Below are 113082 nucleotides of genomic sequence, written 5' to 3' on the forward strand. Positions count from 1 at the left end.
ATAAATGGTGCGCTCGAAGGAATTCGAATCCCTGACCTTTTGAACCGCAATCAAATGCTCTATCCAGCTGAGCTACGAGCGCACTTTAAAAGAAATGTGAAGTATAGCCAAAGATTTCTTAAATCTTTCATAAATTTTGATATATTTGTAAAAATTTCATTTTTTACCCACCCTACTACATCAAAATTAAAATTTATGTATTAAATTTGCCATATTTAATCGTCTATAAAAAATCTTTATGTTATCTTATACGGCAAATTTAATTAAAAACAAGTGTGCCTGGTAAAGCAGTCGCAATCACTAGAATATAGAAACAAATTAAGGAAAAAGCCAAAAAATTAATAGTAAAACAGCAAAGATAGTAAAAAAACAAATTTAAGACGACATAACAAAGATCGAGCTCTAAAAAAGCAGATTTCAAGCGTCAGCAAGCAAAAAAGAGTAAAATTTGAAAAACGATAAAGAAAGGAAAGCCAAGTGATACATAAAATTTTGATCGCAAACCGCGGAGAGATCGCCGTTCGCGTGATCCGTGCCTGCAAAGATCTACACATCAAAAACGTCGCCATCTACACCAAGCCAGATCAAGACTGCCTGCACGTCAAAATAGCCGACGAGGCCTACCAGATCGGCATCGATCCGATCAAGGGTTACCTAGACGCCAAGCGCATAGTCGAGGTTGCAAAAGCCTGCGGCGCAGACGCGATACACCCAGGATATGGATTTTTGAGCGAAAATTACGAATTTGCCAAAGAGGTCGAGGATGCGGGGCTGGTTTTCATAGGACCCACAGCCGATGTCATCCGAAAAATGGGCAATAAAAACATCGCTCGCTATCTAATGAATAAAAACGGCATCCCTATCGTGCCGGGCACCGAAAAGCTAAACAACGAAACGATAGAAAATATCAAACTCTACGCCGAGCGCATCGGCTATCCGGTTATCCTAAAAGCTAGCGGCGGCGGCGGCGGCCGCGGCATCCGCGTCGTGTGGAAAGAAGAGGAGCTAGAATCTAGCTTTGAAAGTTGCAAGCGCGAGGCTAAGGCATTTTTTAACAACGACGAAGTTTTCATGGAAAAATACGTCGTAAATCCGCGCCACATCGAGTTTCAAATTTTAGGCGACAACTACGGCAACATCATCCACCTAGCCGAGCGCGACTGCTCGATCCAGCGCCGCCACCAAAAGATCCTCGAGATAGCGCCGAGTCCGACGATGAGCGAAAGTTTGCGAAAAAGCATGGGCGTGACCGCAGTCGCAGCGGCAAAGGCCGTAAACTACACCAACGCCGGCACGATCGAGTTTTTGCTCGATGATTACAACAACTTTTATTTTATGGAGATGAACACCCGTATCCAGGTCGAGCACGGCGTGACCGAGGAGATCACGGGCGTGGATCTCATCGTGCGCCAGATCCGTATCGCGGCGGGCGAAATCCTAGACATGGAGCAAAGCGACGTCATTACGCAGGGTTTTGCAATCGAGGCTCGTATCACCGCCGAGGACGCATGGCAAAATTTCATCCCGAGCCCCGGCGAGATCAGCGGCTACTACCCTGCTCTAGGCCCTTCCGTTCGCGTGGATAGCCACCTGTATAAAGACTATCAGATACCGCCGTTTTACGATAGCTTGCTAGCTAAACTCATCGTGCGTGCGCCTAGCTACGATCTAGCCGTAAATAAACTAAAACGCGCGCTGGATGAGTTTACGATCGAAGGTAGCGTCAAAACCACGATCCCGTTTTTGCTCAGCATCAGCAAGGAACGCGACTTTAGGCGAGGATTTTTCGACACATCCTACGTCGAAAACAAGATGCCTACATTGCTAGAAAAGATGAAAACCAAAGACAACGAGGACAACGAAGAGGTGATCGCCGCCATCGCCGCCGCGATACAAAGAGTAAAAGACGCCAGGAAATTTAAAGAGGAGCACGCGGATGAATGATTTTTTCGATAGCTTAAAGGATATAAAAAAAGAGCTTCAAAAGGAGCAAAATGCAAATTTGAGCTCAAATTCAGCCGCCAAAAACGCCGCGAAGCAAAATTTAAAGCCTGAGCCAAAAACTTTTAGCAAAGAAGAAGCCATCGCACACAAAGAGCAAAATTTGCAGGGTGAGTTTCTAGCCTACGTCAAGGACGCGGATATCAAAAAGTGCTAGTAGTGCCGTTTTCCACCCTGCCTAGCCCCTGCCCCTACCTCAAGGACAGGGACTCGCGCATGGAGTATCGCTACATAGACGGCTGCGACTTTGCCGTAAACGACGCTCTAGCTAGGCGCGGTTTTAGGCGCTTTGGCAAATATTTCTCCAAGCCAAACTGCGCGGGTTGCCGCGAGTGCGTAAATATCAGGGTCGATGCGCTAAATTTTAAATTTAGCAAATCCGCCCGCCGCACTATACGCAAAAACGAAAACACCAAAATCATCCTCACAAAGCCGCTCATAGACGACGCGCACGTGGCGCTATACAAAAAATACCATAAATTTATGCAGCAAAAGCGCGAGTGGAAGTACTACGAGCTGGACTTTCGCCGCTACTACGAGCTCTACGTCGCGGGACACGCGGAGTTTGGCAAGGAGATTGCGTATTTTGCAGACGGCCGGCTCATCGGCGTCGATCTCGTGGATATCCTTAGCGACGGTATCTCGGCGGTTTATTGCTATTACGACCCTGATTTTGCAGACCTTAGCATCGGCAGATACTCGCTCTATCAGCAAATTTTACTAGCTAGGCAGCTAAATTTGCGCTGGATATACCTAGGCTACTACGTCAAAGACTGCCCTAGCCTGGCCTACAAGTCCGACTACAAGCCCTACGAGCGTCTGCGCGAATACGTCCCGCTAGAGCAGACGCCCGTATGGGAAAAAGCGGAATAAAAAATGCTTTTAAATGCGTTTTATAAAGGTAAAATTTGATAAAAGTAAGTCAAAATCTAGAATCTCTAAGCATAGAAACATCGGATGCGGATCTGTTTTTCGAGCTGCAAGCGCTCATAAAGCGAAACTTCGCTAAGACGCTGGGGCAAAAAGGCAAAGTGATGTCGTTTTACGACGAAAACGAGAAGGTTCAGCGCAAATATTTCGTCAAATTTCTAAAAAAACTCTGCCAAAGATACGAGCTAAAAAACGTAAATTTAAACTTCGCCGAGTATAAAACCATCAAACTCCACTACATCCAACCAAACTCGCTCAAAACCATGGTTTTCGTCGATGTCGCTTTCGTGCGCGGCGGCGCGATATTTAGCTTCGATCGCTCAAATGAAGCCTTCATCTCGCACATCATCAGAGGCTTTGAATCAAAGCAAATTTTATCCGCCGAGGGTCAAATAGCCCTAAATATCGCAAACCTAGACGAATGCGCGCGCCTAGAGGAGCTGTTTAACAAAAGCGAATATATGAAATTTTCGATCATCTTTAACTATAACGAAGAGGAATTTGAAAAATTTAAAAAACGCATCAAAATCTGCGCCAAGAAAAACGAAGCTAAATTTGCCGCGCTGGCTAGCCTTTTCGAGGATCATTTTACGGTGCTTGGATGCGATAAAAACGATAGCTTCGAGGAGGTGCGAAACCGCTATCTGGAGCTTGTTAAAGCCTATCACCCCGACTTTCACGCCGCGCTTAGCCCCGAGCTTTTGGACGAGTGCAAAGCGCAGTTTCAGCGTATCCAAAACGCCTATGAGAGCTTGAAGCCGTATTTTAAGGAGCTTGAGGCGGGAACAGAGTAAATTTGCTTTTTTAAATTTGAGCAAATTTGACGCTAAATCAAATTTGCGTTTTGGCCACTATCGCCTTTTTTAGAGTATTTTTTACGACATCGCTAAATTTATACATTATTATTGCAAATTTTATAACCGCAAAAACCGAAACAACCGAATTTAAAATCTCAAGCGGTATCCAAAACCTATTCAAATTTGCGTCGTGCAGGGCAAATTTGCCCTGCCCAAAGCGACAAATTTACTTTCCCGATTGCAGCAGATAGGTTTTTTTACGCTCGCTGGAGCTGCCTATATTTAGCGCGAGGCGGTATTTGGTTATCGTGCGGCGGACGACCTCGACGTTAAATTCCTTCTTTATAAACTCCAAAATTTTCAGATCGCTAAGCGGCTTGGCGGGATTTTCGTTTCGGACGAGATTTGCCACGAAGTCCTTGATGGCCTTGTTTGAGACGTCCTCATCTATCGCGGCGGAAAAAAAGCTCTTTATAGGCACGAGCCCGCGCGAGCATTCGAGGTATTTGTTTGAGATGCCGCGCGAGATGGTTGAGGGGTTTCGTCCCAGATCCTCGGCGATATCCTTTAGACGCATAGGCTTGATGTCGCCGCCGAAAAAGTAATCATACTGATACTCCACTAGCATGAGGGCAATCTTGCGCAGCGTGGCTTTTCGCATATCAAGCGCGTCTATGAGGTCTTTTGCCTCTTTTACGCGCGAGGCGACGAAGCTCTCTTTTTCGTCCAGCCCCTCGACGTCGATGACGATCTCGGGATAAAAGTCGTCGTTAATGCGCACCTCGATACCGCCCGAGCTCGTGTCTATGACGATGTCGGGGATGATCGCCGCAGCCTCGCTCATATACTCGATCGCGGGCGGATTTTTTAGCCTCTTGATGACGGCGAGAGCTTCGTTGTAGAGCGGGATTTTGCGCATTTGGGAGAGGTTTTCGAAATTTAACGCAAGCTTTTTAGCGCTTTCAAAGAGCTTCTCGTCCAAATTTAGCTCCTCAAGCTGAAACAAAAAGCACTCTTTGTAGTCCTTTGCGCCGATGCCGGCGGGCTCTAGGTAGGCAAACCGCTTTCGCACCGACTCAATCTCCGCCTCGCTAAATTCGTCAAAGACTTCAGGCTCGTAGTAGCCCTCCTCGTTTATGCACTCGATGATTTTCATTGCGATTTTTTGGGATTTTTCGGTCGGAAAAAGGGGCTTATCTATCTGCTCGATTAGCTTGTCGTAAAGCCCGGTTTTAGCCACGCTAAAGCTTTCGATATTGTCTGTTACGCTGTTTTTTGATATTTCTTTGAAGAAATTTTTATCTTTTTTAGATGGCGCGGCGCTCGGTAGCTCGCTTAAATTTCGTTGTTGCACGCTAGCAAACGGATTATCCGCTAAAAACGGCTCAAGCGTCTCCTTTAGCTCCTCGACGCTGCTGCTAAGTATCGGCAGCCACGATCTTAACGTGTGCGAGAGCTTATTTTTTGGAGCTTGAGTTTGCTTTAGCATTATTCTACAAATTTAAACTCTTCGCCCAGATAGTGGGTGCGCACGAGTTTGTTATTCGCGACTTCGTTTGCGCTGCCGCTAGCCAGCAGGCTACCGTCCTTGATCACGTAGGCGCGGTCGCAAATAGCTAGCGTCTCGCGGACGTTGTGGTCGGTGATGAGCACGCCGATGCCAAGCTTTTTTAGATCGCGAACGATGCTTTGTATGTCGCTAACGGCGATCGGATCGACGCCGGCAAAAGGCTCGTCCAGTAGCAAAAATTTAGGCGTGATGATGAGGCTTCTAGCGATCTCGCAGCGTCTGCGCTCGCCGCCGCTTAGGCTCACGCCCTTTCGCAGGCGTATGGGCTCGATATTTAGCAAATTTAGCATCTCGTTTACTTTTTTCTCGCGGACGGCTTCGTCTTTATATAAGATCTCGGCGCCGAGAAGTAAATTTTCTTCGACGGAGAGATCTTTAAATATACTTGATTCTTGCGGCAGATAGCCGATACCCATATGCGCGCGCTTGTGTAGCGGCACCTTCGTCACGTCCGCGCCGTCTAAAAACACGCTGCCGTTAGATGGCGAGATAAGTCCGCAGATCATATAAAACGTCGTCGTTTTGCCCGCACCGTTTGGGCCCAGCAGCCCTACTACCTCGCCGCTTTTGACCTCTAGCGAGATGCCTTTTATGATGTTTGTTTTTTTGATCGTTTTTTGTAAATCTTTAACTTCTAATTTATGCACCGTAAACCTCGTATTTTCGCCCTTTTTGGCTAGGCGAGATAACTACCTTGACGCATTTTTCGCCCAAATTTTCTAGCGCCTTTTCCAGTCGCTCGTCGCCCCACTCTACTAGATGAAGCCCCTCTTCTAGCAAATTTTCAAAAAGTCCGTTTTGTAAAATTGCGTCAAGCCCGTTTTGATAGATATCGTAGTGATAAATTTTATCTCCGTAGCTTTGCATGACCGAAAACGTCGGCGAAGTAACCTCCGCATCGATGCCGCGAGCCTTTACGATGGCTTTAACAAGCGTCGTTTTACCGCTGGCTAAATTTCCCTGCAATATGACGACGCCGCTTTGTGGTAAAATTTTTACCACCTCGTCAAGCTCGCCAAGTCCCAAATTTAGCTCTATCATAGCTCTTTTACGTATAGCGCTTGGGCTGATTTTGGGATGCTTTTGGTCTCCGGGATCGCTAGCACCTCGTAGCGCGCCCCTCTCGTTAAAAATTTGATCGTTATCACGTCGCCGATCTTGACCTCTTTAGCCGGTTTGGCGACGACGCCATTTACGCTCACGACGCCGCTTTTACACATGTCTTCGCTGACCGCGCGCCTTTTTGTGATATTTACGGTATTTAAAAACTTATCTACTCTCATGGCGGCGATTTTAGCCAAATTTGGCTTAAATTTTTAATTCCTCGCCGCTACATATTAAATTTAATGTAAATTTGACGTTTAGAGCACGCGATTTTAGCGGAAATATTTATTCCAAATTAATCAAATTTGGCTAAAATACGCGTCATCTCAATATAAAGGATAGAGAATGAAAAAAGATGTGAAAAAAGTCGTTCTCGCCTATTCGGGCGGACTTGATACGAGCATTATTTTAAAATGGCTGCAAGACGAGTATAAATGCGAAGTGGTAACCTTTACCGCCGATATCGGTCAGGGCGAGGAGCTAGAACCCGCACGCCAAAAAGCGCTAGAGCTTGGCATAAAACCCGAAAATATATTTATAGAGGATTTAAAAGAAGAATTTGCGCGAGATTTCGTATTTCCGATGTTTAGAGCAAACGCCGTTTACGAGGGCGAGTATCTGCTAGGCACCTCGATAGCTCGCCCGCTAATAGCTAAAAAACAAGCCCAAATCGCCGTCAAAGTAGGCGCCGACGGCGTGAGCCACGGAGCTACAGGCAAAGGCAACGACCAAGTGCGCTTTGAGCTAGGCTACTACGCGCTGGGAGATAACCTAACCATCATCGCTCCTTGGCGCGAGTGGGATCTAAACAGCCGCGAAAAGCTACTAAAATACGCCGAAAAAAACGGCATCAAAATAGAAAAGAAACCGGGCAAAAGCCCCTATTCTATGGACGCAAATTTGCTCCATATCAGCTACGAGGGCTTAGTGCTTGAAAACCCTGCTCACGCTCCCGAAGCTGATATGTGGCGCTGGACGGTAAGTCCAAAAGACGCTCCGAACGAAAGCGAAATAATAGAAATCGGCTACGAAAAAGGCGATCCCGTTAGCATAAACGGCAAAAAAATGAGCCCTGCGGCGCTGCTAGCCGAGCTAAACTGCTTAGGCGCAAAACACGGTATCGGTAGACTCGACCTAGTAGAAAACCGCTCGGTCGGCATGAAAAGCCGCGGATGCTACGAAACTCCGGGCGGCACGATAATGCTAAAAGCTCACCGCGCGATCGAGAGCATCACGCTAGACCGCGGCGCGGCACACCTAAAAGACGAGCTGATGCCTCGCTACGCAGAGCTCATCTATAACGGCTACTGGTGGTCGCCTGAGCGTATCATGCTGCAAGCGCTCATCGACAAGAGCCAAGAAAACGTAAACGGCACGGTCAAAGTCGAGCTCTACAAAGGCAACGTAATCGTACTAGGACGCGACAGCAAGACGGACAATCTCTTTAGCGAAGCGTTTTGCACGTTTGAAGAAGATAGCGTGTTTGATCAAAAAGATGCGAACGGATTTATCAAGCTAAACGCGCTAAGATTTATCATCGGACGCAAAAACGGACGCAAATTTAACTAAATAAAAGGATAAAAATGAAAGTACTACTAATAAAAGACGTAAAATCGCTCGGAAAAGCCGGCGAAATCAAAGAGGTAAAAGAAGGCTACGGAAATAACTTTCTAATCGGCAAAGGCTTTGCTAAAGCCGCGACTCCAGATGTTTTGCGCCAGTACGAAGCCGAGCAAAAACGCAAGGCCGAAGAGCTAAAATACGAGATCGCAAACATAGAAAAACTAAAATCCGAAATCGAAAAAATCACGCTCAAGGTTAAAAAGCCGCTCGGAGCAAACGGCGCGCTATTTGGCGCGGTAACGAAGGATGAAATTTCAGAAGCGCTAGAAAAAAATCATCATCTAGTCGTAGATAAAAAGGCGTTTGATTTTGCGCACACTATAAAAGCGACCGGCATATACGAAGTGGACGTCAAGCTCGGCCACGCCGTGCGAGCTACGCTAAAACTAGACGTCGAGGGCGAATAAGTGTTTCACGCGACTACCATTTTAGCCTACAAAGGCAAGAACAAATCAGTCATCGGCGGCGACGGGCAAGTAAGCTTTGGCAACACGGTGCTAAAAGGCAACGCGGTAAAAATACGCAAAATCCACGGCGGCAAGGTCCTAGCGGGCTTTGCCGGCAGCACCGCCGATGCGTTTAATCTCTTTGATATGTTTGAAAATAACCTAGATCACGCCAAAGGCGACCTGCTAAAAGCGGTGATCGAATTTAGCAAAGAGTGGCGCAAGGATAAATATCTGCGTAAGCTAGAAGCTATGATGCTGGTGCTTGATAGAGAGAAAATTTTTCTTTTGAGCGGAACGGGCGACGTCGTAGAGCCGGAGGACGGCAAGATAGCCGCTATCGGAAGCGGCGGCAACTATGCCCTATCCGCAGCCAGAGCTCTGGATAAATTTGCTCAGGTCGACGAAGAGGAGCTCGTAAAAGAGAGCCTAAAGATCGCGGGCGAAATTTGCATTTACACGAACACGAATATAAAAACCTACGTTTTAGAATAGAGAAAAGATGAATTTAACCCCAAAAGAGATAGTGGAATTTTTAGACGATTACGTCATCGGGCAAAAGGACGCCAAAAAGATCATCGCCATCGCGCTGCGAAACCGTTACCGCAGGATGAAACTAGATAAAACAATGCAAGACGATATCATGCCAAAAAACATCCTAATGATAGGCTCGACGGGCGTGGGTAAAACCGAGATCGCAAGGCGTCTATCAAAGATGATGGGCTTGCCGTTTATCAAAGTAGAAGCTAGCAAATACACCGAAGTGGGCTTCGTCGGACGCGACGTAGAAAGCATGGTGCGCGATCTGGCGGCTGCGTCGGTAAATTTGGTTAAAGCCGAACAGCGCGAAAAAAATCGCGAAAAAATCGACGAATACGTAAAAGATAAGATAATAAAAAAACTCCTGCCGCCTCTACCGGCGGGTGCGAGCGAAGAGAAAAAAGCAGACTACGAAAAAAGCTACGAAAAGATGATGAGCAGGCTCGAAAACGGCGATCTAGATGATCTAAGCATCGAGATAGAGGTCGTGCAAAACAGCTTTGACACGGGTGCGAACGTGCCGCCCGATATGGCGCAAATGCAAGAGAGCTTCGTCAAAATCATCGGCCTAAGCAACAAAACCGTCAAAAAAGAGATGAAGGTAAAAGACGCCAAAGAGGCGCTCAAAAACGAAGCTAGCGATAAAATTTTAGACATGGAGAGCATCAAAACAGAAGCCGTGCGAAGGGCCGAAAACGAGGGCATAATCTTTATCGACGAGATCGATAAAGTCGCGGTGAGCTCCGGAAACTCGGGCAGGCAAGATCCGAGCAAAGAAGGCGTGCAGCGCGACTTGCTACCTATCGTGGAGGGCTCGACCGTGACGACCAAATTTGGCGCCATAAAGACCGACCACATACTTTTTATCGCTGCGGGAGCCTTTCACATCAGCAAGCCAAGCGATCTAATCCCGGAGCTTCAGGGGCGTTTCCCGCTGCGAGTTGAGCTTGATAGCCTAGATGAAAACGCGCTGTATCAAATTTTAACTCAGCCTAAAAATTCTCTACTCAAGCAATATGAAGCGCTTTTAAAAACCGAAAACGTGGAACTTAAATTTAACGATGAAGCCATCAGAGCTATCGCTAAAATAGCTCAAAACGCCAACGAAAAAATGGAAGATATCGGTGCTAGACGCCTTCACACCGTAATCGAGCGCGTGATCGAGGATATCAGCTTTGAGGCTAACGAGCACGGCGGCGAGACTGTAGAAGTGGATAAAGCCCTCGTAGAAAAGCGCCTCTCGGACGTCGTTGAGGACCAGGATCTAGCGAGATATATCTTATGAAATCGGGCTTTGTTAGCATCATAGGCCGTACAAATGCGGGCAAAAGCTCACTTTTAAATTTTTTGCTTGATGCGAAGATCACCATCGTCTCGCACAAGCAAAACGCCACGAGGCGCAAGATCAGCGGTATCGTGATGAACGGCGAAGATCAGATCGTTTTTACAGATACGCCGGGACTTCACGAGAGCAACAAGACGCTAAACAAACTCATGATAAACGAAGCGATAAAATCGATGGGAGACTGCGATGCAATCGTATTTTTGGCGCCTATTCACGACGACATAGACGATTACGTCAAATTTTTAAATCTAAATCCGCAAAAACCTCATGTCTTGGTGCTTACCAAAGTCGATGAAGTCTCAAACGCCAAAGTGCTTAAAAAAATCGCACAGTATCAAAAATTTCAAGACAAATTTACCGCGCTTTTGCCTTTTAGCGTCAAAAAGCAAACCTACAAAAAGCCGCTTTTGGATGAAATTTGCAAGCTTTTGCCCGAGCACGAGTATTTTTACGATCCGGAATTTTTAACGCCGACAAATGAAAAGGAAATTTTTCGTGAATTTATCCTTGAGGCGCTCTACGACAATCTAAGCGACGAGATCCCCTACTCTACCGACGTGCTCATAGATAAGGTCAAAGAAAAACCGGAAATAACTGAAATTTATGCCACCATAATCACCGAGCGCGAGATACATAAATCTATGATTATCGGAAAAAACGGGCAAACCATCAAAAGAATCGGGATAAATTCAAGAAAGTTAATATCAAATTTTACGGGACAAAAAATCCTCGTAAAGCTCGTTGTAGTCGTTAAAAAAGACTGGCGTAAAGACGAAAAAACTATAAAAAGCTTGAATATTTTATAAATAATTATTAAGTTGCCTAATTTTTGTGCTATAATAACGCCATTGGTTGTGGGTTCTATTATTTTTTTGCAATCATACAATTGATTATTTGTTTGGAGGAAATTTAAACTATGGCAAAAAACAAAGGCGATACAGGAAGCATAGTCACATACGATCCGTATCTGCAAACCTCTTATGCTTTTTCTAATAATAAAATTTTTCCAACGGAATTAAGCAAAGCTAATAAAAACAGTTTTTTCATATCGTATGTCAAGTATAAAGATATCACGGTAGGAAGCGTGGAAATTCCGATATCTACCGAAGAAGACGATACATCAAACCTAATAACAATAAAAGCTTATGAACAATTTAACCTAGATCCAGCAACTGAATACAAGATAGTGTACAATGAGGTTCCAAATATCTCATCCGATACTAAAATTTTTAATGTATTCATATCTGATGTTTTATCTACAGACAAATTGTACTCTTTAGCAATAAAGAAGATTCCATTTATAGATTACGTAGTTCCTGCTCCATTGGCGTTTGATGCATTATACAAAAAGAACATACTTTCTACTCAAGATACGGAAGCCTTTATAGTAATACAAGAGGATGACGCTTTTATAGCAGTTTACTACAACGGAGAGTATATTCAGTCAAGACCGCTTAGATATTCTATAAAAAACATTAGCGAAAAATTTGCTACTTTAAGCGGAGATAAATTAAACGATAGTGCGTTTTTAAATATACTTAAACACGGAACAAATACGCCTGATGATAAAAATAAAAATTTCATAACAGAAATTTTTGACGAGATAGCTTATTATATAGGCGATATTGTAAATAGTCTTAGCAGGTTTAATGGGTCAAGTATTTCAAGCATATATATAGTAGCTGATGCAATAATGGGTGATTTTGCAGAATTTATGCAAGAAAAACTAAATATACCAACCAAAAATCTTGAGCTAAATATTGCAATAAATTCAAAAGAAATTGAGATAAGCAACATCCATAATATTATGGTGGTTAATGCGCAATATTATAAAGAAACCCAGGAAAACGACTTTAATTTCTCAAATTTCTTGCGCCCGTTGCCGCTATTTCAACGCAGTAGCGGTAAACTTGTTACATATGTATTGGTTGGCTTATTGCTCGGCCTATTACATCCATTATATCTTTACGTATCAGGAATTATAACCGATATAGATACTGCCGACAAAAAAAGCGAATACGAAATCAATAATGCAGATAAAATAAGAATAGAGGGAGCTCTAGCAGCTATTGATCAACAAATTTCAGACACTTCAAAGTTAATTGAGGCAGAACAAGAAAAAATTAACTTTAGAAAAAATACCATTAGCGAAATTTATGACAAAAAAGTTAATTATCCTATGAAAGGTATCGTGTTGTTTGAGCTTAGCAATCTAATAAATAATAAAGACATACAAACTGCAAAAATCAATAACTCAGATAGAAACATGACAGTTACTTTGGTAAGTAAAGATGAAAAAAAATTAACGGAGCTTATACAAAATGTAAGCAATTCTGAAAGATACTCCATTTTGACGAGGGAAATTTTGCTCGATAAAAATTATGGAGTACTATCATATGAAACAAATGTCACTATAAAGATTAAATAATGAAAAAAGATAATGCACTTGTAAAAATCGATAACTATTTCGACGGGAAAAAACCAAGCGAAGTTACAATAATGCTATTTATGGCACTCGTACTATCTGGCGTTATTGCATATTATGCAATTATACAGTACGCAGAGGACTATTATGATGTCTCAATGTCAACCAATAGTCAAATAACCGAGGAACTAAATAAAGTAAATACTTATCTAGATAGCGTAAGCCAAAACAATGATAGAAACAATGATAGAAATTTTAAAATAAATCAGAAACAAAACGAGCTGAAGCAAAGACAAAACGAACTTGCGGATGCTAAAAATATGAATCAATATTTTGACAATAAACTCAGAGAGTTATCATATCTAATTTTTAATGAGCAAAGCTGGGCTGATTTCTTAGATAGTTTGGCCCTTTTGGCAAATAAAAATAATGTAAAAATAACAAAAATTGTAAATACCTTCAAAGAGCCTAATGCGCAAAAAATAGAGCAAATACTTGATATCAACGTTTCAGTCGATGGTAATTATAAAGATATTATAGGCTATATCAATGCTATTGAAGAATCAAAACTTGTAGTGGACGTCAATGGAATAGATATAAACTCTACCAATGGCAAATTAAAAGGAAATATGGGAATTTACATATGGGGGATGAAATATCAATGAAAAATAGAGTCTTATTTTTTATATTAATGCTTTGCTCTGTATCTCTAGCTAATAATTCTCAAGCAGAAATGGAGCACTATGATCAGCTTTTTAGTGCAATCAATGAGCAGCGAAAAGGCTTAAGCGATTCTGAGCTAAAAAGCCTTTCTGATCCTTTTTTAAAACTAAAAACCATAAATCATGACAACAATGGTTCTTTTGACGACACATTTGATCTGCAAGCTATTTTTAACAATAAGGCTAAAATAAACGGCAAGTGGTATCAAGCAAAGGATCGTGTTGGCGAGTATGAACTTGCGAACATTAAATCCAAGAGTGTTACATTAATAAACAAAGATGAAAAAATCGATTTAAATTTAACAAAAGGGGCAAATAACAATGTCGTTATCAAAATTAAATAAAATTTTTACCATATCCATTATTACTACTTTATCACTAACTGCAGCAAGTGCTAATAGTTGCGAAAAAAGGGTTTTTAATCTCAAAATCAACGAACAAGTTTCTGTTCAAGAGATTTTAACACAACTGTCAGATATGTGTCATTTTAGTGTCGTCACAAAAGATCAATTTGCCAAAGACGCTATAAGTGAACCGCTTTTTGGAATCAATATAAAAGACAAAACGCTGAATGAAATTTTTAGCCTTTTACTCTCCGAAAAAGATATGAGCTATACCTTTTCTCAGGATATACTAAAAATTTCGTCTCTCCAGACTAAAACATTTAAGATTGATTATATAACGTCAGTTAGAGAAGGAACCGCAATCACAAAAGCTTCTGTTGATTCTGCCCCAATTGAGATTGGCGACGAAGAAAAAGATGAAGGACAAACAGATATCACAAAAGGCGGCGGTAAGCTTGATAACGTAATAAGAACAGTTGAAAAATTTGATTTCTGGGAAAAATTAGATACAGAAATCAAGGCCATATTAAATAATACAACGGAAAACATAGTTGCACCAGATCCTATTATTAACGCAAATGCAGGATTGGTTACCGTAACTGGTACAGCATCTCAGCTAAGAAGAGTATCTGACTATATTAAAGATGTGCAAGAAAGACTCAAAAAGCAAGTTATAATAGATGTTACTATTGTATCTGTTGAATTGGGAAATAATTATACAAAAGGAATTGATTGGAGCAAATTTAGTGTTGGCTTCAAAACCGGTCTTGCGACCGGCGGCCCACTTGCAGGACAAAACAATGGAGGAACTCTTACTTGGTCCAATAGAGGAAACAGCTTTAATGCCGGCTTTAATCAAACGCTAAATTTAATGGCCGGATTTAATTTTAATCTAGATGGTGTTATAAATTTTTTAGAAACAAATGGAAAAACAAAAGTTGTATCAAGTCCTAAAATCACGACACTAAATAATCAACAAGCCTTGATTTCGGTAGGCGATAACGTGAACTACCGTGTTCAAGAAGAAAGTCAAAACAACAATGCTCTAAATGGTAGAACCACCATAACATATAAACAATATTCTGTTTTTATAGGAATTTTACTAAATATCTTGCCAGAGGTTTCGGACGATAATAAAATCATGTTGCGCATCAACCCATCCCTTAGCAGTTTCAAATATAATGAAGACGATGTAAGGCAGAGCACGAGTATAAGAGAAATTGCGCCTGATACTATACAAAAGAAACTTTCTACAGTTGTTCAGGTAAATAGCGGTGACACTATAGTTTTAGGTGGGCTTATAGCGCAGTCAAAAGGCAAAGAAAATTCTAAAGTTCCTTTACTTGGTGATATTCCTGTCCTTGGACATGCATTTAAGAGCACGAAAGATAACATTAAAACAACAGAGCTCGTATTTATAATAACACCAAGAATAGTAGATGTGTCAAATGCTACCCCAATCAACCAGTCTCTTAAAGACTTAGGTTTTTCGAGGTCAATATATGAACAATAAATATACTACTCTTAAAAATATATTTATTGATATTGCACAAGAAAATGACTATATAAATTTAGATAAATCCATTATCGCATATAAAAAGATTTTGGATTTATTGCAAAAACAAGCAAAGTTAATTTTATTTTATGGCAAGCCTGGCTGCGGAAAAACATTTTTGCTAAAAAAAATCGTCAGCGATCTTAAAGATCGCGACGATATTTTATTTTTTCCGTACCCGTTTTTTAATGAATCGGAATTTGTAAAATCATTATATGAAGGGATTTTTAAAAAAGAGTCTCAAGAAAAAATCGAAACTTATGAGCAATTTATAAAAATATATGAGGCTAAAATTGAAGATAGCCAAGAAAAAAAGCAAATAATAGTTATTCTTGACGAATCACAACTTTATCCTGAGATTTTATTAGAAAAAATTCGCATAATGTCCGATAGTGGTCTTTTTAAATTTTTATTTGCCACGCATGAAAACGTCGATAAAGATGTACTATCAAGGGATTATTTTAAATCAAGAGTGTGGGAAAGTATAGAAATGGGCTCTGTTGACACAGAGGAAATGAAAGTTTATCTAGAAAATAAACTTCAGAATAGTCAATTTTTCTATATATTTTTAAAATTTACTGAAGAGCAATTTAGGCTTTTGAATGAATTAAGTCGTGGAAATTTAAGGATGCTAAACAAACTTATGTTTAATATTTTTGAACTCTATGAATATTTTGATGCAAATCAACCAACTATAATAGGCGGTGACAAAATGGTAACGAAAATTTTAGAGATGGCAGCCATCAAATCGGAGCTTATAGATGCTTGAAACATATGAGATATTGGAGCTAGAAAGGCGATGGAGAGCCTACGACAAAAAGAGAAAAGAGTTTAAGTTTTCAGACAAAAAGAACTACATATACGCCATTTCAGCTGTTTTGGCTATATCGGTTTCAGTATCTTCGCTTACTTTTTACTTACTAAAGGACTCGCTAGTAAATAATGTTAGTAGCACAACAATTAGCAAAGATATCAAGGAAAGCAATAAAGATACTATAAGACAGTCTGAAAATGTTGAGCCTGAGCAAAAAATCGATCCAAGCAACAATACTTTGTTAAATTCTGATAATTTTGGCGGAACCGAAAATATATCAAATTCTCAAAACAACAGTATCGCAAACGAAGATGCCTCGGACAATATCAATACTAAAATTCAGCAGCACGGTTGGGTAAATGCAAACGATATACCACAAGATATACAGCCGGCACCGGTAGACAATATGCATAAAAGCATTGGTGGCAGACAAGTTGCAGTAAAAACACCAACAGAAGAAATGATAAATTTTGATTCTGAAAAGCCTATTGTCGCAAAAAGCATGAGTAGCTCTCAAAATCTAAACAAATTCCAAATTCAATCTTCCGGCTCAGATGTTTCGGTAGATGAACTGACCGCTAAATTTGAAAAGTCAAATAGTTCCGATATTGCAGTACTGATTGCAAGAAGATACTATGACATCAAAGACTATAAAAATAGTGAAAAATGGGCACTAATAGCAAATGAGCTTGATAGCAACAATGAAGAGAGCTGGATAATATTTGCAAAGTCGAAATATAACCTAAAACAAAAAGATGATGCAATAAGCGTTCTTAGAATATACAACGATAAAGCAAATTCTGCAAATATCGAAGACCTTATGAGACAAATAGAGGACGATACTGCTCTGTAACGAGCAATCGTCCTATCAAATATTAGTGGATATTTAAGGCATTAAGGTAGTAATCTTAGTCTACGTGTTCCCATATATTATTATCTTAAAAATGTAAAAAGGTATTTTTTGTGAAAAAAATTTATGAAATATTTTTAACTGATATTTTAAAAAACAAATTAATAACCCAAGCACAATATTCGAATATAGAAACCGCATTAAGAGAAAAAAAAGATTTTGAATCAATTTTTCACAAGGAAGCACCAAATTTACAAAACGATTCTATATACGATATACTTGGCGAACTCTACAAAAGACAACGCATTACGATCGATGATATCGTAGAAAATTTCGCTGTAAATTTAAAAGATTTTCTAAAATCAGTAGCAACCAAATTTAAGCTTGAGTATATTGATCTAGATAACATTGATATAGATTACAAGCTTTGCGAGAAAGTCCAGCTAAATCAACTAAAAACATACCAAGCGCTACCCATAAAAGAAGATGAGATCGCCGTATATGTTGCATTTAAAAATCCTTTTGATATGTCTGGGCAAGATAGACTTCAGGCTGTGTTCAATAGAAAATTACTAAAGCCCGTTATCGCGGATCCCTCAAAGATTGACAAATATCTAAGCAAAGTTGAATTAAACGATAGCGTTAAAGGTATAGTTGCCGAGATCAGAAAAGAGCTCTCGTCAACGACGGTAATAGGCGGCAACGCAAATGAAAATAGCTCCGGCATATTAAAATTGATTGAAGTTATTTTGCGAACTTCTATAGTAAGCCGCGCAAGCGATATACATATTGAAGCTACAGCAACAAACTGTGTCGTGCGAGGCAGAATCGACGGCATGTTGGCTGAACTTTTTATCTTTGATAAAGACCTTTTTCCGCCTCTAGTATCGCGCATGAAGCTACTATCAAATATGGATATAGCTGAACGCAGAAAACCTCAAGATGGGCGCTTTTCTGCTCAAGTAGCCGGCAAAGAGTACGATTTTCGTATTTCTACTTTACCGATACTTCACGGCGAGAGCATAGTTTTACGTATTTTAGATAAATCAAAGGTCCTAATTAGCCTTGAAAATTTAGGCATGCATCCAAACACCTTTGATAAATTTAATAAAGCAATGAAAGCCCCTTATGGCATTATATTAGTTACAGGACCGACCGGGTCCGGCAAAACAACCACTCTTTACGCTGCATTAAACGATATAAAAAGCGTTGAGACAAAAATAATAACCGTCGAAGATCCGGTAGAGTATCAGCTAAATATGATTCAGCAAGTCCACGTAAATGAAAAAGTCGGACTCACTTTTGCTTCAGCTCTTCGCTCTATTTTAAGACAAGACCCGGACATCATAATGATAGGCGAGATCAGAGACCAGGAAACGCTTCGTATAGCCATTCAGGCCGCACTTACAGGACACTTAGTATTTTCAACGCTTCATACAAACGATGCAATAAGCGCCGTAACGAGAATCGCCGATATGGGGATCGAGCCGTATCTAATTAGCGGCGCATTGGTGGCGATAGAAGCTCAAAGGCTTGTTAGAAAGCTATGTCCAAACTGCAAACAAAAAACAGTTTTACCGTCAAATTTGCAAGAGCAGTTTCAAGACTTTTTACCGCAAGATTATCAATTTTATAAGCATGTCGGCTGCGATCAATGCTCGCAAACTGGCTATGTAGGACGAGAGATGATAAGTGAAGTTTTGCCGATAAGCGATAAGATCGCGGCAATGATAGCAAACGGAACCACAAAAGAAGAAATAAAAAAAGTAGCGCTCGAAGAGCATTTTATAGACATGTTTAAGGATGGTGTTATAAGGGCTGCAAGAGGCATTACAACAATAGATGAAGTATTTAGGGTGGCTAAAGTATGAAATTTTTTGAAGTTGAATATATGGCTAATGGTCGTCGCCAAAAGATGACCTTAAAGGCAAACAACAGAAGCGAAGCGCAGGCTATAGCAAAAAACAAAAATGCCGGCGTAATAGTAAAAGTCGGAGAAACAAAAAGCGTTCCATTAGAAGAACAATTTGCCGATCTAATGAGTAAAGCCTCGACTTTTCTAGGTGGCTCAAAAATAAAAATCAATAACCTAATTGCTGCCTTTAGGCAGCTAAGCGTCATGACTAATGCGGGAATTTCAATACACGATAGCATCAAAGAAGTATCTAAATCCACAGAGGATAAGAGACTTAAGGCTATATTTGCAGCTTTAAACGACGACCTTAACCAGGGTCAAAGTCTAACCGATGCTATAACCAAATTTAAGAGCGAGCTCGGCGACGTAGTTGTGGCTATGGTGAAACTTGGCGAAAGCACAGGTAATATGTCTGAGTCGCTACATAAGCTATCTGAAATTTTGCAAGAAGTTTGGGAAAACCAGAGAAAATTTAAAAAAGCTCTTAGATATCCGATTATAGTAATGTCTGCGATGGCTATAGCTTTTGTCATTTTGATGTTATTTGTCGTTCCTCAATTTAGGGAAATTTTTGAGCAGCTTGGAGCTAAACTGCCTCTCCCTACAATCATTCTTCTTTCCATTGAGAGCGCATTAAGCAATTACGGCCTATACATATTAGCCGGTTTTATAGCCACAATATATATCATAAAATATTTCTATAGAACAAACCATGATTTTAAATATAAATTTGATAAATTCCTACTAAAAGTCTATTTGATTAATAAAATAATATTCTATTCGACCATGAACAGGTTTAACCTTATTTTTACAGAGCTTGTAAGAGCCGGTATTCCTATCGCCGACGCTCTTGAAACAGCAACTTTAACAGTAGAAAACCAAGAAATACACGACAAGCTCGCTACGATCAAGATCGCGGTTTCAAGAGGCGTATCTTTAACTGAGGCTTTTAGAGATACTCAGCTTTACGAAAGCATGCTTATACAGATGCTAAGCGCTGGCGAAAAAGGCGGTGCGATAGATGCGATGCTAGAAAAGATAACCGACTATTACAAGGCTAAATTTAGCGACCTAGTCGACAATATCTCAAGCTACGTCGAACCGATCATGCTTTTATTTATGGCCGGCATGGTTATCCTTTTGGCGCTTGGTATTTTTATGCCTATGTGGGATCTTGGAAATGCCGTCCAAGGGCGACAATAAGCAGGAAGTTAAAGAAATAATGCAAAATAATTTAGTTGAGCGTCAAGTTAACGCCGATGCGTTTTTAGTTTCAAAAACCGACACAAAGGGCAAAATAACCTATTGCAATATCCCTTTTGCCCAAATAGTCGGAGCAAAAGGTGATGAGCTTATCGGAAAGCCACACAATATCGTAAGGCATCCCGATATGCCGCGCATTATTTTTAAAATTTTATGGGAGCACGTAAAAAATAAAAAAGAGGTTTTTGCCTACGTTAAAAACAAAAGCTTTGACGGTTCATTTTATTGGGTGTTTGCAAATGTGACGGCTTCGCTTGATCAAAACGGCAACACTATCGGTTACTATTCCGTTAGACGAAAACTAAACCCAAAAGCTTTAGAAATCATTATTCCGCTTTACAAGCAACTACTAGAAGCCGAAAAGAGCGGCGGTATAGAGGCGTCGTCAAGACTGCTTGAAAGTGTTCTAAAAGAAAAAAATAAAAGCTATGATGAGCTGATGAATAATTTACAAAGATTGTAGTAGAGAGTGATATGTTTTTTAAAAAAGAAAAAGTAAGTTACGATGAAATTTTAAACGTAATTGAGCAAGCCAGGAATGGCTTTTTGGAACCTAGAATTTTACAAGTCGATCAAAATTCGCAAATCGGTAAAATAGCCATCGGCATAAACGACTTGCTCGATCAAGTCGAAGCCCTGCAAAGAGAGATGAATACTTGCGTAAAATCGGCCGAAAGCGGGATACCTTATAGAAATATTTTCACAGATGGTTTTCGCGGTCTTTTTAGAACCAACGCTATATCCATGAGCGAGGGCGTCGATGGCATAAAAGCCGGACAAAAAGGTAAAACCAGAGGCATACTCTCCGAAAAATTTAGCGAGCTCGGGAGTGGAAACGACGGCATTTTAGAAGTACAAAACGATCTAAATCAGGGTATTAAAAATTTAACCCAAATTTCAACCATGGCGCAAGACACTTCGGTGAAGGCTAGCGAAAGCATGTCGGCCGTAAGCGAACTCAGCCAAAATATGAGCAACCTAGAACACCTGATCACAGAGTCGACCCAAGCCATTAAAAATTTAACTCACAGAACTGAAGAAATCTCATCGGTAGTAAATTTGATCAAAGATATCGCCGAGCAAACAAATCTGCTCGCTCTTAACGCAGCCATAGAAGCGGCGCGCGCCGGCGAACATGGACGAGGCTTTGCCGTGGTCGCGGACGAAGTGCGAAAACTAGCCGAAAATACGCAAAAAGCTACAAGCGAAATCGGCATAAATATCCAAACCTTACAACAACAAACAAACGATCTAAACGACAACTCCAATAAAATCACGCAAATAGCGCAAGTCGCAAACGTAAGCGTATCTAAATTTAGGGATGCCGTGAACGTATTTAGCCAGGGTGCGACGCAAAGCGCAAAAATCTCAAAATACGTCGAAAACAAAACAATCGGCATCATCGGCAAGATCAACCGAGTGACGTATCTACAGACTGCGTACAGAAACGTCATCAACGAAAGAGGCGACGACGAAAATATGCAAAAACAAACGCTAAATTTAAACGCATGGTATGAGAGTGCGGCGGCGTATTTTGCAAATTCAAAAAGCTTCGAGAAGGCAAGCGCTCCCGCAAAACAAATAAGCGATCTAGTAAAAGCTAACCTAGACGACTCAAAAAATGGTTACAATATGAACGATATCCAAAAATTCGTCGATAGATTTGCTAAAGTCAAACAAGCAAGCGGCGAGATATTTAATATAATAGACGCAACGATCGAAGAAAGCGTAAAGTAACGTTGTATGAAATTTGAGCCAAATTTAAAACGTTTGGCTCAAATTTAATCCTCTCACTCTACCTCAAAAAATCAATCTAAAGCATGTCGACAAAAGCAAAAATATTACAATCCCTGGCCGTAGAATATAAATCAAATCGCGTCTAAGCGTAATAAAAAATATCTTGGATTCGTTTTAATCTTATAGGCATAAATTTACACTCTTTTATAAAAGGCGCAATACATCCTTACAAATTTATCAAAATTAGCAAATTTGCCCCGCGCCAGTCAAAAACCGTATATCGTAAATTCAGCAAAAGCGCACCAGTCACTCTCCGTATCGCCTCAAATTTCACAAAGGCAAACCAGCTTAAAACCAGCCTGCCCTCCTCTCAAATTTGACCAAATTTCAAAGAAAATTCGGTCAAATTTAAATGCAAATTTAGCCCAGCAGCCTCTTTGCGCACTCGCTTATGCTCTTGCCGTCACTTCTAGCGCCGATTTTTTCTTTGGCTGCTTTCATCACCGCGCCGATATTTGCGCCCTCGCCTAGTCCCACGATGATCTCTTTTATCTGGGCTTCTAGTTCGTCCGCGCTTAGTTGCTTTGGCAGATAGCCGTTTATGATGTCGATCTCTTTTTGCTCGTTTTGCGCCAGATCGTCCCTGCCACCGTTTTTATACTGCTCGATAGAGTCCATGCGGCGTTTGATCTGGGTTTGTAGGATCGGCAGCACCTTTTCGTCGGTCATCTCGGCGCGCTCATCGACTTCGACTTGTTTGATGACCGAGTTTATGAGCCTTAGCGTGTCGCGGCGAAAGTTATCTTTTTCTTTCATCGCAGTCTTGATATCGTCTAAAATTTTCTCTCTGATAGTCATTTTTTCTCCTTTAAATTTAAGTGGGCAAATTATAACGAAGCTAAAATTTAAAGCTAATAAAACCGCCTAAATTTGGCTTGCTTAAGAAAAATATAGCTATAATTAACCATTCATTTTTAAAAGGACTTGCTTGAGAAGCGACAATCTTTTTGCCTTTGCGATCTTCGCTATTACCGCGTTTGGATTTTTCGTTTGGGGCTATCAGTACATCCCGACTCATCACTTTTTGCTTTTCAGTATCGCTAGTATTTTCGGTATCTTTATGGCGTTTAATATCGGCGGTAACGACGTCGCAAACTCCTTTGGCACGAGCGTAGGCGCCAAGACCGTCACGATAAAGCAAGCCCTGGTTATAGCCGCCATTTTCGAGCTTAGTGGCGCGATATTCGCCGGCGGCGAGGTGACCAAAACCATCCGCGAAGGCATAGTGAGCTTCCCGCAGGAGGGCACGGAGCCGATGCTTTTCGTGCTGATTATGATGTCGGCGCTTTTAAGCTCTGGTATTTGGCTATTTATCGCGTCTAAAAAGGGGTTGCCTATCTCCACGACGCACTCGATCGTAGGCGGTATCGTTGGAGCCGGGCTTACAATGGGCTTTACGACGATGGGCGGAGATAAGGCACTAGCTATGGTTTCCTGGGGCGAGATAGGCAGGATCGCCGTGAGCTGGGTCATCTCGCCGCTATTAGGAGGCATCCTTTCTTACTTCATTTACGGCTACATAAAATCTAAAATTTTGATCCCGACTCGTAAATTTACCCTAGAGCTAAAGGTACTAAAACGCGAGCGTAAAGCCTATAAAGAGCGCTATTTGCAAGAGCTAAAAACAAAACCCGAAAGCGAGCAGATAAAGATACTAAGCAAGATCGCGGTCCTTGACGACGACGACGTCGAAAGCGGCGAACGCAGCGAATACAAGCTCGCCATCAAAGCCATGAAAGAGCGCGAAAAAGAGTTAGATACGTCAAAAGCCATGCGCAAACACATCCCGATGGTGGCCGGCATCGGCGCGATCATTATCTCATCGATGATGCTGTTTAAAGGCCTAGCGCACCTAAATCTCGATATCGGCTTTATCGGCACGATCTGGATCATCTGCGTCATCGGCATCGTCACCTATCTCGCCACGCTTGCGATGATAAACGTGATGAAAAAAGACAACGCCGAAAAGAGCACAAACCGCATTTTCTCATGGTTTCAGATATTTACGGCCTCCTCGTTTGCATTCTCTCACGGCGCCAACGACATAGCAAACGCCGTAGGTCCATTTGCCGCGATCCTAGACGTGCTAAAAACAGGCTCGATAAACGCCACCGCTCCGGTGCCGGGCATCGCGATGGTGACATTTGGTATCTCGCTCGTGGTGGGGCTTTGGTTTCTGGGTAAAGAAGTCATCACCACGATAGGCAGCAAGCTAGCCGAGATCCTACCTACGACGGGATTTAGCGCCGAGCTAGCCGCTAGCACCGTTATCCTGCTAGCTACAAAGCTCGGCATCCCAGTCTCCTCGACGCATATCCTTATCGGCGCGGTGCTTGGTATCGGTATCCTAAACCGCGACGCCAACTGGAAGATGGTCAAACCTATCGTGCTTGCGTGGGTCATCACCCTACCGATCGCAGGCGGCTCGGCAGCGCTAATCTATATGCTTCTTAAGACCGTGTTGGGTCTTTAAATTTGACTCTTGCGAGCTACGGGCTCGTCTGATTTGATTTTACGTCAGTATCTGACAAATTTGAGGTAAATTTAGACACGACTTTGTCGTTTCGTCAAATTTAACGTCCAAAATCTATATGTCAAAAATAGCCCGTAAGAGTTGCAGCCTAAGTAAATTTTAGCGGTAACTTAAGTAGATTTTAGAGAGCTAGTGGCGTGAGGCAAACATAAAAGCAAATTTTACTCGTTGCTTATTAGCGAGAGGTTTCTACAGCCGATCTCATCGCCCATCTCACAGCCCATTTTATAAAATTTCTTCGCAGCTTCCAAGTCGGCAGTTTTGACCCCTAACGAAAACTGATGCATACCGCCGAGATTTGAGCAGCTTTGCGCGTGTTCTAGCTGCAAGCACGACTTTTCGTATAGTCTACGCGCCGCGGCAAAATCATGCTCCGTACCGCGCCCGAGGCGGTAAAAGTTAGCTGCGTTATAGCAGCCGTATTTGTTGCCGAGCGTGCAGGACTTTGCAAATATCGTCAAAATCTCGCTCTCTTCCTTGCTTTTTAGCTTTTGATGCAGCGAGCCTAGATTTGAACAGGCGATACCCTCGTTATCCTCGCAGGCCTTTTGATAGCAGAGTTTTGCGCGCTCGTAGTCTTTGTTGTTTTCAAATTTCACGCCCGTGTTGTTGCATTCTTTTGGAGTTTTATCGTCGCAGATGTGCTTTATTTCAGCATTTGTGATAGGCATTGGGGTGCCAGGGCTTGCCTTTTTTTGTGCAGCACAACCGCTAGCAAACGCCGCAACCAGCGCAAAAACGACAACATGCAAGATAGCTTGAACAAGAGCGCGTTTCAAAATTTAGCCTTAAGAAAATTTTGCCTTAATCTTACCTTACGTTCGCCAAAATAACGCTTAAAATAAACTTTAAAAACTTAATTACAATCAAACATAGCCGAGTTTGTAACAAATTTATTGCTCATTAAAAGAGTATTTCTAGCACGTTAAGACAAATTTATGCTTAATTTTATATCTAAATTTGGCGCCTATCGTCATTCGTAAATTTACAAATTTCATACCGACAAAAAGCGCCGAATTTATAATCTGGATAACCGCACTAGCAAACAAAGCTACGCGGCAAAAAATCTAAAGGGTTTAAAAACTATACGTAAAGCCTAGATTAAACGTTCTCGGGTCGCCGTAGACCATCTTGTTGTTGCCGATACCCTCGAAGTATTTTTTATTAAACACGTTGTCGATATTTAGCTGGATGTCGAAATTTTTACTTATCCTGTAGCCAAACATCAAATTTGCCAGCGTGTAGGCCTTTTGCGTGATTTCGTTTGCGCCGCTACCGACGTAAATTTTACTTTTATACTGCACTCCCGCGCCCGCTCTAAAGTCCGCTATAGAGTATTTGGCAAAGAGGTTTGCCGTAGTGCGCGAGCTTTCGGTATCAAATTTCTTACCGTCGGCGTCCTTGGCGTTAAAGTGAGTAAGCCCAAGACCTAGGCTTAAATTTTGATTTATCTCGCCGTTTACGTCTACCTCAAAACCCTTGCTCGTCACGCCTTTTTTAGCTTCGTACGCATCGGTCGTAGTGCCTGGGATCTTTTGTCCCGTTCTTGCGCCTAGCTTATCTTGTACGACCTTAAATACGCCAAACGAAGCCGATAGCGCTCCGTCAAAATAATCGCCCTTTATGCCCAGCTCATAGTCCTTGCCTTGGATCGGATCTAGATATTTGCCTTCTATATCCTTTACGGTTTGAGGTTTAAAGATACTCGTGTAGCTAGCATAAAGAGTGTGATTTTCGCCGATATCGTACGTTATACCTAGATACGGCGTGATTTCTTGCGTAAAGTTTCTATTGCCGTTGCCGCCCGCGATGCGGTACTTATAGTAACTCATCCTAGCTCCCAGCAAAAACTTTAGCTCGTCCGTGATTGAGAATTTATTAGCCAAATATACAGCCTTTTGCACCGTCTTATCGGCGTTGTTTTGATCGGCGTAAGGTAGATTAGGATCGTCTAGGTGCAGGTTTTTAAAGTCTATCCTAGTACGCGCCGCATAGGCTAGGCCTGCTGGAGTCGTGCGGCTATTCCAGTAGCTACTGACGTTGTCGGAGCTTTTTTTATAGTTGTTATACATAGCGCCGAAAACCGCCTCGTGAGGCAAGCCAAACGCTTCGTACGGCACGTTTACGTAGGTGTCTACGTTGTGAATATTTTCTTCGCGTTTATTTGCGTAGACGCTAAGTCCGCTAACATCGCCCGTGCCGTCTAAATTTACCTTGCCGCCATAGTAGAGTAGATTTGAGTCCGTGTTTGCTCGGCGGAAGGAGTAGGAGAGATTTAGGCTGGCTTCGTTTTCAAAATAGTGCCTAAAATCAGCATAAACGTCAAAAGTCTTGATATCCCACCTAGTCCAAGGCTGCGAAAAAATTTCGTTTTTACCAAACTCGCGCCTAACGTCGTTTTTGTAAAACGCAGGCATTCCTCCCCAGCGTACGCCGTGACGCTTTAGCTCCTGATAAAACGCGCCCAAGCTAAGCCACGAACTATCCATGATATCAGCGTCCACTACGCCGTAGATAGCGGTGTTTTTACGGTTATAGTAGTCCATATACGAGCGAGACTTCTCGTGCATAAAAGACGCTCTAGCCCGCACGCTGCCGTCAGCAGTCACAGGAGTCTGCACGTCGCCCGAGACGCCGTATCTATCGTATGAGCCCGCGCTTAGTTTAAAATTTCCCGTCAATTCTTTCGAATTTGCTCTTTTTCGGATGAAATTTAAACTAGCCGCCGGATTGCCTGCACCCGCTAGTAGGCCGTTTGCGCCCTTTACGACTTCGACGCGTTCATACGGCAACATGCTCATATCGTTTGCGCCTAGGCTAAATCCGCCAAAGCTTGGCATCGAATCAAGCAAATAATAATCTATCTTAAAGCCTCTTGCCGTAGGGTAGACGCGCTCGTCCCACTTGCTAAGCGTGACGCCCGGGATATTTCGCAAAAGCACCTGATAGTCGTTGATGTTTTGATCCTTTAGTCTGGCCTCCGTTATGACGGTAAGCGACTGAGGCGTCTGACGCGAAGTGAGGTCTAGCCTCGTGGTGCTTTTTACCAGCTCTTTTGCGTTGTATTTGACGTCGTCGCGCCTTTGTTCGCTAGTTACCTCGACGGCCTGAAGCGTCTCTTTGCCCGCTGCGTTCTCCCCGTTTTGGGCGGCTAAAATTTGAACCGATGCGAGCAAATTTATCGCCGCAACCGAAAACAAAATTTTATTTTTCATCTTTTTCTCCTTTTAAAATTTGATCTTTTTATCCATAAATAAATGCCTGAAACGCTAAGCGCAAGCGGAGCTAGCCCGCATAAAAACCAGAAAAATTTAGTCGCGGCGTTATAGTCGCCGTAGTGAGCGCGCCTAAACGTCGATAAAAACTTATCCTTATTGCTTGCTAGCTCGATATCTTTTACATCGATTAAATTTGCGCTGTGTTTATCATAAGAAACGGTGCTTGAGTACTGGCTATGAAGGAAACCTTGACTCGGTTTTTGCCCGTAAAGCGTGATATTTGCGCCATCATAAAACGGAAAACTAACGTAGTGCGTCTCAAATCCCGGCATATCGGCAGCCGCTTTTTGCACGAGAGCGTCGATTGAGATATTTTTATCGTAAATTTGCGGACCGATTGCAAATTTAGAATTATCAAAAGGCGGCATAAACATAAACCTAAGCTCCCACCAAGCACCGCTAAGCGCGACCGCAAAGATAACGGGCGTCGAAAAAACGCCGATAAATTTGTGCGAATCGCTCATAAAAGTAGCCATGCGTGCAAACCGAAGGCGCAGTAAATTCGTCCAAAAATTTCGGTAAACGATAAAACCGCTAATCGAAATAATAAAGGCAAAAATCGCCGTCAGACCGAGTAAAATTTGACCGCTTTTTTCAAGGAGTAAATTTTCGTGAAGCTCGGTGATAACGCCGATAAATCCGCTATCGTGCGGCACGAGATCGCTTTTTATCTCGCCGCTAAATGCGTCTAGATACACGCAGGCCCACTCTTTTTGACCCGCACCGTGAGGCAGTAGCCAAATTTTGTCCGTTTTTTGGGGATCTACGTCGATATTCCAACCTACGATCTCGTGATGCGGATACTCTTTTTCTATTTTTTCTCTTAGCTCGTCAAATTTTAATCTACTTTTTTGCTCGTTTTCGTCGCTATTTTTTGCAACGTATATGGCGCCTGGCATTAATAAATTATTTATCTCGTCTTTATAAACCAAAACCGAACCCGTAAAACAAGCGACGACTAAAGGAATGCAAAATATCAGCGAAGCGTAAGTGTGAATCTTATATATAATCTTTTTGCTAAATATATTCACGTTTAAAATTTGCCCTTTTAAAATTTGCTTTAAATCGGCGCGGATTTTAGCATTTTAAAAATTAATAATTTCTAAAACCGTTATCAAAAATATGGCTAATGATTTGTATAAAAAATGCTTTGAGATTAAATTTTAACTAGCTGATTTAACCCTCCGCAGGGCAACAAAATCGCCAAAAACGGCTAGTAAATTTATGCCCGAAAGCTCGGCAAAATCGGCCGATTATGAACGAGTATATAAAAAAGGCTTGCAAATTTAACTACCGAGCAAAGCCGGCGAAGAAGGTTAAATTAGACCGTAAGCAAAAGCGATTTTGACGCTTTAAATTTGAGTAAATTTTAAATAAGACGCTCAAAAACTAGGCGAAATCAGCCTGGGCGCAATTTGGCCGAGCCGTCAAATTTAAGCGCAAATTTGATGCGAGCCTCGCCGAAAAATAGGCCGAAATTTAAGCCCTAAATTTTCTCTCTTTTATAAATTTTACTCACATTTTTATCTATCTTATACACCGCGCCAAAGAGCGCAGGTACGACAAGTAGCGTTAGCAGAGTAGAGCTAATGAGCCCCGAGATCACCGAGATCGCCATCGGGGAGTTACCCTCGTATCCAGCACCCCTACTAAGAGCTAGCGGTAGCATAGCAAATATCATCGCAAAAGTAGTCATCAGTATCGCTCGCAGTCTTTTAACTCCCGCGCGCACGATGGCTTCGCTTAGCTCCACGCCCTCATTTGCGTAGCGGTTGGCGAAATCCACGACCAAAATCGCGTTTTTGCCAACCATACCGAAAAGCAAGATCGCGCCGACCATAACGAACAGGCTAAAGGAGTTGCCGCTAAGGTACAGTCCGACCGCCACGCCTCCAAACGCCAGCGGCATCGAGATCATGATGATGATCGGCAAAATAAAACTCTCATAAAGAGCGGCGAGGATCATATAGATGAGTACGACGCTAAGGCTGATCGTAAACACAAAGGCCGCGTTCGTATCGTTCATCATCTCGATAAAGCCCGTCATCACGTACTCAAAGCCCTCGGGCAAAATTTTACCGATATTTTCGTCGATACCTTTTTGCACGGCGCCCAGCGGGACGTTATCCACGTTTGCCACGATCCTGATCTGGCGCTGTTTGTTAAAGCGGTTTATCACGGAAAAGGTCTTGCTCGTCTTAAACTCCGCCACCGCGCTTAGGCTTATGCTCTCGCCGTGCGCATTTTTGATCTTTAGCTTTTGCAGCGCCTGCGCGTCCTTGCGGTACTCGTCGTCAAACCTCAGTATCATATCGTACTGCGCGTCGCCGTTGTCAAAGCTACCTAGCCTATTTTGCCCAAACGACGCGTATATCACTTGCGCGACCGCGCTAGGATCGACGTTTAGGCGTTTGGCTTTGTCTTTATTTATGCTGATTTGCAGCTCGTTTATCTTATCCTCGTTATCGCTGCCCACATCCGTCGTGCCCTCTATCGCGCGCACCATGGCGATGGCTTTAGGCAAAATTTCATCTAGCTTTTCCAAACTATCGCCCGTGATCGTTAGCTGCACCGGCTCGCTGTCGCTACCCGTATCGACGTAGGGTATCTGTAGGACTTTGACGCTGAGATCTTCAAATTTAAGCTTCTTTCTATACTCGTCCATTATCTGCGTTTGGCGCTCTTTTCGCGACTCAAAGCCCTTTAGGTGGACGTAAATTTTAGCCTTATACGCGTCCTTTGAGTCCGTGTAACCCGCGATCATATAGGAGTACTGCACGCGCGGATCGCTATCTACGGCGCGCACGACCTCGCCGGCTCTAGCGCTCATAGCCTCAACCGAGATGCCGGGGCTTGCTTTTAAAAATATCTCAAACTGCCCCTCGTCCTCTACTGGCAAAAAGTCCATACCGACCTTGCCCGCTAAGCTCATACAAAGAGCCAGCACGCCCAAAGTAAGTATAACAAACGCGGTTTTAAACCTCAAAATAAGCTTCAAAAGCCACTCATAACCGCTCTCAAGCGCCTCAAAAAATGGCTCCGTAATGCGGTAAAATTTACTCTCGCCCTCGCTCAAAAACCTCGCCGCCAGACTAGGTATCAGCATGATACAAACCAAAAACGACACCACGATACCGCCGCTCACGCTCATACCGAAGGAGTTAAAATACTGCCCGACGATGCCCTCCATAAAGGCAATCGGCACAAACACGCAAAGCAACACCGCGCTAATGCTAAGCACGCTAAAGGCGATCTCACGCACGCCCTCAAAGCTCGCTTTTAGCGGATTGCTCTCGCCCTCTTGCATCTTTTTGGAGATATTTTCGACGACCACGATCGCATCGTCGATAAATATACCGATACCAAGCGTGAGAGCCAGTAGCGTGAGGCGGTTTAGATCAAAGCCCAAAACGTCGATGATAAAAAACGTCCCCACGATACTAGCAGGTATCGCAAGCGCGGCGATGATAGTCGCGCTAAAACTTCGCAAAAAGAAAAAGACGATGACGACGGTGAGCGCGACGCCTAGCATCATGTCAAATTTGACCTGATTTATGTGCTTTAGGATGCTTTCGCTCTTTTCGTAAACCCGCTCCACTTCGTAGTTTTCGCCCAGTCTCGCCGCTAGTTCGCCCGTTTTGGCCTTGAGCGCATTTACCGTCTCGATCGTGTTTGCGCCGCTTACTTTTATAGCGTCAAGCAGCACTCCGCGCTTGCCGTTATACATAGCTACTGAGTCGGTGTCGTGATGAGATAGCTCTATGCGCGCGACGTCTTTTAAAAACACGTCCTTTTGCAGGCGGATATCCTCTAGCTCGCGCACGCTTTTAGCGTCAAATTCGCTCTTTAAAAATATCTCGAATTCGCTATTTTCCAGCTTACCCAGCGGAGCTTTTAAATTTTGCGATTTGATTATATTTATGACCGAGGCTGCGGTCAGGGCGTATTTATCGAGCTTAAACGGATCAAGGTAAATTTTGATCTCAGGCTCCAAAAAGCCCTTGTCATCGACCTTGCCTACGCCTTTTACGCGCTGCAAAAACGGCTTTGCCTCGTCTTTGACCGCCTGCATGAGCGCGGTTAGATTTTCGTCCTTGCGGCTAACGAAAAAGCTCGCCACCTTGCCGCTGTCGCTGTTGATTTTCTCTATCTCGGGCTGGGCGTCCAGCTTTGCCTTTGCGACCTTGTCGCGCACGTCGTTTGCGGCGACGTCGATGTTTTTCTTGAGATTAAACTCGACCAAAACGATGCTGAGATTGTTAAATGTATACGACCTGATCTTTTTGATACCGTCTATCGTCGAGACCTCGTCCTCGATCTTTTTAGTGACCCTGCTCTCGATGAGGCTCATGTCGCCCGGCGCGTAGGTCGTGATCTTAACCAGCGGGATGACGACCTCGGGGAAGAGATTTACCGGCATCCTAAAAAGCGACATCGCGCCGAAAAATACGAGCGCGACGAAAAACATCAACGTAGTAATTGGGCGATTTATAGCTAGTTTATACATTTCGCGCCTTCGCTAAAACGGGCTTTTGCGTCAAACTTACCCGGCCTCCTCGCCCCGCAAAAAGCATTTGGCGTTTAGCGGCTAGTAAAATTTGCGCCGCGTTAAATTTGACGTTTAAATTTACGCCGCCTTGTTTATGCGATAAATTTGACCCGCTCGTTAAATTTGCATTTTTTGCGGCGGAGTCAAATTTAACGCCGCACGCCGAATTTGAGTTCAAATTTATCTCGCTTTTCATCTGTGCCATCAAATTTGAAAACCGCGCCGCGCCGAAACTAGTTTTTTCTACGTCAAATTTCGCGCCTGCTAGCCCATCGTTTTTAAAGCCGTCAAATTTAAGCCCAAATGTTTTATTTGCGTCCTTTTTAGACTCGGCTTCCGTTTCAACCTGCGAATCTGATACGATATATCCCTCGCCAAAAAGTCCCGGCGTCAAATTTCGCGCCTGCACTTCGGCGTAAATTTTGCCGTTTTTCGTGTCGATAGTCGGGTAGATGAGGCTGATTTCGCCGCGTCTTTCCTTATTTTCGCCGTCTAGTTTATAGATAAATTCGCTACCGATTTTTACGCGGTCTTTAAATTTTTCATCAAAGCTAAGCTTGAGCTTCACGTCCGGATAGGAAAAAATCGACATCAGCTTTTGCGCTACGCCGCCCACGCCCTCGCCGACCTCGATACTCTTGCCCGAGATTGTCCCGTCAAAAGGCGCTAGCAATCTAGTATCCTCAAGTCTTTTTTGCGCCAAATTTAGCGCCAGATGCGCTCTGTTTTCGGCTAGCGCTGCGTTTTTAAAATCAAACTCCGCATTTTCAAAAGCCTGCTTCGAGCTCACGCTTTGAACGAGCTTAAATTTATCCAGCACGCTTTTTGCGTGAGCTTTTGCCGTCTGCGCGCTCTCTAGGTCGTTTTGAGCGAGCTTTACGGCTAGCTTTTCGCTCTCGTTTTCAAGCTCGAGTAGCACGTCGCCGCGCTTTACCGCAGAGCCGATTTCTACGTTTACGCTCTTTACGATACCGACGGCTTTTAGCGCGAGCTGCGCGTCTTTTGCGGGCGCGACGTCAAAGCTCGCGTAGATCCTATCCTGGGCACAAAGCGCAACCGCCGCACTCAGTAAAAAAAGTAAAATTTTATTCATTTGCGCTCCGTTTTTTCGATATTTTCGGCGATTTTGCCGCCGCGCTCGTATAGATACTCCGCCTTTTTGATTTCAAATTTACTCTTGCTTAGCTCCAGCGCGCTACCTGCGCTAAAGCTCTGCGCGGTCGCGTTTAAAAACTCGACGTATCCAAGCAGCCCAGCTTCGTATTTTTTGCTAACGGCATTTAGCGAGGTTTGCGCCGAGTTTAGTGCGCTTTTGCCTGCAGCGATCTTTTGCTCGAGCGTCTTTAGATCGTTTTTGATATTCGTCAAATTTAGCTCGTTTTGCAGGCGCTTTTGATCTAGATTTAACTTCGCTTGCAGCGCGCTAATGCGCTTTATCTCGCGCTGCTTTTTGTTTGCTCCAAAATCAAACGCCTTCCAGCTAAAGCCTAAAATCAGCTCGTTGGTGTTTAAATTCGGCTTAAAAAAGTCGTCAAAATAGGGCTCCAGCGCGCTTCTATACTGCGCCGGCAGCAAATTTCTGTCGTAATGAGTACGCATAAAGGTGTAGGTATTTTTAATGAAAATTTGCGGGTTCGTCTCGGATGCGGTTATCTTTTCATCCTCCAAAGCCGCGGCGAAATTTAGCCTAAGCGCCTCAAGCTCGGGCTTTTCGCTTTTTTGCGGCGCGGAGTCGTCGTCTGCAAACGCGATCCTAGAGCCCGCCACAGGCTCGATATCTCTGCCCGTTAGCGCATAAATTTGATTTTTTATCTCATTTTGATTTTGCGAGATCTCGAGGCGTTCGGCGAGCGCCATGGCGTATCTAGCATTTATCGCTTCATACTCGCTCTCGTCGCTAAGCCCCGCGCGGTAGTATTTTTCCAGCCTATTTAGCGCGTTTTTTAGGTAGTTTATCTCGCCCTCTTTTGCCAGCGCGAGCTCGCCCAGCGACAAAAAGCTAAAATAAAGCTTAGTCGCGTTAAACGCAAGCAGGTTTTGATACTCCTCGTTTTTTAAAATTTCAGCCGCGCTAAGGTGCGAAAGAGAGCTTAGCAGGGCTTCTCTTTTGCCGCCGTCATAAACTGCAAGCTCCAAAATAGCCCTTGCCGTGGCGGCTCTTTGCGGGCGCAGGACGTTTATGTCGCCGCTTAAAAAGCTGTATCCGCCCTCAACCCTGAGGCTTGGCATATACGCACTCTTTACGGCATCTTTTTGCAGCTGCGCTTTTTGCGGTTCGTAGTTTGAAATTTGAGCCAAATTTGAGCTCTGCGCAGCCAAAATCAGCTCGGGCAAATTCCCTTCAAATTTAATCTCCGAACCGCCTAAAAAAACGCAAAAACTCAAAAATATATAAATTTTTTTCATCTAAACCCTTCCCTGTTAGCTCTGGGCGGCGCGGGCTAAATTTGAGCGGATTTGCGCCGCCTGAAGTCTGGCGCCGTAAGTGAAATAAAATGAAAATTTAAGCGGCGCGCGGAGCATTTTTAAGATTATAGCGATAAAAAACCTAATGAAAGCTTTTAACGAGGTTCATGACGAGCAAATTCCACCCGTCGACGAGCACGAAAATAAGCAGTTTAAACGGCAAGGAAATCATCGTCGGCGGCAGCATCATCATACCCATCGCCATGAGCACGGAGCTAACGACCATATCGATGACCAAAAACGGTAGATAAAGCAAAAACGCTATCTCAAACGCCGTTTTCATCTCGCTGATCATAAACGCGCTCATCACGACCGTGAGCGGGATATCGTCGAAGCTTTGCGGGTTTGGCATATTTCTGATGCGTAAAAATAGCGCCAGATCCTTCTCGCGCGTATTTTTTATCATAAACTCGCGAAACGGCTTCACGCCGCGCTCAAAGGCCTCTTGGTAGCCGATTTGTTCGCTTAGGTAGGGCTGTACGCCCGCTTCGTAGGCTTGCTTGCCCACAGGCTCCATGATAAAAAAAGTAAGCACCATCGCAAGGCTAATAAGCACCGTAGAAGGCGGCATCTGCTGCGTGCCCATCGCCTGTCGCAAGAACGAAAAAACGATAATGAGCCGCAAAAAGCTGGTCATCATAAAAACTAGCGAAGGAGCGAGCGTGAGGACGGTGAGGACCAGTAGGACGTTTAGCGAGCTAACTAGCTGGGTGGGCGTAGTAGGCGCGCTTAGGCTGAGATTTACGGTCGGGATCGTGACGTTATCCTCGCCGATCGCGACCGCCGCAAAGATAAAAAACAGCAAAAACGTCAGTTTTTTCAAATTTACTCCTGCGCGTCCAGTATGCTTTTTTGCGTTTTGGCTTTGTCGTCTAAATTTAACGAAATAAAGTGGATCTCGACCCTGCGGTTTTTCTCCCTGCCCTGCTCGGTAAAATTCGTCGCAAACGGCTCAAATTCGGCCTTTGCGGACGCGGTTAGCTTTTTAGGATCGACTCCGTCTTTGATAAGCTCGCTAACTACGCTGATAGCTCGCGCCGATGACAGCTGCCAGTTGTCTTTAAACTCGGCAGAGCCCGGCTGCTCGCTGTCGGTATGTCCGATCACGTTTGCTACGACGTCGGGCGGTAGCTTGGCTATCACCATCGCGATACGTTTTAAAAATAGCAAAGCATCGTCGTTTTGTAGCTGGGCGCTGTCTTTAGCAAAGAGTAAATTTGCCGGCAATCTAATCACAAACCCGCTCTCGCTCTCCTCAAACGTAACCTCCGGCGAGCCGCTGGCATGCAAAAGCTCGTTGATAGAGCGCAGAGTCTGCTCGAAATTCGACTTCACGCCCGTGCGCTCTTTGTTTGAGGTGGCGTGATCGCCTTGGTTTTGCTCGGCGCTGACGTCCGGTTTCGCGCCACCCTCAAGCACGCCCAAAGCCCCGCTTAGCGAGCCGATCGCTGCTTCTAGCTTTTTCGCGTCCATCGTACTCATAGAAAGAAGCAGTACGAAAAAGCAAAGCAGAAGCGACATCAAGTCGCCAAACGCCGCGAGCCACTCGGGTAAGCATTTGGGGCAGTCACCCGGATCGATTAACTTTTTAGCCATTTTTTCTACTTATCAAATTGACTAACGCGGTCTTTAGGCGGCAAAAACGATAGTAGCTTCATCTCGAGCGTCCTAGGGTTGTCGCCCGCTTGGATCGCCATTATACCCTCTAGCATCAGCACTTTAGCCGTGCCTTCGTCCTTATCGCGGATACTTAGGATGTTTGCTACGGGCGAACCCAGGATGTTTCCTATCATCGCGCCGTAAAGCGTAGTAATGAGCGCGACCGCCATAGATGGACCGATAGCCGAAGGATCGGACATGTTCATAAGCATCGCGACCAGACCGATGAGCGTACCGATCATACCCATCGAGCCCGCAAAGCCCGCGATTTGCTCGAAAATTTTGATATTATCGCCGTGACGCGAGCTTGCCTGTTCCATATCTATCTCAAGTAGCGTTCTGATGGCGTCCGGTTCGTTGCCGTCAACCGCCATAGATAGGCCTTTTTTTAGAAATGGATCGGTTTCGTTATTTGCATCGCTCTCAAGCGCCAGGATGCCGTCGCGACGAGCTTTTGTAGAGTATTCGACCATTTTTTTTACGATTTCGGGGAGATTGTAGGTTTTTGGCTTTACCGCGATGCCGTAAAACGTGCCTAGCTTTTTTATCTGCTCCATCTTAAAGCCGATCATCAGCGCGCAAATCGTACCGCCGAAAACGATCAAAACCGACGGAATATCGATGTAAGCTCCGATTCCGACGCCCATCTGCATGGAACCGAGCAAAAGCACCATAATAACTATCCAACCGACGAGGCTACCTAAATCCATCTTGCAACTTTCTATATTGTAAATTTGGTTTGTATTTTAGTTTTTTTTAGTTGAAAATACAGTTAAATTTAGGTTAGCTTTTTGCAAAAGCCGTTCCAAAGCGGCGTAAAATTTTTCAAAATTTTATATTTTGTCAAAATTTGATTTAAAAAACGAAGTAAAATTTTAAACGAGAGCAAGAGATAGCGTCTTGCTGCGAGCGTAAATTTGACGAATTTATCGCTCGCACGCTATCAATGCTTAGCAAAAGGCAAATTTAGCTAAGCCTTTTTTGGCTTAAACGCCCTTTTTGCAGTCATATAAAAGCCGCTAAAGATAAAAAGCGCCATCAAAAGCGAAACTACCGACCACAAAATTTTACCAACAATCCCGAAAAAATACCCCGTATGCAGCTGATAGTTCGTGCTCTTTACCATGCCTACGGTTATGCCCTCAGTTTGTTTTTGCTCCGCCATCTTGCCCTCTTTTACGTTTACGGAGGTCATTTTCGGACGAGAGGTGCTAGGCGCATCCGGTTCGTAGTATCTGACGTTTATCTTATCTCCGGCTGCTAGCATCAGGCTAAATTCTTTATACTCTATGCCGCTTGATTTAAATATCTCGTAAGCCCTCTGCACATCGCTAAATTTATACTCGGCGCTCTTTTTACCCTCTGCTTTTGCGGGCGCGCCCTCTTTGCGCTCGGCCTCTTTAGGCAAATTTTGCGCACTAACGAAAAGCTCCGTCACCGCGCCGTTATACCAGCGGTACGACCACATGAGTCCGGTTAGACAGATGACGAGATATATCACTGCGCTTAAGGCGCCTAGACTCGTGTGCAGGTTGTGAAAAAGGGCGTATTTTTTGAGTTTAAAATTCGGCTTTATCGCCTCGGCAAATTTGCGTTTTATCCTTGGGAAATGCAACCAAACGCCGCTTATCACGAGCACTATCATCGCGACCGTACTAGCGCCTACGATCTGCTTGCCGACCTCGCCCGCGGTTTTGTTACCCGTTAGCGCAAAGCCTAAATTTCGGTGCAGCGACATTACGGTGCGTATGAAGGCGACTCCGTAGTCCTTGCCGATGATCTGCGCGGTATACGGATCTACCAGATAGGCATCGCTACCGCTAGCATAAATTTTGACCGCTTCGTTTTCGCTTTTAGGTAGCACGAGCCTTGCAGGCTGTTTAACGCCCGTTTGCTCGCTAAAGCTTTGCAGAATTTTTTCTACGCTTAGCATTTCGCCCGTTTTTTCTATCTTGGGAGCGTTTAAATTTATGAGATCATCAAGCTCGTGTTGATACGATAAAATAGCGCCAGTAACGCCGATGATGAGTAGCGGAACGGCAAAAATAATCGATAAAATCAGGTGAAGATTAAACAAAAACTGATTTCTTCTTAAAGCCTTTTTTAAAAATGAAAGCAAGTTGCATCCTTTAAATTTGATTTTGATTATATTCAAAGGCTGTGATTATATAAGTTAATGCTTAAGAAATTGTTAAGTCCAAAAAAACATTAATCCCGCATTTAGCAAATTTGAGATAAAATCGCTCAAATTTAAACAAGGAAAAAAGATGAGCGATATCGGCGTAGTTGTGCTTGCCGCGGGGCTTGGCACGAGGATGAAATCAACCAAACCAAAGGTGCTTTTCGAGCTTTGCGGAGAGCCGATGATTATCCATATTTTGCGCAAGACTTATGAGATCAGTAGCGACGTGAGCGTGGTTTTGAGCTATCAAAAAGAGCTCGTCGAAGCTAAAATCAAAGAAATTTTCCCTCAAACTAAAATTTACGAGCAAAATTTAAAAGATTTCCCGGGCACTGCGGGCGCGCTAAAAAATATCCCGCTAAATAGCGAAAAAACGCTGATTTTGTGCGGAGATATGCCGCTTATAAAAACCAACGACCTAATCCGCCTAAGCGCGGGCAACTCAGACATCGCGCTAAGCGTTTTTGAGGCGGCAGATCCGTACGGCTACGGCCGCGTGATCATAAATAACGGCAAAGTAGAAGCCATCGTCGAGCAAAAAGACGCGACCGAGACGCAAAAAATGATAAAAAGCGCAAACGCCGGCTGCTACTGCTTTAAAAGCGAAGTTTTGCGCGAGATTTTACCTCTCATCGGCAACGAAAACTCGCAGAAAGAATTTTACCTAACCGACGCGATAAAAATCGCAAACGAGCGCGGTCTAAAGTGCTGGGCCATCAGCGTCGAAGAGCAAAATTTTATGGGCATAAACGATAAATTTCAGCTCAGTATCGCCCAAAATTTGATGCAGGATGAAATCAAGAAAAATTTGATGAAAAGCGGCGTGCTAATGCGTCTGCCAAATAGCGTTTACATCGACTCTAGAGCAAAATTTGAAGGCGAATGCGTCATCGAAGAAAACGTAAGCGTCATCGGAGAGTGCCTCATCAAAAACTCCGTCATCAAAAGCGGCTCGGTCGTAGAAAACTCCGTCGTCGAGGACTCGGACGTCGGCCCTCTAGCGCACCTACGCCCAAAATGCGAGATCAAAAACACTCACATCGGAAATTTCGTCGAGCTAAAAGCAGCCTGGCTAAACGGCGTCAAGGCAGGCCATCTAAGCTATCTGGGCGACTGCGAGATCGACCAGGGCACAAACGTAGGCTGCGGCACTATCACGTGCAACTACGACGGCAAAGCTAAGCACAAAACGATAATCGGCAAAAACGTCTTTATCGGCTCTGATACCCAGCTAGTAGCCCCCGTAAAAGTTGGCGACGATGTGCTAATCGCGGCGGGAAGCACCGTAACTAGCGACGTACCTAGCGGCGCGCTAGCTATCAGCCGCACGAAGCAAGTAAATAAAGAAGGCTTTTTCTATAAATTTTTTAACGACACGAAAAGCGGCGACGAAAATGCTAAAAAATAAAAAAATTTTGCTCGCGGTTTGCGGCAGTATCGCGTTTTATAAGGCTTATGAAATTTTATCCGCGCTAAAAAAAGAAGACGCGGACGTGCGGGTTATGCTTAGCGAAGGAGCGCTTAAATTTTGCTCTGAAGCGGGCTTTGAGGCGCTGTGCGAGCATAAAATTTTAACCTCGCGCACGGAGAGTTGGCAGGACGGACTAAATCACATCGCCTACGCCAAAACCGATCTAATCCTCATCGCGCCCGCGAGCGTAAATACGATAAACAAGCTTGCAAGCGGCATTTGCGATAACGTCTTTATGCAGACTCTGATCGCTAGCCCGGCTCCCCTACTCATCGCGCCCGCAGCCAATGACAAAATGCTAAATCACTTCTCTACGCGCAAAAATTTCGAATTTTTAGCGGCAAACGGCGCGAGATTTATCGAACCGGTAGAAAAAAACCTAGCCTGTGGCGACACGGGTAAAGGCGCGCTAGCAGACGTTTCTACGATCATCTACGAAACCAAAAGAATGCTAACGGAGCCAAAATTTAAAGGACAAAAAGTGATCGTCACGGGCGGTGCTACGAGCGAAAAGATCGACGACGTAAGAGCCGTGACGAATCTATCCAGCGGCAAGATGTCAAAAGCGCTGGTGGACGCCTTTTACTACGCGGGTGCGGACGTGACGCTGTTAGCTAGCTTTGAGACGACGAACGCGCCATATAAAACGCTCAAATTTCAAAGCTCGGCGGAGCTAAAAGAGCTACTGCATGCAAATTTGACGGACGCAAATTTACTCGCGATGACGGCTGCGGTTAGCGACTATACTCCTAAAACCAAATTTGAAGGCAAGCTAAAAAAGCAAAATTTAGGCGAAATTTGGACGCTGGAGCTAGCGCAAAACGATGATGTTTTGGGCTCCTTGAAGGACTTTAAAAACGTAAAAAAAATCGGTTTTAAAATGGAAATGGACGACGCAAACGCCATGCAAAACGCAAAAAATATGCTTGAGAAAAAGAGCCTTGATGCTGTTTGCCTAAACGTGCTTGGCGGCGATATAAATTTCGGCTCTGATAGCACGCAAATAACCTTTATCACGCGCCATGACGCGCAAAATATCGCGCTAACGTCCAAAGAGGATGCGGCGCGGCAAATAGTAAATTTAGCAAGCATGCTATGATAAATCCCGTCTCGAGAGTGCAAAAAATCGCAAGCGGCGGCGCGGGTACGGCTCTAAACGCGAGCCTGCCCATCAGCATCAAAGTCGCCGAAAAGACGGGCTATAATCGCTACAATCTCAAAATGGGCAACAAAATCCTAAGCACGAAAAGCATGAAAAGCCTCGACGTGGACGGCGAATACTGGGGCGAGATCGCAAGCGGCACCGAAAATATCGTGATAAGAAATCTCTTTAAAAAGCCAAGCTTAGCCTACGCTGCGCCCGACGGACTTGCGCTGATAGAAAGGCTGATAAGCGAGCCCGATCTAAACTGGTTTTATGAATATATATTTAACGGCCTTAGCGCGGCAGACTCGCGAGAAACGTTTGAAAATCTAGCTCAAATGTTGCTTGCGCTACAAAAAAATATCATTAATATTTCGTTTGTTTATAACGGCATAAAAGGGGTTTTTCAGATGAAATTTGACGGCGCCCGCACGAGTCAAATTTACCTCGTTTTTTCAAATTTCGCTCCGATTATTTTCACGCTAAAAGGCGCCAGGATAATCAGCGCGCAGACGCCGTTTGACAAGGTCGCTAGGCTCTTGCGAGGTGAGTTTGACTGCGAAACTCAAACGACGCAAAACATCGCCGCTTTCTTTGATCCAAGCGGCAAAATAATTGATTTTAAGGGCTAAAATGAACGAGCTAAACCACCTCGCGATCATCATGGACGGCAACGGCAGATGGGCCAAACGCCGCGGTTTGCTACGTACGAAAGGGCACGAAACGGGCGCAAATGTCGTGGGGCAGATGTGCGAGTTTTGCATCGACGAGGGCGTGGCGGTGCTGAGCCTTTATGCATTTAGCACCGAAAACTGGAAGCGCCCAAAGAGCGAAGTGGCCTTTTTGATGGAGCTTTTGCATAAATTTTTGCTCTCAAAACGCGATAGTTTTATCAAAAACGGCATCAAATTTAACGTTATCGGCGACGAAGGTCCGCTAAGCGACAAGCTAAAAAACGAGATAGCTGATATCAAAAACGCAACCACGCAAAACTCTAGGCTAAAGCTAAATTTAGCGCTAAACTACGGTGCTAAAGATGAAATTTTAAGAGCTTTTAGGAGATTTTGCGAAAAAAAAGGTGGAGAGTTTAATGCCCAAAACCTAACTCTAAATTTAAGCGAAGATAGCCTGCAAGCTTGCCTCGATGAGCCCGCGCCTATCGATCTTCTCGTGCGCACCGGCGGCGAGCAAAGACTATCAAATTTTATGCTCTGGCAGGCTTCATACGCCGAGTTTGCATTTACGCCCACGCTTTGGCCTGATTTTACGCGCGAGGAGCTAGCCTTGATAACGGCTAAGTTTAAGAAAAAAGACAGAAGGTTTGGCGGACTATAAAATTTGACGTTTTTGGTTACCGCTATCTTTTAAATTTATGTCGTTTTATTTGATTCGCTCACCGAAAAAGCGCCTTTAAATTTGACAAATAAAAGCCTCGCCTCAACGCCGTTTTGCATAAATTTTGAACCGAAATCTTTAAATTTAAAATCATTCAAGGCAATATTTCGCTAAAATCGCCTTTAAATTTTGTGTTTTATGCTTTTTGCGGCGCTAAAAACTAGTCAAATTTTAGTTCAAATCAGCGCGGCAAATTTGCGCAAACATTGCTTAAAAACGTCGCCGCTAGCTCAAAAATAATCGCAAGCAGCCAAATGCATTATAAATTAAATTAGGAGAGCCATGATTTTCGCCGTTGTATTTTTTATTTTATTATTTTTTATCTTGGGCGCCGTAGTCGGCAGCTTTAGCAACGTCCTGATCTACCGCATGCCGCGCGGCGAAAGCATAAATTTTCCCGCCTCACACTGCCAAAGCTGCAAAACACCGCTAAAACCGTATCATAACGTCCCGATTTTTGCGTGGCTGTTTTTACGCGGCAAGTGCGCGTTTTGCGGCGAAAAAATCAGCTTTCAGTACCCTCTAGTTGAACTTGCTAGCGGCCTGCTTTGCGTGCTTGCGTATTGCGTTGAGACACACGGACTTGAGCCTCTTACGGACGGCTTTTACGCCGCGATTTTTAAGGCGGCGATGCTTGGCATCTGCTTTATCTTGCTGCTAGCGCTTAGCCTGATCGACTTTCGTTACAAGGCTGTTCCGGATCCTCTGCTTTTTGCCAGCGTCGCATTTTCGCTACTTTACGGCTTTAACCTCCCCGCCTCTTTTGACTCGGATGGGCTTTTATTTGCATTTGATTCGTTTATAAACGCTGCGATTTTTATGTTTGCCTTTTGGCTACTGCGCGCGGTCGTTAGCCTAGCTCTTAAGCGCGAAGCCATGGGCTCTGCCGACATCTTTATAGCAGGCGTTATGGGTGCGATTTTAGGTATAAAGCTCGGCCTCATGGCGATCTACGTCTCGGCGCTGCTGACGCTGCCCGCATACGTTATCGTACGAAAGCGCGGATATGAGCTTCCCTTCGTGCCGTTTTTGAGCCTTGCTACGCTCATCGTTTATGCGTTTAAGGAGCAGTTTATCTACATCTTAGGGCTGATTTATGGATAGGACGGCGCGTTATCTTTTTTCAAACTTCCTAAGTACGTTCGCATCGCTATTTGCGACGCTTTTTCTCATCATGTCGATCGTGTTTTTCATCCAGATCGCGCGTATCACGTCATACATCGAGATTACGTTTATAGAGCTTTTTAAACTCTATATGTTTATGCTGCCTAGAGTGTTGCTTTTTACCGTTCCTATCGCGTTTTTCGCATCGCTTGCGCTTATGTTTTTCAGACTTTCGCGCGAAAGCGAGAGCATCGTGCTTTTTACGCTCGGATATTCGCCCGTTAAGATCGCTAAATTTTTTTTCATCGTTAGTGGCGCGGTTTCGACCTTTTTAATAGTCACCGCGATAGTGCTGATCCCTACGGCCGCAGAGCTAAACTCAAATTTCGTCTCGTACAAAAAAACCGTCGCCAAGCTAAATTTAAAAACAACCGAATTCGGACAAAAATTTTCCGACTGGATGGTCTTTATCCAAAATGAAAAAAGCGACGAAAACGGCACTCTTTACGAGGGCGTGACGCTTTATTCGCCAAAAGAAGGCGCACATAGGTTTGTTCTAGCTAAAAATGCTCGCCTAACAAACAGCAATGCCGTTCTTGAATTTACGCTATCAGATGGCAAAATTTACGATATCAGGGACGCCTCGTGGCATAAAACCGACTTTGGCACGATGAAAATCAGTACAGCCCAAGAGGACAGCGTCGCGCAGACGAAGTCGTTTTGGCAGTATTGGCAAATGATGAGCGAGGATAAAAAACGCGCCAAAGACTTCGCGACCTACGTTCTCATCGCGCTTTTCCCGCTAGCGACGACGCTTTTTGCTTTGAGCCTGGGTATCGTGACCTACCGCTACGAAAAGGGCTTTGTGTATTTTGGGATATTTGGCGTGCTTTTTGGCTATTTTACGCTCATTATGCTCTTTAGTTCGCGAGTTTTTATCGCGATTGCGGCGATATTTTCGCTATTTTTTATCGCCTCGATTTTTAGCTTTAGGGCTAAAATTTTAAAAAGATACTAAGTGTGGCTTAAACTCATTTTTAGCTACGACGGGTCGAAATTTCAGGGCTCGCAGACCCAGCCGCACGAAAACGGCGTCGAGGACTCTCTGGGTGCGGCTCTAGCGCATGTGGGCATTTTTAGCAAAATAATCTCTAGTTCGCGCACCGATAAGGGCGTGCATGCAAACAACCAAGTAGCCTGCGTCGAGTGCGGCGAGCATTTTAGCGACTTTACGCGCCTAAAAGCTCTCATCAATCGCCACGCTCACCCTACCGTTCACCTTAAATTTATAAGCCGCGTGCATGACTGCTTTCACCCGCGCTACGACGCTACGGCCAGAGCCTACCGCTACGTCATAAATCACGGCGAGTTTTCGCCTTTTTTAGCGCCTTACGAGACTTTTTTGCCGAAATTTGACCCAAATTTAGCAAACGAGCTGCTTGAGCTTTTTGTCGGAGAGCATGATTTTAGCGCGTTTATGAAGCTTGGTAGCGACGTCAAAAGCCCAGTACGGCAGGTCACAAAGGCATTTTGTTACGCGCGCGGCGAGCGGTCAATCATCGTTTTTAAAGCAAACGGCTTTTTGCGCGCTCAGGTTCGCCTCATGGTCGCTAGCGCCCTTAAGGCGCTCGAGCTTGCAAAAAACGGCAAATTTAAGGAAACGGGTGCACTGGAGTTTAAATTTGGGCCCGCGCAGACGACAAAACCCTGCGGCAAGGCAAATTTAAACCAAAGCAGCCGCGAAAAAATCTTAACTACAAGCGACGAAAGCGTAAATTTGAGCGCCGAACACGCGGTTTGCGTCGTCTCAAAATTTGACGCCGAAAACTCGAATTTAAACAAAGCCGTAAGCATAGATACCGAAAAAAATCGCGCAAAAATCGGTAATAAAAACTCAAGCGGTTGCCGCGATGCAAATTTCCTCAAAGCAAAAGAGCTTTTACGCCGAGCTATCTACGAGCAAAAGCCGCTCACGCGTATCCCCGCGCCGCCAAACGGCCTTTATCTAAACCGAGTTTTTTACGAATAAAAAATCTAAAAATCGAAGAAGCTATCGCAGCCGTAACGCAAAAGCAAAATGAGTGCAAAAAAAAATAGTAAAAAAATACGCTACATTTATGACTATAACGACATTTGTCGCACCGATACTACTTTTTATTATTATGGAGCGACGCTTTGAAATATCCTTTCTTTTATTTGCAGCCATCCCAATATACGTCACGCCGAGGATTCCAAAAGTAGAAGAAACGCTGGAAGAGTATAGAAGCTTCTACAAAAATGTTTTTGTTAGCACGGTAGTTGCCGATATAGATAGTAATTTTACATACGAGCCTCAAAAAGGCATCAGCGCAAACGAATTTTATAAAAGCGGAATATACAGGCACGTAAATTTTTACGGCGAAGACCAAATAAGCGGTACTTACGCTAATGTCAAATTTCAATTAAGCGAGGCTATAAAAGTAGAAAAAACATATAACTCAAACGGCTCAAAAAACCCTTATCTGGCGCTTTTGAGAGTAAGCAAAGCCATATACGACGAATATATGGACTTTAACGGTACAGTACTAGTCTGCGAGTTTTATAAAAATTTTAAAGGACAAACGATACTGGCCGACAAGAAGGTGCTAAATACGAAAATATCTGGCGAAAAAGAGATACTGGACGATACGGAGTTCAGCAACGAATTTCGCGTATTTACCGACGACAAAATAGAAGCGCGCTATCTTTTAAGCCCCGGTTTTATGCAACGCCTACGCGAGGTTAAGCAGGGTTTTGACAGTGCCGTATCGCTAAGCGCGGCGTTTATGGACGATAAATTTTATCTCTTTTTAAACGGCGCAAAAAACCGTTTTGAAAGTTCGCTCTTTGACCCGCCGCTAAGCCTTTCTGATGCACAAGCCATAAAAGACGAGATCCTGCGGCTATTACGCGTCATAGACGAGTTAAATTTGAGCCTTTACCTTTATAAATTAAAATCATATTGGAACATATATAGTTATTAAAAAATTTCGGCTATAAAATTTCTAAAATGTCTTGAAATTTTATAGCCGCATGCAAGAAAATCCGCGCTTTGCCGCTAGTAGTTAAAAAGTATTTTCTCTCTTTTCTAGCACAAGGTGCAGTATGTAAGTCACCGCAAATGCGACCGCGCTAGGCACGATCCAGCCCAGCATCGAGTCGTAAAACGGCATTTCCTTGACGAGATCCGTCACTAGCGGCACGGAAACGCCCGCGATATCAAGGCCGTTTATCGTGCCGACGACCACGCAGACGTAGACGCAGGTGCGGTAGATGAGCTTGCTCGAGTCGATCAGCGGATTGATGAGCGAAAGGATGATGAGCATGATGGCGATCGGATAGATGGCGATCAGTACCGGGATCGAGCCCTTGATGATGGTCGTAAGGCCGAAATTTGCCACGCCAAAGCCGATCAAGCACCACGCCGCAACCCAAATTTTATATTTTACGCGCCCGTCCGTTAGCTCCTCGAAGTACTCGCTAGCAGAGCTGATAAGCCCTAGCGTCGTAGTAATGCACGCTAGAAAAAACGCCGAACCCAGCACCAAAACGCCAGCCTTACCGAAATAATAGCCGCTAATGCGCGATAGCAGCTCAGCTCCGTTTATCTGCGGCGCGTCTTTAAAAAGCTCTGCCGACGTCGCGCCGAGGTAGCCCAGCATCAAATAAATCGCCATCAAAATCACGCCCGCCGTCATGCCTGCCTTTATCGTCGAGGAGACGAGATGACGCTCGTCTTTTACGCCCACGGTTCTGATGGCGTTTATCACGATGATACCAAAGGCAAGCGACGCTAGCGCGTCCATCGTCTGATAGCCCTCTACAAAGCCCTTGGCCGCGGCGTGCTGCGCGTACTCGCCGCTAGGAGCGGCAAACTCGCCTATCGGGAAGAAAAATCCCGCCCCAAAAAGCAGCAAAATGAGCGCCAAAAGTAGCGGAGTGAGGTATTTGCCGAGTAGATCGACTAGTTTTGAGGGATTTAGACAGATGTAGTAATTTAACGCAAAATACGCCGCCGAGTAAAAAAATAGCCAAATTTGCAAATTTTCGTGCGCAATAAAAGGCTTAACCGCGATATCAAAGGGCATGTTTGCCGCGCGAGGTATCGCAAAAAGCGGCCCGATCGTGAGGTATAAAAGCGCCGTAAAAAGCACCGCAAATACCGGATCTATGCGGCGAACTAGGCTTTGAAGCCCTTTTGCTCTAGCGATCGCTGCGACGCCAAGCACCGGCAAAAGCACCGCCGTAGCGCAAAAAAACATGATCGCGACGTAAAAATTCTGCCCAGCCTCTCGCCCCAAATTCGGCGGAAAGATAAAGTTCCCTGCGCCGAAAAACATGGCAAAAAGCGTGAGCGAGATGACTAAAAACTGATTTTTGCTAAGCTTTTGTTTCATTTTCGCTCCATTTTAGTTTTAAATTTGGCAAATTGTATTTAGATAAAGTTGAATTTTCGTTGATTTGAGTTAAATTTGCTTATTTTTCGCTCGCGCGTGTTTCGATTTGAAATTTAACCGTGCGGCGGGAGTAAAATTTAAACATTTTAAAGTATAATCGCGCAAAGGAAAAATATGGCGAAAATAAAAACGGTATTTGAGTGTCAAGCCTGCGGCAATCAGCAGAGCAAATGGGTCGGCAAATGCCCTCAGTGCGGGGCTTGGGATAGCTTTTTAGAACTAAACGCGCAGCAGATCGAAACGCTAAAAGAGATCTCAAAAAGCTCCGCAAAACCAAGCCTCGCAAAGCAAATCAGCGAGGTCGAGATCGAAAAAGTCACGCGCATCAGTACGCAAAATAGCGAACTAGATCTGGTTCTTGGTGGCGGCGTCGTGGAGGGCTCGCTGGTGCTAATCGGCGGAAGCCCAGGCATCGGTAAAAGCACTTTGCTGCTAAAAATCGCGTCAAATTTCGCCGCCCAGGGCAAAAAAACGCTGTATGTCAGCGGCGAAGAGAGCGCGAGTCAAATCAAAATGCGAGCTCAGCGCCTAGACGCAGTCAAAGAGGGGCTATTTTTACTCACGGAAATTTTACTCGAAAACATCCTCGCCGAAGTACGCAAAAACGAGTATAAAATCCTCGTCATCGACTCCATACAGACCCTTTACAGCGAAAAAATCGCCTCCGCGCCGGGCTCGGTGTCGCAGGTGCGCGAGATTACCTTCGAGCTAATGCGCCTAGCCAAAAACGAAAATATCTGCGTCTTTATCATCGGACATATCACAAAAGACGGCTCGATCGCTGGGCCGCGTATCTTGGAGCATATGGTGGACGTGGTGCTTTATTTCGAGGGCGACTCCAGCCGCGAGCTACGTATGCTACGGGGTTTTAAAAACCGCTTCGGCTCGACTAGCGAAGTGGGGATTTTCGAGATGAGCCAAAACGGTCTAATCAGCGCCAACGACGTTGCGGGCAAATTTTTCACGAGAGGCAAGGCTACTAGCGGCTCGGCGATCACTATCACGATGGAGGGTTCGCGCGCGCTTAGCGTCGAGATCCAGGCGCTCGTGTGCGAGAGCGCGTATCCTAAGCGCAGCTCCACGGGCTACGAAAAAAACCGCTTAGATATGCTGCTAGCGCTACTTGAGCGCAAGTTGGAGATCCCGCTGGGCCACTACGATGTTTTCATCAACGTCAGCGGCGGCGTCAAGATCGGCGAAACGGCGGCCGATCTAGCCGTAGTCGCGGCGATCATTTCCAGCTTTAAAAACCGTCCGATCAGCAAAGAAAGCGTATTTATGGGCGAGCTTAGCCTAAACGGCGAGATTCGCGAGATATTTAACCTCGATCAGCGCCTAAAAGAGGCCAAAACGCAGAAATTTAAAAACGCGATCGTCCCGTCTAAGCCGCTTGACGCGCAGGGGCTAAAATGCTTCGTCGCCGGCGATATCACGCAGGTTTTGGAGTGGATGTGAGTTTGTTGCAACCCAAAAGCCACATAATTACCTCAAGGCACCCATATGGAGCCTTGAGGTAAAGAAGAATATTTAAAATTTATACATAATCTCGGCTGCAGCAGCAACGCCTTCTCTTTTACCAACCATGCCTTCAAATTTCAAATTTGTCTCAAATCCTTTTTGTGTTTTAAATTTTAATCCAAACTCTGCTATGCCGGTATTGCCCTTCATGGAAGGCGAAATAATATCCGTACTATACGTTAAATTGTATCCGTTTGATTTTCCTTTAAACTCTCTATCATATGCAAGACCAGCAAACCACAGAAGACCATCATTTATACCTTGAGAAAATTTAAAGCCTACTTTTGTTCTTAACGAGTCGCTTTTGCCTAGCAATATTCTTTCACTATTTAATTCGACTTGCTTTTTGCCGACTCTAGTAAAAAATACTTTAGAATATACGTCAATATTTGAAAAATCAGTTATTTCAAATACTTTACCTAGGCCAACATGTCCGCCATAGTAGCTCCTTGATGCGTCATAGCCGACCTTTACGCCGTTAGGCAATACCGTTTCGTAATCGGTTTTTATTTTGCCTATCTTTACGGTAGCTTCAGTATAGAAATTTACTGGCAAGCTTGCTTTACTAAGAAGTCCTATTCCGTAATAACGCATCTTGCCCTCTCCTTTAATATCGCCTACGCTTCTTCCGCCAAAAGTACCGCTATATTCATTAAAGGTATCATAATTGCCGCCTCCAAATTCTAAAAACGCGCCCGTAACGACATCCTTGAATTCTTTCGCAACCCCCACAGCAGATGATACTGATTTTACATCCACGTGCGAGCCTGAATTGTGTCTAGTATTAGATATGGCGGCGCCCGTTACCACGCCGCCATTTAATTCGCCACTGTCGGCTACGCCGCCAAGGTCTATATTTGAAACAACTTCAGAGCTTTGATTGATGATGGCTATAGCGCCAACGGTCGGCTCTAATGTGCTTTTTTGCACGGTATCTATAAGTTTTTGCTCGTTACTGCCGTTATGGGGACTTAGCGGACTAACTTTTTTAGCAACTACCGCATACAAATTATTTCCTTGAGCGGTCAAATCACTACCATCTTTTTGTAGATTAAACTCATATATGGTTGATATTCCGGCTATAGCTTGTAAATTTTCATTATGATTTTTTATTTTATCCGCAAGCTCTATTGGATACAAAATACCATGCGGGTTTGAGATTAAAGTTATCCTGTCGTTCACATTGAGATTATTATTTTCCGCCCCCATGGTTACAGCTAAAAGCGAACGCGTCAAGTCGGTATTTTTATTCTGATTGCCTGTTTTACCGCTTAAATTTAAAATAGTATCGCCGGCTCTCACGTCTGAAGGTAGGTAAAAATTAACATACTCAAAATTTACGATATTTCCAGCCTCTATATTTTTGCCGCGAATATTTAAAGTATTTCCTTTTGTGGTTTTAGTAAATTCGCTAGATATAGAGTCGCCGCCGTAAATAGTTTGTAAGCTCAACAAACTTGCATCTAAATTTACTATATTGTCTACATTGTCACTACTGCCTTTTCCACCGTAAATTTGCCCTTTTATCGTTCCGCCTTTTATGGTTACGATATTGCCGTTTGCTTTACCGCCGTTTACAGCATGGCCGCCCATAACGTCTTCGCCTACCATTCCGCCATCTATAGTTACAGAATTTAAACTAGCCACGCCCCCAATACTATGTCCGCCTACGACATCTTGACTTATCTTGCCATTGTTTACTGTTACAAAATTTGAAGCACTATCGTCCCCTGTTTCTGCAGAACCACCATAAACCGACTGTATCCTATCTCCGCCGTTGATATATACTTTATTATTAGAGGCATTTTTGTTTCTTGTCGATTGGTTTAATCCGCCGTATATCCGAACTCCGAATCTACTATTTTTAGCCATATTGGCAGGAGTAGCATTCCACGTAACGCTATTATCAGAATAGCTTCCACTTGTCTCGCCAGGGTTAAAACCATAGTAACCGCCAAACAAACTATTGTTCTCTAAGTATCTTGCATAGTACGATGCCTGAGTATCTGCATCAATAACAATATTTTCTGCTCCATATAAAGAGCACCCTAACACAAAACATAAAGCAATATTATTATGCTTCATTTTTTCTCCTTTATTGTATTTTATTAGATTTATTAGCTATGAAAAATATATCGCCATACTTGCAATTAAACTAAAATTATATATTGGAAATTCAAAAAAGCTAGATGAATATGGTCTATAGTATATTTTAGTTCTATTTTGCAAACTATCTCGTTATGGCTTGCAAAATTATGTACTTTCTTTTTTTATCAATTCACCAAACACGGTTTGTAAATTTTCCAAAGTTTTTTCATCTTTTGCCTCAAATCTCGTGACGATAACCGGCGTCGTATTTGAGGCTCGCACTAGCGCCCAGCTGCCATCGTCAAATCTCACTCTAACGCCGTCTATGTCGATGATTTCAGCTATCTTACCTAGACCTGCTAGCAAATTTTGCGCGTCGCCCTTCTCGTAAATTTCTACTAAGACCTCTTTTAGATTTGCAACCAGCTTAAATTTTTGCGCGTCGGTCGTTTTTATTTTTATCTCGTCGGTGCTAAAGACCTTGGGTAGTTTATCCAGCTCGCCATCTAGGCTAAAGCCTTTTGCCACAAGCTCTAGCGCGCGAAACATCGCATACGTCGCGTCGTCAAAGCCAAAATACCGCTCCTTGAAGAAAATATGCCCGCTCACCTCGGCCGCCATATCGATATTTAGCTCCTTCATCGCCTTTTTGATATTACTGTGGCCGGTTTTGCCCATGAAGCTTTTGCCGCCGTGCGCGTCGATCTCGTCGTACATATTTTGCGAGCATTTGACCTCGCCCAGCACCCTGGGATTTTTCATCGCAAGACTATATAGGTAGGCTAGTTCGTCGCCTTTTATGTTGCGTTTTTTGGTTAGAACCGCGATGCGGTCGCCGTCGCCGTCAAAACCAAACCCTATGTCAAATTTGCCCTTTAATGCGGTTTTTAGATCGCTTAAATTTTTCTCCTCGCTAGGATCTGGGTGATGATTTGGGAAGTTTCCGTCGGGCTCGGAGTATAAAATTTGAGCGTCTAAATTTAACGCCTCGCAAATTTCGGGCAAAACCGCTCCGACCGCACCGTTTGCGCAGTCGATAACGATTTTAAGCGATAAGGCTTTTAAATGCGCAAACTGCTCTATAAGAAAATTTTTATAAGGCGTCGCGATGTCGAATTTTTCAGCTCTTAGATCGTTTGGAATTTGCGTTTTTGCCGCGATGTCTGCTAACACGGCGACTTTTAGCTTCTGCAAATCCTCGCCGAAGTAACTATCCTTAAAAATCGTGATTTTAAAGCCGTTATACTCTTTTGGATTATGAGAGCCTGTTATCATTACGTTTGCGTCAAATTTGTCCGTAAACACGCTAAAATACCCGACCGGCGTCGGTAGCAAACCGATACCATAGACCTTGATTCCGGCTAAATTTAGCCCGCTAACTAGCCAACCGAATATCTCGCCCGCGCTTAGCCTAGCATCATACCCCACGCTAACTTTTTTTGCGCCCCTGCGTAGCATTTCGCGGCCTAAATTTAACCCGATCGCCTTGACGCTCGTTTCATTTAGATCTTGCCCGAAAATCCCGCGTATGTCGTATTCTCTAAAAATTTCTTCTATCAAAATTTTACCTTTTTAAATTTATTTTATTTTAAGACGGCGTATTTTAGCATTTTTGGGTTAAATTTTACTAAACGGCGACGTCGCCGAGCTTTGCGTTGATGGCTTCTATTAAGCTTTGGGACGCAATTTTTATCTGTTTTCCGCGCACGCCGGCGCTTACGTAGACGTAGTCTTGTTTTAAAATCCTCTCGTCAAAAAACGTTTCAAACGCCTTTTTCATCGCTATGGGCGAGCAGCCGCCACGGATATAGCCCGTCACTTTTTCAAGCTCTCTTAAGTTTAAAAGTTCGCATTTTTTATGCCCACTAAGTCTTGCTAGAGCCTTTAAATTTAAGCTCAAATCGCCCTGTATGCACGCTACGACGTAGCCTCTAGGCTCGCATTCGCAGACGATGGTTTTGTAGATTTTTTCTATTTGCTCGCCGCAAACGGTAGCCACGTGAACGGCGCTCAGATCGCTTTCGTCCACTTCGTATTCGACTAGCTCGTAGGGGATATGTTTGCCGTCTAGAAACCTTGCGGCGTTTGTTTTATGTACCATTGCCTTCTCATTTTTCAAAAATTTAAGATATAATTATAGCTAAAATTTTAAGGAGAATAGATGGCTGAAGAGACACAAGCTAAAAAAAGCAGTAGCTTAGTTTTAATCATAATCATCGTTATTTTGATACTACTTTTGGTGGTCGGAGGGTTGCTTGCGTTTTTATTAATGAGCGGTAACGACGACGCTACGCAGGGGCAAACGGCACAAGCGCAAACCGAGCAAGTCCAATCAGCGACACCAAAAAACACGGCAGGCAAGCGCTCAAACGACTACATAAATATGGGGCCCGTTTATCCGCTCGATCAGTTTATCGTAAATTTACTTAGTGAAAGCGGCTCAAGATACCTGAAAACAAAGGTCGATCTAGAACTAAGCGCCGAGACGCTAACGCCTGAAATAGACAAGAAAAAGCCGCTAATCAGAGACATCATCGTATCTACCCTCTCGTCTAAAACGTATGAAGAGGTAAGCACTCAAAAAGGCAAAAACCGCCTAAAAGACGAGATAGTCGACCGCCTAAACGAGGTTTTGGCCGACGGTCATATAAAAAATATCTACTTTACCGACTTTGTGGTGCAATGATCGGCATAGATATCGTAGCGATCTCGCGAATCTCAAGGCTTAAAGAGCGACGAGGCGAGGATTTTTTGAGATATTTTTTGAGCGACGACGAGATAAGTATCGCAAAAACGGACGCTACGATAGCGGGATTTTTCGCAGCTAAGGAAGCTATCAGCAAAGCTCTTGGTTGCGGAATCTCGACCGAGTTTTCATTCTTTGACGCTCAAATTTACAAAGACGACAAAAACGCTCCCAAAGTAAAACTCTCAGAAAAAATCATCAAAAATTTTAATCTAAAAGACGCACAAATCACCATTAGTCATGACGGCGGCTTTGCGATCGCCGCTGCGATACTGCAAAAAGCGGATTAAGCTTTCAAATTTAGCTCGGAAGTGAAGCAAAAATCATAATTTTGCCAAATTTGGCAACCGCCGCCGATCCCATTTACTCGACAAGCGCAAGTCAAATTTGATACTGTTTTTATCCGCGGCGATTTTTTCAAACTCCGAAACTTCGCTAAAATTTATCTGTGCTATAAAATGAAGCAGTTCGCCAGCTTGTTCGTTTGCGGGCCACGGCTCGCTTCGCGGCATATTGAGCAATCCGCCGAATTTTGACGCGCTTATCGGTATTTGTCGATCGGCGCTTTCTTTTGCCGAAATTTTTACCGCATTTTTAGTATAGTTTTTTATATCCTCAAATATACGTCCGAGACAGTACTTTTCGTATCTTGCACGTAAATTTTGCAAATTATCAAATTTAACGCATCTCGGTAAAAAGTTAGATAAATTTCACTTTTGCAAAGTCGGTAAATGCCAACCAAGATAATACGCCGCAAGCCTAAACACGACTCCAAACGCAAAAAGCCCCATCACCCAAAACACGCTCGTAAATCCCGCATAATCCATAGCAAAATAAATCAGTCCCACGACAATGCTAACCGTCGCGTAAAGCCCGGTTTTAAGACACCACGGCACTTCGTTAAAGAGCACGTCGCGTATCATACCTCCGCCCACGCCGTTGCAAAGCGCTAGCAGCACGACGCCAAATACGTTGTAGCCAAACTGCAGCGCCACGATCGCCCCGACGATAGAAAAGCTCACGAGATCCACGGCGTCGGTGGTGACGAAAAGGAATTTTTTCTCGATATCGCTTCGCTTATGCAGGCGTAAAAACGCCGAGAGAAAGAGCATCACCATCACGATAATGCACGGAGCATAGTGCGTGAACGAATACGGCGGGCGCGAGACGATAGCGTCGCGCATAAATCCGCCTCCAAGCGCAGTCAGAAGCGCGGCGATAAAGATACCCAGCCAGTCGCAGTCGCGCTTAACCGCGAAGATAAATCCGCTCGTGGCTGCCGAGGCGATGCCGATGTATTCGGCGACAAGGAGCGCAGTCATTTTCAGCCTTAAGTTTTTAAACGAGATTTTACATTTTTAAAATAAAAAAATGGATAAATTTAAACGAAATACCAAACAAAAGCGCCTATTTTGATTGTGTTTGCGATTTTACGGTTGTAAATTTAAAAACCACATCTGCACTCAAGTACAATATACAAAAAATAGAAAAAACAATATAATAGCGCAAATTTTAAAGTAAAGGATAGTCGTGCCGGCCGAAGCAAGTATCGTAAAAAGCATCGAAAAAGACGCCATCGTCATACCGCAAAATAGCGATAAAGACGTAGTCATAACAGACGAAGATACTTTTCTATCAGATCAAGGCGCAACAGTAAAAGAAAACATTGAAGACGCGACCGTAGCGGCCGACACCATTGCGTTACAGCAACCATCGCTGGACGAAACTCAAACTCAAGATACAAAGGAAAGCGCAACTGACGGTAGTGGCGGTTCGGCTAGCTTAGATGGCGTGAGCCTGAGCAAGGTTGCGTTTACAGAAGGCGGCCATATATCAAGCGTAATTGCAACTTATAGCAACCCGTATACGCAAAATCAACCTTCTATTGCAGTTGAACGAGCTATCGGTATTGCTACCAAGATAATTTCATCATCCCCTGCGCCAAAAGCACTACAAGTAAGATCTCTAAGCGATGTCATGGAGGGATCTGGTGATTATTTGACATTTGCTTTATCCGTAGGAAGCGCCCTAAAAGCTAGACCGACTACGCTAAATTTTAGCCTAAGCGGCGGAACGGCAGGCGTAGATTACGAGGCGGGTTCTATGCAGTATTCGACCGACGGCGGCTTAAGCTGGACTAGCGGCAGCCAAGCAACCATCGCCGACGCCAACGATATAAATAGCGTTCAAATAAGAGTAAAAATCATAGATAACGACGGGCATGGCGGCGTAAATTTATCGAGCACCCCTACGACGCAGAGCGACAACCAAAACCAAGGCGTAGAAGGCGAATCAAAAGTAGATGCAAACGGCGTTAAATACGAAGACTACGGCGTAACCTACAAGGACTACTCTAGAAATTTAACCCTAACCGTCACCACGGACAATACCGAGATAATAAACTCTAGCGCAACTGGCAAAATAATAGACCACGACGACTACCTAAACATACAAGGAAACGCGCAAACCGATGGCAAGCATATAAATACCGGTGCGGGCGACGATACGCTAAATCTTAGCGGTCACGTTAAAAATCATTTCGTCGCAAATACCGGCTCCGACAACGATATCGTAAACATAAAGGGCCAAGTTACAGATAGCTCTAGCATCAACACCGAGGAAGACAACGATATCGTAAACATAAAGGGCATCATAGAAAATTCCGAACTACATACCGGCACGGGCGATGATACGGTGACTATAAAAAACTCCGCCGTCAAAGGTCAAGGCGGTTCAAAAGCCGCGATAGATACCGATGAAGGCAACGATATCATAACGGTTGAAAATTCCGCATTAGAAAAAGTAGTTATCATCGCGGGCAACGGAGAAAATAAGGTGACATTGGGGCAAAATTCTACCTTTAAAGACGTTAGAGTAACGACGGGAAAAGACGTCGATACGATAAATATAGAATCCGACGTGACCGGCTCTACAAACAACAGAAACGACTCCATCATATCAACATACGCAGGCAACGATAGCATCAACATAAAATCCGGCGTAACGCTCACCAACGTCGCGGTAAACACAGGCGCGGGCGAGGAAAAGATCGAGCTAGACGGAGTTAAATTTATAAATTCCGAGCTATTTATGGAGGATGATAACGACGAAGTAACCATCTCTAATAGCGCCTTTGAAAACGCTACTATATCAGGAAACCCTGCCGGCATAGGCACGGGCAAAGGCGAAGACGTCGTAACGCTAAACAGCGGAGCCGAGTTTAAGCAAGGCACGTACGTACACACCAGTATGGGCAACGACACTATAAACGTAAACGACGGAGCGATCCTTGATAAAGCCCAGATAAACGCCGCCGAAGGAGACGACGAAATACATATCAACAGCGGCGCGCAGATCCAAAACGGCTCCCGCATAACCGGAGGCGAAGGTGACGACACCATAAACCTAAACGGCGGCGCAAACGTCTCGCACTCCGTGATATTTGGAGGTAGAGGCGACGATACCATAAACATGAAAGCCGGAGCAAATTTTGATAATTATTCCGAAATAAGAGGCGACGAGGGCAACGACAAAGTCGTGATAGAAAAAGGAGCAAACGTCTCAACCTCCGTCATAAAAGGTGGCGACGGCGAAGATACGCTAAATATCTCCGAAACCATAGACTTTAGCAAGGTCAAAGACTTTGAAAAACTTGAGCTAGGAGGCGCCGAAAACAACGTCGAAACCACGATAACCGCCAAGAACGTGCTTGATATGACGGATAGCGACAACAGGCTAAGGATAGACGGCGAGAGCGGAGATACGCTGCATCTTAAAAACTTTAACCAAGGAAACGTAGGCTCGGAGTACACCGAATATAACGGTACTACCCAAAGCGTAACCGTAGAGGTAAAAAACGAAATAAACGTCGATATTCTGCCTTGATATACCAAATTTGGCTTTCTCGGTTTTGCATACTTTCTAAATTTAGCCCGCTTGCGCATCAAATTTAAGTTTAGCGATTTGGGCCAAATTTGACGGTTTAAAATTTGACTCGAACTTGCCGCATAAACCAAAGCACCCTAAATTTACAACTCGGCTTTTTTAAATTTTAACCGCGCTACTACCAAGACCGACGCGAAACTCGGTTAGTCCGCCGCCGCTTTTGCACGAGATTTTAAACCCAAGCTCCTCGCAAAATGTTTTAACGATGTGAAGCCCGATACCAAAGCCGCCGTTTCGCTCGTCAAACCGCGTATAAAGATCAAAAATCCGCGGCAAATTTTCCTTCGCGATGCCCGCGCCGCTGTTTGATATCGCGAGCGCTGCGGGAGTTAAATTTACGCTTACCGAGCCGTTTTCGTCGCAATATTTTATGGCGTTGCTGAGCAGATTATCTATGATTTTTCTCGTTTTTTTATAGGACGAGCGTAGCTGCACTTCGGCGATTTGCGTGCTTAGATTTATATTTTTTTGCTCCAAATTTAGCCCAAAGTACCCGATCCGCTCGCGCACCAGCTCGCTAAGGCTAAAGCTCGTCGCCGCTACGTCATCTTTGCCGCTAAGCTTTACCAGCGTGAGATCCTCGTAAAGCGTCGAGATCGTTTTAGAGGCGGTTTTTATGTTATTTAGGTATTTTTTGGGATCGGTTTCAAACATCTCTATACTCATCAAAATGACGCTAAGAGGCGTGTTTATCTCGTGCGTCGTATCCCTGATAAAGCCGTTTAAAAAGTCGATACGACGGTAAAGCGGACGCAGCGAAAGTCGGATGATAAAATAAGCTATGACTAAAATAGCAAGCAGTATCATAAACGAGAAAAATATTATCTTGAGTTTTAGCGTCAAAATCGCAAACTCGGGATCCGCGACCTTGACCGCGACGTAGTACTCCTCCTCGCCGAGGCGATTTTTGAGATAAAACTGCACAACCGAGCTCGTTCCGTCCTTGTATCTGCTCGGCATGCCTTCGCGCGGCTCAAAGTCGTCCTCGATCTCCTCGCCCGTTTTTAAATTTACGGCAAAAGCCTCGACGTCGTCGAAATCATCGTCGTCTATCTCGCCGTTTTTTTGCAGTTTATTTTGCAGGTCATGCTGCAAATCTCGCACGATAAATACGTCGCGGTCTAGGATAAAATGCTTTTCACGCTCGTAAAACATCTGCGCGAAAAAGACCAAAAACGCGGCGCTCGTGATAAAATAAAGCAAAAAAATAGGTAAAATTTGACGGTCCGAGATCGCAACAAAGGCTTTTTTAACTGATTTTAGAAGTGACATTTGCCGCCTTTTGGGTTAAATTTGCGGCTATCTTGCGGACGTAAATTTTGGAGCCTAAAGCGGCAAGAATCTTGCGTAAATTTGGATGAAATTTCAAACCCGCGCCCTACTCTTTGTATCTCGGCCGCACTAAAAAGCTTAAACATATTTATAGCCTAGCTTTGATGCGCTAACGATACGCTCTTTGCCTAAAATTTTACGCAGCTCCGCGATATAAACGCGCAAACTAAGCTCGCTAGGACTCTCGTCGTAGTCCCAAATTTGAGAATAGATCTCCTCTCTACTCAAAAATTTATCCTGATTTTTAAGTAAGAGTGCTAGCAGCCTAGACTGCTTTTTAGGCATCGAGACAGCCCTGCCGTCACGAAACAGCAGACCCTGATTCATATCAAAGCCCAAATTTTCGCCCAGATTTACCAGCTCGTTTTTGTTATGTACGAAGGTGCGTTTTAGCAAATTTTGTACGCGCAGATGCAGCTCTTTTAGCTCAAACGGCTTTTTGATATAGTCGTCGCAGCCGCTAGTAAAGCCGGTTTGTACGTCATCAAGCGTATTTAGCGAGGTCGTAAATATACAAGGCGTGTTTTTGCCCGTGTTTCGCAGCTCCCGAAGTAGCGCAAAACCGCTGCCGCCGATGATCTTGACGTCAAATATCCAAAGATCAAAGTTGCTCTCGTAGGCTAAATTTAACGCATCGTCGTAGCTTTTTGTGCCCGCCGTCTCGTAGCCCTGAGCCTGCAAATACGCACACATCATCTCAAGCAGCATATTTTCGTCCTCGACGATCAAAATTTTACTCATTTTCGCTCCGTTTTATTTTTGTCGTTTTACGGCGTTTTATCCGCTTGATTTTCGGGTTTATTTATCCTGCTTGTAAGGCTCGTTTTCATCCGAGATTTTCAAAGAGCGCTCAAATTTCGCTACAAATAAATCCTGCGTAAATTTATCAAATTTCATCTAAATTCCAGGGCAAAATTTCATAAATTTACGCCCCCGTCAAAGTGCTTAAATTTGTAAAAACCGGAGCAAATTTTCGCGCAAATTTAAACGAAAATCCGCCCCACAAAGCCTAAAAAAGGCCGAATTTACTCTTTACCTTGCGGCATATGAGGGCCTTTGCCGTCTTTATCTTTTATAAATCCGCCCTTAAAATCGTGCTTAAATTTCTTGTGAAAATCATCGTCGTCATCGTCTTTCAGCTCGATATCAAGCTTTTTAGCCTCCGCCACGCTTAGCGCGCCAACTTGGGCGTTATAGCCGTTTCTAAACTCGCGCATAAACGCCTCTTTATCGGCGATACTCATCGCGTCAAGCTTCTTTCTGATTTCGGCCTTTAGCCCGCGCTTAGCCTCTTTGGCTTCAAATTTTAGCTTGCCCGCGCGCTTATCTATCTCAAACGCTACCTCGCTAAGCGTTTTAGCGTCGGCGTTTGCGACCATTTTATAAAGCTCGTCGTTCGTGCTATTTTCAAGCGAAGCGGCAAAAAGCCCGCCCGCAACCAACATACTGATCAAAACTACTTTTTTCATTTTCTCTCCTTCAAAAAGATGAGCGAAGTTTAAAGAAAAGTCGTGAAAAAAATGTTAATTTAAAATTTCGTTGATTTTTTTGACGAAATTTATCGGATTTACCTGCACGCCGCCAGCGATTACGCCAAAGTGCAGGTGCGGCCCGCTCACTCGTCCGCTAGCGCCGCTAAGCGCGATGATGTCGCCTTTTTTGACGCTTTGTCCGACTTTGACGTTTAGCGCGCTTAGATGATAGTACTGAGTGTAAATGCCCTCGCCGTGATCGATCACCACGGATCCGCCCGCATAGTAGCGGTCTTTTGCGATGACGACTACGCCGTCGTTTGCCGCGACTACGGACGTGCCGACCGCCGCTCTAAAGTCCGTGCCGCCGTGATAGCTCTTTAAAGTGCCGTTAAATACGCGCGCAGTACCGAACGGACTCGTGATAGCCGAGCTCATCGGCAGGATAAATTTGGAGTCAAATTTTAGCCCGGCATTAGCCGTCGCGTAGATTTTATTTGCCTCCTCGCGCTCCTCCTCGATACGCTTTAGCACATCTTTTGGCGGCGTTACTTTGCTGCCTTCGACGGTTATTTTTTCTTTTTTATATTGACCCTCTACGATCTTAAAAATTATCGTTTCATCGCCGCCTTTAAGGCCGTTTATTAGCTTTATTTCGCCCTTTTGACGGTAGCTAGCGGCGACGATGGCAAATTTTAAATTTTCATCCCCGGGCACGCTAAGCCAGCGCTTTTTCTTGCCGTCAATGCTTAAATTTCCGGCAAATTTAGCCTCCACCTGCACTATCTCGACGTCGCCGTTTACGATCGTCTGAGTTTGGCTCGGCGTGCCGCTCTGCGCTTTTGCGCTTAAATTTAGGCAGAGCAAAACCGCTAAAATAATCTTTTTCATTTACATCCTTTACGTAAATTTAACGAATAATTTTTAAATTTAATAAAAAAATACTATAATAGCGGGTAAATTTTACGAAAAAGGAAACAAAATGCGAAATTTTTTCAAACTGGCGCTTTGCCTCATGTTGCTATCCGGTGCTGCCTTTGCCGAGCTCACGCAAAATCAAAGGGTAAAAACGGCACTCAATATCCTAGATACGTTTGGACAAGATAACGAAAAACTTGCCGAAAAAAATAGAAAAATCAACCTAAAAGACGTCAAGGGCATCGTAATTATCCCGGATCTCGTTAAAAGCGGATTTATAATCAGCGGACATAACGGAAGCGGTATTTTCGTAGCTAAAAACGATGACAACGAGTGGAGCAGCCCGATATTCGTGGATTTTAGAGGCGGCGGCATAGGCGCGCAAGCAGGCTACCAATCAAGCGATTTGATAATACTTTTTAAATCAAGCAGATCTTACGACGGTTTAGTAAACGGTAAAGGCACCCTAGATATTAGCGTCGATGCCGCTATAATGGGAGTCGGCGAAAAAGCTGCCGCGATGACGGATCTACCTGAGATTTCGGCATTTGGCGTATCAAAATCGAAAGAGAGAGGAATATTTTTCGGCGTTAGCCTAAACGCGTCAAATTTAGTTATAAATATGCAAGACACCAACGACTACTACGAGAGAATGTACGCAATCGAAGATATCTACAACAACTCTCCGAAAGACTCAAGATATACTAAAAAGCTAAAAGAAATAATAAATAAATATTTTGAAAGCGAAAAATAAGTTTTAAAAACGGTTTGGCCTAGCGGCTAAACCGTATAAAGAGAGACGAATCTTTTTTTATTAATCGGCGAAAACTGAGTCATATACTCAAACGCCTCTTCATAATCTCCGTCGGTATATTTTGCGACCTCTTCGATAAGTTCGAAAAGCTCTTCATCGTCAAGCGATTCAAAATTGCCTCGGTTTTCTAAAACCTCCAGCAAAACCGCCTCAAGTTCTAGTTCGTCGTACGTCATGGCTTCCCTTTTAAAATTTTTGCGGAATTATGCCAAAATAACCTTTATAACCGCTTAGCCAAAATCTCCATTTTTTGAGAATTGGTCTTAAATTTATCGCATTATCAGCTTTTTTTACTATAATAAAAAGTAATTTTAATCGGCTGAAACGGTGGCAAAATGCACACTTTTGATAAATTTTATATGAAATTTTTAGAGCTTTTACGGGATTACGGATATAAAAATTCCGCCGCAAAAGAGCAAATTTTAAAAATTTTATTTTCCAGCGACGAGCATCTTAGCGCAAGCGAGATACAAACCAAGATCAAAAGCGAATTTAGACGAAACGTGAGCCTCACGGCGATCTATCAGTTTTTAAATTTTTTGCAGGACTTCGGTCTCGTTTTAAGCTTTGAAGAGAACGGGATAAATAAATTCGAGCTAAATTTAAAGTCGCATCACGACCATCTAATCTGCATAAAATGCGGTGCGGCGGAGAGTTTTTTCGATAAATATGTAGAAGAAAAACAAGAACAAATTTGTAAAAATTCAGGCTTTAAACTCGAAGGTCATGCGATGATTTTATACGGAATTTGTCCAAAGTGCCAAAACATATAGCCTATTTTGCGCCTCTTTATCAAAAATGATTTGATAACGATATGCAAAAAAGTTTCAGTTAAATTTAAGCGTGACAAATAGATAATACGCCAAAAAACAAAGGAGAAACATGAGCGCAGCACCACATATACCATCGGAGCTAGTCTTACGCATAGCTTCGTATTTTACGCCGATCCACCACGTCGCAGGCCGTTTAAGAGTCCGCGTCAGCAGCGATATCAAAAAAGAAGCGGACAGCTTGCCGTTAGAAAAAATAGACCAAACGATCAAGCAAATAGACGGCATAAAAAACGTCAAATTTAATAAGCTAATCGGCTCGGCAACGATCGAATACGACCACGAAATTTTCCCGAAAAAGATGTGGGACGATCTGTTAAAAGGCCAAAATTTACACGAAATCTCAGCCCTCATCAATAATCTAGCTCAAAAAGCTACCGGCGGCGCAAGATGAACGAGGAGCTAAAGCAAGCCGCAAATGCGGTGTTTTTACTAGAGTCGCAGGGAGTAAAATTTTACGAAAACGTCTGCAAAAAAGATGAAATTTTTGATCAAATTTTAGCGGTTAGGCGAAGCGGGCTGGAACTTTTAAAGCCCTATGCAGACCCCGCCGATCCGCAAGTTTTTTGCGCTTTAGCGTGCGAGGATCTTGACGCTTGCTTTATAAAAGCCCTAAACTACGAGCTTGAGCTAAACGCGTTTTATGAGAATTTGACCGACAGCCTGAGCGATGAAAACTTTAAAGACGTCTGCTTTAGGCTCTGGGCTACGTCAAATAACGAATACATCCCGGCTCTAAAAGCAAAACTGGCTCAAATTTTAGCCGCGCAGTTTCAAGGTGCGGATAACGCAAGCCAAGAGGAGCAGGCGCAAACGGCTCAAAATCCGAACGACAATATCTTAAACGCTTTTGATTCGGATAGCTTTAAACAAATCAGTCAAACGCTAGAGCGCATAGGCTCTGGGCAAGGCAGCAAAGAGGACGCTATCGCGCTTTTAAACAATCCGAATTTTTCATTTTTCGGCGGTTTGGCGCTTGGCGGACTAGCTAGCATGATGCTCAGTAAAAATTTAGATAAAAATAAAGATAAAGAATAAAATTCAACATAAAGGATAAAAAATGGCATTACCGTTTATCGCAGGAGCAATCTTAGGAGGTTTAGCCGTCGCGGCTTTTAACAACAAAGATAAAATCAAATCAACCCTTGAAAACGGACTAGATAAAGGCAAAGAGTTTGCCGAAAACGCAAAAGAATTTGCCGAGAAAAAAATAGGCGAAGCAAAAGAGTACGCCGAGAAAAAATTTGCTAAAACAAGCGAAGAGGCGACCGAAACAAAAAAACGCACAAGACGCACTAGCGCCGAAGTAGCCGCAGAGAAATCTGAAAAAGAAGCCGAGAAAACAAAAGCTAAGAAAAAAAGAGCTCCAAGAGCTAAAAAAGCTCCGGCAAAAGCGGCTACACAAACCGAAATTTTAGCCGAAGATATCGCAAATGCGCTTGAGCCAAATTTAGAAAAATAATAAAGGTATAGAATGAATTTAACATCAACAACTAGACTCCCACTAGATCATATGATAAGCGGCGCGCTAATCGGCGCGATAGCAGCCGGCGGCGTAGGCATACTAAACTATAAAAAAGGCAGCGCAAGCAAGGCCGAAGTAGTCGCAAAAACGACCAAAACCGCGATCCAAGGCGGTATCGTCACGGCATGCGCCATTAGCGCGTCAAACAAACTAGTCTCTGCACGCTATTTTGCCGCGGCAGTCACCGTAGCCGTAGGTATCGCAGGCGTGATAGCGACGGAGAAACTAATCAAAAATTTAGAGGAAAGCAAATGAAAAACCCATACATCAATCAAACTCAAACAGTAAATCAGCTAAACGACGACGGCAGCACGACAACTACGACGACTATGGTAAAAACTACCGGCGCGCCAAGCGCGTTTGACCGCGGCATAAACGACGCGCTAAAGGACTTTATCCCGGCAAATTTTAATGCGGCAGGCTTTATAAAAGGTGCGCTCATAGGCGGCGTCGTGGCATACGTGCTAACAAACGAAAACGCACAAAAAGCGCTATTTTCAGCTATCGCAAAAGGATCAAATTTGCTTCAAGCAGGATTTGAAGAACTAAAAGAGCGATTTGAAGACGTAAAGGCCGAAATTGACTCCCAAAAATAATGTTCGCATCGCGCACCTGACTAAAAACCGCGTGCGCTTCGTCTGCGAACGCATCGGCGAGGACTGTGACGAGAGCCGTTTGGAGGCTCAAATTTCGGAGTTTAGGTACGCAAAAAGCGTCAGGGTAAACAAAAAAGCAAAAAGTATCATCGTCGGCTTTGAGTCAAATTTAAACGAGATCAAAGAGTTCATCGAAAATTTGCCGATCGCAAATTTAAGCAAGCGCAAAAATAGCCCGAGCAAGGCTGAAATTTACAAGGCGGCAACGGCTCTAGCCATCACGCCTCTTATAAACAACAACGGCGTCAAAGCTATGGCTAGCCTGATAGCCGCCGCTCCGCTGTTAAAAGAAGGCGCAAGCGAAGCCGTAAACGAAGGCATAACCTCAAAAGTACTCGAAGCCACCGCAGTGGGCGTGAGCCTGGCTAGGCGCGACTTTTTAGCGGCAAATAGCACAAATCTCATGCTAACCATCGGCGAATACATGGAAGAAAGCGCCGTACACCGCAGCGACGACCTCATCAAAGAGCTAGCCCGCCCGAATATCGAAGAGGTCTGGATCGAGATAAATGATCACGGCAAAAAATCTCTCAAAAAAATCCCGACCGTCGACGTTAAAATAGGCGACATCGTAGTCGTCGGTACAGGCGAGAGCATCGGCATCGACGGCTATATTGTGGAAGGCACCGCAAGCGTAAATCAAGTCTCGATGACGGGCGAAGCAGAACCCGTCAAAAAAGAGCGCGGCGACCGCGTGATGAGCGGAACGGTCGTCGAGGACGGACGCATAAAAATCTGGGCCGAGAGCATAGCAGCCGAAAGCGCGACTGCTAGGATAAAATCCTACATCCAAAGCTCGCTAAACGAAAAATCGGCCGTCGGACTAAAAGCCACGAAGCTAGCCGACAAACTAGTGCCCGTGACGTTAAGCCTAGCCGGCGTTTCGTATCTGCTTAGTCGCGATATGACTCGCGTAGCTAGCGTCTTGCAGGCGGACTACTCCTGCGCGCTAAAGCTAGCCACGCCCGTCGCCTTTAAATCAAGCATCTCAAAAGCCGGCCGCAACGGCGTACTGATAAAGGGCGCTAAAGCTATCGAAGCGCTAGCGAGCGCCGATACTTTCGTCTTTGATAAAACAGGCACGCTAACGCACGGCAGCCTAAGCGTCGTGAAAGTTCACTCGTTTAAAAAAGAATTTACCGAAGCACAGCTGTTAAATTTGACCGCAAGCGCTGAGGAGCACTACTTCCACCCGGTAGCCGAGGCCATCGTAAAGGCCGCGCGCGAGATAGGTTTTCACCACATCCACCACGACGAGGTCGAGTTTATCGTCGCTCACGGCGTAAAAACATACGTAGGCGGCAAAGAGGTCGTGATCGGCTCGCGGCATTTTTTAGAGGACGACGAGCAAATTTCATTTAGCAAACATGAAGAAATCATAAAAAGCGAAGTAGATAGCGGACTCACGCTACTTTACGTAGGCTACGACAAAGAGCTCTTAGGCGTCATCGCTATGCGCGACACCATGCGAGAAAACGCCGCGCAGACACTAGCAAAGCTACGAAAACTAGGCGTAAAAGAGCTCATTATGCTAACGGGCGACGTGCAGTCTAAAGCCGATCAGGTAGCAAGCGAGCTAGGCATCGACAGAGTCTACGCAAACTGCCTACCTACCGATAAAGCAGGCATCATCGAGCAGCTAAAAGCCGAGGGTAAAAAAGTAGCCTTTATCGGAGACGGCATCAACGACGCGCCAAGCCTCACCAAGGCGCATGTAGGCATCAGCATGCAAAAGGGCGCCGACATAGCAAAAGCCACCGCCGACATCAGCCTGCTAAAAGACGACATCGGCTCGGTAGCCGTCGCAAAAGACGTCGCAAATAAAACTATGAGGCTGATAAATACGAATTTTAACGCTACCGTCGGCATAAACTCGCTCATCCTAGCAGGCGCGACGTTTGGGCTATTTAACCCTATCGCCACGGCCGTTTTACACAACGGTACGACGATCGGACTGCTGGCAAATTCGATGAAAGGCGTCAAGATAGGCGCGAAGTAAATTTGAAGGAATGACGGTTGATAGATAAAATTTTAAAATTTATGAACGACGAGATGTCGCTAGCCAACGACTTTTTATACGGCTATTTTTTGGTTATCGTGCTCGTTCTTACCGGTATTTATTTTAGCTATATCACGAGATTCGTGCAGTTTAGGATGTTTTTCGAGGCTTGCAAGGTTTTAGTCGAGAAAAAAGATAAATACAACAAGCACCACCTTACGCCCTTTCAGGCGCTTATGATCTCCACCGCATCGCGCGTGGGCATCGGAAATATCGCCGGCATCTCCGCCGCTATCGTAGCTGGCGGACCGGGCGCGCTATTTTGGATGTGTTTGATGGCGTTTTTGGGCGCTGCTTCGGCATTTGCCGAGAGTACGCTAGCTCAAATTTACAAGACCAAAGATGTATTGGGCTTTAAGGGCGGCCCGGCATACTACATCAAAAACGGCCTAGGCATCAAGTGGATGGCGAGCCTTTTTGCCGTCATTCTCATCATCACGTACGCGTACGGATTTAACGGCCTACAAAGCTACACCATGACCTCCGCCTTTCAAATTTACTACGACCAAAGCGCGGGTGCTACGAGCTTTAGCGATAGCGGCTTGCCCGTGGGTATCGGTATCATCCTAACGGCATTTGCGGCGGTGATGTTTTTTAGCAAGAGCCACGTCATCGGCAAGGTTAGCTCCTACATCGTGCCTTTCATGGCGCTTGCTTACATCCTGCTAGCCTTTATCGCGATCTGCTTAAATTTAGACAAGCTCCCGGCCGTCTTTGATATGATCATGAAAAGCGCCTTTGATTTTAAGGCGATATTCGGCGGATTTGCAGGCAGCGTGATCGTCTACGGTATCAAGCGCGGCCTGTTTTCAAACGAAGCCGGCATGGGTTCTGCGCCAAACGCGGCCGCCGCGGCTCACACTAGCCACCCCGTAAAGCAAGGACTCGTGCAGGCGATGGCGGTTTTTATAGATATGACGATCTGCGTGGCTTCAGGCATGATAGTGCTTTTCTCGCAGGCCTATATCACAAAGCAAACCGGCGCTAGCGGCGAAGTTTTAACCGCGCTTCCTTTGGTGCAGGCCGCGATGCGCGAGTACTACGGCGAGATCGGCCTTCACTTTACGACGCTTGCGGTGGTGCTTTTTGCTATTACCTCGCTGATCGGCAACTACTACTACGCGCAGGCAAATATCAAATACCTTACCAAAAATCACAAAATCGCCCTAGCCTTTAAGCTAACGGCGGTCGCGATGATATTCGTCGGAGCGCAGATGAACCTAACTATCGCCTGGAATATCGCCGATATCACGATGGCGGCGATGGCTACGATAAATATCGCGGCGATCTTTATGCTATCAAAAGTCATGATAAAAGCCCTAAAAGACTACGAATCGCAAAGAAAAGCTGGGCTAAATCCGGAATTTGACCCTGAGAGCATAGGCATCGCAAACACAACTTGCTGGAGGAAAAAATGAACATAAGCGGACAACTTTTAAATTTACAAACCCATAGAAAAGTCGCAAAAATCGGCATGAGCGTCACTCTGGCCACCGTTTGCCTAACGGCGCTAGGGCTTAAAGGCAGAAACAAAAGCCGCTGCGAGAAGCTGCATACGATCGCAGGCATCGCATTCGTCGGCTTTTCACTATATCACGCGGGACTCTACGAAAACGGCATTTTTAGAAATATGATCGTAAACGCAAATAAGAAAAACGCCGAAGCAAAGAGGCTAGCAAGCGATGATAAAGCTTAGCGACGCCGAAATTTTAGCCTATATCGGCGAAGATCTACCCTACTTTGATCTCACGACCTCGCTTCAAGGCATCCGCAAAAACGCCGTTTTAACCATACTGCCGCGCGAGGACGTGACGGTTAGTTGCGTAGACGTCGCGGCGAGTATCGCTAGAGCGCTTGACTGCGAGGCGCAAATTTGCGTCCCAAACTCAGCCGTCGCAGCCGCAAAAAAGCCGATCGTAAAAATCAGCGGCAGCTACGACGACGTGCACAAAGCCTGGAAACTAGCACAAATTTGCCTAGAGCACGCCTGCAAGATCGCCACCTACGCAAGAGCTATGAACGAGACGGCCAAAAGCGTAAATCCAAAATGCGAAATCCTAGCCACGCGCAAGAGCTTCCCGTTTGCTAAGAAATTTTGCCTAAAAGCCGTGCTTGAGGGCGGCTGCGGCATACATAGGCTAAATTTGAGCGATAGCGTGCTATTTTTCAAAAATCACATCAAGGCTTATGGCTCATATGATGAGTTTTTGGCTCAAATTCCAACCTTTAAAGCAAAAGCCCCCGAGCGCAAAATCGCCGTCGAGTGCGAAAATTTAGATGATTGCGAAGCGCTTTTAAAGGCTGGCGCCGACGTCGTGCAGTGTGATAAATTTACGCCGGGGGCGGTAAAGCAAGCGGTAGATCTACGAGATAAAATCGCTCCAAACGCAGCCCTAGTCGCAAGCGGCGGGATAAATCTAAAAAACGTCCGAGAATTTGCTAGCGCCGGCGCGGACGCACTCGTTACGTCAGCTATGTACACGCAAGGCATGGCAGATATCACCGCGGTTTTGGAGTTAGTTTAACGGGTTACAAATTTGTAAATTTGACGAACGATTTAGGCGTCAGTTTATACTGCTATTTTAGAAAAAAATATGAAATCATATCAAGATATAAACAAAGAAACGATAGATAGGTGGGTCAAGGAAGGCTGGGAGTGGGGCAAGCCCATTTCTAGCGAGCAGTATCTGAGTGCAAAAGGCGGTGACTACGTCGTTTTCTTAACGCCGACCGTTCCTGTTCCTAGCGGGTGGCTCGGAAATTTAAAAGACAAGAGTGTCCTGGGACTGGCATCTGGCGGAGGGCAACAAATGCCGATATTTGCGGCTTTAGGCGCAAAGTGTACCGTGTTTGACCTATCATCCGAGCAAATAAAATCCGAACTTTCGGTAGCCGCTAGAGAGGGCTATGAGATAAACGCTCTGCAGGGTGATATGACTAAAGCTTTTCCTTTTGCGGACGAGGCTTTTGACGTTATTTTCCATCCCGTCTCAAACTGCTACGTAGAGGACGTGGAGCATATTTTTAAAGAAGCTTATAGGGTTTTAAAAAAGGGCGGCGTCTTGCTTTCTGGGCTAAACAACGAAATCAACTATATCGTCGATGGCAATGAGGAGCGGATAGTTTGGAGTATGCCGTTTAATCCGCTAAAAGACGAAAAAGCTATGGATTTTATGGTTTCGCAAAAATCGGGAGTGCAATTTTCTCATAATCTAACCGAGCAAATAGGCGGGCAGCTAAAGGCCGGCTTTACACTCGTCGATATATACGAAGATACGAACGGCACCGGCAGGCTACATGATCTGAATATAAAAACGTATATCGCTACTAAATCGGTTAAATAAATTTAATTCTACGTCGCCGTATAACGAAAAACCTAGCCGCTCATACGAACGGCTTAAGCTTCACAAACTTATCTCTTTTATATCGGCGATTTTAAGGAATTCCGCGTAAATTTGCCCTACGAGCGCAAGGCGGTTTTTACGCACGAGCTCGTCCTCGGCGTTTATCATCACGTTGTCGAAAAACTCGTCTATCGCAGCTTTTAGACCGAAAAGATTTTTTAGGCGTTCGCTGTATGAGCCGACGGCTTTTACTGCGGCCTTAAAGGCGTCGTTTAGCTTTTTCTCGCTCTCGTTTTCAAATTTCGCCTCATCTACAGAGCCGAAATTTTCATCTTTTATGATATTTGCTAGACGCTTAAACGTGCTGAAATTTTGCCTAAAGTCCTCCGCCGCGCAGATCGCACCTAGAGCCTCTATCGCCTCGCACTGCGCGAGTATGTCGCCCTTTTTGCTAGCCAGGCAGGCCTTTACGACGGACGGGTTCACGTCAAAAAATGTATAAAGTCTATCGAAAATGAAATTTATCAGCGCATCGACGTCAAATTTAGCATACCCCTCCGCCGTCTCGCGCAAAAACGCCGCGATGTCAAAGTTTAGATTTTCGTTTTGGATGATCTTGATGACGCCGTTAGCCGCGCGGCGCAGTGCATACGGGTCTTTGTTGCCGCTTGGGATTTTACCCGCGCTAAAGAGCCCTATTAGCGTCTCAAGCTTTATCGCGAGCGCGACGACGGAGCTAAAGATAGTGCTAGGTAGCGCGCTAGCCTCGCCGCTCGGCAAATACTGCTCCTTGATCGCGGTTACGACGTTTTCGTTTTCGCCCTTAGCCGCCGCGTAGTAGCCGCCCATCACGCCCTGAAGCTCGGTAAATTCATACACCATCTGCATGGTTAGATCAGCCTTGCTCAGCATCACGGCGCGTTCCAGCAGCGCCTCGTAGCCCTCTCCTGCGCACGCTTTTAGACGATCGGCGCAGATTTTAGCCAGCCGTTTTGCAACGCCTAGCTCGCGCACGCTTTTGTCAAATGTGCTGCCAAGCTCCTTTAGATAGGTGATATTTTTTAGCTTTTCAGGGCCAAACTCATGCGCTAGGTCGCTGCGCCAGAAAAACATCGCGTCGCTAAGCCTCGCGCGAAGTACTTTTTCGTTACCCTTTACGATGAGTGCTGGCTCTGGCGATATAGCGTTGCTGACGACCACGAAGCGATTAGCGAGCTTGCCTCTCTCAAAAACGGGAAAATACCTCTGATTTTCCTTCATCGAGGTGATAATGACCTCGCTAGGCACCTCCAAAAACTCCCGCTCAAAGCCCCCAAGCAGCGCGGTCGGATGCTCGGTGATCGCTACGACTTCGTCTAGCAGCGCCTCGTCCACCTCGACCGTTACGCCGTTTTTGACTTCGATTTGTTTAAATTCGCTCAAAATTTTCTCTCGGCGCGCATTTTGATCGAGAATTACGCCGATTTTAGGCATCGCGGCGAAATAATCTTTTGCGTTTTTGACGGTAAATTTATCGTAGCTTACGCTTCTGTGCATAAAAATACTATTGCCGCTTTCCACGTCAAATTTGTTAAATTTAACGACCTCGTCTCCAAGCAAGCACAAAAACGAGCGTACCGGGCGGATAAACTCGAATTTACCATCGCCCCAGCGCATAGATTTGCCAAAATTTAAGCCGAGCAAAAACTTCTCGATCATATCGCCCAGAAGCTCAGAGCTAGGCTTGCCCGCAACGGGCTTTTTATAGTAGAGCACCTCTTTGCCACCGACGGTTTCAAATTTTAGCTCAGACTCCTCGATACCGCATTTTTTAGCAAAGCTTAGCGCGGCAGGCGTCCATGCGCCGTCTTTTTGCGCGACTTGTCTGGGCGCACCGATAAACTCGCTATATCCGTCCTCCTGGCGCACCGCAAATTTTGGGTGATAAAACGCGATCCTGCGCGGCGTGTAGTAAAACTCGCACTCGCTATCCAGGCCGTTTTGCGCTAGCGTCTCGCGCCATTTTGCCGCGACGTTGCCGCACTCTTTTAAAAACGGGATCGCCGGCAGCTCCTCGACGCCGATCTCCACGATCAGTTCTTTTGTTTCGCTCATTTTTTATCCTTTTTTAAATTTTGTCTTCTTTTGCTTCTCTCAAGCGTCTGCGTGACGAATCCGCGCATCAAAAATATCATAAAAAGCACGAATGCGCCCAGTACTAATGCGTCAATTATTCTCATTTTCTATCCAAATTTGAGTTTCGTTTTTGTAGCTCACAACGCGAACGGAGGTGAAAATCGCCTCTTTTTCGTTGTGCGGTTTGCCCTTAGCGCCGTAAATTTTGATATCTCCGTAAGGCGTGTAGAGTCTGCCGTTTCGCACTTCGCCGCCGATACGGCTAAACACGTCGCCAGGGCGCGCTTGCTTTAGGTTTTTAGCCTCCAACATCTGCTCACGCGGATCTTGCGTTTCGTCATAAATTTTTACCACATAATGCGAGCTGATCTCAAGATTTCCCTTAAACTCGTCTAGGCGGTTTACCGCTACGTCCATGGCCTGGCCGGGCTTTGCGTCGTTTTTTGGCTCATAAACGTAAATGCCGCGCTTATCTTGCGCTAGCGTAAAGCCCTTTTTATCTTTTTGAACGACCGTAGCGCGTTTTAACAAAACAGGCAAATTTGACTTCTTTGACAGCTCGCCGACCCGCGCCTCGGCTATATGTTGCAGCGTATTTTTAGCGTTTTTATCAAAATTTAGCCTAAAAACCAACGCGAAATGATCCGAAATTTGTGCCCCGCTCTGCTCAACCTTAAAGCTGTTTAAAACGTAGTTTTGACTAAGCGCGTCTTTTGAGAGTAGGACGTGATCGAGCGCATTTAGGCTCGTGTGCGAGTAGCGCTCGTGCTTTGGCAAAAACGCCCAAAGATTGGCTAAATTTTTACTAGCCATAAGATCGCCAAGCAGCTCTTTATCTCCGTAAGGCGTATTAAAATCGCCCAAAACCACGACCTTTTCGGTATCCGTTAAGGCTGATTTTAGCGTGATAAAAGCCGTTTTTCTCTGCTTTAAAGGATTTTTTCTAGCCGGAAAATGTAAATTTAAAAGGCTAAATTTTTGCCCATCAGCTTCAAAATCAAGCTTTAAAATGTCTCTTGTTTTTACGTTTGGAACGCTAAAGATCTGCGTTTTTTCAGGCTTTACGCGAGAGATGACGGCTAGGCCTACGGGGCCGTTTTTACCCTTTGAAAAGGCAAAATATTTATACCCCGTCTCCTTCATCAGCTCTTTTAAAATCATTTCGTTTTCTATCTCTTGAAGCGCGATGATATCGGCGTTTAGCTCTTTTATCTTTGCGCTTACGGCTTTAAATTTGGCGCTCGCTTTTTTCTCGTTCCATTCCGATTTGCCGACGACGAAATCCTTATACTCGCTGCCGTCGTTTTTGGCGTCAAATAAATTTTGCGCGTTAAAAGTAGCGATCTTTAGCTCGGCGCCCGCCGCAAAAACGGCGAAAAATAGCGCCGCAAAAAAGAGCGCAAAGAGCCTATCTGCCGCAAATTTCATAGCGCGCTTCCAAGGCCTGACTGGGCGAAATTTTGCCTGATGGCCTCGTACGCGATGATGCCCGCGCTCGTGGCTAAATTTAAACTCCTGCCGTGCTCGCCCATCGGGATTTTGATCGCGTTTGCGAAATTTCGCTCCATCAGCTCCATAGGCAGCCCCGTACTTTCGCCGCCGAAAAACAAAAAGTCGCCCTTTTTAAACTCCGCTTCAAAATAAAATTTATGAGCCTTCGTCGTGGCGTAAAAAAATCTATCCTCATAAGCGGCGTTTGCGCACAAAAACTCGTCCAAACTCTCCCAGATCACCGGATTTAGCAGTGCCCAGTAATCAAGACCCGCGCGCCTAACGGCCTTTTCGCTGATGTCAAAAACGGTCGGCTTGATTATGTGTAGCTTAAGGTTTGCATTTACGCACATGCGCCCGATCGAGCCCGTATTTTGGGGGATTTGAGGATGAACGAGGACGATATTAAACATTAAAAAGCCGCCTTAGCCTGCGTTTTAAAAGACGCAAAAGCGCTTGTCTGGCCGCGTAAATTTGAGCTTTTTACAAGGTTTGTAAAATTTAAAAAATTATTTTTTAAGTTGTATTTAAAAACATCGCCGCAAGCGTATCGCGACGGCTCTTTTTTGTTTTGAAAATTTATAATTGAGATTTTTTCCACTTTCGCCTCTTTAAAATAGGGCTTGATTTTAGCTAATTTGCGCTTTTAACTAGGTTAATTTTTAAGCGCGGCTTGACTTTTCGTTTAAAAATTTATCTATCGCCAAGTCCTGCCTGCGCCTTATTTCGGCACCGATCTGCGCGCCTTTAAAGCCTTGCTTTAAAATCTCCGCCGTGTTGGTAGCGGGCTCAAATTTAGCCTCATAAACGCCTAAATTTTTGGCTCTTTTTATGAGGCTGGGCGAGTTTAGCCCGAGCCAGCTTTTTAGCGGTTTATCTAGCGCAATTTTAAGCAGCTCGCCGTCGCTTGGGCGCTGCGAAAAAAACGGCTCTTTAACGCAGGCTTCAAAGCTTTTCGGCAGTCCTAAATCGTAAAAATTTTTAACGCCGAAATAGCCGTTTAAAAGATACAAAAACTCGCGCTCGTCTTTTTTGCCGTTTTGTTTGGGTAGAAATTTGACCGCGCTTTTTAGCTTTACGGCAAATTTTTCCGCCTCGGCGCGGCTTAAATTTAGTTCGAAAATTTTACCCAAAAGACCCAGTTTATAAAGATATAAAAAGCCGATTTCTTGAAATTTAGCGCCGAAAAGCTTCATTAGCTCGCCGTTTATGCGCTCTCGGCTAAGATCTGAGATGCTTAGGCGTTTCATCAGCCGCAAACTATCGCGCGCGATACGGAAATTTAGCCGTGCGCTAAACTGAACCGCCCGCAGTACGCGCAGGCTATCTTCGGCGAATTTTTCATCGTCGATATGGCGCAAGATACCGCGTTTTAGGTCGCGCTCTCCGCCGTAAAAGTCCAAAAACGAGCCGTCAAAGATATTTATCATCATCGCGTTTACGGTAAAGTCTCGGCGCAAAGACGCCGCGCGCTCATCATCGGCGTAAGCGACCTCAAACGCTTTGTGCCCTTCGCCGGTTTTGTTTTCGGTTCGCGGTAAAGAAAGATCGAAATTTTTAAATTTATAAACGAAGTAGTTTTTGCCCACGCCGCAAGCGCCGATTTGCGCCATCAGCGCGTCAAATTTAGCCAGGTCGATGCCGTAAATTTCAACGTCAAAGTCGGATATTTTTTTACCGAGCATCGCGTCGCGAACGCAGCCGCCGACGATATACGCGCGCTTGGTGTAGGGTGCTAGAAAATCTCGCAACCATTTTAGATTTTTATTTTTGCAGATTTTCGAGCCGATTTTCGACATTTGCCAGCACGAATTCTAAAAATTTAAGCGTGAGCGAAAGCCTGTCTTTTAGATTTTCCTCACTCGTCGCGTTTAGCCCCTCAAAAAGCACCAAAATGCGCTCTTTTAGGTTTTTTAGAAATATCTCCTCGCCCGTAAAATTTGCAACCTCGACTTCAAAGGCTTTTTGCGGCGCAGTGCTCGCGACGACCTCCCGGACGGCGTCAAATTCTGCCGAGGTTTTTTGCGAGTTTACCGCGCTATCCAAAGCCGCCTCAAACTCGCTAGCCTCGTCCGCTACGCTTATCTCGCCTACCAAATTTGCAAGCCCGGCGGCATTGGTCAAATTTACGTCACCGCTTGACGCGGGAACGCCCCCCAAATTTAACCCGTTTTCAGCCTCGTGAGCGTCTAAGTTTTCCTGTGCGGCGCTCATTTGCTTTAGCTCCATCGCCACCTCGTCTATCGCCATTTTCGCTATTTCTTCCAGTTTCATAGTTTTATCAGCCACCTTTTAAATTCGGTTATTTCTTCGTCCGTTTTCATCTTGATAAAAAAATCTCGCATCTGCTCGTTTACGCCCGTTTTTTTTCTGCTAAGGCCGCTTAGACGCCTTATCGCGGCGATCGCGGCGGCGTTTGTCGGCTCGCGCTTTAGGATGTTTTTATAAACTATCAGCGCGTCGTCTTTTAGTCCTTGAGCCTCGTAGATTAGGGCTTCTGTGATTGTATTTTTCATTTTTTTATTAGCGAGGCGATGATGCCGCCCATTTCGCTCGTAGAGCAAATTTCTTTAGCGCCAAATTCCGATATATCCTTCGTCCTGTATCCTTGCGCGAGCGCTGCTTTTACGGCGTTTTCGATCGCTTTTGCGGCCTCGTTTTCGCCAAATGAATACCTAAGCATCATCGCAGCACTCAGTATAGTAGCGACCGGGTTTGCGATGCCCTGCCCCGCGATATCGGGCGCGCTGCCGTGGATGGGCTCGTAGATGCCTACCTTGCCTCCGATGCTGGCGCTTGGCAGGAGCCCTATCGAGCCGCACACCATGCTAGCTTCGTCGCTTAGGATATCGCCGAAGAGATTTTCCGTCAAAATCACGTCAAATTTACTAGGCGCGCGCACCAGCTGCATCGCTGCGTTATCGACGTACATAAACTCCAAATTTACCTCCGGATAGCTCTTTGCGACCTCGCTCGTGACCTCTCGCCACAGCTGACTGGTCTCTAGCACGTTTGCCTTATCGACCATGCAGACGCGTTTTTTGCGCTTCATCGCGGTTTCAAATCCGACCTTTGCGATGCGCTCAATCTCCTCGCTCGTGTAGGTCATCGTGTTATAGGCGCTGTTCTCTTTTTTCTCGCGCGGCTGACCGAAGTATATCCCGCCCGTTAGTTCGCGAACCACGATAAAATCGACGCCCTGAAGGACTGACGGCTTTAGCGTGCTAGCGTCAACTAGCTCGTCAAATATCATCGCCGGGCGCAAATTCGCATACGCGCCAAGCTCTTTTCGTAGCTTCAAAAGCCCGCTTTCAGGGCGTAGATGGCGAGGCACACCGTCCCATTTAGGCCCGCCTATGGCCCCGAAAAGCACCGCGTCCGAGTTTAGCGCGCCACTTAGCGTCTCGTTAGGCAAAGGCTCGCCGAACACGTCGATCGCTACGCCGCCCATCAGATAAAAGTTATAGCTAAGCTCAAAGCCGAACTCCGCGCTAGCCGCATCTAGCGCCTTTATCGCCTCATCCACTATCTCAGGGCCGATGCCGTCGCCCTTTATCACCGCTATGTTATAAATTTTAGCCATTTTATATCCTTGTTTTTGCGTATTCTATGAGGCCGCCGCTTTTTAAAAGCTCTTGCATAAACGGCGGTATCGGGCTAAATTTATACTCTTTGCCGCTCGTTAAATTTACGACCGCGCCGTTATCCACGTCGATTTTTAGCTCGTCGCCGGCGTTTATCTCGTCGGTTTCTTTGATTTCCAGTATCAAAAGGCCCGTATTAAAGCTGTTTCTATAAAAAATCCTAGCAAAGCTCTTAGCTATCACCGCGCCTATGCCTGCGGCCTTAAGCGCCAAAGGAGCGTGCTCGCGCGAGCTGCCGCAGCCGAAATTTTCGCCCGCTACGATAACGTCGCCGACGGAGATTTTTTTGCTAAACTCGGGATCGGCGTCCTCCATGATATGAGTGGCCAAGATTTTCTCGTCGGAGGTATTTAGGTAGCGCGCGGCTATGATGATGTCGGTGTCGATATTGTCGCCGAATTTCCAGACTTTTGCTTGTTTCATGATTCGCCTTAAGATTAAATTTGGGCGATTTTATCCAAAAGAAGCTAAATAAACAATCAAAGCGCGACAGCTAGCGGTCGGTGCGGGTAAATTTGAGGTTAAATTTAAACGATTCGGCTCGCGGGTCAAATTTCAAATTTAACATAAAAATAAGCGCGCCGAGGCGGAAATTTAAAGCTGCGTAAATTTGAGCAGTTAGAAAAGGCAAGCTTTAGAGCGGCGGGATTACGGTTAAATTTGATCAAAAAATGGACGAGATATCGCCGAGATACTCGTCCGCAGATTTTTATTTTTATAAATAGTTACGTTTGGTTAAAACAAAACCACCGCTGCCGTTAGACAACCCCAAAGCACGGCTCCGATAGCCATAGTTACGTGAGTTACTGCAGAATCTTTCATTTTTTCTCCTTTATTTTTGGAGAATTATAATTACCTTTTGTGTCCTCAATGTGTCCTTTGTATGACTTTTTAAAATTTCGCGTTAAATTTATGCTTATTTCGTCAAATTTCGCGCCCGCAAGTTAAATTTGCCGCGCAATCAGCCGAGTCTGAGAGTCAAATTTGCCCGCCGAAGAAGCGTAAATTTAAACGATTTTAGCCGCGGTTTTCTTAAATTTTACGCGCGTTTGGGATTTTCACGCTAGCAGTCGTGCCGCGTCCAGGCTCGCTTTCAAGGCTTATCTCACCGCCCAAAAGATAAACTATACGCCGCACGATAGATAGCCCCAGACCGCTACCCTTACCCTTGTGCGACTCCTCGCACTGATAAAATTTATCGTAGATTTTTTCAAGCTTGTTAGCCTCTATGCCCGCCCCCTCGTCGCTAATGCAAACGATAAGCCGCCCGCCTTCTTCTCGGCAGCTCACGCCGATATCGGCGGCTGAGTATTTCAGCGCGTTATCCATCAAATTTACCCAAATTTGCGCTAGCATCGAGGCGTTGCTACGTACGCTCACGGCGACTAGATCTAGATCGAACTCCCGCCCATCGTACTTTTGCATTAGCATCGCCGCGGCCTTTCGCAACTGCTCGTCTACGCGCACGTTTTCGTCCAAATTTACGCCCGCTTGGCTATCTAGGCGCGAGAGTAGCAGCATATCCTCGCACAGCCTGCTTAGCGAGTTTGCCTGCTCTTTTATGAGGTCTAGGTACTCGTTTCTGCGCGCCTTGTCCGTCTCGTCCTGCGCGATCTCGCAGTAGCCGCTGATGACGCTTAGGGGCGTTTTTAGCTCGTGCGAGACGTTTGAAATGAAGTCCTTTTGCATGTAGTCCATTTTTTCCAGCGCCGCCGCGGTCAAATTTATATTTGCCGCCAGCTCGTCTAGCTCGTGCAGATATTCGCTATCTGCGCCGCGCTTGCAGTTTTTACGCGCGACCCTAACGGCAAAGTCGCCTCTAGCGATCTTGCCGGCCGCTAGCCTAAAGTTCTCGACATATCTCAAAAAATAGGCCGATACCGCGTAAAATATCGCTCCGCCCGCGCCCATCACGATAGCGCAAAAGCTGATAATGCCCCAAAACATCCCAAGCTTCATCTCAAATACCCGCTCATAAGCCAGGATGGCCGCCGACGCCGCGACGCAAAGCACGCAAAAGACGAAGATAAACATCGCCGCGGTGTAGGTTTTGAGACTGATTAGGTATTTTTTCTTATTTTGCGTAGTATTCATATTTTATTTCCATTTTTTTGTATAGACCGATCTCTTTTATGTCGCCGTTTTCGTAGTATTTGTCCGCGGGCTTAAATTTGACCGAGGTTTTATGCGTCAAATTCCCCCGCCCGTCCCTCGTTATGTCTTTAAACTGCAAGATTTGCCAGATTTTTGCCTCGGAGCCGAAGTAATTTACCGACGTATACTCCATCTCGTCGCCGTTTGCGGCGTAGTAATAAACCCATTTTGAGTTCGGGGCTTGCGTGATTTTTTCGTATTCGCCGTTTGGCTTGCGCTCGAAGCTTATCTCTATGCCGTGGCGCGGCTCCATATTATTTTCTATCCGCGTTAAAACGCCCTTTTCGTCGTAGACGTAGCTATCGTCCGTCACTAGCGTCCCGCCCGAATATGCCGCCCGAGCGATCATTTTACCGTCCTTGCCGTAAGTGGTTTTCTCCGTGCGGGGGTAAAATTTATCCTCAACATGCTGCTCTTTGGCCGTCGCGACTAAATTTTCGCCGTCAAATTCGTATTCGTAGAGATAAACGGCGCTATCTTGGTATTTTTTGCGTATTAGCCCGTCTTTACCGTACTCAAACAAAACCGAGCTGTTCGGCACGCCGTTTATATGCTCGGTTTCTCGCAGTATATAGCCGTTTTCGTTAAACTCCGTCCGCTTTACGCGCGTATTTTCTAGCGCGCCCGAGCCGTCTATAGAGTATTCGTACTCCGTAGCCGTCATGCTTTTAACCTCGCCTTTTAGATCCTTTTTGCTCCAGTCGCTTTCTGGTAAAACGGCCGAGTTTAGATAGCAAACAGCCGATACCGCCGCGAAAATAGCTTTTAAAATTTTCACTTTATCTTCCCTGCCCCTCACTCGTAAATTTCACCCTTATAGCCGATGCCGCGCACCGTAGCTATCTCAAAGTCCGTGCAGTTTTCTAGCTTGCGGCGTAGTTTTTTTACGTGCGTATCGACCGCGCGCTCGTCGCTATCCGTGTCGTAGCCCCAGATTTCTTGCATGACTTCTAGGCGAGTGAAAATTTTGCCCGGGTTTGAGAGCAGTAAAAAGAGCAGATAGAACTCCTTTGGCGCGAGCTCTACGGCCTCACCGCCGATTTTTAGGCTAAGAGCCGCATAGTCTAGCTCGGAGTTTTTAAACTTCAGCCGCTTGCCGCTAGCGATCTTGGCTCGGCGCAAAAGCGCGTTTATGCGTAAAATCAGCTCCTTTAAATTTAAAGGCTTGCTCATATAGTCGTCCACCCCCGTGACAAAGCCCTTCTCCATGCCCTCCATGCCGCTTTTTGCCGTTATCATTAGCACCGGCAGCGACTCGTCTAGCAGCTTGATTTGTTTGGTTAGCTCGTATCCACTAAGTCCGGGCATCATGATATCGGTGACGACAAGATCGGCGCGCTCGCCCTCTAGTAGCTTTATAGCCTGCTCCCCGTCAAAAGTCGCAAGCGGCAAAAAGCCCTCCTGTGCGAGCTTTAGGCAGATTATTTTATTTAAATTTTCGTCATCCTCGGCGACTAAAATTTTAAACATTTACTTTCCTTAAATTTGCCCCGAATTTAACGGGCAAAGCGATAATTTTTGTCCTATTTTATCAAATTTAACGAGAAACGGGCGGGTAAATTTAGCGAAACATCATCAAAACGCCGATAGTGCAGATAACGACGGCGGTAAAAATCTCCAAAAGACGCAGGTGAGTTTGCAAAAATTTCTTTAGTATCGCGCCGCCAAAAGCATAGATGCTAAGCGAGCAAAACTCGATAAAAACGAGCGTAACCGTGATAGAGAGTATGCGAGGCAGGCTAAAAGGATCGTTCGCATCCAAAAAAGTCGGCAGCAAGGCCGATAGAAAAATCCACGCCTTAGGATTTGAGATGCAGACCACGGCGCCGTTTAAAAACATCTGCTTTTTGCTCGGCAGCTGCGAAACCTTCGTGATACTAAGCTGTCCTTTGCTAAAAAACAGCATAGCGCCCAGATACAGCAGATAAAGCCCCGCGATGATGTTTAAAACCTTAAACGCGAAGCTGTAATGCGCCAAAACGGCGCCCACGCCCAGCATACAGCAAATACCCACGAAGGCCAAAGACGCCAGCTGCCCCGACATCATCGGTAGCGCGCGCACGTAGCCTAGGCTCATGCCGATACTCATCGCGTAGGTCATGTTGATACCGGGCATCAGGCTAATCGGGAAAAACGTAACGGCAAAAAGTAGGTAGTTCATAAAGCGCCTTAAATTTTAAAGAAATAGTAAATCAAATTTAATAAATTTAAGATAAAAAACGGCGGCCAAACGGCGGAAATTTAGCAAAATTTGCTTAAGGCGTCGTTTGCTTTTTTGGGTCGCGGCGCGAAATTTGCTTTTTATGTGCAGGCAAGGAAATTTACCTGGCTTTACGGCGGCTTTTGCTTGCGTTTTTTGAGGCGCAGAGCATAAATTTAGCAAGCCGATCTTTGAGCACACAAATTTAAATCCGCAAATTTGACTTTATGTATCGGGCTTAAATTTACCCCGCAAAACGGCTCCAACGCCAGCCGACCGTTTAGCGGGTTTTGCGGTAAAATTTAGAAATCTAAGCTATCACGATCAGCACGCCAAGTCCATTGTCGGCGGCCTTTTGATAAAAGCTCAAAAGGCCGTTAAAATGCTCTTTTAGCTCGGCTTTGATATCCTCAAATTCGCTCTCGTGCTCCCATATCTCGGGGTATGTACCCGCCTCGCCGAAGTCCGCAAAATCTACGTTTGCTAAAAGCGCGTCGATATCGGCACCAGACATCGCTTTGGCTACGGCTTTCACATCATCATCGTCGATATAAGATACCGCCTCGCTCCCCTCCTCACCCGCCATGCCGCGTCCAAATATCGCCCAGCTAAGCGGATTTGGCGTCGCGAAAACCTCGCCCGCACTCATCGCCTCGAACATATTTTTGCCCGTTAGCGTTTTATGCATCGCGTCCCACATTTTATCTAGGTCGTATTCGTCCAGCGCCTCGCCGTCGCCGCCGTCGTTTTTGATCGCCTCGATAACCTCTTGCGCATAGGCGTAGTAGTGCGCGCTCATTCCCATTTTCGCTCCTTAGTTAAAATCAAATAAAGTCTCAAATTTAAGGCAAATTTGCCGCGAGCAGCAAACTAAAACGTCATCACCTGATCGCACTCCGCGACCCAGCTAGCAAGGATATCCATGCTGCCTTTTATCTCGCTATCAAAATACGGCTCTCCCGCGTGCAGACCGCATCTAGCCTCGCAGCTGCCGCAGACTTTTAGCGCTACGCCGTTTGCGTGTAGCTCTTTTAGTTTCGCCACGAGATCAAAGTCGTAGTTTTCGGGCTTTTGCGTGCTATTTCGCGCGAGATCTACAGCGTCGTTCATCAAAAATATCCTAACGTATTCGCCCCTGTTTTTGAGCGCTCCCGCTAGCCGCAATGCGTTATACGCGTTGTCCGTGCCGTTATAGGGCTGATTTGTGAGAATGAGTAGAAATTTTTTCATTTTGTGCTCCTTTTGCTACTTTTACTAGCTTCGCTTAAAAACCTCGCCTTTGCGGCGCCGCTGGTTTTTGCGGTACAAACAGTGCAAATTTTAGCTAAGTTGTGCGTAAAGTATCTTAAATTTGAGCTCAAATTTGAAATAAATTCGTCGCAGTAAAAGCCGCCGAAAAATGAAATTTATAAAAGAGACGGCGGACCGTAAATTTAGCAAATCCGCCGTAATATTAAATAAGTGAAAGTATCGCAAAGCTAGGCGAGGCGAATTTTGCTTCGCGAATGAGGCGGGCTTATCGTTCGCCTTAGTGAAGCGAAGTAAAATTCAATGATGCATAGCAATACGAGACGCCGCACAAAAATAAAACGCAAGTATCGCGAGATGATTTTGAGAGTTGTGCAGAAATTTTAAGTCAAGGCTAGACACGTAGTCTGCCGCAGACTTAAAATTTCAAATCTCTCTCAAAAGCGCCCGCGAGACGCCGTGCGCTTAGTGAGTTAGGAAAAGCTCCTGGATCTTAGCCTTATCCGTAGTCTGCGTAAGCGCAAGCATCAAGAGCACTCTAGCTTTTTGCGCGTTTAGGTTGTCGCTAGCTAAAAAGCCGTATTTGCCGTCGTCTACCTCGCCGTTTAGCGTGGTCTCGCCGCTACCTACGCGTGAGTCGCGCACTACCACTACCCCGCCTTTGACCGCTTCGCCTAGAGCCTCAAGCGCGCTTGGAAATGGATTTCCGTTACCCATGCCTGCATTTACGATGCCTTTAGCTCCGTTTTTGACGGCTAAATTTACGAAGTCCGGATTGTCGTTTGAGTGACTGTAGATGATATCTACTCTTGGAAGCTCCTTAATCTTCGTGATGTCAAATGCCGAATTTACGGTGTGTTTGCGAACCGGATTCATATAAAATTTGACGTTGCCGTAAAACACGGTGCCGATCTTGCCGCTGTTTGGAGATTTAAATGTATCGACCGCGGTAGTGTTGGTTTTAGTTACCTCTCTAGCCGCGTGGATCTCGTCGTTCATCACGACTACTACGCCCTTGCCTGCGGCTTCTTTGCTCATCGCGACGTTTACGGCGTTAAAGATATTTAGAGGGCCGTCCGCGCTTAGCGAACCGCTGTTTCTCATAGCACCCACCATAACGATAGGTTTATCGCTTTTGACGACTAAATTTAGAAAATACGCCGTCTCCTCCATCGTATCGGTTCCGTGCGTGATGACGACGCCGTCGGCCTTGCCGCTAGTTAGCAGCTCGTTTACTCTGTTTGCGAGCTTAAACCAAACTTCGTTATTCATCTCTTGAGAGCCGATGTTTGAGATCTGCTCGCCTTTGATGGTCGCTATCTTGTTGATTTCAGGTACCGCGGCGATCAGTTTATCGACCGTAACGGTTCCAGAAGTATAGCTCGTATCAAGAGCACCAGAGCCGCTGCCGGCTATCGTGCCGCCAGTTGCCAAAATGTAAATAGTAGGCTTTGCAAAAGCCAAAGTCGCTCCTAAAAGCATGAAAATCACCGCCTTTACCGCAAAACGCATGTTTGCTCCTTGTATTGAGATGTTACTAGGATTTTAGCGTTTATTACTTAAATTTATTATTAATTCTTAATTTTTATTTTCAGTTAAATAATCCTAATAAGCGTCATATATATCGCCGTCGAAGCCGCGATGCTAAGTAGGGTATTTTTAAATTTCAGATGAATCAAAACCGCGCTAAAAACGGCCGCCGCTTCGTTTAGTCCGTATGGATAGACGTCAAATTTAACGTCTCTTAGTCCGTAGCACACCAAGACAACCATTATCATCAGTCCCATGTGTCGCTCCACGGCGCTAAGCCACGGGCTAGGCTTATAGTTTTTGACGACGTAAAACGGCGCGGCGCGCGTCAAAAAGGTCGCAAACGCGCTTAGCAACACGGCGGCGAATATCGCCCACTCGCTAGAATTCACGCTTATCAAAGCTTATCCTTAAAAACCAAAATAAAAATAAAGCAAAGCGCCATCGAGCCTACCAGCATCGCTTTAGCCGGCATGAGCGCTACGCCTGCAACTCCAAACAAGCACGCCGCGCCTAGCACCTTATAGTTCTTATCGTTTTTAAACATCTCCATCACGATCACGATAAAAAGCGCGGTTAAGCTAAACTCAAGCCCGCTCGTATCGACTTTTATCAGCCCGCCGGCTAGGCATCCGACCGCCGTTCCCGCTGCCCAGTAAAACCACGAGAGCAAATTTAGCCGCGTAAAAACATAGCTGCGCTCCGCCGCGTCCGCGATCTTAAGCGCCTTAAATATCGCAAAAGTTTCGTCCGTGAGAGTCGCGATATTTAAAAGGCGGTATTTTAGGTCTTTGTACTCTTTTAAAAGCGCCAGCCCATAAAAAGTGTGGCGTAAATTTACCAGGTAACTCACGATAAAAACCTCAACTAGCCCAGTGCCCGCGCTAAAAAGCGAGAGCATCATAAACTGCGCCGCGCCGCCGTATGCCAGCGTGCTAAGCGCTATGGCTATAAACGCGCTAACGCCCATGCTTTTAGCCAGTATCCCAAAGGCGACACCGAGGGGAAAATAGCCCATAAAAATAGGAATAGATAGTTTAAAAACGTAGTTAAATGTCAAAATTTTACCTTAATAAAAGCGCGATGATAGCTAAAATTTTAAAAAAATTGGATAAAGGCCGGGGAAATCGCCATGCTAAATTCAATATATTTGCTATAATTTCTAGGATTAAGCGCTTTAAGGAGCAAATCGTGAATGCAAATTTTCAAGCTAAGACGAAAGAGTTGGATGAGAAATTTGCTGCTATCCCCAAGGGCGTGAAAAGGCGGTACGATAGGCATAGATTTATCAGGCGCGTGGTGATGCTGTTTTTGGCATTTTTACTTATCATTTTGACGTTTTCATCGCTTATTCCGCTGATTTCTACGCGATTTGAGGAATATATCAATGCCAATGTATCCGAAACCGTTTTATTTTTTGCCGTTATGATTTTGTCGGTCGGTTTAACTGCTTTTTATTTAAAGCTCGACCCGGTCAAAAAATACAGTATTTTTTTTATAAAAGATCAAGACGCTAGTCTAGTAGTTTTTACTTTTGAAAATATAGCCAGCTTGGCCTTGATTCTATTTCCCGTTTTACTGTTTTTATCTTCGGCAATGGGAGTCTCTCAAGATGAGTTAAACGGCGCGGGAACTTTATACGGAGTCGTCATAGCTCCGATTTGTATATTGGTTTTTCTCTTGTGTTATGCTCGTAATAAAGGCGAGTACGCTCTAAAAAACAAAGCTAACGGCTCCCAAACGGTATAAAATTTAGCGAAGCTAAAAATTGGGGCGAATGGAAACGATCTTGATCCGAAATTTTACTTAAGGCAAATTTTTGCACGCCGCCTTTAGAGCCAAATTTAGCCTGCACCGACCCAGCGCCGACGCAAGCTAAATCAAATTTAAGCCACCGCGTAGATCCTGATATCTGGAGCCTTCTCAAACAGCGGGCTAAGCTCACGCACGACGTCTTTTTCAAAAAGCTCGGTTTTAGATACGCGTTTGCGCCTGTACGCCATCAAAGCCGTGAAGCACCCGCACATCCTCGTCCGCGTATCAAAAGACCGTATTTTGCTTATTTACGCTACGCTACTTGTCGCTCACGACTTTGACCTAGGATATCAAATTTAAGCGGCTTGACAGCAGGATTTTGGAGTATCTGCGCTCGTTTGGCGCCGACGACATCGCCGAACATTTGGGAACTTCGCAAAACGTCATAAACCGCGTCTTGCAAGATTTGAAAGATAAAAATTTGATCAAACTCGGACGCGGGAAAATCAAGCTGGTGAAGTGAAATTTGACCCGCTAAAATTTGACATTCAACGTAAATTTAAATCGGAGTAAATTTATGAAAAAACTAGTGTCGATACTCGCTTTTGCGGCGGCTATGCGTATGACGGAGAGCAAGTCAAATCCCGCAGTCGCCGAAATTTACGAGCGCGCTTGCAAAAACGGTAGCACAAAAGAGCGTACGCGTCTTGGCCGATTTATTACTACGGCGAAGGAGTAAAACAAGACTACTCAAAAGCCGCCAAACTCTACTAAAAAGCCTACGATAGGCGACAGTGAAGCGAATTTCTTTCGTTTTAAAGCTAAATTTTATAAAATAGCGTTAAATTTTTTATAGGAGCAAAAGCATGAAAAAAATAGTCATAGCAGTAGCCTGCGCGGCGGTTTTATTTGGCGCGGGCAACGACGCAAAGATACTGCAAGGCGCTTGCGATGCGGGAGACGTAAGAGGCTGCTATAATTTGGGCGTTTCGTACGCAAACGGACAAGACGGCGCAGAGCAAGACTATAAAAAAGCTAGCGAGCTGTTTTTGAAATCATGCGAGATGGGAGACGCAAAGGGCTGCTATAATCTAGGAATTTTGTATAGTAACGGTCAAGGCGTAGCGCAGGACTCTAAAAAGGCTAGCGAGAACTTTTTAAAAGCTTGCGATAAGGGGGACGCAAAAGGCTGCTATAACCTTGGATTTTCATACGAAAAAGGCCAAGGCGTAAAACAAGACTACAAAAAGGCCGGCGAGCTATACTCTAAAGCTTGCGATATGGGAGAGGCGCTAGGCTGCGGCAATCTGGGGCTTTTATACGAAAAAGGCCAAGGGGTAAAACAAGACCTTAAAAAAGCTAGCGAGTTACACTCTAAAGCTTGCGAGATGGGGTATGCGGGAGGCTGCTATAATCTCGGGGTTTTATACATAGAAGGTCAAGGCGTAAAACAAGACTACAAAAAGGCTAACGAGCTGTTTTCTAAGGCTTGCGATATGGACGATGCGGAGAGCTGCTACAATCTCGGCGTTTCATATCATGACGGTCAAGGCGTAAAACAAGACTACAAAAAGGCCGTTGAGTTGTTTTCCAAAGCTTGCGAGGCAGACTACGTAAAAGGCTGCTACAATCTCGGGGGCTCGTACTACAACGGCCAAGGCGTAAAGCAAGACCGCAATAAAGCTAGCGAACTATACGATAAAGCTTGCGATATGGGCTATGCAAACGGTTGCTATAATCTCGGCGTTTTATACGCGGAAGGCCAAGGCATAATCAAAGATAAACAAGCGGCTAAGAAGTATTTCGGTAAGGCTTGCGATATGGGCCTGAAACAAGGTTGCGATAATCACAAAATCCTAAGCAAATAAGAATAGCGAGCAAGAACCGCTACGAAACGGCTAAAATTTAGCTCAAATTTAGCCGTTTTTCACCGTAAATTTAAAAAGCCGCCGGATACGTAAAATTCGCAAATTTGAAAGACCGGGCGGCGTCAAATTTAGCCTATTTTAGGCTATCTCTTTAGACTATTTACGATCGAGAGCATATCATCGCTCGTCGTAATCGCCTTTGAGTTTGCTTCGTACGCGCGCTGACCCGTGATGAGGTCGGTCATCTCTTCAACCAACTGGACGTTACTCATCTCGACGAATCCCTGTCTGATCGTACCCAAACCGTCAAGACCCGCCGTACCGACTACGACCTCGCCGCTAGAGCCCGTCGGCAGATAGAGGTTGTCGCCCATGGAGTGTAGGCCTGCCGGGTTGATAAAATTTGCTAGCTCGATGCGGCCTACCTGCGTCATCTCGGTGTTGCCCGGCTGCAGCACGGATACGGTGCCGTCGGTACCGACTGAGACCTGCGTTGCGTCGGCCGGGATAGTCATCTGCGGCTGGAGCACATAGCCGTCGGAGTTTACGATCGTGCCCTCGCTATCTAGCTTAAAAGCGCCGTTTCTAGTATACGCCGTCGTACCGTCGGGAAGCTGCACCTGGAAAAAGCCGTTACCCGCGATAACCATATCGAGGTTGTTACTCGTTTCCTTAAAATACCCTTGCGAAAATATCTTCGTTATCGCCGTCGGACGCGCGCCCAGACCCACCTCGATACCCGTCGGGCTTTTCGTCGTTTCGCTGATCGCCGTGCCTGCATACTCCATAACCTGATACATCAGATCGGCAAACTCGGCGCGGTTTTTCTTGTAGCCGATGGTGTTTACGTTTGCGATGTTGTGCGACGTGACGTCGATCTGGGTTTGTTGGGCGATCATACCGGTGGCGGCAGAATAAATAGACCTCATCATTTTCGTGTTTTCCTTTCTTAGCGCGTTGTATCTTGAGCGTATACTTCGTTGGTTTTTACTCGGCTTCGGTTACGTATCGCATATACGCGCCCTCGCCTCGCAAAAAAACCGCCTCGTCTCCACCTCAAGCTACTGCCGCTTATCTTTAGTATCAAATAAACGGCTCATCGCCTTTTACCATTGCAAAATATATTCCAAATTTGCAATCTTAAATTTTACGCTTTTGCGTAAAACAGTCGCCGACTGTTTTTATGCCTGGCGAGCGTCTAAATTTTACAAATTCGGTGCAATTTCTCGCATTTCTTAGGTATGTAGCAAAAGGCGTTCCAAATTTGCAAATTTAGAAATTTGAAAATATTTTTGCGAAAGTATTTTAAAATAAAATTTTGAGAGAAGATTAGAGTTGAACACCTGTGATCGTAAACAAAAAAATCAAATTTAAAGTAGCTATAATAAGCAAAGTATTTTTAGATGATTTTTAATGTTGTTGCAGTTTTTGCGACTGAGGCTAACCATTAAGGTTGCCGAAGAAGCAAAAACCAAACTCATTAAAAAGCGCTAAAAAGGCGCAGCTTATTAGACTTTCGTGTTAGCAAGCTTGCTTATAGCTTCCTGATTTAGATCATCCATATGCGACGTCATCACCTTTTGATACATCTCGACAAAGCGCTGCGTCTCGATGAGTCCGACCATCTCGGTCACGGCATTTACGTTGGAAATTTGAGTGTATTTCCACGCGACCGCGTCTATCTCGCCGCCCACGTCTTCAAGCTCCTTTAAATTCGGCAAAACGTAGAGATTATCGCCCTCTTTGGTTAGATTTCGTATCTCTTTTGGCTGCGCGATATAAAGTCTAGCTAGCGGTTCCTCGTTTGAGTATAGATTGCCGTTTTTATCGGCGGAGAAGCGCTCGCCCTGCGGGATTTGGATGCCTTGAAAATTATTCGTAAAATAATCGCTCGGTAGCACCTTGTAGCCCTCTTTGGTTACCAAAAAACCGTCCTCGTCGAGATTAAACGAGCCGTTTTTAGTTAGGCGCACGTCGCCGGGCTTCACCTCGACTAGGAAAAACAGATCCTCTCGCTTCATTGCAAAGTCAAGGTCATTGTTTGAAAATTTAAGCCCGCCCTGGCTAAAATCCACGTATTGCTCCGAAATTTGCGGTACTCTGTCTATGGTTCTGTTTAGAAATTTCGCCGCGTCTTTCGTGTGATTTTCTATCGGAAGCTCATCGCGGTACTCTTTAAAAATCCTCTCAAAATCCCCCACTACGACGTCGTCGCGCTTAAAGCCGACGGTGTTTATGTTGGCAAGATTGTTTGCGATGACGTCCAGGCGGTTAAACTGCGTCACCATGGCGCCGGTTGCTTGGTAGTAGCCGTTGTTCATTTACTTTTCCTTATCTTACGCGTCGTATCTTAAACGCATACTTCGTTGGTTTTTTGCTCAGCTTCGGTTACGTATCATATATACGCGCCCTCGCCTCGCAAAAACCCGCCTCGTCTGCGTCATAAGCTACTTCCGCTTGCTTTATTGAGCGTTAAATAGCAACTTCCGTTCCAACTCAAATTTAATAAAATTTTCAGCAAATTTAGCTTCCTTAAAAATGCCCGAATGATAGCACTTTTATTAATGTTTAAAGAAATTTGGGTATAATCCTCGTTTTCTACAAAAAGAAGGAATCCCAAATGAGTACCGCAAAAAAAGAGGCATTGTCGCTTATAGAAGAGCTTTTTAAAGAAAATGCCAAAGGTTATATCACTTACGAAAAACTAGTTAAATTCCTAGACAAAGCGCCGACTGCAGCAGTAGCAAAAAAGATAGAGTCGCTAGCTAAAGCAAATAAAATCCAGCTCATCACCTCGGCTGAAATTGCCAAAATGCGCAACATCGAGGACGCCAAAAAGCGCCGCGAGGAGCTAGCAAAACTAGCCGACGATAGTCTAGAGGAAGAATTCGACCTCGCCAGCGAAACGGATCTACTCGAGTGGTCGCGCTCAGATAGCCCAGTGCGTATGTATCTGCGCGAAATGGGTCAAATCGCGCTACTAACCAAAGAAGAAGAAGTAGAAATCAGCAAAAAAATCGAGCTTGGCGAAGATATCATCATCGACGCATTTTGCTCGGTGCCCTACCTAATCGACTTTATCCTTGATTACAAAGAACCGCTCATCAACCGCGAACGCCGCGTAAAAGAGCTTTTTAGAAGCTTTGACGACGAAGGCGAGGAAGAAGGCGAAGAGGTAGAAGAAGAGGAAGAAATCGAGGAAGAAGGCGAAGAAGGCGAAGAAAAAGAAGCCAAGCCTAAAAAGAATAGCAGAAAAGACGATAAGCGTACCGAAAAAGTAATCGAAAGCTTTAAGGCTCTCGAAAAAGCCAAAAAAGAGTGGCTAAAAACGGCAAATAAGCAAAACGAAGTCGAAACCGAGGATGAGTTTTTAGCAAAGATAACGCTTGCGTTTAAAAAGAAAATTTTAAAAGACAAGCTGATGGACTTAGGCCCTACAAGCAAGCTCATAACCGAGATCGTAAAGTCGATGGAGACGGCGCTAAAGAGCGATGACGACTTCGACAAAGAGCTAAAAAGGCTTGAATACAAGCTACCGATGTTTAGCGACGAACTAAAGAAAAATCACAAGTCGATCTTAAAAGATATCATCAAACTAAGCAAAGACGACATCATCGCTAGAGTACCCGAAGCTACGATGGTATCAACCTACGTGGAGATCAAAAAACTATTTGCGACCAAGGAAGCGAGTAAGAGCGGATTTAACCTCGATCCGATACTTTTAAAAGAAATTTTAGAGCAAATCAAACGCGGCAAAAAGATATCCGACGAAGCAAAAGCCAGAATGGCAAAGTCAAATTTACGTCTAGTTGTGAGCATAGCCAAGCGCTACACAAACCGCGGCTTACCGTTTTTAGACCTTATCCAAGAGGGCAACATCGGTCTAATGAAAGCGGTTGATAAATTTGAGTATAAAAAAGGGTATAAATTTTCGACCTATGCGACGTGGTGGATACGTCAAGCTATCAGCCGTGCTATCGCTGATCAGGCTCGCACGATACGTATCCCTATCCATATGATAGAAACGATAAACCGTATCAACAAAATCAACCGCAAATACCTCCAAGAAGAGGGCAAAGAGCCTGATGTGAGCGTCATAGCGCAAGAAGTCGGACTAAGCATAGACAAAGTAAAACAGGTCATCAAAATCACGAAAGAGCCTATCAGCCTAGAAGCCCCTATCGGCAACGAAGAGGACGGCAAATTTGGGGATTTCGTCGAGGATAGAAATTCGCTAAGCCCGATGGATCACATCCTAAAAAACGATCTAAAAGAGCAGATAGACGAGGTCCTAGACCAGCTAAACGAGCGCGAAAAAGCGGTTATCAGGATGAGATTCGGCCTGCTCGACGACGAGAGCGACCGCACGCTAGAAGAGATCGGCAAAGAACTAAACGTAACCCGCGAGCGCGTCCGCCAGATCGAAAGCTCTGCTATCAAAAAACTAAAACACCCAAAAGTCGGTAGAAAACTCAAAAACTACATCGAGGGCTAAATTTAGCCCTCCTTTTTTATAGCCGATCGGCAAATAAAATCAACTACCAAATTTAAAGAAAATCCAAAGGCGCAAAGATGAATCAGAAGCTCCTGACCGAGATAAAATTCCGCGGCATAGCTTCTAATATTTTACTAATCGGCGGCTGTATGTCTATTTGGATTTTGTGCGAATTTTGCAGCCGCGTTTCGCTGGCTGGTTTCTTGACCGCCGTATTTTTATTTGCCTTGTCTTTCTTGCGTCGATGATTTTTAGGCTTCTTGCCGCTAGATAAATCTCCAAACTCTCCGCAAGCAAACTCTTTACCAAAACCTTCTCCACACTAGTCACCGCGATGTTACTAGCGATTTTATGGCTATCTATGTCATTGTATTCGGTAAGTCAAGTCGGATTTGGCGCGGTAGATTATGCCGCGGCGCAGATTGGGGGCTCTTTTGTCGACAATGCTTATTCTATAATAGGAGCAGTCGCAAATAATTTTTTAAATACGCAAGGCACGCTCCTTACGATATTTCTCACCGTAGACTCCATTCTTACTATCTACTTTTGGCTTATGCTCGGCGTTGCGTACTATCTGATCGGCAAAGATACGCAGAACAGCGCTTTCTACATCTACTCAGGTTTAGCCTTTATGTGCACAGCGCTTCAGTTTATCGATTTTTCGTCCCTTAACGGTTTAGCATCTCCATATACGCTGCTTACGGTAGCACTCTTGATCCCGCTTTGCGAACTAGCGGCTTGGGCCAGGGTCAAAAATATCGCTCTAGTGCAGTCCTAAAATTTAAAAATTTCAAATTTTATCACAGCCGCCACACTAGCCGTTTTTGCTAAATTTTATCGAAAACGGCACTAGTGTCGCCTCTCAAATTTTATGATAAATTCATCGCTGTTTTTGTAATATACTATTATTTATTTATGAGCTAAAAATGCTTATTTTAAGCCTATAAATAAATATAATTTTAAAACTTAAGGAAAAAACATGAGCAAATTTCACTCTTTCGCGTTAGCTCTTGCGCTGTGCGCTAGTTCGCTTTTTGCCGATCGCGTCGTAACCGATCAGCTAGGCCGCGACGTCACGCTGCCTGATCAGGTTAAGCGCATAGTCGTACTTCAGCACCAAAGCCTAAACGCGCTAAATGAGCTAAACGCGCTGGATAAGGTCGTCGGCGTGCAGGAGTCGTGGGAGAAGTCGCTCGGTAAAAACTACGTCCGCCTAGCGCCGAGCCTAAAAGATATGCCGACGCCTGGCGATCTAAAGGTCATCAACTATGAGGCGGTGCTTAAGCTAAAGCCTGACGTCGTGATCGTCACGAACTACATCCCGCAAGAATACATCGACAAAATGACGGAGCTCAAAATCCCAGTCGTAGCCGTTAGCTTTCAGCGCAGCGACGCCGCCGATAAGGGCAAGCTAAATCCAACCTTCAAAGACGACGAAGCTGCCTACACCGAGGGCTTTTACGACGGGATCGAGCTTCTTGGCAAGGTCGCAAACCGCGAGAAAGAGGCCGCCGAGCTCATAAGCTTCGTTAAAACCTCGCAAGAGCAGCTAAAGGCTAAATTTGGCGGTTTTATCGTAGATAAAAGACCTAAAATTTATATGGCAAATCCCGATCTCACGACCTACGGAAGCGGCAAATACACGGGCATAATGTTTATGCGAGCAGGCGCGCAAAACGTCGCGGCGCAGAGTATCAAGGGCTACAAGCAGGTATCTGCCGAGCAAGTTTTAGCGTGGGCGCCGCAGATGATCTTCGTGCAGGATCGCTACCCGCAGGTGCCCGCCGAGCTTAAATCAAACCCGCAGCTTGCAAATTTAAGCGCGGTCAAAGAGGATAAAATTTATATGATGCCCGAATACGCCAAAGCATGGGGCTATCCGACGGCCGAAGCCATGGCGCTTGGCGAGTGGTGGCTAGCGATGAAGCTCTATCCAACGCACTTTGACGAGGCGGAGTTTGACAAAAAAGTAGAGGAATTTTATCAAAAATTCTACCGCACGAGCTATAAATGAAATTTTCCGCCCTGCTGCTGCTCTGGATTCTGCTATTTGCGGTATCGCTGGGCATCGGGCAGTATCCCGTGAGCCTAGAGGAGACGGGTAAAATTTTACTCGGCTCCTCCGCCGATGAAACGGCAAAAAGCGTGGTGCTTGATATCCGCATCCCGCGCGCCCTGCTTTCAAGCCTTTGCGGCGGGATCTTGGCACTTAGCGGCCTCGCGCTTCAGGCGGTGTTTAAAAACCCGCTCGTAGGCCCGCACATCGTGGGCGTGAGCACTGCGGCGGCATTTGGCGGCGCGCTTTGCATACTGCTTGGCTTTGGCTCCTATTTTATCGTAGGCTTTGCCTTCTTTTTCGGGCTCGCGGCGCTTTTTATGCTCTATTTTATCGCCAAATTCGTCTCGCGCAGCGACGTATTTTCACTCATCCTAGCAGGCATCGTCATAAACGGCGTGTTTGCTGCGCTAACGAGCCTCGTGCAGTATCTAGCCGACAACGAAGACGTGCTACCAAACATCATCTACTGGCTGCTGGGTAGCTTCGTGCGCGCAGACTATGACAAGCTCGTCATGCTCACCGCCGTTTCGGCGCCCTGCGTCGCAGCACTCATCGCGATGCGGTGGCGATTTAACCTACTCAGCCTCGAAGACGGCGATCTAAAGGTTCTCGGCGTAAACATCGTGCGGCTGCGCTCGGTCATCCTCGTCATCTGCACGCTGCTAGTCGCCGCTCAGGTCAGCGTCAGCGGAAACATCGGCTGGATCGGACTGGTGGTGCCGCACGTCGCTAGGATGATATTTGGCAGCGACCACTTGCGCTCGATGCCCGCTTGCTTCGTAGCGGGAGCCGTTTTTATGCTCGCTATCGACGACGTATCGCGCTCGATCAGCTCTAGCGAAGTGCCGCTTAGCATTATCTCCGCGCTCATCGGCAGCCCGATATTCGCCATCCTCTTAAAAAGGAGCGCCGATGCGAACAGAAGGTAGTTTGCTCGCGATCAAGGACGCGGGATTTTTCTACGAAGAGGGCAAATTTCTTTTTAGAAATTTAAGTTTTGAGATCGAGCGCGGTCAAATTTTAGCGATCCTAGGGCTAAACGGTCAGGGCAAAAGCACGCTGATGTCGTGCATGATGGGGATTTTGGGCCTCAAAGAGGGGCAGTTTTCTACCGAGGCAAAATTCGGCTTTTTGCCGCAAAGCTTTAGCGTGGCGTTTGATTACAGCGTGCAAGACATCGTGGCGATGGGGCGCGTGCGCGATATTTCGCTATTTTCAAAACCTAGCAAACGCGACGTGCAGATCTGCCTGGACGCGCTTGAGAGCCTTGAAATTTCGCACCTGAAAAACAAGCGTTTTAACTCGCTTTCAGGCGGTCAAAAGCAGCTCGTGCTCTTTGCCAGGGCGATCGCGAGCAGGAGCGAAATTCTGTTTTTGGACGAGCCAGCTAGCGCGCTTGATATCAAAAACCAAGACCGCGTGCTAAGCCTCATCGTAAATTTGAAGCAAAAAAGCAATGCAAGCATCGTTTTTACCACGCATCAGCCAAACCACGCCCTTGCGGCGGCGGACCGCACGCTCATTTTAAAAGACGATCTTAGCTACGTTTACGGGAGCAGCGCCGAGGTTTTAAACGAGGAGAATTTAAACGCGCTCTACCGCGTGCGGATGAAAACGGCGAAATTTGACGTTGCGGGCGAGCAAATAAGCAGCATCACGCAAATTTTCAGCGCACAGGTGAAGTAGTTTTGGGGCTTTTAATCGGCAAATTTGCACTGTACGTAAAACTGTGCGTAAAATTTTATGTATTTTTGAAATTTACACGGAGTAAAATTTGCCGATTTTAAATTTATGTCGCTGTTTACGAGGTTTGCGTGATTTGCGGCATTTATTAAATTCCACGTAAGCCACCTAAATTTACACGGCGCTAAATTATATTTTACGCTCGCGGCTTTTCATTTTACGCGCTCAAATTTGACACAAACGATCTCTTTTGATGGCTCGCAACTTTGCTTTTTGTATTTTAGATCGCGATTATACGCCTGCCTACTTTGGTTAAATTTAATAAAAATTTTAAGCTTGTTTGTGTAAAATTTTTATTAGATTAATAAAAGACAAAACGTGCAAGAAAACTTCATAAGGCGCATAAGTACGGCAAGAGCGCTAGGTATGGCATCTGGGATTTTGGTTGTTTTAAATTTGCTCTCGCAAGAGATGGTTTTACCTAAAAGCCTCTTTGATATCGCAACGAGCGCGCGCGTAGCGATGTTGTTCGTCTCCGTTATCTGCCTTTACGGCGCGATATCAAAGGTAAACAAACTCGCAGGCGGAGGCGTGTTTAAGCTTTACCGCATTTTTATCGCAGTCAGCAGCGCGATGATTTTGCTAAGCTTTAGCACAAACTACGCTCCCGCCAGCACGCACAAGGTCCTATTTTTCGTCATTTGCGCCACGGCGGTGCTTGCGTTTTTGCTTTGGATAAAGATAAATTTAAAACTTGGCGCCGTAACGCAAAACGCCCTATTTTCAGGCTATGCCGTACTTTGCGTGATCGGCACTTTTATCGCTGCGGCGCTCAAGCTTTTACTGACCAAAGCCCTGCGCGACCCCTACCCTATCGAGCTTGCGGTGCTTGGCATCTACCTGGCGTTAGGGTTTATCTACGTGCTTGCCTGGTCGAGGGTGGATTACGTCGAAAATCGCAAAGAAAGTAGGCTAATTAAAAATCGAAAAATAAAATAGTAGCTTTTTTGTAATAATTTATTTAAATTTTAGAGCTAATATTCACGCCGTCAAATTTAAGGAGAGAAAATGAGAAAAATTTTACTTTTAGGAGCGGCGGCGGCGATGGCTTTTGCAGAAATTTCTACGGTTCAAGTTAGCCCAGAGGCGATCAAAAACTACGAGCAGATCGTAGATATCAGGACGCCTGCTGAATGGATGGAAACGGGCGTGATAAAGGGCGCAAAGACTATCACTTTTAACGCAACCGATAAAGAGGGATTTTTGAACGAGCTTAAAGCCAATGTCGATCTAAAAAAACCGGTCGCGCTCATATGCAGAAGCGGACGCAGAAGCGCTGCGGCGGCGATGATGATAGATTCGCCGGAGCTAAATATAATAAATCTTGACGGCGGCATGGGTAGCCTCATAAATCAAGGCTACGAAACCGTGCCGTATCAAAAATAATCCGCAGTTTTACTTTATAAATTTCGTCCGTCAGGCTTAAATTTGCGCTAAATTTTAAGCTTGACGGAGCTGTTTCGTGCTCTACTCGCGCGTAGAGCGACGGTAAATTTTAAATTTGCCGCCGTACTTAACGCAAAAACTGTCACCGTTTTTTGCAAAATTTAATACAACAAAAGCGTATCGCTTTAAATTTTAGCGAGCGTAAATTTCACCAAATTTGACCAAAATTTACGCCAAAAATAGTCTCGGCTTTAGCTTCAGCAAGCAAACATACGCCGCCAGCGCGCTTTGCTCTCTTATGTAGTTGCGATCTCCGTTTAAATTTAGCCTCTCGATGATGCACTCGCCGTCTTTTGCATAAGCCCCCACAAACACCGTCCCCACCGGCTTCGCCTCGCTACCGCCGTCAGGTCCAGCGATACCACTGATAGCTAGCGAAAAGTCCGATTCGCTCGCCTTTAGCGCGCCTTTTAGCATCGCCATCACGCACTGCTCGCTCACCGCGCCGTAGGTTTGTAAAATCTCATCGCTAACGCCCAGCCAGTCGCGTTTCATCTTATTTGCGTAGGTCACTAGCGAGCCGTTAAACGCCGCCGAAACTCCCGCAAAAGCTCCGAATTTTGCCGCGGCAAGCCCCGCCGTGCAAGACTCGGCAAAGGTAAGCTTGAGTCCGCTTGCCATAAGAGTGCTAGCAACGTGACGGAAAACATCCTCGCCCTCAAAAAATTTGCCCGAAAATAGATTTTTCGCGCCATTTATAAAGCCGCTAGTTTGGCCGAATTTGTTCGCTTCCACTCTGATTAGCGCCAAATTCGACAAAATTTGGGACGAATAAATCTGCACTTCGTAAGTTTTTGCTAGCGGTTCGAGCAGGATTTTCGCACTCTCCTCGTCGATATCGACCAGATGAAAGTAGCCGAAATCTCGCTGCGTTTTGATATCTATGGCAGGCAGTTTTTGGTTCGCGTCGGCCTTTAGTAAATTTACGTAAGTTTGATTTAGTTTGATTAAAAAGCCGTAGTCGCTAAATTTTTCAGCCCTACTCGGAGCTAGCATTTGCGGGGATTTTAGCTCTAAAATATCGCCGCTTAACGTAGCTAAAATTTTAGCCGCGACGGAGCAGTTTTGACTCGACGCGTAGATACAAAGGCTGTCCGAACGCGCGCAAAGATGCTCGATGATAAACGGCAACTCCTTGTCGCTTTTGCTAACGAACCTAAACTCGCCCAGCTCGCCGAAATGCCGCTTGTAAGCGCAAAAAATATAATCTAAAAAAGGCGCGTTTACGCCGATATCTTCGCCGATGATCAGTAGTGCGTTTTTCACTGTTTTCTCCTTTAAAAGCCGAAAACATCTTACATAAATTTAGCTTAAAATAGCGTTTTTTCAGTAGCATTTAATCGCCGTTTGGATAAAATCTACCAATTTTTTACTTCAAGGCGAACCTATGGATTACAAAGATACATTATTGCTTCCAAACACCGAATTTCCCATGCGCGGCAACCTGCCGGAAAACGAACCCAAACGCTTAAAATCGTGGTTTGACGATAGAAAAATCTACGAAAAAATGAAAGCCAAAAGGCAAAAAGCCGCCAAAAGCTTCACTCTGCACGACGGCCCTCCCTACGCTAACGGCAACATCCACATCGGACACGCGCTAAACAAAACCCTAAAAGACATCATCTTAAAAACGCACTATTTCTTCGGCGAAAACGTGAGATTTACACCTGGCTGGGACTGCCACGGACTACCGATCGAGCAGCAAGTCGAGGTAAAACTGGGCGATAAGAAAAAAAGCCTCAGCAAAACGCAAATTCGCGAGCTTTGCCGCGAGCACGCCAGAGAGTTTATCGAGGTACAAAAGGAGAGCTTTAAACAGCTAGGCGTCGCTAGCGACTGGGACGACCCGTATCTGACGATGAAATTTAAATTTGAAGCAGAAATTTACAAAACGCTTTGCAAAGTCGCCAAACGCGGGCTTTTGATCGAGCGAAGCAAGCCGGTGTACTGGAGCTGGGCGGCTAGAAGCGCTCTAGCCGAAGCCGAGGTCGAGTACGAAGACAAAGAAGACTACAGCATCTACGTAGCCTTTAAGCTAGGCGAGGAAGCCGCCGCAAAAATCGGCGCAAAAGACGCTCGAGCGGTCATCTGGACGACCACACCTTGGACGCTGCCGGCAAACCAAGCCATCTCGCTAAGTCCGAGCGAAATTTACGTTTTAACGGCTGAAAATTTGATATTTGCCAAAGAGATGCTTGGCGAGCTGGAAAAAGAAGGGCTAACTAAGGGCGAAATTTTAAAAGAATTTGCCTCGGCAGAGCTAGAAAACCTGCACGCGGTAAATCCGCTAAACGGTAGAAAATCGCTATTTATCCTAGGCGATCACGTCACGATGGACGGCGGTACGGGTCTAGTTCACACTGCCCCGGGGCACGGCGAAGACGACTACCACGTGAGCCTAAAATACGGCATCGAAGTCATCATGCCGGTTGATGAAGGCGGATTATACGACGAGACGCTAAAGGCGAAAAAGTTATTCCCCGAGGACGTAGTAGACGAGCTAATCGGCATGCATATCTTTAAAGCCAACGAGAAAATTTTAGAGCTTCTAGGCTCAAATTTGCTAAAAGTTAGTAAATTCGTCCACTCGTATCCGTTTTGCTGGAGGACGCATAAGCCGGTCATCTACCGCGCGACAAAGCAGTGGTTTATCGCTATGGACGAGCCGAAAATCGAGGGCAAAACGCTACGAGAAGTCGCGCTAAAAGAGCTTGAAAACGTCAAATTTTACCCTGCAAGCGGCGTAAAAAGGATAGGCTCGATGATAGAAAATCGTCCAGACTGGTGTATCTCTCGCCAACGCGACTGGGGCGTGCCGATAGCGTTTTTTAGACGCAAGGATACAAAAGAGCCGATATTTGACGATGAAATTTTAGATAACGTCGCGGCGATATTCGAGCAAAAAGGCGCGGACGCGTGGTGGGATAGTGAGATAAAGGATCTCCTGCCAGCAAACTGCAAATACGATCCGCAAAATTTGGAAAAAGTGATGGACATCCTCGACGTCTGGTTTGATAGTGGCTCGACGTGGGCTGCGGTGCTAAAAAGCGGCGACTACGATGCGGGCAGCTATCCTGCGGATATGTACCTAGAGGGCAGCGATCAGCACAGAGGCTGGTTCCAAAGCTCGCTACTGCTAAGCTGCGCCGCACAAGGACGAGCGCCGTATAGAAGCGTGCTCACGCACGGATTTACCGTCGATGAAAACGGCCAAAAGATGAGTAAAAGCAAGGGCAACGTCGTAGCTCCGGCGGACGTCGCTAAAACCTACGGCGTGGAAATTTTACGCCTTTGGGTTGCGCTTAGCGACTACTCCAGCGACCTAAAAATTAGCGAAAACATCCTAAAACAAGTAAGCGAACAATACCGAAAAATACGCAATACGATAAGATTTCTACTAGCCAACGTAAACGATCTAGAAGATATCGAAACATCAAATTTCAACATCCTAGATCGCTGGATACTAAGCCGCGCGAAAAAAGCATTCGACGAGGCCGAAGCGTCGTTTAGAAATTACGACTTTTCAAAGGGTTTTAGCCTGCTGATGAATTTCTTAAGCGCTGATTTAAGCGGCATTTACCTTGATATCTGTAAAGACCGCCTATACTGCGATGCCAAGGACAGCGATACGCGCCGCTCGGCTCAAAGCGCGATGGCGTTAATCACAAGAGCGCTACTACCGCTCATCGCTCCGACGCTCACATATACCGTGGACGAGGCGATGGACTATGCGCCTAAGATCATCAAAAACGGTGCAACCGACGCCTTTGATCTAGAGTACGCGCCGCTAGATTTCGAGTTTAACGTAGACGACGAGCTGCTAGTGGCTAGCCGCGAGAAGTTTTTCGAGCTAATCGACGTACTCAAAAAAGATAAAAAGATAAAATCGACCTTAGAGCTCGTACTGCAAACCAGCTCAAATTTGATCCTAAGCGAAGATATAAACGAGATCAGCGACTGGTATATGGTTAGCGACGTCCAAAGCCTAGACGGCAGCGGCAGCCTAGCCGAATTTGACGTCGGAAACGATAAATTTAAACTCGTTTTATCGACGCGACACAAATGCCCGAGATGTTGGAAATTTACCGCTAAGCACGACGGCGAAACCTGCCCGAGATGCGAAAAGGTACTAAAAAATGTCTGAGCCCATCTCCGCTTGGTTCGTCGCGGCAACTATCGCGGCCATCCTCGCAGTCACAGCCGCGGGCATCGTAGCGGTAAATAAATTTAAGGATAAAAAATGATAACTTTAAAGCAAGCTCTAAAGCTAAGCACCGGCGAAATAGCCGAGCTTAGAAACGAGCTAGAAAAGAAAATTTTCGCGGATAGGGAGCTTGGCGCTTACGTCGAGCAGTTGGCAGATTTGCCGCTTGATAAACTGGGCGCGGGCGTGCCGATCGCTATCAAAGACAACATCCAAGTAAAAGGCTGGAGCGTAACAAGCGCGTCTAAAATTTTACAAGGCTACATCGCGCCATATAACGCGACGGTTATAGAAAAGCTGCTAGCAGCGGGCTTGGCGCCGTTTGGCCGTACGAATATGGACGAATTCGCCATGGGAAATACGACCGAAAATAGCTACTACGGCAAAACGCTAAATCCGCTAAACCGCGAGCGAGTGGCGGGCGGTAGCTCGGGCGGTTCAGCTGCCGCAGTGGGTGCGGGACTAGCCGTGGCTGCTCTAGGAAGCGATACGGGCGGCTCGATACGCCAGCCTGCGGCATTTTGCGGCTGCGTGGGACTAAAGCCGACCTACGGACGCGTGAGCCGCTATGGTCTAGGTTCATACTCTAGCTCGCTAGATCAGATCGGCCCGATAACGCAAAACGTCGAGGACGCCGCAATCCTATACGATATCATCGCAGGACACGACGACAAGGATAGCACGAGCGCGGATATAAAATTTGAAAGCGTAGCAGACAAGCTAAACGCTGACAAGAAACTCACGATCTGCGTCATCGAAAACTACATAAACGAAGCCTCGGAAGAGACCAAAAAAGCGCTTTTAAAAGCGGTCGAAATTTTAAAAGCCGCAGGCCACAAAATAATCTATAAAAATTTAGAAAACTCAAAATGCGACATCGCTACCTACTACATCATCGCCACGGCCGAAGCCAGCGCAAATCTCAGCCGCTTCGACGGTATAAGATACGGACGCAGAGCCGAGGCTAAAAATTTAAAAGAGCTCTACATTAACTCGCGCTCGGAGGGATTTGGCGAAGAGGTAAAAAAGCGAATTTTACTCGGTACTTTCGTACTTAGCAGCGGCTACTACGACGCATACTATATCAAAGCGCAAAAAGCTCGCGCTCATACTAAAGCCAAATATGAGCGAATTTTGAGCGAATGCGACCTTATCTTGATGCCGGTCGCCCCTAGCACGGCGTATAAATTCGGCGAGCTAAAAAAACCGCTAGACTCCTATCTATCAGACATCTATACGATCAGCGTAAATTTAGCCGGCCTACCCGCCATCTCGGTTCCGGTAGCCAAGGACGCTGACGGCCTAAACGTCTCGGCTCAGCTCATCGCAAAGGCGTGGGACGAAAAAACGCTGCTAGAAGGCGCGCTTAGTTTAGAAAACTCTATAAAAGGATAAACGCATGAAGATAGTTACGAAGGCTCTCACCTTTGACGACGTTTTGCTCGTCCCGCAGTACTCCGAAATTTTGCCTAAACAAGTCGATATAAAAACGCGCTTTAGCAGAAATGTGGAGCTAAACATCCCGATCGTATCGGCTGCGATGGATACCGTCACTGAGCACCGCGCGGCGATCATGATGGCGCGTCTGGGCGGTATCGGCGTCATACATAAAAATATGGACATACAAAGCCAGGTCAAAGAGGTCCGCCGCGTGAAAAAAAGCGAAAGCGGCGTAATCATCGATCCTATCTCCATCTCGCCAAACGCCAGCATAGGCTCCGCGCTTGATATGATGGCGGATCTACACATCTCAGGCGTTCCCGTCGTGGATGAGGAAAATAAACTAATAGGAATCCTAACCAACCGCGATTTGAGATTTGAAAACGACAGAAGCGTCCTCGTAAAAGACAGGATGACCAAAGCCCCGCTAATCACGGCTCCAAAGGGCTGCACGCTAGACGACGCGGAGAAGATTTTCTCTCAAAACCGCGTAGAAAAGCTACCTATAGTCGATAAAGACGGCCACCTAGAAGGCCTCATAACCATAAAAGATCTAAAAAAACGCAAAGAGTATCCAAACGCAAATAAAGACGCATACGGCAGACTTCGCGTAGCAGCAGCTATCGGTGTCGGGCAAATGGATAGAGCAAAAGCCCTAGCGGAAGCCGGCGTAGACGTCATCGTCATCGACTCCGCCCACGGCCACTCAAAAGGCGTACTAGATACGCTAAGACAAGTCAAAGCCGAGCTAAAAGTGGACGTCGTGGCTGGAAATATCGCAAACCCGGCCGCCGTCAAAGACCTAGCGGAAGCAGGCGCCGACGGTATCAAGGTAGGCATAGGACCGGGCTCCATCTGCACCACTCGCGTGGTAGCGGGCGTTGGCGTACCTCAAATTTTCGCCGTCGATAGCTGCTCGGCCGAGGCTGCGAAATACGGCATCCCCGTCATCGCAGACGGCGGACTAAAGTACTCGGGCGACGTAGCCAAAGCCCTAGCCGCAGGCGCTAGCTGCGTGATGGCGGGTAGCTTGTTAGCTGGCTGCGAGGAGACTCCGGGCGAGGTGATAACATTCCAAGGACGCCAGTACAAAGTCTACCGCGGCATGGGAAGTATCGGCGCGATGACGAAAGGCAGCAGCGATAGATATTTCCAAGAAGGCACCGCGCAAGATAAGCTCGTGCCTGAGGGTATCGAGGGCCGCGTGCCGTTTGCGGGCAGTATAAAAGAGGTCGTGCATCAGCTAGTTGGCGGCCTACGAAGCGCGATGGGCTATATGGGCTCAAAAGATATCAAAACGCTTCAGGAAAAAGCCCAGTTCGTCGAGATCACGAGCGCAGGCCTAAAAGAGAGCCACGTCCACGACGTCGTCATAACGCAAGAAGCCCCTAACTACAAAGTCAATTAGTGCTAAATTTAAAAACCGGCAAAGTAAAATTTAATGAGCCGCTCTATCTGGAGAGCGGCCGAATTTTACCCGAATTTGAGCTCGCTTACGAAACATACGGAAAGCTAAACGAGGATAAAAGCAACGTCATAGTCGTCTGTCACGCGCTAACGGGCAGTCACCACGCCGCGGGCAGATACGAAAACGAGCAGAAATTCGGCTGGTGGGACGCGCTAGTGGGCGATAGCAAGGGCATAGATACGAGCAAATTTTTCGTCATCTGCGTAAATATCCTCGGTTCAAATTTCGGTTCGACAAATCCGCTCAGTATCGAAAAAAGCACGGGCAAGCAGTATCGTTTGCACTTTCCGGTGCTAACCATCAGCGACGTCGTAAAGGCGCAGATGAGGCTTTTTGAGCACTTAGGCATCGAGCGAGCACATGCGGTCGTGGGCGGTAGCCTAGGGGGCATGCAAGCACTTTGCTTTGCGATCGAGTTTCCAAATTTTGCTAGAAACGTCATCATCCTAGCCAGCACCTATCAATGCAAGGCCTGGGCGATCGCGTTTAACAAAATCGCGATCGAGGGCATCCTGCGCGATCCGGGCTTCAAAGACGGGCAGTACGACGAAAACGACATCGCCGCCCAGGGGCTAACAGGCATGGCGCTAGGACGCATGGCGGGGCACATTAGCTTTCTTTCGCCAAGCTCCATGGACTCCAAATTCGGCCGCAACTACGTTGAGACCGACGGCCTTTACGAGCTTACGGGGCGGTTTCAGGTCGATCGCTATATGGAGTACAACGGCCACGGCTTTCCTAAGCGCTTTGACCCGCTGAGCTACCTTTACATCGTAAAGATGATGAATATCTTTGACTGCACGCGCCACTACGACGACCTCGCGCACGCTCTTTTGCCTATTTGCGCCAAGGTTACACTCATAGCATTTAGCGGCGATATGCTATTTCCGCCAAGCTGCATGCGGCAGATGTACGAGACGCTGAAGGGTATCGGCAAGGAGTGCGATTATCACGAGATAGACAGCGACTACGGCCACGATGCGTTTTTGGTCGAAGTAGATAAATTTGAAAAAATCATAAAAAAGGTTTTAGATGAGTGAAAATTTAAGCGAGGATTTTGAAAGCAAACTCGCCAAAGCAAATGAAATTTTAAAACAGCTCGGCGACGAAAATTTAAGCCTAGAGCAAAGCGTTAAGCTGCACAAAGAGGGCAAAAAACTGCTCGAGGAGGCAGATAAAATCCTGCAAAACGCAAAGCTAGTCGTAAAGGACGCAGACGATGAATAACGCGACCACAGCCGTTTGCGCCTTACAGCTGCCGACCCAGCCCATGAGCGAGTCGCGGCTAGATTATTATTTTAGGATTTGCGCGGGCGAAGGCGCTAGGCTCGTGGTGCTCGGAGAGTACGTGCTAAACAGCTTTTTTAAAGAGCTAGAGCTCATGCCAAAAAGCCTCATCAAAGAACAAAGCGAGCGCAAAAAGCACGCGCTTGCCGCGATGGCGCAAAAATACAATCTAGAAATCCTGGCCCCGCTAGTGCTACCCAAAGGCAAAGGCTTCGTCAAGGTTGCGGCGAGATTTAGCCCCGCATCCTCGCGCTTTTACGAGCAGCAGATATTGATGCCCTACCCGCACTGGAACGAGGCGAAATTTTTTACCAACAAAGACGAAGGCGAGCTAAATTTGCCCGTCTTTAGCTACGAAAAATTTAAAATCGGCGTGATGTTTGGTTTTGAGGCGCATTTTGACGCGGCGTGGGCGTATATGGCGCGCAAGAAAGTCGATGCCGTCGTGGTCCCCACTGCATGCACGTTTTTTAGCGAGTCGCGCTGGGAGGAGCTGCTAAAAACCCGCGCCTTTACAAACAACGTCTATGTTTTACGCGTAAACCGAGTCGGCAACCACAAGGCCGCTAGCGGCGAGCAGTGGAGCTTTTACGGCGATTCGATGCTCATTAGCCCCTTTGGCGAAGTAGTTTCGCGCCTAGGTAAAAACGAAGAGATGATGGTAGCAAAACTCGAAAAAACCGAACTCGCACGGGCTAGACACCTATGGGGATTTTCTCAAATTTTAAACAAAAGACTAGGCTAAATTTAATTTTTAGGCGGCAAACCTATCAAATTTGCCGCTCTTTTTCCTGCAAATTTTGCCTAACCGTTAAATTTATCTTGATTTGTCGCGCTTTTTAGACCATAAACTTATCTGGCTTTTATCGACGATAAAAATTTATTTTAGCGGCAAATTTGACCAAACCTGCCTTTTCTAACGTTAAATTTTACAATGTGCCGCTCTTTTTCACGAAACTATATGTCGCTAGATATAAACCTCGCAATAATTTGTTTTAATTTCTAAATTTAGTTTGAGATGCTTTCACTAAATAAACCTATAAAAATTTCTTTATGTCATCAGAAAATAAAACCAAAAAGTAAAATCATAAAAAATCATAGAGTAAATTTAAATTTAGCAAAACAGTCAAATTTTACTAAAGTATGCCAAAGGTTACAAAATTTGACGCAAAACCGTAAAAATACTAAATTAGGCTCGGCCTCGTCAAATTTATCCCCTCCAAGCATTACCGAAATAGACTAAAAATCGGTTTTTGCCGTCAGAGTACTCGTATCTCATCTCGCAGCCGTGGCGGACGAAAATTTGATTTGCGATGTAGAGCCCAAGGCCTAGCCCCGAGTTTGCCAGTTGGGTTTTGCGGTTAAAGGCTTTGGTAAAATTTAGCCTCTCCTCCTCGATCCTCTCGCCGCTGCTAGCCACTACGAAGCGATCCTGGCGTATTTGCAGTAAAACCGCGTCTTTTGAGTATTTTAGCGCGTTATCGAGCAGATTTTTTATCGCCGTGGCAAATAGCTCAAAGTCTACGCTTAATATCGGCGTCCGTCCAGCCGTATCTACTTTGACGCGCTCTTTGTCCTGCGCAAAAAGTAGATCCATCGCATGGTCGGCGACGTCTATGAGGCGGTATTCGTTTTTGTTTAGTCGCCACTCATCGGAGCTAAATTTTTCAAGCTTGACGATTTCGCTCAGAACAAGTTCTTGACGCGTGAAAATTTGCTTTAGATCGTCCTTAAATTCCTCATCCTTTATGATGCCGGATATTATCTTGCCCTTCATTACCGGCGTTCGAAGCTCGTGCAGAATATTGCGCAAAAACAGCTCTCTGGCCTCTTTTATATTGTTTATCTTTTGCATCGTGAGGTTAAATTCCTGCGCTATCTCGCCAAGCTCGTCGCGACCGCTCACGTCGATGCTTTTTCGCGAGCCGGCGCCCACGGCTCTGATTTGTTTTTTTAGATTTCTTAGACCCAAGAGTTTTTTCATTAGCACGATAAAAAAGCCGATCGTCACGGCATTTATCGTGCCCGCTACCGTCCAAAATCTAGCCATCGAGAGCTCTTTTGTATTTTCTAGCGCGGCGATATTGTTTGCCGGCATTATCTCGCCGTAGTCGTCCGTTTCTATGCCGGCTTTAAACATCAAATTTAAGATTGATCTATGAGACGAATTGATATCTCTAGGTACGTAGTACAGCTTCTGGTTGTACTCGATCATGTCGCAATACGTATCTTGCAGTATTTTTACGCCGCCTTTTCTTATCTCGTCGTTTGACTCGTCGGCATATTTTAAATTTATCTCTTTTAGCGACTCCACGATGTGCTCGCCGCCCTCGGCCCTGATGTGCATACCCAACATAAATCTCTGAAACACCGAATACTCAAGCTCTTCAAGAGTGCGCTTATGCTCGGCAAAAAAAGTTACGTTGATAACTAGCATCGTAACGGCAAACAAGAACGATATTAAATTTACGATAGAGAGCTTAGGCATTGATAAATTTATACCCCACGCCGCGCACAGAGTGGATGAAGCGCGGATTTTTCGGATCATCACCGATCTTTTGCCTAATACGTCCGACTATGACGTCGATACTTTTTATCCCGCTTTGAAATTTGACGGAGTCGATGTTTAAAAGCAGATCCTCGCGCGAGATTACAAACCCCTCTCGTTCAAACAAAAATGCGAATATATCGTACTCTGCGCGAGCTAAATTTACCTCTACGCCATCTTTTTTAAGTACGTGTTTATCTTTATCCAAAGTAAAAATTTTGCCGCTTGGCTGATCTTGCAAGCCTCGGCGAAGTATCGCTCGTATCCTAAAAGCAAGCTCGACGGGCTCATAGGGCTTAGCTATGTAATCATCCGCTCCAAGCTTAAAACCTTGAACTTTATCTAAAGTTTCAGATCTAGCTGAGGAAATGATAATAGGAAGCGTCGGATGCGTCTTTCGTACCTGCTCGCACACCTCAAATCCATCCATATCCGGCAAAGACAGATCAAGCACCAAAGCATCGTATTTTAGCCCATTTTCTAGGATTTTTAGCCCTTCAAGAGGATTAAACGCCATCGTCGTTTCTATCTTCTCAAGCTCCAGCATCCTAGCTAGTAGTTTTGCAAGCTGTTCGTCGTCTTCTATTAATAAAATTCTTATCATAGCGCAATTATAGCAATAACTTCGCTCTAACGCCTTAAATTTTGAATTAAATTTATAATTTAAGTTTGTTACCAAGAATTTACCGTATTTGAGCTTACAAAGTGATATGATTTCATCATTACAAAAAAACGAAACGGCTAAAAACCGCTTCTAGACGGCGTCGCTCGAAATAGAGCCAACAAGCAAAAATCAAAAGGAGACAAAATGCAAAACTCAAGAAGAAGTTTTTTTAAAAATGAGCATGGCAGGAGCTGGCGCGCTAGCTCTTAGCAGCGTAAACGCTAATGCTACGGCAAACGAAAAAGACGTCAAATTTGACGAAGAGTACGACGTCGTCATCGTAGGAACAGGTTTTGCGGGCTTGGCTGCGGCTATCAAGGCCAGCGAGCGCGGCAAAAAAGTGCTAATCCTAGAAAAAATGGGACGAGCAGGCGGTAATAGCGTAATCAACGGCGGAAACATGGCGGCTCCTATGAATAAATTCCAAGTCGCTCAAGGCATCAAAGACAGCAAAGAGATCTTTATCGCAGATGCCGTTAAAGACGGACTCGGACTAAACCACACCGAGCTACTTGGCACGATGTTTGACCGCAGCAACGACGCTGTAAATTTACTGATTAGCTGCGGCGCGGACTTCCTTGAAAGGCTTATTTTTGAAAGCGGCCACAGCGTAGCTAGAAGCTTGCAAACATCAAACGGCTCAGGATCCGGCTATGTCCAACCTATGCTAAATAAACTAAAAGACGATCCAAACGTTACGATAAAAACCAGAGCCAAATTTGATGAATTAGTACTAGACGACAGCGGCCGCGTCGTGGGCGTTATCGGTAGAGAGGATTATAAATTTGACGCTAAACTCTTTAGCGACGACCTTGAAAACAAATCGGGCGAAAAGAAAGCGTATAAGGCAAAAAGCGGCGTATTGCTCGCTGCGGGCGGCTTTGGACGCGACTTGTGGTACCGCCAGATCCAAGATCCTCGCATCGTACCTACCATCGACAGCACTAACCACCCTGGCTCATCTGCGGGCGCGATGCTACAAGCCACCAAAATCGGTGCCGTAACGCTCCAGACCTCATGGATTCAGTTTTTGCCTTACTGCTCGCCGGACGAAAAAGGCTTTGGTGCGGCGGTAAACTTCACCAACCACTGTTGCAACACCTACGGCATCACGGTTAATCCAAAAACCGGCGAACGCTTCATGAACGAGCACGCAGGACGTAAAATCAAAGCCGACGCATGCTTTGCCGTCATCGGTAAAGAGGAAAACTATCCGGTAAATATCTGCGACTCTCAAGCCGTCGCCGCCCAAAACCCGATCTATACGTCAAGACCTCTTGAGATCGGCGTTATCTGGAAATTTGACACTATCGACGCGCTTGCGGCACATTTTAAAATCCCTGCCGACAAGCTAAAAGCTACGATTGCTAAGTATAACGAAGGCGTGAAAGCAGGCAAAGACGAATTTGGCAAACCGGTATCTAAACTAAACGGCATCGACGTATCCAAAGCGCCGTTCTATGCTAGCCGAACTATGCCGAAAGTTCACCACACTTGCGGCGGTTTAGAGATAAATACCAAAGCTCAGGTTATCTCTCTTGATACTCACGAGCCGATCCCAGGCCTCTACGCTGCGGGCGAGATCACCGGCGGCGTACACGGAGCTAGTAGGCTTGGAACGTATGCGATACTTGATTGCATGGTGTTTGGAATGATAGCGGGAGAGAATATCTAATCTTGCAGGGGGGCTGTGCCTCCCTTTTGCGATCAAGCTCCATCCCGTTGGAGCCCCGCATTAAAGAGTAAGATCGCTACTCGCGATCCAATTCGTATCGCAGGTCAAATTTAAGATTAAAGTCAAGAATTCGGCTTGCGGTACTTTTAAATTTAAAGCCGAATTTGCAGTTAAATTTGTAAACTAGGCATCCGAAAGGAATTCGCATGAAACATAAAGCGTTTCTCGCCTTGTGCGCATCTATGCTACTATGCTCTTTTGCATTTAGCGCAGGCGCACCAAGCGCAAAGATAACGTCTTTAGTCGATCTTAACGTCACCGACGAGCTGCGAGCCAAGCATCCTTTAAAGCCTCATCACGAAAAGCTAAGCTTTACCTGTCTTGATTGTCACGAAGGACAAGGAAACGACGCTAGTAAATTTAAATCTATCGGCGATAAAGGCTGTTTGTCCTGTCACGGCGACAAGAAAAAGATAGCTAAAAGACTAGAATATATGGATCTGC

General features: G+C 45.3%; 115 protein-coding genes and 1 tRNA gene. 64 read left to right on the forward strand and 52 right to left on the reverse strand.

From position 1 onward, the window contains the following. Positions 1-5: 5 nt before the first annotated feature. A tRNA-Arg gene (locus tag RWM02_RS02030) sits at positions 6-82 on the reverse strand. A gap of 395 nt (positions 83-477) precedes the next feature. On the opposite strand from RWM02_RS02030, the gene RWM02_RS02035 reads away from it, so the two are divergent. Genes RWM02_RS02035 through RWM02_RS02050 form a run of 4 tightly spaced genes read left to right on the forward strand, consistent with a single transcriptional unit; the run spans position 478 to position 3725 of the window. Next, the gene (locus RWM02_RS02035; protein ID WP_314068779.1) at positions 478-1944 is read left to right on the forward strand and encodes an acetyl-CoA carboxylase subunit A; all 1467 of its coding nucleotides are present in this window, start codon (positions 478-480) and stop codon (positions 1942-1944) included. Next, a complete protein-coding gene (locus RWM02_RS02040; RefSeq protein ID WP_314068780.1) occupies positions 1937-2158 on the forward strand; it encodes a hypothetical protein in 222 nt (73 codons plus the stop codon). The genes RWM02_RS02035 and RWM02_RS02040 overlap by 8 nt, the downstream gene beginning before the upstream one ends. Next, the gene (locus RWM02_RS02045; RefSeq protein WP_314068781.1) at positions 2152-2874 is read left to right on the forward strand and encodes an arginyltransferase; all 723 of its coding nucleotides are present in this window, start codon (positions 2152-2154) and stop codon (positions 2872-2874) included. The genes RWM02_RS02040 and RWM02_RS02045 overlap by 7 nt, the downstream gene beginning before the upstream one ends. Before the next feature lie 35 nt (positions 2875-2909). Beyond that, positions 2910-3725, forward strand: coding sequence for an adenylosuccinate lyase (locus RWM02_RS02050; RefSeq protein WP_314068782.1), 816 nt, complete (start codon positions 2910-2912; stop codon positions 3723-3725). A gap of 229 nt (positions 3726-3954) precedes the next feature. On the opposite strand, the gene RWM02_RS02055 is transcribed toward RWM02_RS02050, so the two are convergent. Genes RWM02_RS02055 through RWM02_RS02070 form a run of 4 tightly spaced genes read right to left on the reverse strand, consistent with a single transcriptional unit; the run spans position 3955 to position 6581 of the window. Then, positions 3955-5217, reverse strand: coding sequence for an RNA polymerase factor sigma-54 (locus RWM02_RS02055; RefSeq protein ID WP_314068783.1), 1263 nt, complete (start codon positions 5215-5217; stop codon positions 3955-3957). Beyond that, positions 5217-5945, reverse strand: coding sequence for an LPS export ABC transporter ATP-binding protein (lptB, locus tag RWM02_RS02060; protein ID WP_297968160.1), 729 nt, complete (start codon positions 5943-5945; stop codon positions 5217-5219). The genes RWM02_RS02055 and lptB overlap by 1 nt, the downstream gene beginning before the upstream one ends. After that, a complete protein-coding gene (gene tsaE, locus RWM02_RS02065; protein WP_314068784.1) occupies positions 5938-6339 on the reverse strand; it encodes a tRNA (adenosine(37)-N6)-threonylcarbamoyltransferase complex ATPase subunit type 1 TsaE in 402 nt (133 codons plus the stop codon). Before tsaE ends, lptB begins: the two co-directional genes overlap by 8 nt. Continuing rightward, positions 6336-6581 carry a S4 domain-containing protein gene (locus RWM02_RS02070; RefSeq protein WP_314068785.1) on the reverse strand — a complete coding sequence of 82 codons (246 nt, stop codon included), beginning with the start codon at positions 6579-6581 and terminating at the stop codon, positions 6336-6338. The genes tsaE and RWM02_RS02070 overlap by 4 nt, the downstream gene beginning before the upstream one ends. Before the next feature lie 166 nt (positions 6582-6747). Between RWM02_RS02070 and RWM02_RS02075 the strand changes: the two genes are divergently transcribed. The 15 genes from RWM02_RS02075 (at position 6748) to RWM02_RS10645 (ending at position 21981) form a co-directional block, all read left to right on the forward strand. Next, entirely contained in the window at positions 6748-7971 is a 1224-nt protein-coding gene (locus RWM02_RS02075; RefSeq protein ID WP_314068786.1) for an argininosuccinate synthase, read from the forward strand. A gap of 14 nt (positions 7972-7985) precedes the next feature. Continuing rightward, positions 7986-8432, forward strand: a complete 447-nt coding sequence (gene rplI / locus RWM02_RS02080) for a 50S ribosomal protein L9 (protein WP_002945216.1) — start codon at positions 7986-7988, stop codon at positions 8430-8432. After that, positions 8433-8966, forward strand: coding sequence for an ATP-dependent protease subunit HslV (gene hslV / locus RWM02_RS02085; protein WP_314068787.1), 534 nt, complete (start codon positions 8433-8435; stop codon positions 8964-8966). Between the two features lie 7 nt (positions 8967-8973). Next, positions 8974-10296, forward strand: a complete 1323-nt coding sequence (gene hslU / locus RWM02_RS02090) for an HslU--HslV peptidase ATPase subunit (RefSeq protein WP_314068788.1) — start codon at positions 8974-8976, stop codon at positions 10294-10296. Then, complete coding sequence (gene era, locus RWM02_RS02095) at positions 10293-11162, forward strand: GTPase Era (RefSeq protein ID WP_314068789.1); 870 nt, start codon at positions 10293-10295, stop codon at positions 11160-11162. The genes hslU and era overlap by 4 nt, the downstream gene beginning before the upstream one ends. A gap of 110 nt (positions 11163-11272) precedes the next feature. Next, positions 11273-12784 carry a hypothetical protein gene (locus tag RWM02_RS02100; RefSeq protein ID WP_314068790.1) on the forward strand — a complete coding sequence of 504 codons (1512 nt, stop codon included), beginning with the start codon at positions 11273-11275 and terminating at the stop codon, positions 12782-12784. Then, positions 12784-13446 carry a type 4a pilus biogenesis protein PilO gene (gene pilO, locus RWM02_RS02105; protein WP_314068791.1) on the forward strand — a complete coding sequence of 221 codons (663 nt, stop codon included), beginning with the start codon at positions 12784-12786 and terminating at the stop codon, positions 13444-13446. The genes RWM02_RS02100 and pilO overlap by 1 nt, the downstream gene beginning before the upstream one ends. Next, positions 13425-13847 carry a hypothetical protein gene (locus tag RWM02_RS02110; protein WP_314068792.1) on the forward strand — a complete coding sequence of 141 codons (423 nt, stop codon included), beginning with the start codon at positions 13425-13427 and terminating at the stop codon, positions 13845-13847. Before pilO ends, RWM02_RS02110 begins: the two co-directional genes overlap by 22 nt. Continuing rightward, positions 13825-15360 (forward strand): pilus (MSHA type) biogenesis protein MshL, encoded by a 1536-nt coding sequence (mshL, locus tag RWM02_RS02115; RefSeq protein WP_314068793.1) that lies wholly within the window; start codon positions 13825-13827, stop codon positions 15358-15360. The genes RWM02_RS02110 and mshL overlap by 23 nt, the downstream gene beginning before the upstream one ends. Beyond that, a complete protein-coding gene (locus tag RWM02_RS02120; protein WP_122863022.1) occupies positions 15350-16171 on the forward strand; it encodes an ATP-binding protein in 822 nt (273 codons plus the stop codon). The genes mshL and RWM02_RS02120 overlap by 11 nt, the downstream gene beginning before the upstream one ends. After that, positions 16164-17069, forward strand: a complete 906-nt coding sequence (locus RWM02_RS02125) for a transformation system protein (protein WP_122863023.1) — start codon at positions 16164-16166, stop codon at positions 17067-17069. Before RWM02_RS02120 ends, RWM02_RS02125 begins: the two co-directional genes overlap by 8 nt. Positions 17070-17179: 110 nt before the next feature. Further along, complete coding sequence (locus tag RWM02_RS02130; protein WP_122863678.1) at positions 17180-18937, forward strand: GspE/PulE family protein; 1758 nt, start codon at positions 17180-17182, stop codon at positions 18935-18937. Continuing rightward, positions 18934-20184 (forward strand): type II secretion system F family protein, encoded by a 1251-nt coding sequence (locus RWM02_RS02135; RefSeq protein WP_314068794.1) that lies wholly within the window; start codon positions 18934-18936, stop codon positions 20182-20184. Before RWM02_RS02130 ends, RWM02_RS02135 begins: the two co-directional genes overlap by 4 nt. A gap of 19 nt (positions 20185-20203) precedes the next feature. After that, complete coding sequence (locus tag RWM02_RS02140) at positions 20204-20707, forward strand: PAS domain-containing protein (protein ID WP_314068795.1); 504 nt, start codon at positions 20204-20206, stop codon at positions 20705-20707. Between the two features lie 11 nt (positions 20708-20718). Continuing rightward, on the forward strand, positions 20719-21981 hold the full coding sequence (locus RWM02_RS10645) for a methyl-accepting chemotaxis protein (RefSeq protein ID WP_314068796.1): 1263 nt from the start codon (positions 20719-20721) through the stop codon (positions 21979-21981). Between the two features lie 420 nt (positions 21982-22401). On the opposite strand, the gene RWM02_RS02150 is transcribed toward RWM02_RS10645, so the two are convergent. After that, on the reverse strand, positions 22402-22839 hold the full coding sequence (locus RWM02_RS02150) for a GatB/YqeY domain-containing protein (protein ID WP_314068797.1): 438 nt from the start codon (positions 22837-22839) through the stop codon (positions 22402-22404). Between the two features lie 130 nt (positions 22840-22969). On the opposite strand from RWM02_RS02150, the gene RWM02_RS02155 reads away from it, so the two are divergent. Beyond that, entirely contained in the window at positions 22970-24514 is a 1545-nt protein-coding gene (locus tag RWM02_RS02155; RefSeq protein WP_122863028.1) for an inorganic phosphate transporter, read from the forward strand. A 221-nt stretch (positions 24515-24735) separates the two neighbouring features. Here RWM02_RS02155 and RWM02_RS02160 read toward each other — a convergent pair whose 3' ends face one another. The 10 genes from RWM02_RS02160 to RWM02_RS02205 form a co-directional block, all read right to left on the reverse strand. Further along, the gene (locus tag RWM02_RS02160; protein WP_314068798.1) at positions 24736-25353 is read right to left on the reverse strand and encodes a tetratricopeptide repeat protein; all 618 of its coding nucleotides are present in this window, start codon (positions 25351-25353) and stop codon (positions 24736-24738) included. Positions 25354-25650: 297 nt separating this feature from the next. Continuing rightward, a complete protein-coding gene (locus RWM02_RS02165; RefSeq protein ID WP_314068799.1) occupies positions 25651-27789 on the reverse strand; it encodes a TonB-dependent siderophore receptor in 2139 nt (712 codons plus the stop codon). Next, positions 27786-28883: a PepSY-associated TM helix domain-containing protein gene (locus RWM02_RS02170; RefSeq protein ID WP_314068800.1), complete on the reverse strand. Its 1098-nt coding sequence runs from the start codon at positions 28881-28883 to the stop codon at positions 27786-27788. The genes RWM02_RS02165 and RWM02_RS02170 overlap by 4 nt, the downstream gene beginning before the upstream one ends. 455 nt (positions 28884-29338) lie before the next feature. After that, positions 29339-32359 (reverse strand): efflux RND transporter permease subunit, encoded by a 3021-nt coding sequence (locus tag RWM02_RS02175; protein ID WP_314068801.1) that lies wholly within the window; start codon positions 32357-32359, stop codon positions 29339-29341. After that, entirely contained in the window at positions 32352-33494 is a 1143-nt protein-coding gene (locus RWM02_RS02180) for an efflux RND transporter periplasmic adaptor subunit (RefSeq protein ID WP_314068802.1), read from the reverse strand. Before RWM02_RS02180 ends, RWM02_RS02175 begins: the two co-directional genes overlap by 8 nt. Further along, the gene (locus RWM02_RS02185) at positions 33491-34807 is read right to left on the reverse strand and encodes a TolC family protein (RefSeq protein WP_314068803.1); all 1317 of its coding nucleotides are present in this window, start codon (positions 34805-34807) and stop codon (positions 33491-33493) included. Before RWM02_RS02185 ends, RWM02_RS02180 begins: the two co-directional genes overlap by 4 nt. A 142-nt stretch (positions 34808-34949) precedes the next feature. Beyond that, a complete protein-coding gene (gene fliP, locus RWM02_RS02190; protein WP_376826371.1) occupies positions 34950-35681 on the reverse strand; it encodes a flagellar type III secretion system pore protein FliP in 732 nt (243 codons plus the stop codon). An 11-nt stretch (positions 35682-35692) separates the two neighbouring features. Further along, positions 35693-36463 (reverse strand): flagellar motor protein MotB, encoded by a 771-nt coding sequence (locus tag RWM02_RS02195; protein WP_314068804.1) that lies wholly within the window; start codon positions 36461-36463, stop codon positions 35693-35695. 5 nt (positions 36464-36468) lie between these two features. After that, complete coding sequence (locus RWM02_RS02200; RefSeq protein ID WP_002950161.1) at positions 36469-37236, reverse strand: motility protein A; 768 nt, start codon at positions 37234-37236, stop codon at positions 36469-36471. 260 nt (positions 37237-37496) lie between these two features. After that, positions 37497-38645: a PepSY-associated TM helix domain-containing protein gene (locus RWM02_RS02205; protein ID WP_314068805.1), complete on the reverse strand. Its 1149-nt coding sequence runs from the start codon at positions 38643-38645 to the stop codon at positions 37497-37499. A gap of 148 nt (positions 38646-38793) precedes the next feature. Here RWM02_RS02205 and glmU point away from each other — a divergent pair, with 148 nt between their 5' ends. From glmU to RWM02_RS02245, 8 genes are all read left to right on the forward strand, one after another. After that, positions 38794-40116 carry a bifunctional UDP-N-acetylglucosamine diphosphorylase/glucosamine-1-phosphate N-acetyltransferase GlmU gene (glmU, locus tag RWM02_RS02210; protein ID WP_314068806.1) on the forward strand — a complete coding sequence of 441 codons (1323 nt, stop codon included), beginning with the start codon at positions 38794-38796 and terminating at the stop codon, positions 40114-40116. Then, positions 40103-41278, forward strand: coding sequence for a bifunctional phosphopantothenoylcysteine decarboxylase/phosphopantothenate--cysteine ligase CoaBC (gene coaBC / locus RWM02_RS02215; RefSeq protein WP_314068807.1), 1176 nt, complete (start codon positions 40103-40105; stop codon positions 41276-41278). Before glmU ends, coaBC begins: the two co-directional genes overlap by 14 nt. Next, positions 41275-41955, forward strand: coding sequence for a hypothetical protein (locus RWM02_RS02220; protein ID WP_314068808.1), 681 nt, complete (start codon positions 41275-41277; stop codon positions 41953-41955). Before coaBC ends, RWM02_RS02220 begins: the two co-directional genes overlap by 4 nt. 1 nt (position 41956) lies before the next feature. Beyond that, complete coding sequence (uppS, locus tag RWM02_RS02225) at positions 41957-42658, forward strand: polyprenyl diphosphate synthase (RefSeq protein WP_314068809.1); 702 nt, start codon at positions 41957-41959, stop codon at positions 42656-42658. A gap of 342 nt (positions 42659-43000) precedes the next feature. After that, the gene (locus RWM02_RS02230) at positions 43001-43822 is read left to right on the forward strand and encodes a prepilin peptidase (RefSeq protein WP_314068810.1); all 822 of its coding nucleotides are present in this window, start codon (positions 43001-43003) and stop codon (positions 43820-43822) included. Then, a complete protein-coding gene (locus RWM02_RS02235) occupies positions 43815-44840 on the forward strand; it encodes an LptF/LptG family permease (protein WP_314068811.1) in 1026 nt (341 codons plus the stop codon). The genes RWM02_RS02230 and RWM02_RS02235 overlap by 8 nt, the downstream gene beginning before the upstream one ends. After that, on the forward strand, positions 44841-45851 hold the full coding sequence (gene truA / locus RWM02_RS02240) for a tRNA pseudouridine(38-40) synthase TruA (RefSeq protein ID WP_314068812.1): 1011 nt from the start codon (positions 44841-44843) through the stop codon (positions 45849-45851). A gap of 52 nt (positions 45852-45903) precedes the next feature. After that, the gene (locus tag RWM02_RS02245) at positions 45904-46824 is read left to right on the forward strand and encodes a DUF3137 domain-containing protein (protein ID WP_314068813.1); all 921 of its coding nucleotides are present in this window, start codon (positions 45904-45906) and stop codon (positions 46822-46824) included. An 81-nt stretch (positions 46825-46905) separates the two neighbouring features. Here RWM02_RS02245 and brnQ read toward each other — a convergent pair whose 3' ends face one another. Next, complete coding sequence (brnQ, locus tag RWM02_RS02250) at positions 46906-48237, reverse strand: branched-chain amino acid transport system II carrier protein (RefSeq protein ID WP_314068814.1); 1332 nt, start codon at positions 48235-48237, stop codon at positions 46906-46908. Between the two features lie 174 nt (positions 48238-48411). On the opposite strand from brnQ, the gene radA reads away from it, so the two are divergent. Further along, entirely contained in the window at positions 48412-49752 is a 1341-nt protein-coding gene (gene radA / locus RWM02_RS02255; protein ID WP_314068815.1) for a DNA repair protein RadA, read from the forward strand. Positions 49753-49824: 72 nt separating this feature from the next. Here the strand turns inward: radA and RWM02_RS02260 are convergent, their stop codons facing one another. The 3 genes from RWM02_RS02260 to ybaK all read right to left on the reverse strand — a co-directional run bounded on the left by RWM02_RS02260 (position 49825) and on the right by ybaK (position 54004). Continuing rightward, the gene (locus RWM02_RS02260; protein ID WP_314068816.1) at positions 49825-51900 is read right to left on the reverse strand and encodes an autotransporter outer membrane beta-barrel domain-containing protein; all 2076 of its coding nucleotides are present in this window, start codon (positions 51898-51900) and stop codon (positions 49825-49827) included. Positions 51901-52068: 168 nt separating this feature from the next. Next, on the reverse strand, positions 52069-53463 hold the full coding sequence (locus RWM02_RS02265) for a phosphomannomutase/phosphoglucomutase (protein WP_314068817.1): 1395 nt from the start codon (positions 53461-53463) through the stop codon (positions 52069-52071). Between the two features lie 67 nt (positions 53464-53530). Then, positions 53531-54004 (reverse strand): Cys-tRNA(Pro) deacylase, encoded by a 474-nt coding sequence (gene ybaK / locus RWM02_RS02270; RefSeq protein WP_314068818.1) that lies wholly within the window; start codon positions 54002-54004, stop codon positions 53531-53533. Positions 54005-54064: 60 nt separating this feature from the next. Between ybaK and fliL the strand changes: the two genes are divergently transcribed. After that, a complete protein-coding gene (fliL, locus tag RWM02_RS02275; protein ID WP_314068819.1) occupies positions 54065-54589 on the forward strand; it encodes a flagellar basal body-associated protein FliL in 525 nt (174 codons plus the stop codon). Next, a complete protein-coding gene (gene acpS, locus RWM02_RS02280; RefSeq protein WP_314068820.1) occupies positions 54586-54939 on the forward strand; it encodes a holo-ACP synthase in 354 nt (117 codons plus the stop codon). The genes fliL and acpS overlap by 4 nt, the downstream gene beginning before the upstream one ends. A gap of 33 nt (positions 54940-54972) precedes the next feature. Here acpS and RWM02_RS02285 read toward each other — a convergent pair whose 3' ends face one another. Then, positions 54973-55317 (reverse strand): DUF1963 domain-containing protein, encoded by a 345-nt coding sequence (locus RWM02_RS02285; RefSeq protein WP_314068821.1) that lies wholly within the window; start codon positions 55315-55317, stop codon positions 54973-54975. 42 nt (positions 55318-55359) lie between these two features. Then, the gene (locus RWM02_RS02290) at positions 55360-55971 is read right to left on the reverse strand and encodes a trimeric intracellular cation channel family protein (protein WP_122863051.1); all 612 of its coding nucleotides are present in this window, start codon (positions 55969-55971) and stop codon (positions 55360-55362) included. Positions 55972-56179: 208 nt separating this feature from the next. Here RWM02_RS02290 and RWM02_RS02295 point away from each other — a divergent pair, with 208 nt between their 5' ends. Then, entirely contained in the window at positions 56180-58534 is a 2355-nt protein-coding gene (locus tag RWM02_RS02295; protein ID WP_314068822.1) for a hypothetical protein, read from the forward strand. Positions 58535-58693: 159 nt separating this feature from the next. Here RWM02_RS02295 and RWM02_RS02300 read toward each other — a convergent pair whose 3' ends face one another. The 5 genes from RWM02_RS02300 to pgp3 form a co-directional block, all read right to left on the reverse strand. Next, a complete protein-coding gene (locus RWM02_RS02300) occupies positions 58694-59866 on the reverse strand; it encodes a sensor histidine kinase (protein WP_314068823.1) in 1173 nt (390 codons plus the stop codon). Then, positions 59854-60012, reverse strand: a complete 159-nt coding sequence (locus RWM02_RS02305; protein WP_314068824.1) for a hypothetical protein — start codon at positions 60010-60012, stop codon at positions 59854-59856. The genes RWM02_RS02300 and RWM02_RS02305 overlap by 13 nt, the downstream gene beginning before the upstream one ends. Next, positions 60005-60667, reverse strand: coding sequence for a response regulator transcription factor (locus RWM02_RS02310; RefSeq protein WP_314068825.1), 663 nt, complete (start codon positions 60665-60667; stop codon positions 60005-60007). The genes RWM02_RS02305 and RWM02_RS02310 overlap by 8 nt, the downstream gene beginning before the upstream one ends. 284 nt (positions 60668-60951) lie before the next feature. Further along, positions 60952-61395, reverse strand: a complete 444-nt coding sequence (locus RWM02_RS02315) for a DUF1104 domain-containing protein (protein WP_314068826.1) — start codon at positions 61393-61395, stop codon at positions 60952-60954. Positions 61396-61449: 54 nt separating this feature from the next. Further along, positions 61450-62289, reverse strand: a complete 840-nt coding sequence (gene pgp3 / locus RWM02_RS02320; RefSeq protein ID WP_314068827.1) for a peptidoglycan metallopeptidase Pgp3 — start codon at positions 62287-62289, stop codon at positions 61450-61452. A gap of 91 nt (positions 62290-62380) precedes the next feature. Between pgp3 and RWM02_RS02325 the strand changes: the two genes are divergently transcribed. Beyond that, positions 62381-63070, forward strand: a complete 690-nt coding sequence (locus RWM02_RS02325; RefSeq protein ID WP_122863057.1) for a lipid-binding SYLF domain-containing protein — start codon at positions 62381-62383, stop codon at positions 63068-63070. 26 nt (positions 63071-63096) lie between these two features. On the opposite strand, the gene RWM02_RS02330 is transcribed toward RWM02_RS02325, so the two are convergent. Next, the gene (locus tag RWM02_RS02330) at positions 63097-63306 is read right to left on the reverse strand and encodes a hypothetical protein (protein WP_002945385.1); all 210 of its coding nucleotides are present in this window, start codon (positions 63304-63306) and stop codon (positions 63097-63099) included. Positions 63307-63465: 159 nt separating this feature from the next. Between RWM02_RS02330 and RWM02_RS02335 the strand changes: the two genes are divergently transcribed. The 11 genes from RWM02_RS02335 to RWM02_RS02385 all read left to right on the forward strand — a co-directional run bounded on the left by RWM02_RS02335 (position 63466) and on the right by RWM02_RS02385 (position 71544). Continuing rightward, positions 63466-63903 (forward strand): Fur family transcriptional regulator, encoded by a 438-nt coding sequence (locus RWM02_RS02335; RefSeq protein WP_314068828.1) that lies wholly within the window; start codon positions 63466-63468, stop codon positions 63901-63903. Positions 63904-64012: 109 nt separating this feature from the next. After that, complete coding sequence (locus RWM02_RS02340) at positions 64013-64354, forward strand: HMA2 domain-containing protein (protein ID WP_002946902.1); 342 nt, start codon at positions 64013-64015, stop codon at positions 64352-64354. Further along, positions 64351-64998 carry an aminotransferase gene (locus tag RWM02_RS02345; protein ID WP_314068830.1) on the forward strand — a complete coding sequence of 216 codons (648 nt, stop codon included), beginning with the start codon at positions 64351-64353 and terminating at the stop codon, positions 64996-64998. Before RWM02_RS02340 ends, RWM02_RS02345 begins: the two co-directional genes overlap by 4 nt. Before the next feature lie 22 nt (positions 64999-65020). Next, complete coding sequence (locus tag RWM02_RS02350) at positions 65021-65422, forward strand: hypothetical protein (RefSeq protein WP_314068832.1); 402 nt, start codon at positions 65021-65023, stop codon at positions 65420-65422. Positions 65423-65434: 12 nt separating this feature from the next. Further along, positions 65435-65740: a Cys/Met metabolism pyridoxal-phosphate-dependent enzyme gene (locus tag RWM02_RS02355; RefSeq protein WP_314068834.1), complete on the forward strand. Its 306-nt coding sequence runs from the start codon at positions 65435-65437 to the stop codon at positions 65738-65740. After that, positions 65737-66081, forward strand: coding sequence for a YtxH domain-containing protein (locus tag RWM02_RS02360; protein WP_314068837.1), 345 nt, complete (start codon positions 65737-65739; stop codon positions 66079-66081). The genes RWM02_RS02355 and RWM02_RS02360 overlap by 4 nt, the downstream gene beginning before the upstream one ends. Next, positions 66065-68140, forward strand: a complete 2076-nt coding sequence (locus RWM02_RS02365; protein ID WP_314068839.1) for a heavy metal translocating P-type ATPase — start codon at positions 66065-66067, stop codon at positions 68138-68140. The genes RWM02_RS02360 and RWM02_RS02365 overlap by 17 nt, the downstream gene beginning before the upstream one ends. A 41-nt stretch (positions 68141-68181) precedes the next feature. Beyond that, positions 68182-69618, forward strand: coding sequence for an alanine/glycine:cation symporter family protein (locus RWM02_RS02370; RefSeq protein ID WP_314068914.1), 1437 nt, complete (start codon positions 68182-68184; stop codon positions 69616-69618). Next, entirely contained in the window at positions 69615-69896 is a 282-nt protein-coding gene (locus tag RWM02_RS02375; RefSeq protein ID WP_314068841.1) for a helicase, read from the forward strand. Before RWM02_RS02370 ends, RWM02_RS02375 begins: the two co-directional genes overlap by 4 nt. Next, positions 69883-70725 (forward strand): ModD protein, encoded by an 843-nt coding sequence (modD, locus tag RWM02_RS02380; protein WP_314068843.1) that lies wholly within the window; start codon positions 69883-69885, stop codon positions 70723-70725. Before RWM02_RS02375 ends, modD begins: the two co-directional genes overlap by 14 nt. A 69-nt stretch (positions 70726-70794) precedes the next feature. Continuing rightward, complete coding sequence (locus RWM02_RS02385) at positions 70795-71544, forward strand: class I SAM-dependent methyltransferase (RefSeq protein WP_314068845.1); 750 nt, start codon at positions 70795-70797, stop codon at positions 71542-71544. 60 nt (positions 71545-71604) lie between these two features. On the opposite strand, the gene glyS is transcribed toward RWM02_RS02385, so the two are convergent. The 18 genes from glyS to RWM02_RS02475 all read right to left on the reverse strand — a co-directional run bounded on the left by glyS (position 71605) and on the right by RWM02_RS02475 (position 86986). After that, complete coding sequence (gene glyS, locus RWM02_RS02390; protein ID WP_314068846.1) at positions 71605-73638, reverse strand: glycine--tRNA ligase subunit beta; 2034 nt, start codon at positions 73636-73638, stop codon at positions 71605-71607. After that, on the reverse strand, positions 73635-73763 hold the full coding sequence (locus tag RWM02_RS02395; RefSeq protein ID WP_314068847.1) for a hypothetical protein: 129 nt from the start codon (positions 73761-73763) through the stop codon (positions 73635-73637). The genes glyS and RWM02_RS02395 overlap by 4 nt, the downstream gene beginning before the upstream one ends. Then, complete coding sequence (locus RWM02_RS02400) at positions 73750-75087, reverse strand: endonuclease/exonuclease/phosphatase family protein (RefSeq protein ID WP_314068849.1); 1338 nt, start codon at positions 75085-75087, stop codon at positions 73750-73752. The genes RWM02_RS02395 and RWM02_RS02400 overlap by 14 nt, the downstream gene beginning before the upstream one ends. Beyond that, on the reverse strand, positions 75084-75563 hold the full coding sequence (locus tag RWM02_RS02405) for a tRNA (cytidine(34)-2'-O)-methyltransferase (protein WP_314068851.1): 480 nt from the start codon (positions 75561-75563) through the stop codon (positions 75084-75086). The genes RWM02_RS02400 and RWM02_RS02405 overlap by 4 nt, the downstream gene beginning before the upstream one ends. Positions 75564-75812: 249 nt before the next feature. Continuing rightward, a complete protein-coding gene (locus RWM02_RS02410; protein WP_314068853.1) occupies positions 75813-76949 on the reverse strand; it encodes a tRNA nucleotidyltransferase/poly(A) polymerase family protein in 1137 nt (378 codons plus the stop codon). Then, positions 76915-77424: a CiaD-like domain-containing protein gene (locus RWM02_RS02415; RefSeq protein ID WP_314068854.1), complete on the reverse strand. Its 510-nt coding sequence runs from the start codon at positions 77422-77424 to the stop codon at positions 76915-76917. Before RWM02_RS02415 ends, RWM02_RS02410 begins: the two co-directional genes overlap by 35 nt. Further along, positions 77421-77666: a hypothetical protein gene (locus tag RWM02_RS02420; protein WP_122874017.1), complete on the reverse strand. Its 246-nt coding sequence runs from the start codon at positions 77664-77666 to the stop codon at positions 77421-77423. Before RWM02_RS02420 ends, RWM02_RS02415 begins: the two co-directional genes overlap by 4 nt. Then, positions 77663-78733 carry a 3-isopropylmalate dehydrogenase gene (gene leuB, locus RWM02_RS02425; protein WP_314068856.1) on the reverse strand — a complete coding sequence of 357 codons (1071 nt, stop codon included), beginning with the start codon at positions 78731-78733 and terminating at the stop codon, positions 77663-77665. Before leuB ends, RWM02_RS02420 begins: the two co-directional genes overlap by 4 nt. A 1-nt stretch (position 78734) precedes the next feature. Continuing rightward, the gene (locus RWM02_RS02430; protein WP_122863074.1) at positions 78735-79217 is read right to left on the reverse strand and encodes a 3-isopropylmalate dehydratase small subunit; all 483 of its coding nucleotides are present in this window, start codon (positions 79215-79217) and stop codon (positions 78735-78737) included. Positions 79218-79826: 609 nt separating this feature from the next. Next, positions 79827-80888: a sensor histidine kinase gene (locus RWM02_RS02435; RefSeq protein WP_314068859.1), complete on the reverse strand. Its 1062-nt coding sequence runs from the start codon at positions 80886-80888 to the stop codon at positions 79827-79829. Next, on the reverse strand, positions 80869-81726 hold the full coding sequence (locus tag RWM02_RS02440; RefSeq protein ID WP_314068861.1) for a hypothetical protein: 858 nt from the start codon (positions 81724-81726) through the stop codon (positions 80869-80871). The genes RWM02_RS02435 and RWM02_RS02440 overlap by 20 nt, the downstream gene beginning before the upstream one ends. A 17-nt stretch (positions 81727-81743) precedes the next feature. Beyond that, a complete protein-coding gene (locus RWM02_RS02445) occupies positions 81744-82418 on the reverse strand; it encodes a response regulator transcription factor (protein WP_314068863.1) in 675 nt (224 codons plus the stop codon). A gap of 91 nt (positions 82419-82509) precedes the next feature. Continuing rightward, the gene (locus RWM02_RS02450; RefSeq protein WP_314068865.1) at positions 82510-83109 is read right to left on the reverse strand and encodes a LysE family translocator; all 600 of its coding nucleotides are present in this window, start codon (positions 83107-83109) and stop codon (positions 82510-82512) included. 349 nt (positions 83110-83458) lie between these two features. Then, positions 83459-83953: a YfbM family protein gene (locus RWM02_RS02455; RefSeq protein WP_314068866.1), complete on the reverse strand. Its 495-nt coding sequence runs from the start codon at positions 83951-83953 to the stop codon at positions 83459-83461. Positions 83954-84018: 65 nt separating this feature from the next. Continuing rightward, positions 84019-84378 carry a DsrE/DsrF/TusD sulfur relay family protein gene (locus RWM02_RS02460; protein ID WP_314068868.1) on the reverse strand — a complete coding sequence of 120 codons (360 nt, stop codon included), beginning with the start codon at positions 84376-84378 and terminating at the stop codon, positions 84019-84021. A 483-nt stretch (positions 84379-84861) separates the two neighbouring features. Next, positions 84862-85908: a type II asparaginase gene (locus tag RWM02_RS02465; protein ID WP_122863081.1), complete on the reverse strand. Its 1047-nt coding sequence runs from the start codon at positions 85906-85908 to the stop codon at positions 84862-84864. 83 nt (positions 85909-85991) lie between these two features. Further along, positions 85992-86327, reverse strand: coding sequence for a branched-chain amino acid transporter permease (locus RWM02_RS02470; RefSeq protein WP_314068871.1), 336 nt, complete (start codon positions 86325-86327; stop codon positions 85992-85994). Next, entirely contained in the window at positions 86324-86986 is a 663-nt protein-coding gene (locus tag RWM02_RS02475) for an AzlC family ABC transporter permease (RefSeq protein ID WP_314068873.1), read from the reverse strand. The genes RWM02_RS02470 and RWM02_RS02475 overlap by 4 nt, the downstream gene beginning before the upstream one ends. On the opposite strand from RWM02_RS02475, the gene RWM02_RS02480 reads away from it, so the two are divergent. Continuing rightward, positions 86980-87675, forward strand: a complete 696-nt coding sequence (locus tag RWM02_RS02480) for a hypothetical protein (RefSeq protein WP_314068875.1) — start codon at positions 86980-86982, stop codon at positions 87673-87675. The genes RWM02_RS02475 and RWM02_RS02480 overlap by 7 nt on opposite strands. Before the next feature lie 137 nt (positions 87676-87812). Here the strand turns inward: RWM02_RS02480 and RWM02_RS02485 are convergent, their stop codons facing one another. After that, positions 87813-87953, reverse strand: coding sequence for a hypothetical protein (locus RWM02_RS02485; RefSeq protein WP_163026462.1), 141 nt, complete (start codon positions 87951-87953; stop codon positions 87813-87815). A gap of 107 nt (positions 87954-88060) precedes the next feature. Here RWM02_RS02485 and RWM02_RS02490 point away from each other — a divergent pair, with 107 nt between their 5' ends. From RWM02_RS02490 to RWM02_RS02500, 3 genes are all read left to right on the forward strand, one after another. Beyond that, a complete protein-coding gene (locus RWM02_RS02490; RefSeq protein WP_314068877.1) occupies positions 88061-88204 on the forward strand; it encodes a helix-turn-helix domain-containing protein in 144 nt (47 codons plus the stop codon). 54 nt (positions 88205-88258) lie between these two features. Continuing rightward, on the forward strand, positions 88259-88420 hold the full coding sequence (locus tag RWM02_RS02495; protein WP_163026464.1) for a hypothetical protein: 162 nt from the start codon (positions 88259-88261) through the stop codon (positions 88418-88420). Between the two features lie 127 nt (positions 88421-88547). Next, complete coding sequence (locus RWM02_RS02500; RefSeq protein WP_314068880.1) at positions 88548-89549, forward strand: SEL1-like repeat protein; 1002 nt, start codon at positions 88548-88550, stop codon at positions 89547-89549. A gap of 143 nt (positions 89550-89692) precedes the next feature. On the opposite strand, the gene flgG is transcribed toward RWM02_RS02500, so the two are convergent. Then, a complete protein-coding gene (gene flgG / locus RWM02_RS02505) occupies positions 89693-90481 on the reverse strand; it encodes a flagellar basal-body rod protein FlgG (protein ID WP_002951073.1) in 789 nt (262 codons plus the stop codon). A 576-nt stretch (positions 90482-91057) separates the two neighbouring features. Next, positions 91058-91870: a flagellar hook-basal body protein gene (locus RWM02_RS02510; protein ID WP_314068883.1), complete on the reverse strand. Its 813-nt coding sequence runs from the start codon at positions 91868-91870 to the stop codon at positions 91058-91060. A 266-nt stretch (positions 91871-92136) separates the two neighbouring features. On the opposite strand from RWM02_RS02510, the gene rpoD reads away from it, so the two are divergent. The 8 genes from rpoD (at position 92137) to RWM02_RS02550 (ending at position 99232) form a co-directional block, all read left to right on the forward strand. After that, entirely contained in the window at positions 92137-94044 is a 1908-nt protein-coding gene (gene rpoD, locus RWM02_RS02515; RefSeq protein WP_314068915.1) for an RNA polymerase sigma factor RpoD, read from the forward strand. Positions 94045-94121: 77 nt separating this feature from the next. Further along, positions 94122-94292: a hypothetical protein gene (locus RWM02_RS02520; RefSeq protein ID WP_314068885.1), complete on the forward strand. Its 171-nt coding sequence runs from the start codon at positions 94122-94124 to the stop codon at positions 94290-94292. A 113-nt stretch (positions 94293-94405) separates the two neighbouring features. Continuing rightward, the gene (locus RWM02_RS02525) at positions 94406-94822 is read left to right on the forward strand and encodes a hypothetical protein (RefSeq protein WP_314068887.1); all 417 of its coding nucleotides are present in this window, start codon (positions 94406-94408) and stop codon (positions 94820-94822) included. 201 nt (positions 94823-95023) lie between these two features. Then, entirely contained in the window at positions 95024-96058 is a 1035-nt protein-coding gene (locus RWM02_RS02530; protein WP_314068889.1) for an ABC transporter substrate-binding protein, read from the forward strand. Next, on the forward strand, positions 96055-97032 hold the full coding sequence (locus RWM02_RS02535; protein WP_314068890.1) for a FecCD family ABC transporter permease: 978 nt from the start codon (positions 96055-96057) through the stop codon (positions 97030-97032). The genes RWM02_RS02530 and RWM02_RS02535 overlap by 4 nt, the downstream gene beginning before the upstream one ends. Beyond that, on the forward strand, positions 97016-97789 hold the full coding sequence (locus RWM02_RS02540) for an ABC transporter ATP-binding protein (protein WP_314068891.1): 774 nt from the start codon (positions 97016-97018) through the stop codon (positions 97787-97789). Before RWM02_RS02535 ends, RWM02_RS02540 begins: the two co-directional genes overlap by 17 nt. Positions 97790-98164: 375 nt before the next feature. Next, on the forward strand, positions 98165-98785 hold the full coding sequence (locus RWM02_RS02545) for a hypothetical protein (protein ID WP_314068893.1): 621 nt from the start codon (positions 98165-98167) through the stop codon (positions 98783-98785). Between the two features lie 69 nt (positions 98786-98854). Beyond that, positions 98855-99232, forward strand: coding sequence for a rhodanese-like domain-containing protein (locus tag RWM02_RS02550; RefSeq protein ID WP_185899068.1), 378 nt, complete (start codon positions 98855-98857; stop codon positions 99230-99232). A gap of 228 nt (positions 99233-99460) precedes the next feature. On the opposite strand, the gene RWM02_RS02555 is transcribed toward RWM02_RS02550, so the two are convergent. Further along, positions 99461-100558, reverse strand: a complete 1098-nt coding sequence (locus tag RWM02_RS02555) for a CinA family protein (RefSeq protein ID WP_314068896.1) — start codon at positions 100556-100558, stop codon at positions 99461-99463. A 121-nt stretch (positions 100559-100679) separates the two neighbouring features. Here RWM02_RS02555 and ileS point away from each other — a divergent pair, with 121 nt between their 5' ends. The 6 genes from ileS to RWM02_RS02585 all read left to right on the forward strand — a co-directional run bounded on the left by ileS (position 100680) and on the right by RWM02_RS02585 (position 108436). Continuing rightward, positions 100680-103436 (forward strand): isoleucine--tRNA ligase, encoded by a 2757-nt coding sequence (gene ileS / locus RWM02_RS02560; protein WP_314068898.1) that lies wholly within the window; start codon positions 100680-100682, stop codon positions 103434-103436. Positions 103437-103532: 96 nt separating this feature from the next. Next, a complete protein-coding gene (gene gatA, locus RWM02_RS02565; RefSeq protein WP_314068900.1) occupies positions 103533-104891 on the forward strand; it encodes an Asp-tRNA(Asn)/Glu-tRNA(Gln) amidotransferase subunit GatA in 1359 nt (452 codons plus the stop codon). A gap of 4 nt (positions 104892-104895) precedes the next feature. After that, positions 104896-106344 carry an IMP dehydrogenase gene (gene guaB, locus RWM02_RS02570; protein ID WP_314068902.1) on the forward strand — a complete coding sequence of 483 codons (1449 nt, stop codon included), beginning with the start codon at positions 104896-104898 and terminating at the stop codon, positions 106342-106344. Then, on the forward strand, positions 106344-107444 hold the full coding sequence (gene metX / locus RWM02_RS02575) for a homoserine O-acetyltransferase MetX (protein ID WP_314068904.1): 1101 nt from the start codon (positions 106344-106346) through the stop codon (positions 107442-107444). Before guaB ends, metX begins: the two co-directional genes overlap by 1 nt. Beyond that, positions 107437-107631 carry an exodeoxyribonuclease VII small subunit gene (xseB, locus tag RWM02_RS02580; protein ID WP_002948190.1) on the forward strand — a complete coding sequence of 65 codons (195 nt, stop codon included), beginning with the start codon at positions 107437-107439 and terminating at the stop codon, positions 107629-107631. Before metX ends, xseB begins: the two co-directional genes overlap by 8 nt. Further along, entirely contained in the window at positions 107624-108436 is an 813-nt protein-coding gene (locus tag RWM02_RS02585; RefSeq protein WP_314068906.1) for a carbon-nitrogen hydrolase family protein, read from the forward strand. The genes xseB and RWM02_RS02585 overlap by 8 nt, the downstream gene beginning before the upstream one ends. A gap of 465 nt (positions 108437-108901) precedes the next feature. Here the strand turns inward: RWM02_RS02585 and RWM02_RS02590 are convergent, their stop codons facing one another. Then, on the reverse strand, positions 108902-110239 hold the full coding sequence (locus RWM02_RS02590; protein WP_314068908.1) for an ArsS family sensor histidine kinase: 1338 nt from the start codon (positions 110237-110239) through the stop codon (positions 108902-108904). Beyond that, positions 110172-110843 (reverse strand): response regulator transcription factor, encoded by a 672-nt coding sequence (locus RWM02_RS02595; protein WP_314068909.1) that lies wholly within the window; start codon positions 110841-110843, stop codon positions 110172-110174. The genes RWM02_RS02590 and RWM02_RS02595 overlap by 68 nt, the downstream gene beginning before the upstream one ends. A gap of 235 nt (positions 110844-111078) precedes the next feature. Here RWM02_RS02595 and RWM02_RS02600 point away from each other — a divergent pair, with 235 nt between their 5' ends. Together RWM02_RS02600 and RWM02_RS02605 are read left to right on the forward strand one after the other, a co-directional pair. Continuing rightward, the gene (locus RWM02_RS02600; RefSeq protein ID WP_314068910.1) at positions 111079-112578 is read left to right on the forward strand and encodes a flavocytochrome c; all 1500 of its coding nucleotides are present in this window, start codon (positions 111079-111081) and stop codon (positions 112576-112578) included. Positions 112579-112784: 206 nt separating this feature from the next. Then, positions 112785-113082: cytochrome c3 family protein (locus tag RWM02_RS02605; RefSeq protein WP_314068912.1), on the forward strand; the 298-nt coding region annotated here is incomplete at its 3' end.

Origin of the sequence: Campylobacter showae (assembly GCF_963515975.1) — a bacterium.
GTDB lineage: Bacteria > Campylobacterota > Campylobacteria > Campylobacterales > Campylobacteraceae > Campylobacter_A > Campylobacter_A showae_F.

What these genes read in the sequence shown, in the direction of transcription:
- RWM02_RS02315 (WP_314068826.1), bottom strand. Translation starts at nt 61,395, where the DNA reads ATGAAAAAAGTAGTTTTGATCAGTATGTTGGTTGCGGGCGGGCTTTTT.
- RWM02_RS02435 (WP_314068859.1), bottom strand. Translation starts at nt 80,888, where the DNA reads ATGAATACTACGCAAAATAAGAAAAAATACCTAATCAGTCTCAAAACC.
- brnQ (WP_314068814.1), bottom strand. Translation starts at nt 48,237, where the DNA reads ATGAAACAAAAGCTTAGCAAAAATCAGTTTTTAGTCATCTCGCTCACG.
- RWM02_RS02120 (WP_122863022.1), top strand. Translation starts at nt 15,350, where the DNA reads ATGAACAATAAATATACTACTCTTAAAAATATATTTATTGATATTGCA.
- RWM02_RS02175 (WP_314068801.1), bottom strand. Translation starts at nt 32,359, where the DNA reads ATGTATAAACTAGCTATAAATCGCCCAATTACTACGTTGATGTTTTTC.
- gatA (WP_314068900.1), top strand. Translation starts at nt 103,533, where the DNA reads ATGATAACTTTAAAGCAAGCTCTAAAGCTAAGCACCGGCGAAATAGCC.
- RWM02_RS02200 (WP_002950161.1), bottom strand. Translation starts at nt 37,236, where the DNA reads ATGGATTTAGGTAGCCTCGTCGGTTGGATAGTTATTATGGTGCTTTTG.
- RWM02_RS02355 (WP_314068834.1), top strand. Translation starts at nt 65,435, where the DNA reads ATGAATTTAACATCAACAACTAGACTCCCACTAGATCATATGATAAGC.
- modD (WP_314068843.1), top strand. Translation starts at nt 69,883, where the DNA reads ATGATAAAGCTTAGCGACGCCGAAATTTTAGCCTATATCGGCGAAGAT.
- RWM02_RS02335 (WP_314068828.1), top strand. Translation starts at nt 63,466, where the DNA reads ATGCACACTTTTGATAAATTTTATATGAAATTTTTAGAGCTTTTACGG.
- RWM02_RS02455 (WP_314068866.1), bottom strand. Translation starts at nt 83,953, where the DNA reads ATGGGAATGAGCGCGCACTACTACGCCTATGCGCAAGAGGTTATCGAG.
- RWM02_RS02510 (WP_314068883.1), bottom strand. Translation starts at nt 91,870, where the DNA reads ATGAACAACGGCTACTACCAAGCAACCGGCGCCATGGTGACGCAGTTT.
- RWM02_RS02500 (WP_314068880.1), top strand. Translation starts at nt 88,548, where the DNA reads ATGAAAAAAATAGTCATAGCAGTAGCCTGCGCGGCGGTTTTATTTGGC.
- glmU (WP_314068806.1), top strand. Translation starts at nt 38,794, where the DNA reads ATGAGCGATATCGGCGTAGTTGTGCTTGCCGCGGGGCTTGGCACGAGG.
- RWM02_RS02185 (WP_314068803.1), bottom strand. Translation starts at nt 34,807, where the DNA reads ATGAAAAAAATTTATATATTTTTGAGTTTTTGCGTTTTTTTAGGCGGT.
- RWM02_RS02525 (WP_314068887.1), top strand. Translation starts at nt 94,406, where the DNA reads ATGTCATTGTATTCGGTAAGTCAAGTCGGATTTGGCGCGGTAGATTAT.
- RWM02_RS02325 (WP_122863057.1), top strand. Translation starts at nt 62,381, where the DNA reads ATGCGAAATTTTTTCAAACTGGCGCTTTGCCTCATGTTGCTATCCGGT.
- RWM02_RS02420 (WP_122874017.1), bottom strand. Translation starts at nt 77,666, where the DNA reads ATGAAAAATACAATCACAGAAGCCCTAATCTACGAGGCTCAAGGACTA.
- RWM02_RS02590 (WP_314068908.1), bottom strand. Translation starts at nt 110,239, where the DNA reads ATGATCCGAAAAATCCGCGCTTCATCCACTCTGTGCGCGGCGTGGGGT.
- RWM02_RS02235 (WP_314068811.1), top strand. Translation starts at nt 43,815, where the DNA reads ATGGATAGGACGGCGCGTTATCTTTTTTCAAACTTCCTAAGTACGTTC.
- RWM02_RS02055 (WP_314068783.1), bottom strand. Translation starts at nt 5,217, where the DNA reads ATGCTAAAGCAAACTCAAGCTCCAAAAAATAAGCTCTCGCACACGTTA.
- RWM02_RS02540 (WP_314068891.1), top strand. Translation starts at nt 97,016, where the DNA reads ATGCGAACAGAAGGTAGTTTGCTCGCGATCAAGGACGCGGGATTTTTC.
- fliL (WP_314068819.1), top strand. Translation starts at nt 54,065, where the DNA reads ATGGCTGAAGAGACACAAGCTAAAAAAAGCAGTAGCTTAGTTTTAATC.
- RWM02_RS02300 (WP_314068823.1), bottom strand. Translation starts at nt 59,866, where the DNA reads ATGTCACTTCTAAAATCAGTTAAAAAAGCCTTTGTTGCGATCTCGGAC.
- RWM02_RS10645 (WP_314068796.1), top strand. Translation starts at nt 20,719, where the DNA reads ATGTTTTTTAAAAAAGAAAAAGTAAGTTACGATGAAATTTTAAACGTA.
- leuB (WP_314068856.1), bottom strand. Translation starts at nt 78,733, where the DNA reads ATGGCTAAAATTTATAACATAGCGGTGATAAAGGGCGACGGCATCGGC.
- RWM02_RS02195 (WP_314068804.1), bottom strand. Translation starts at nt 36,463, where the DNA reads ATGGCTAAAAAGTTAATCGATCCGGGTGACTGCCCCAAATGCTTACCC.
- RWM02_RS02430 (WP_122863074.1), bottom strand. Translation starts at nt 79,217, where the DNA reads ATGAAACAAGCAAAAGTCTGGAAATTCGGCGACAATATCGACACCGAC.
- RWM02_RS02595 (WP_314068909.1), bottom strand. Translation starts at nt 110,843, where the DNA reads ATGATAAGAATTTTATTAATAGAAGACGACGAACAGCTTGCAAAACTA.
- rplI (WP_002945216.1), top strand. Translation starts at nt 7,986, where the DNA reads ATGAAAGTACTACTAATAAAAGACGTAAAATCGCTCGGAAAAGCCGGC.
- RWM02_RS02395 (WP_314068847.1), bottom strand. Translation starts at nt 73,763, where the DNA reads ATGAGAATAATTGACGCATTAGTACTGGGCGCATTCGTGCTTTTTATG.
- RWM02_RS02600 (WP_314068910.1), top strand. Translation starts at nt 111,079, where the DNA reads ATGAGCATGGCAGGAGCTGGCGCGCTAGCTCTTAGCAGCGTAAACGCT.
- RWM02_RS02450 (WP_314068865.1), bottom strand. Translation starts at nt 83,109, where the DNA reads ATGAACTACCTACTTTTTGCCGTTACGTTTTTCCCGATTAGCCTGATG.
- RWM02_RS02110 (WP_314068792.1), top strand. Translation starts at nt 13,425, where the DNA reads ATGGGGGATGAAATATCAATGAAAAATAGAGTCTTATTTTTTATATTA.
- RWM02_RS02370 (WP_314068914.1), top strand. Translation starts at nt 68,182, where the DNA reads ATGAACGACGAGATGTCGCTAGCCAACGACTTTTTATACGGCTATTTT.
- RWM02_RS02350 (WP_314068832.1), top strand. Translation starts at nt 65,021, where the DNA reads ATGGCATTACCGTTTATCGCAGGAGCAATCTTAGGAGGTTTAGCCGTC.
- RWM02_RS02485 (WP_163026462.1), bottom strand. Translation starts at nt 87,953, where the DNA reads ATGTGCGGGTGCTTCACGGCTTTGATGGCGTACAGGCGCAAACGCGTA.
- RWM02_RS02550 (WP_185899068.1), top strand. Translation starts at nt 98,855, where the DNA reads ATGAGAAAAATTTTACTTTTAGGAGCGGCGGCGGCGATGGCTTTTGCA.
- RWM02_RS02290 (WP_122863051.1), bottom strand. Translation starts at nt 55,971, where the DNA reads ATGACTGCGCTCCTTGTCGCCGAATACATCGGCATCGCCTCGGCAGCC.
- uppS (WP_314068809.1), top strand. Translation starts at nt 41,957, where the DNA reads ATGAACGAGCTAAACCACCTCGCGATCATCATGGACGGCAACGGCAGA.
- guaB (WP_314068902.1), top strand. Translation starts at nt 104,896, where the DNA reads ATGAAGATAGTTACGAAGGCTCTCACCTTTGACGACGTTTTGCTCGTC.
- xseB (WP_002948190.1), top strand. Translation starts at nt 107,437, where the DNA reads ATGAGTGAAAATTTAAGCGAGGATTTTGAAAGCAAACTCGCCAAAGCA.
- RWM02_RS02520 (WP_314068885.1), top strand. Translation starts at nt 94,122, where the DNA reads ATGAATCAGAAGCTCCTGACCGAGATAAAATTCCGCGGCATAGCTTCT.
- ileS (WP_314068898.1), top strand. Translation starts at nt 100,680, where the DNA reads ATGGATTACAAAGATACATTATTGCTTCCAAACACCGAATTTCCCATG.
- radA (WP_314068815.1), top strand. Translation starts at nt 48,412, where the DNA reads ATGGCGAAAATAAAAACGGTATTTGAGTGTCAAGCCTGCGGCAATCAG.
- hslU (WP_314068788.1), top strand. Translation starts at nt 8,974, where the DNA reads ATGAATTTAACCCCAAAAGAGATAGTGGAATTTTTAGACGATTACGTC.
- era (WP_314068789.1), top strand. Translation starts at nt 10,293, where the DNA reads ATGAAATCGGGCTTTGTTAGCATCATAGGCCGTACAAATGCGGGCAAA.
- RWM02_RS02140 (WP_314068795.1), top strand. Translation starts at nt 20,204, where the DNA reads ATGCAAAATAATTTAGTTGAGCGTCAAGTTAACGCCGATGCGTTTTTA.
- flgG (WP_002951073.1), bottom strand. Translation starts at nt 90,481, where the DNA reads ATGATGAGGTCTATTTATTCTGCCGCCACCGGTATGATCGCCCAACAA.
- RWM02_RS02075 (WP_314068786.1), top strand. Translation starts at nt 6,748, where the DNA reads ATGAAAAAAGATGTGAAAAAAGTCGTTCTCGCCTATTCGGGCGGACTT.
- RWM02_RS02305 (WP_314068824.1), bottom strand. Translation starts at nt 60,012, where the DNA reads ATGTTTAAGCTTTTTAGTGCGGCCGAGATACAAAGAGTAGGGCGCGGG.
- glyS (WP_314068846.1), bottom strand. Translation starts at nt 73,638, where the DNA reads ATGAGCGAAACAAAAGAACTGATCGTGGAGATCGGCGTCGAGGAGCTG.
- RWM02_RS02330 (WP_002945385.1), bottom strand. Translation starts at nt 63,306, where the DNA reads ATGACGTACGACGAACTAGAACTTGAGGCGGTTTTGCTGGAGGTTTTA.
- RWM02_RS02410 (WP_314068853.1), bottom strand. Translation starts at nt 76,949, where the DNA reads ATGTCGAAAATCGGCTCGAAAATCTGCAAAAATAAAAATCTAAAATGG.
- RWM02_RS02125 (WP_122863023.1), top strand. Translation starts at nt 16,164, where the DNA reads ATGCTTGAAACATATGAGATATTGGAGCTAGAAAGGCGATGGAGAGCC.
- RWM02_RS02340 (WP_002946902.1), top strand. Translation starts at nt 64,013, where the DNA reads ATGAGCGCAGCACCACATATACCATCGGAGCTAGTCTTACGCATAGCT.
- RWM02_RS02400 (WP_314068849.1), bottom strand. Translation starts at nt 75,087, where the DNA reads ATGAAATTTGCGGCAGATAGGCTCTTTGCGCTCTTTTTTGCGGCGCTA.
- pgp3 (WP_314068827.1), bottom strand. Translation starts at nt 62,289, where the DNA reads ATGAAAAAGATTATTTTAGCGGTTTTGCTCTGCCTAAATTTAAGCGCA.
- RWM02_RS02135 (WP_314068794.1), top strand. Translation starts at nt 18,934, where the DNA reads ATGAAATTTTTTGAAGTTGAATATATGGCTAATGGTCGTCGCCAAAAG.
- RWM02_RS02260 (WP_314068816.1), bottom strand. Translation starts at nt 51,900, where the DNA reads ATGAAGCATAATAATATTGCTTTATGTTTTGTGTTAGGGTGCTCTTTA.
- RWM02_RS02405 (WP_314068851.1), bottom strand. Translation starts at nt 75,563, where the DNA reads ATGTTTAATATCGTCCTCGTTCATCCTCAAATCCCCCAAAATACGGGC.
- RWM02_RS02100 (WP_314068790.1), top strand. Translation starts at nt 11,273, where the DNA reads ATGGCAAAAAACAAAGGCGATACAGGAAGCATAGTCACATACGATCCG.
- RWM02_RS02040 (WP_314068780.1), top strand. Translation starts at nt 1,937, where the DNA reads ATGAATGATTTTTTCGATAGCTTAAAGGATATAAAAAAAGAGCTTCAA.
- RWM02_RS02180 (WP_314068802.1), bottom strand. Translation starts at nt 33,494, where the DNA reads ATGAATAAAATTTTACTTTTTTTACTGAGTGCGGCGGTTGCGCTTTGT.
- RWM02_RS02385 (WP_314068845.1), top strand. Translation starts at nt 70,795, where the DNA reads ATGAAATCATATCAAGATATAAACAAAGAAACGATAGATAGGTGGGTC.
- pilO (WP_314068791.1), top strand. Translation starts at nt 12,784, where the DNA reads ATGAAAAAAGATAATGCACTTGTAAAAATCGATAACTATTTCGACGGG.
- RWM02_RS02310 (WP_314068825.1), bottom strand. Translation starts at nt 60,667, where the DNA reads ATGAGTAAAATTTTGATCGTCGAGGACGAAAATATGCTGCTTGAGATG.
- RWM02_RS02345 (WP_314068830.1), top strand. Translation starts at nt 64,351, where the DNA reads ATGAACGAGGAGCTAAAGCAAGCCGCAAATGCGGTGTTTTTACTAGAG.
- RWM02_RS02480 (WP_314068875.1), top strand. Translation starts at nt 86,980, where the DNA reads ATGTCAAAATTTTACCTTAATAAAAGCGCGATGATAGCTAAAATTTTA.
- RWM02_RS02230 (WP_314068810.1), top strand. Translation starts at nt 43,001, where the DNA reads ATGATTTTCGCCGTTGTATTTTTTATTTTATTATTTTTTATCTTGGGC.
- ybaK (WP_314068818.1), bottom strand. Translation starts at nt 54,004, where the DNA reads ATGGTACATAAAACAAACGCCGCAAGGTTTCTAGACGGCAAACATATC.
- RWM02_RS02535 (WP_314068890.1), top strand. Translation starts at nt 96,055, where the DNA reads ATGAAATTTTCCGCCCTGCTGCTGCTCTGGATTCTGCTATTTGCGGTA.
- RWM02_RS02375 (WP_314068841.1), top strand. Translation starts at nt 69,615, where the DNA reads ATGAACATAAGCGGACAACTTTTAAATTTACAAACCCATAGAAAAGTC.
- RWM02_RS02220 (WP_314068808.1), top strand. Translation starts at nt 41,275, where the DNA reads ATGATAAATCCCGTCTCGAGAGTGCAAAAAATCGCAAGCGGCGGCGCG.
- RWM02_RS02465 (WP_122863081.1), bottom strand. Translation starts at nt 85,908, where the DNA reads ATGCGTTTTGCGGTAAAGGCGGTGATTTTCATGCTTTTAGGAGCGACT.
- RWM02_RS02415 (WP_314068854.1), bottom strand. Translation starts at nt 77,424, where the DNA reads ATGAAACTGGAAGAAATAGCGAAAATGGCGATAGACGAGGTGGCGATG.
- coaBC (WP_314068807.1), top strand. Translation starts at nt 40,103, where the DNA reads ATGCTAAAAAATAAAAAAATTTTGCTCGCGGTTTGCGGCAGTATCGCG.
- RWM02_RS02150 (WP_314068797.1), bottom strand. Translation starts at nt 22,839, where the DNA reads ATGACTATCAGAGAGAAAATTTTAGACGATATCAAGACTGCGATGAAA.
- RWM02_RS02530 (WP_314068889.1), top strand. Translation starts at nt 95,024, where the DNA reads ATGAGCAAATTTCACTCTTTCGCGTTAGCTCTTGCGCTGTGCGCTAGT.
- tsaE (WP_314068784.1), bottom strand. Translation starts at nt 6,339, where the DNA reads ATGATAGAGCTAAATTTGGGACTTGGCGAGCTTGACGAGGTGGTAAAA.
- acpS (WP_314068820.1), top strand. Translation starts at nt 54,586, where the DNA reads ATGATCGGCATAGATATCGTAGCGATCTCGCGAATCTCAAGGCTTAAA.
- RWM02_RS02445 (WP_314068863.1), bottom strand. Translation starts at nt 82,418, where the DNA reads ATGTTTAAAATTTTAGTCGCCGAGGATGACGAAAATTTAAATAAAATA.
- RWM02_RS02460 (WP_314068868.1), bottom strand. Translation starts at nt 84,378, where the DNA reads ATGAAAAAATTTCTACTCATTCTCACAAATCAGCCCTATAACGGCACG.
- RWM02_RS02585 (WP_314068906.1), top strand. Translation starts at nt 107,624, where the DNA reads ATGAATAACGCGACCACAGCCGTTTGCGCCTTACAGCTGCCGACCCAG.
- mshL (WP_314068793.1), top strand. Translation starts at nt 13,825, where the DNA reads ATGTCGTTATCAAAATTAAATAAAATTTTTACCATATCCATTATTACT.
- RWM02_RS02165 (WP_314068799.1), bottom strand. Translation starts at nt 27,789, where the DNA reads ATGAAAAATAAAATTTTGTTTTCGGTTGCGGCGATAAATTTGCTCGCA.
- RWM02_RS02360 (WP_314068837.1), top strand. Translation starts at nt 65,737, where the DNA reads ATGAAAAACCCATACATCAATCAAACTCAAACAGTAAATCAGCTAAAC.
- RWM02_RS02495 (WP_163026464.1), top strand. Translation starts at nt 88,259, where the DNA reads ATGAAAAAACTAGTGTCGATACTCGCTTTTGCGGCGGCTATGCGTATG.
- RWM02_RS02070 (WP_314068785.1), bottom strand. Translation starts at nt 6,581, where the DNA reads ATGAGAGTAGATAAGTTTTTAAATACCGTAAATATCACAAAAAGGCGC.